The organism is Candidatus Brocadiia bacterium (genome assembly GCA_041658285.1).
Lineage (GTDB): Bacteria > Planctomycetota > MHYJ01 > JACQXL01 > JACQXL01 > JBBAAP01.
The window spans coordinates 55784-171126 of sequence record JBBAAP010000003.1 but is presented as its reverse complement, the minus strand read 5'-3'; the positions used below and the strand labels follow the sequence as shown (position 1 = coordinate 171126).

The window sequence follows — 115343 nt, the reverse complement described above, 5'->3', positions numbered from 1 at the left end:
AATATTAGATACTTTGCCAAGCCGGATTTGTTGGTAAATCCGATAATTTACCACGAAAACACGAAACCGCGGATTTAACGAATTATGCGGTAGCCCGTTAATCTATTATTGTTATTTCATTCTCGCCTGAAGATGGCCAGGTAATATTCGATGCCGGTAGTATCTGGGCAAGAATCAGCCATATGAGCATTAATATTATTAATACAACCTCCATTATGCTGACCAGAACAGATTGGCGGCGCCGGGACATAAAGGCGACCAACTTACTTTTAGCCATCAGTTCGGCCTGCTTTTCCGGGCTGGGTCGATGAGGTTCAGGCGAGTATTTTATGTATTTTTCACTTTCGCTGATTGTATAAAATAAGGCTAAGGTAACAGCTATTCCGCCCAAACATAAAAGGAAATAGTAAATTGCCGTATTTAACGACGAGGCCTCTAATATGATAGTAACGCCTGCTATGGCCGCGAATGTGAACGATACAGTAATAAGTACAACGAAAAATAGACCTATGACGGCGCTTAGTTCGACCGGGTCCCTCGGACGCAGAGCCCGAAGCTTGCTGGGTTTTTGGGGCAGTTGAGAATCAGACTGGGGTTCGATATCTTTGACGGCCAACCGGTGGTTGCGTACCACCTTTAACAGCAACCAACCAAGCAAGGCTACCAGCACACAAATCGGTAGCAGTGAAAAAGGATTTATATTTTCCATATATTACTCTCCGCTGATACCGGCCTTACCAACTCTAATCACACTACTTGCCCGGGGCCAGACTCGTTCGGTGCAAAACTGGGCATAAACAGTTCTTTTACGGACGGTCGAGACAGGATGACGAAGGTGAACACACCTAAGACCGTCCCGAACGGAAAGGCCAGGCATCCGATACCAGCTATGACCAGGCAGAAGAAATGATGTTTTTGCCGGGCCAGGTATCGGCCGGACAGGATGAAGAGCAGTGATATGGTCCAGCCCAGGAGGACCAGCGCGCCGCCAAGAATTACCAGGAACCAGCCGACAAAGGGTGGGGGTATTTCATTATTGTTAAAACCGTTCGTTTTCTCCGGCATGGCAATAAAAAAGATACCCATGGCTACATAAGCCAACCATAGTGATGAGAAGACAAAGCCTAAACCGCCAACGATATAGTGAAAAATAGACAGTAATTTTAGATGCTCTTTGTCCTGATTCATAGAGTATTCCTTGCATCCGTGATTTATTTAGGCAGAACCGCTTTTTCCTGGTCCAGATTAATGGCCCGGACCGGGTAGGGAATGACAATCCCCTTTTCTTTATACCGCTGGTGGAGCAGTTTGATGAACTCGTGGGTTATCAGGTAACCAGCCACCAGCTCCTGGGCGCGCAGGATGACGTTGAAGTTGATGCTGGAATCGGCCAGGGCGTTGTAGCGGACCAGCGGCTGGAAATCCTTGACCGCGCCGGGCACAGTCTGCTGTATCTCTTTAGCCGCGGCTACGGTGACCTCTTCGACGTATTTCAGGTCGCTGTTGTAATGGACGCCGACCGGTATCAGCACCGGCACCTCTTTGTCCGGGTGGTTGTAGTTGGTGATAATCGACTGGGACATCTTGATGTTAGGGATGATGACCACGTTATTGGAGAGCAGGACTATCTTGGTGGCGCGCCAGCCGATATCGGTGACGTGGCCTTCCTCGCCGGACTCTATCTTGATGTAGTCGCCGGCCTTGATGTTCTTGGAAACGGTCAGGTAGAAGCCGGAAAAGAAGTTGGCCAGGGTGTCCTGCAGGGCCAGGGCCACGGCCAATCCGCCGATGCCTAAGGTAGTCAGGAGCGGTGTGATGGAAACGCCCAGCGCGTCCAGCACCACCAGCCCGCCGATGCTGAAGACCAGGATGCGCACCAGCGTCCGGGTCAGGTTGGACAGCGGCAGGGTGGAGCTGAACTTTTCGCCGTAGAGCGAGATGATGGAGGTAATGATATTGGCCACGGTCAGGATGATGCTGAATCCCAGGCCGGCGATGAGCAGTTTATTCAGGAAGACGTTGATGGTGGCCGGCAGGACCGACATCCAGACCTCCTTGACGAAGTAGAGTCCGAGGATGAGCGCCCAGAAAACGATGGCGCTGCGGAGGTTGTTGACAATCGGGTCATCCCATTTCCAGGAGGTCTTTTCGGCCATGCGCGAGACCTGGCCCAGGACAATTATCTTGAGGAAGAACCCGGCCACCAACGCTCCGAACAGGACCGCCGCGGATATAATAATATTCAGCCAGGGCTGGCTGACCATAGTTTCGAAATACGCCATCATAAATTTACTCCTTTAATGTTTACGCCTTAAGTTCGTTCAATCGCGATTCTATCAGGCCGATGACGGACTTGACACAGTTGTTCTCGAAAGGCGAGGTCAGGTTGGCCAGCTTGACCAACTCCAGAAACGGCTTGCTGCCGCCGGCGGCGCAGAGCTTCAAATAATCTGCCCAGGCGGTATTGCCGGCTTCGAGCGATTTCTTCCAGAACTGGAATGCGCACATCTGGGCCAGGGTGTAATCGATGTAGTAAAACGGCATACCAAAGATGTGCATCTGCTGGTGCCAGTAGCCGCCGTTTTTCAGGTAGGCGTTGCCTTCGTAGTCGCGGTGCGGCAGGTATTTCTTTTCTATCCGGCGCCAGGCGGCTTTGCGCTGGGCCGGGCTGTCGCCCGGGTTGGAGTAAACGTAGTGCTGGAATTCGTCCACGGTCACGCCATAGGGAATGAAGAGCAGGGCGTTGCCCAGATGGGACAATTTGTATTTCTTGATGTCCTCCTTGAAGAACAACTCCATCCACGGCCAGGTGAAAAACTCCATGCTCATCGAGTGTATCTCGCAGGCCTCGGCGGTGGGGCTGTTGTATTCAGGGATGATGAAGTCCTTGGTCCGGTAGGCCTGGAATGCGTGGCCGGCCTCGTGCGTCAGCACGGCGATGTCGCCGGCCGTGCCGTTGAAGTTGGCAAAGATATAAGGAAACTTGTATTTGCTCAGGTAAGTGCAGTATCCGCCGCCGGCCTTGTTCTTCTTACTGAGCAGGTCCATCAGGCCGTGGTTGACCATAAAGTCAAAGAACTCCTTGGTCTCGGGCGAGAGCTCGGAATACATCTTCCGGCCATTGTCGATAATCCATTCGGGCGGGCCCTTGGGGGTGGCGTTGCCGTCGGTAAAGCTGAGCGGTTCGTCGTAGTACTTGAGCGAGTCCAGGCCGAGCCGGAGCCGCTGGGCTTCGCGCAGTTTGGTGGCGATGGGCACGATGTGGTCCTTGACCTGATTCCGGAACCTGGACACCATATCGGGGTTGTAGTCGGAGCGGCACATCCGGGCGTAGCCCAGTTCGATGAAGTCCTTGAAACCAAGCTTATGGGCGATGGTGACTCTGGTTTTCACCAGCCGGTCGTAGATGTCGTCCAGCCGGGCTTCGTGCTGGATGAAGAAGCTGTATTTAGCCTGCGAGGCCTTTTTCCTCATGGCACGGTCGGGCGAGATGATAAACGGCGTCATTTGCGACAGGGTGCGCTCCTGGCCTTCGAACAGTATCTTGGCCGAGGCGAGCAATTCGGTGTATTGGGTGGAGAGCTTGTTTTCCTGCTGGAGGTCTTCAATTATCTCCGGCTTGAAGGTCTTTTCGGCCATCTCGGCCAGGACGAAGAGCTGTTTGCCCCATTTCTTTTCCAGGTAGGGACGGTGCTTGGATTTTATCAGGGCCTTGTAGTATTTGGTGACCAGGTTGCCGTAGTGCGGGCCGGTCTGGTCGAAGTAATCCTGTTCGGCCTTGTAGGTCTGGTCGGCCGTATCGACGCTGTGGCGGATGTAGGTGACCGAGGCCATTGATTCGAACTCACTCCTGAGCCGGTTGACGGCTTCCATTACCAGGTCGAGTTCCTCGTTGGTCTTGGCCGAGGCGAACTTGTCGAGCAGGACGTTGAACTGAGTTTCAACCTGTTTGATGTCCGGGCGCTGGTAGACTATCTCGCTGAAATTCATAGACGGCTCCTTCTAATATCGATAACTGCTAACAGATGTTAATCAATCGTCTGGACTGCTGGTTCGGGCGCGGACAGCGCCTTGGTCTTGGTTTCGTCAACGTTAAAGAACCTGATGTATTTGGGAATATTGGGATAGACTATATGGCGGCCAAATATGTCCATCTCCTTGACGGCTTCTTCGCGCGGCCAGTCCTGGCAACAGACCCGGTATATGGCCAGCATCAGCCCAGTCCGGTCTGAGCCGTGCAGACAATGTATGAAAACCGGCTGGTTGGCCGGATTAGTCACGGCCTTGATGAATGTGTAAATATTTGTTTCCTGAATGTCGGAGGCCATACTGGGGATATCGATACACTTCAATCCCAGTCCCTTGAGCAGTTCGGCGTCGGAATGACGGTCGCGCAGGTTAATAACGGTCTTGACGCCCATCTTCTTCAGCGCGGCGAAACCTTCCGCGGTCGGCTGCGCGCCGCGGTAGATGTTGTCGGTTATTTTGGCGAAGTTTTCCAGCCCGGGAATGCTGTTATCGGGTTGGGCGAGAGTTACAGCCGGACCGGCCGGGGCAACCGCGGCCGACTTGCAGTTGCAGGCGGACAGAAATACCGAGATTGCCAGAACGGCCCAGGCCAAATTCCTGAAACAAGATGGTTTGCGCATAAGTTTTGGCTGGATTGTATCATTAGGCAGAGCTCAGTCAAGGTTTTGAGCCGCTGACGCGCCGGCCAGATAGCCGGTGCTCCAGGCGAACTGGAGGTTGTACCCGCCGGAGATGCCGTCGATATCCAGCACCTCGCCGGCCAGGTAGACGCCCTTGGCCTTGTTCGATTCCATAGTCCTGGTGTTGACCTCGTCCATCGGCACGCCGCCGGCCGTGACCATTGATTCGGCAAAGGGGCGGGGCCCGGTTATTTCCAGCGGCCAGCTGTTGAGCAGTTGGGCAATGAGCTGGGTCCGGACCTTGGGCATATGCCCGGCCCGGGATTCGTGGTGGAAGGTCAGCCGGTTGAGCAATACGGCGCAGATTTTCCTGGGCAGGAAACCGGACAGAACGTTAAGGAGCGTCTTCTGGGGCTGTGCCTGGAAATGGCCCATCAGGAATCGGGTCAAATCCTGAGCCGATTTATAGGCAGGCATAAAGTTGGCGGTCAGGACTGATTCCGGATTAGCCGTTATCAGACGGCTGAGGTCCATTACCGGCGGGCCGGAGATGCCGAAATGGGTGAAGAGCAGTTGTCCGGTCCGGCGGATAGTTTTCCCCTTGACGATTAAGGTCATTTCTACTTCGGACTGGACGCCCTGAAGTTCGCGGAACCAGTTGCCGGATAATTCAAGCGGCACCAGCCCGGCGTGGGGTTCAATAATGCTGTGCCCGAGTTTCTGGGCCAGGTCAAAGCCGTCTCCGGTCGAACCGAGTTGGGGATAACTTTTACCGCCGGCGGCAATAATGATTGTTTTGGCCTGGTAGGCGTCTTTGTCGGTGACGGCCTGCCACCTGCCGGATTTGGGCGACAGGCTGACCAGGCGTTCTTCCAGCTTGAGGGTGACCTTAAGGCGCGACAGCTCGTCACCCATAGCGTTGACGATATAGCTGGCCTGGTCGCTGGTGGGCAGGACCCGGCCGGCTTCTTCAGTCTTGAGCGGGACACCCAGCCCTTCGAAGAACGCGATGGCATCGCTACACGAGAAACGGCTGAAGATGTTGTGTAGGCATTTGGTGTTCTGGCCGTAGTATTTGTCCGGGCCGGTCTCGGTGTTGGTCAGGTTACAACGTCCGTTGCCGGTGACCAGTATTTTGCGGCCGATGGCGGGATTACGTTCGATAACCAGGACAGACCGCCCAGTCCGCCCGGCGGTGATAGCGGCCATAAGTCCGGCCGCTCCGGCGCCGATGATTATAACCTGATACGGTTTGGTATGGGAGTTATCCATAGCCTGATAATATATAAAAAACTACGCAACATTAAGGTTAAGTCTTACCGAAAGCCCGGGTCCCCGTATATCTGCCCCTGGGCACGGCCGGCAGTCGTCCGGTCGACGGACGGCTACGTCCGCCATAGCCGCCGCCAAACCTGGTATGTCCAACCGGCGTGCTGCTAAGCGAGAACTTTCCGTGGGTAATGCCCGGATGTTCGGAAATCTTCAAGGTGGTCCGGGTGAGCCGTTCGATTGCCTGGACATCTCGGCTCTGGTCGGGCGTGGCAAACGAGATGGCGCGCCCTTTATGCCCGGCCCGGGCGGTCCGTCCAATGCGGTGGATGTAGTTTTCTGTTTCGTCGGGCAGGTCGTAATTGATGACCAGCTCGATGCCGGTGACATCAATGCCGCGTGAGGCAATATCGGTGGCCACCAGGACTTTATACCGGCCGGACTTAAAACCGTCAAGCGCCTCGCGCCGCTGGTTGAGCGAACGATTGGAATGTATCTCAGCCGCCCGGTAGCCCATTTCCCTGATGGCGTAGGCTATCTTGTGGGCGTGATGCTTCATCCGGGTAAAAAGCAGAACCGAGCCCGGATACTGGCCGAGTATTTTCCCGAGCAGTTTCAACTTGGCTTCCTTAGCGACGATGAACAATTCCTGGGTAACTTCCTGAACGGTGGTGCCGGGAGGAGCGATTTCTATGGACACGGGCAGTTTCATATAGCGCGAGGCCACGGTCATAATCTCGCGGGCCATAGTCGCGGAGAAAAGCATAGTCTGCCGTTTTTTGGGCAGGCGAGCGACTATCTTGTCTACCTGGGGAGCGAAGCCCATATCCAGCATCCGGTCGGCTTCATCAAGCACCAGGATGCCGACTCCGTTAAGAACGATGCTGTGGCGTTCGAGGTGGTCAAACAAGCGTCCCGGTGTGGCGATGACGACGCGCGGGTCGCGTTGAAGGGCCATAATCTGCGGCGGCATAGGCGCGCCGCCGATAAGGCAGGCTGTCTTCATCCCGAACGGGCGCATTATCTCGCGGAAAACCTCTTCTATCTGGAGCGCCAGTTCCCGGGTAGGCGCTAAAACCAGGGCGCAGATATCTTTCTGGGCCAGGGTCTGGACTATGGGAATGACAAAAGCCAGGGTCTTGCCGGTGCCGGTCTGGGCAATGCCGACGATATCCTGGCCCTGGATAGCCAGCGGGATTACCTTGGCCTGGATGGGCGTGGGCGCTTTAAACTTTATCTGCTCCAGAATACTCAGTATCTTGGGCGCGATGCCCAAGCCGAAAAAGCCCTGGCTGGGCTGTTCAGTTTTTTGAGAAACAACTTCTGTTCTATTAGGCATATCTACAAATCTCCTTTATTTATCGATTCCTGCCAAACTCGTTAGAGGCTTTATCTACCATATTTCTAGCGAGGTTGCCAGTTTTATATATCAGAAAACAACACAACCATTAATCTTCCCACGTCTCGTCTTTTTGGCCTCTGGTGCCTTTGCGTCCGTTGGCGGATAGTATTGTTTTGCGCAAGCGGATGGATTTAGGGGTGATTTCTATCATCTCGTCTTCGTTAATAAACGCAATAGCCTTACCCAGGGTTACGGGCAGGACCGGTTTAAGGATGATGGTATCATCGCTGGAAGAGCTGCGCATATTGGTCAATTTCTTTTCTTTGGATGGATTAACGTTTATGTCGTTTTCACGGCTGTAGTCGCCGATTATCATTCCTTCATAAACCCGGTCGCCCGGGCTGACCAGGAGTTCGCCTCGTTTTTCCAGGTTTTGCAGCGCGTAGGCATTGGCCTTGCCGACCCGGTCGGCCACCATGGAACCGGTCAGACGCATTTTGAAATCGCCCCGGTATTCTTCGTAGCCCTCGAGGTAGGAGCTCATAATGCCGGTGCCCCGGGTATCGGTCAGGAAGTTATTCCGGTAACCGATAAGGGAGCGGGTGGGAATGGTGAACTCCATCCGAACCCGGCCGGTGCCGTGGTTGACCATATTCTTCATCTGCCCCTTGCGATGGGCAATCTGTTCGGTAATGATTCCGATGTGGGCTTCGTCGCAATCGATAAAAAGCCGCTCGATGGGTTCGAGCTTGACGCCGTCTTTCTTCTTGAATATGACGTGGGGCCGGCCGACGCCGACTTCGTAGCCTTCGCGACGCATGGTTTCCAGAAGTATCTCCATCTGGAACTCGCCCCGGCCCTTGACGATAAAAATATTGACCTCGTCCGATTCTTCAAGCTGGATACCGACATTAAGCATTATTTCCTTGCGGAGGCGCTCGAGGATTTTGCGGGACTGGACGTAAGTGCCTTCCTGTCCGGCAAAGGGCGAGGTGTTGATGGTGAAAGCCATCGAAACCGTCGGCTCGTCAACTTTAATGCGGGGCAAAACCTTAGGCACTTCTCTGGTACAGATGGTGTCGCCGATGGATACATTTTCGATGCCGGCCAGAATGATGATGTCGCCGGGGTCGACCTGGTCAACACCTTCGAGTGATATTCCGTTATAAACCTGGAGTTTGGTTACGCGTAGCGGGTTTGATTGGGCGTTTTCCTTGATACACACCAAGGCATCATTGCACCGGGCTGAGCCGTTGAAGACCCGGCCGATGGCCAGTTGGCCGACATAATCGGAATAGTCCAGGTTTGCCACCAGCATCTGGAACGGCTCGGCCGGATCATAAGCCGGCGCGGGCACGGTTTTAATTATCGCGTCGAACAGAATGGCCAGGCTGGTGCCCGGCGTATCCAGGGTGGGTTGGGCGATGCCGTCCCGGCCGATGGCGTATAATACCGGAAAATCTAGGTCATGCTCTTTGGCTTCAAGGTCTATAAAGAGGTTGTATATTTCGTCCAGAACCTGTTCGGGCCGGGCGTCCTTGCGGTCTATTTTATTGATAACGACTACCATCTTAATCCCGGCCTCGAGTGATTTCTTAAGAACGAAGCGAGTCTGGGGCAGGGGGCCTTCGGCCGCGTCGACCAGAAGTATCGCGCCGTCGACCATGCTCAGGCTGCGCTCGACCTCGCCTCCAAAATCGGCGTGGCCGGGCGTATCCAGTATGTTGATACGCACGCCTTTCCACTCTATGGAGCAGTTCTTGGCTGCGATGGTTATGCCTCGCTCTTTTTCCAAATCCATGCTGTCCATAACGCGCTCGGTCACTTCCTGGTTCTGGCGGAAAACGCCGCTCTGCCGGAGCATAAAATCAACCAGGGTGGTCTTGCCGTGGTCAACGTGAGCAATGATTGCAATGTTACGTATCTTTTCGTTATGCTTCATCTTTTTCATATCAGTAAGCGCCATCGCGTCAGAACTCTGTATTTACGCTTTGGCTTTCTTTCTTTTTAGTACTTCTTCGGCTATCTGTTCGGCGATTGAGAACGGGACCTGCAAATATTTCTCAAAATGCATGGAATAATTAGCCCGTCCGCTGCTCATCGAGCGAAGCGTCGAGACATAACCAAACATTTCGGAAAGCGGCGCTTCGGCTTCGATAATCTGGTTGTTGGCGCGGGCTTCGACGGCCAAAACCTTTCCGCGCTTGGAGCAAATATGCCCGACGATATTGCCCATATATTCCTGCGGGGTGGTTATCTCCAAAGACATATATGGTTCAAGCAGGATGGGTGACGCTTTAGAAAAGGCCTTTTTGAAACATTCGCGGGCCGCCGTCCGGAAAGCGAGTTCGGATGAATCGACTTCGTGGAATGAGCCGTCAACCAGGCTGACCTTGACATCAACAACCGGATAGCCGGCCAAGACGCCTTTTTGCATGGCGTCAATCACGCCTTTTTCTACGGCCGGAATAAATTCCCGGGGTATCGAACCCTGGGTAATGCTATTCTCGAATTCAAAACCTTCACCCGGCTGGGCCGGCGCTATTTCCAACTCGACGTGGGCGTATTGCCCGTGTCCACCGGTCTGTTTGACGTGCTTGTATTTTTCTGCGGCCGAAGCGGTTATGGTTTCCTTATAAGCGACTTTGGGCTGACCGGATTCGACATTGGCGTTAAATTCGTGCTTTAAGCGATCCACGATTATTTCCAGGTGCAGTTCGCCCATACCGGAAAGAATGGTTTCCTCGGTTTCCGGGTCGACGTGCACGGTAAAGGTTGGATCCTCTTCGGACAAACGGGCTAACGCCTTGCCAAGCCGATCTTTTTCAGCCTGAGTTTTTGGCTTTATGCTGATGGAGATGACCGGTATTGGAAATTCAATGGACTCAAGCAATATCGGATGGTCCGGGTCGCATAGAGTGTCGCCGGTGACGGTATGGTCCAGCCCGATAGCCACTGCAATTTCACCGGTATGAATATCGGCCCGGTTTTCGCGCTGGTTAGCGTGCATGAGCAGTATTCGGATCATTCGTTCGTTCTGATTTTTACTGACATTAAGAACGTGACCGCCGGCTTCAAGGGTGCCGGAATAAACCCGGAAATAGACCAGTTTGCCCATATGCGGGTCGGCCTGGACTTTGAAAGCCAGGGCCGTGAACGATTCGTCATCGCTCGGACGACGTTCAATAATTTTAGCCGGGTCGGCCGGATCGGTCCCTTTAATGGGCGGCAGATCAACCGGTGACGGAAGATAAGCATTTATCGCGTCAAGAAGTTTGCGAACTCCTTTGTTTTTAAAAGCGGCGCCGCAGATTACGGGCACAACTCTATTGGCAATTGTGCCGCGGCGTATGGCCGGGATAAGTTCGGCTTTGGTTATTTTTTCTTCGGATTCAAGATATTTAGCCATCAGGGTATCGTCCAATTCAACGGCTTTTTCGACCAGGATGTGGTGGTATTTTTGGGCGGCCGCAACGTATTCCTCCGGAATCTCTTCAACGTTGATTTCGCTGTCCGGAGATTCGTCTTCGTGAACATAGGCTTTCATCTCAATAAGGTCTACGACCCCCCGGAATTTATCCTCGGAGCCGATGGGTATCTGCAGCGGAATGGCATTGGCTCCCAAGTCACTCTCAATGCTTTTAAGAACGGCGAAAAAGTCTGCGCCGACCCGGTCCATTTTATTAATAAATGCTATTTTGGGGACTTTGTATTTGTCTGACTGCTGCCAAACGGCTTCGGACTGGGGCTCAACCCCACCTACCGCGCAAAAGACCGCGATGGCGCCGTCCAGAATGCGGAGGCTGCGTTCAACTTCGACCGTAAAATCGACGTGGCCGGGCGTGTCGATGATGTTTATCCGGTGGTCCTTCCAGTAGCAGGTGGTAGCCGCAGCAGTGATAGTTATGCCCCGTTCCTGTTCTTGCTTCATCCAATCCATTTGGGCCTTGCCGTCGTGCACCTCGCCCAGTTTATGGGATTTGCCCGTGTAAAATAATACCCTCTCGGTTAGGGTCGTTTTGCCAGCATCGATGTGGGCCATGATGCCTATATTCCTGACCCGAGACAGGTTAACTGCTTGCGCCATCTAATAAGCCTTTCAATTAATAATATTTATTACAAAGAAATTTTATCGGCATAATCGGCGGTTGGCTATCGTTAATTCCGGCGGTTTAGTCTGTTGACGCGCATAACTGGTGCGTACAAAAGCGGAAGATGCCCGTTTCACCTTGATACCAATTTAAGTAGTTACAAAATACGTTTTTACTCCATCTTGTTTGGGTTAATTATATCAACTAAAATCTACCAGATTAAGACCGCTGTCCTTATCCAGCGTTCTAACAACTGTCGTTTTCAAATCAACCAGGGCTATTTCGCAGGTAACCGAAACGATCGCCTCTTTAAGATGCCCGCCGTAAACCAGCATATTCTCTGCGCTGACTGATATATGGCTGTGAATAATTATCTGATTGTCCTTGCGGGTAACGTTACCCATAAGGCTGACGATTTCCAATGCGCCGGACATCTTTTTATAACTATATTTTTTCTCAAGCGGGTCAAAGTGCGCCATTTCCACATCGTTGATAGCACCAATGGCTTTAAAAAACCCAGCCTTAATGTCTTTTTTATTGCAGAATTCTGTCAGTTTTTCAACCACCTTTTCTCCTTTGGCCAAAATTATAAACCATTTGTCGTTTATTTTTTTGTATTTCATCGTTGCCTCACAAAATCAAGTATATTATAACCAAGCCCGTCGAAGAGTTCGGCCATTTTGGACAATGGCATTCCTAAAATATTAAAGTAACATCCTTCGATATGAGGCATCAGCATGGCTCCCGGGCCGTCTACGGAGAATCCGCCGGCGCACTCTGGCCGGAAGCCAATAATCTTGGTCCATCGAGCCAGTTCTGGCCCGGACGGTTTTTTGAATTTTAGGGTGGTGCGTGCGTAGCTCATGACACATACCCGGTTTTTTATGTCGATTAGAGCCAGGCCGGTGTATGCGAACGAAACCCGCCCGCCCATAAGTTTAAGGGTTTTTGTAAGTTTAGCCCGGCTGCCCAACTTGCCAATAATATGGTTTCCGGCATAAGCAACGCTGTCTGCACCAATGACTAGCCCGGTTTTTAGCCTGGAAGCAACGGCATTAGCCTTATTATAGGCATTCCGGACTACCAGTCCGGCTGGGTCCTCCTTAGAAACAGGGGTCTCTTTAATATGGCTGACCATTACCCGGTGCGGGATACGGCACATTTTGAGCAGCCTTGAGCGTTGGCTGGAGCCTGAAGCAAGTATTAATTGGGGCGTTTTAGGTTTCATTCTGTTTAATTATATGTTATTTTTGGCCCGTTGTCAAGGATTACCGTTTGTGCCTTGCTTCTGTGAGGCCCAAAAGACTAAAAATATCTCTTATTAAGGGTTGTTTTTCTTGCCTTTTTGTGTGGATTTTTATACTACTAACAAGCTAGTTATCAACATATATTCTCGATATTTGATAGGAGCGGTTGAAGACCCCGAATTCTCCAAGACTGTCCACAAAACCATATTCGGTTGTGGATAATTAAGAGCCTTTGTTATTTGATATGGTGTATTGGGTTGTGGAATTCAAAACAGGTTATCCCGATAGTAGGGATTTATAATAATAAGAATAATACTATATAGCACAGTTTACTAATATAAATATAGGACCATAAGGAGGCTAGTTATGAACATTTCTTGTTCGCGGGATAAAATTTTGCAGGCATTCCAAATGGCTAATAATGTGATTCCAGCCAGAAGTGCAATGCCGATACTTCAGAATATCAAAATAACCGCAGATGATAAAATTGCGTCTATAATCGCAACGGATATGGAAGTAGGCATCCAAACGCATTTTAAAGCGGATATTAAAGAAAAGGGCAACGTTTTAATTCCGGCCATAAGATTAGGGGCAATATTGAGGGAAACGCCTGAGGATAAAATAGAATTGAAAAGCGACGGAGCAATTGCGAAAATCATTACCAGACACAGCGACTATAAAATAATGGCTCCGGAAGTCGGGGACTACCCTGATTTCCCAGCGTTTAACCATAAAAAAGCGTTTGAGATAAACTCCAGGGGTTTCCGAGAAATGGTGCGTAAAACCAGTTTCGCGGTTTCTATTGAAACGTCAAGATATGCATTAACCGGGCTGCTTTTAGAAATTAGGAAAAAAGAGATTCGAATGGTTGCCAGCGATGGGAAAAGATTGGGATTCGTCAAGCGGCATTCAGAGCAAACCATTTCTGAAGATATTAAAATAATCGTTCCGCCCAAGATAATGACTTTGCTGGATCGGATATTAGGTGGACAGTTCGGCGAGGGCGAAAAACCAGAGGGCAAGGAAGTAAAAAAGGCGGAAGACCCCACAATTAAATTGGATATAGACGAGAACCAACTGAAAATAAGCATTCCTCAGCAAGACATGCCCGACACAATACTTTTCTGCCGGTTGATAGACGGGGCTTTCCCGGATTATGAGACGATAATACCGTCGGATAATGACAAGAAACTGGAATTCTCCAGCCTGGAATTGGCTTCGGCTTTCCGGCAGGCGGCCCTGGTAACCACGGACAAGCTGAGGGCAACCAAGATGGAGTTCAAGGAGAACAAGCTGGTCCTGAAGTCGCGCACCCAGGATGTCGGAGAGGCGACCATAACCATGGATATTAAATATGCGGGTGCGCCGTTCGCGATAACCTTTAATCCGGACTATTTCATAGATGTTTTGCGGGTGTTAGGCGATGTTGAGGTAACGCTGGAGCTAAAGGACAAGACTTCTCCGGGCGTAATAAAATACGGCAAAGATTTCCTTTACTTAGTGATGCCCATGACCATAGAAATATAAGTTCTTTAAATGGAAAAATCCATAAGCGGGTTGCTTAAAGATTTTGAGCGCAAATTAAGGCGCGATAACAAGAAAATTCCAGACGCCATCAGCCGGGATTGGGAAAAGGTGCTGGGCCCTCGGTTTGCGGCTCAAGCCCGGATAATGGGCATAAAACAGAACGTGCTGACGGTTAAAGTCGCCTCAGCTCCGTTGTGTCAGGAACTGAATAATTTTTATAAGACAAGGCTTATTAAAGGCCTTAAGGAAACAGAAGCTGGAAGTAAAATAAGAGATATAAAGTTTACGTTATGAAAAAGAACAAAGAGGAAGAAGAACCGAAAAAATCCGGAACACAGGAACCGTCTGGGAAATATGATGCGACCAATATTAAGGTGTTGGGAGGCATCGAAGCCGTTCGAACCCGTCCGGCCATGTATATCGGCGATACCGGGGTTCGTGGCTTTCACCACTTGATTAACGAGGTGGTCGATAACAGTATCGACGAGGCCATGGGCGGCTACTGCAAAAACATCAAGGTTTTGATTCACGAGGGTGATAGCGTGAGTGTTATTGATGACGGCCGGGGTATTCCCGTGGATATGCATAAGGAACAGAAAAAATCCGCGCTGGAAGTGGTTATGACCATGCTTCACGCCGGGGGTAAATTTGACAAGAAAACATACAAGGTTTCGGGCGGTTTGCACGGCGTGGGTGTCTCGGTGGTTAACGCTCTTTCCGAATGGATGACCGTTGAGGTTTGGCGAGACGGGGCCGAGCACTTTCAGAGATATGAAGCCGGCCGGCCGGTTACAAAGGTGGAAAAGCGCGGAAAGACCAGCAAGCGAGGCACCAAGGTTACCTTCAAGCCGGACCGTAAAATATTTCCGGGCGACCTAAAATATAATTTTGATACAGTGTCCACCCGATTGAGAGAACTGGCTTTCTTGACCCCGGGAATATCAATCAGCCTGGCCGACGAGCGAAATGGGAAATCTGAAATATTTAAATACGAAGGCGGCATTAAGTCGTTTGTTGAACACCTCAATCAGAATAAGAAAAAAATCCACTCTGATGTGATATATTTTCAAAAGCAAGACGGCGATGTATACATAGAAGTGGCCATGCAATACAACGACAGCTACAGCGAGAACCTGTTTGCGTTTGCCAATAATATCCATACCATCGAGGGCGGCACCCACGTGAGCGGTTTTCGGACGGCTCTAACCCGGACATTCAATAATTACGGCAAAAACCAGGGGATGTTTAAAGAAGACGATAAACTGCCTATCGGCGACGACTACCGCGAGGGTTTGACTACGATAATAAGCTGCAAACTGCCTAATCCGCAGTTTGAGGGACAGACAAAAACAAAATTAGGCAACCAGGAAATCGAGGGGATTGTTCAGGCTCTGGTTAATGACGGGCTTTCTAGCTATCTTGAAGAGCATCCGGCAACGGCTAAGGGTGTAGTAAACAAGGTAACCACGGCGGCCCGGGCGCGTGAAGCAGCCCGAAAAGCGCGGGATTTAGCCCGGCGCAAGGATGCTTTATTTTCGGGCGGGCTACCCGGCAAACTGGCTGATTGTTCTTCGCGGGATGTTAGTTCGACAGAGCTGTTCATCGTCGAAGGTGATTCGGCCGGCGGCTCGGCCAAGCAGGGGCGCAACCGCCAGTTTCAGGCGATACTGCCGCTTAAGGGTAAAATACTTAACGTGGAAAAAGCGCGCATTGACAAAATGCTCGCTCACGAGGAAATAAGAATTATTATTACGGCTTTGGGAACGAGCATCGGCAAGGAGGAGTTTGATTACTCCAAACTGCGCTACGGTAAGATTATTATTATGACCGATGCCGACGTAGACGGTTCGCACATTCGGACATTGCTATTAACGTTCTTCTTTCGGCACATGCCCGACCTTATTACCAATGGGCATCTTTTTATTGCCCAGCCGCCGCTTTACAAAGTAAAGCACAAGAGCAAGGAAAAGTATGTTCTTTCAGAAAAGGAGATGCACCAATCTCTGATGGAGTTGGGGCTGGATGATACTTATCTGGAAATAAGCGAGGGCCGCAAAAAAATCCGGGTAGAAAAGACAGCCCTTAAACACCTGGCTGATAATATTGAGCGGCTGGAGGAATATATACGGGCCATTCAATCGAGATTGCGTGGAATATCAGCGCGCCAGTATTTCCTGGCTCGCGATGACAAAAGCGGGCGGCACCCGAGCTATTATACCTGTCTTCAGGCAGAAAATACGGAGACGCAGCACAGGTTTTTCCATACGGACAAGGAGTTGGATAAATACATTCGTGAGCAGGAGAAAAAACTAAAACAGGATTTGAATCTTCAGCTCATCGGCGCAGAATTTGAATTGGGTGAAGCGCCAAAATTATCAAAAAATAACAACGGGATACCGCTGAAATACCTGGAATTCCCCTACAGCAAGGAAATAGATAAACTGGTAAAGGATGTGGAAAAAAATGAAGTTTCGGCGATAGATTATTTCAGTAAACAAGTTACCGTTGATAAAGAAAAGAGTATCCGGGAGTTCCGGCTGGTTAATAAAGCCGGCGACGATCAAACGGTTATAGAGCTTGGGTCTTTGTCCGAAATGCTTAAAAATCTCCGGCGCATCGGACAAAGGGGCATGGATATCCAGCGTTATAAGGGCTTAGGCGAAATGAACCCGGAACAGCTCTGGGAGACCACTATGGATCCGACCCGCCGGACACTGCTTAAAATATCGCAGGAAGACCAGGCCAAAGCAGAAAACATATTTACAGTACTGATGGGCGAGGTAGTCGAACCCCGGCGTGATTTTATCGAGAAGTACGCGCTGGAAGTTAAATATCTGGACGTATAAAAGAAAGCGCCGGACAACCGGATTCTTGATATTCGAATAATATGTCAGATCACGAACACGCCGAATTTATTCCGATAGGTTTTTCCGTGCTAATTACTTCGGATAGCCGCTCGCCCAAAACAGACCTGACCGGCAAAATTATCACAAAACTTTTAACTGACAATGGCCATAAATGCATAAGTTTCGGTATCGTCCCGAATAAAAAAAATCTTATTCGGTTGGCTATAAAAAAACTGACTTTAAAGAAAAACATCAGGTTGATAGTAACCTCGGGCGGCACTGGCTGCGGGCGAAAGGATGTGACCATCGAAACCGTCCGGCCTTTTATTTCCAAGGAGCTCGATGGGTTTGGGGAACTATTCCGGGTCCTGAGTTATAAAGAAATCGGGTCCCGGGCATTAATGAGTCGGGCATTGATGGGCGTTGCCGGTGGCGACAAAATCATCGTGTGTCTGCCCGGCTCGCCCAACGCAGCCAAATTGGCCCTACGCAAACTGATTCTGCCGGAACTTAATCATCTTGTTTGGGAGCTTTCCAGGGCATAATTATTACAATCAAATTCTTTACAGCCCCGTTGTTTTATTTAGAATATCAGGCAAGCGCATTGTTTGATAAGGCGTTTTATTAAAGCGGGGCGTTGACTGCTAAAATAATACTTATGGCCGAAAAAAAACGTAAACAGCTGGGGCAAATACTCAAAGAAATGGAGATCGTTACCGAAAAGCAGATACAGGATACGTTGACTATTCAGAAGCAAAAAGGAGGGGCTATCGGGCGTATATTCGTCCAGCTGGGTTACGCCACCGAAGGAGAAGTCCTGCTTGCCTTGGGTGCGCAGGTGGGTATGGATGTGGTCATCCTGGATGAGGTGGAAATAAAACCAGACGTAATAGAAAAAGTTCCCGCCTCAATGGCTAAGGTTTTTAAAATCATTCCTATCAAATGGGAAAATAATACCCTGACCGTGGCCATGGCCAATCCTTTGAATTTAAGCGTTCTGGACGACCTGAAATTCATGCTCAGCAGCGACGTAAAAGGCGCCGTCAGCGATGAAGCTTCGGTTAACCGGGCGCTGGAAAAATATTATACCGAAGAAGAAACCCTGATGGACAGCGTTCTCAAGGAACTGGGCGACACCAGCGGCGTAACCAGCAGCAAAGACAAGGCGCTAAGCCTGGATAATATCCAACAGATGGCAGACCAGGCGCCGGTTAAAAAACTGCTCAGCCTGATTCTTCTTCACGCCATAAAAGACCAGGCGGCCGATATCCATTTCGAGCCGTTCGAAAAAGAATTTAAAATAAGATATCGGGTGGACGGTGTTTTGTACGAAATGGTTCCTCCGCCGCTGAACCTGGCATTGCCGTTGATTTCACGCATCAAGGTTCTGGCTAACATGAATATAGCCGAAACGCGCCTGCCACAGGATAACCGCATCGCGCTCAACGTCGGCGGCAAACCGATAGACGTCCGTGTTTCTACCCTGCCCACCATGTACGGCGAAAGCGTGGTTATGCGTATCCTTAACCGCGAAGTCGTATCGCTCGATCTTGAGAACATGGGCATCCGGGATGACGACCTTAAACAGATAAAAAATATTCTCAGCCTGCCGCACGGGGTCTTTATCGTGACCGGACCGACCGGATCTGGTAAAACTACAACCCTCTACGGCTGCCTCAATTATCTTAACGACGTTAAATGGAAAATAATCACTACTGAAGACCCGGTCGAATACGACCTGCCCGGGATTGTCCAATGTCCGATTAACGAAAATATAGGCGTGACTTATGGGGCATGCTTGCGGGCGATACTCAGGCAGGACCCGGATACCATACTGGTCGGCGAAATACGCGACCAGGAAACAGCCAGAATGGCCATAGAAGCCGCCCTGACCGGCCACCAGGTGATGACCACCCTGCATACCAACGATGCGCCCTCGACCATCGCGCGGATTTTAGACCTGGGCGTTGAGCCTTACCTTATTATGGCTACCCTTGAAGCCATCATCGCCCAAAGGCTGGTCCGCAAAATCTGCACTAAATGCAAGGAGGAAATCGAACCGACCGAGGAGATGCTCAGGGACCTTAATTTGAGCCGGGAAGAAGTGGAAGGGAAAAAATTCTATGCCGGCAAACGATGTCCGGCTTGCAACAACACCGGCTACAAAGGCCGGATGGCCCTGTTTGAGATATTGCTGGTAAACGAAAAGATAAAACAAATGGTGCTGGAAAACGTCTCGGTGGAAAAAATCCGTATGGCCGCCCGCGAACACGGAATGAGAACGCTGAGAGAAAACGGCCTTTTGGCTATTTACGACGGACAAACAACAGCGGAAGAAGTCATCCGCGAAACACTTTCTGCCGAATCCGCTTAATTATAATAAAAGCAACCCATTTATCCCCTGTTATCATAACCGCAACGATAATCAAAGCTTAAGCGGACCGGGTGTACCTGCGACAGACATCAGGGGCGGCAAGGACGACAAATCCGGCCAGCCGGACAAGAAGAATAAATAACGGGGAAAAGTAGGTGTGTCGCTGGATAAATATTTTCGGTTACCCCCACCCCATACTATCCGAAGGATACTCCTATGCTATCCGGGGGGTACTCCTATACTATCCGAGAGGTAATCCGATACTATCCGGGGGATAACCCCATACTATTCGGGGAATACTCCCATACCATCCGAGGGGTAATCCCATACTATCCGAGGAATACTCCCATACCATCCGAAAGATAATCCCATACTATCCGAGGAGTACTCCTATGCTATCCGAAGGGTACTCCTATGCTATCCGGGGGGTAATCCTATACCATCCGGGAGATAATCCCATACCATCCGGCGGGCTATCCTATACGATGGGGTGGGGCGTCTTATGCCATCCGATACCCCACCCTATGTTATACCCCACCCTACCCCCCACCCCCCTGACAGGTTTTTGCTCTAAGGGATTATGAAATAATGGGTTATGTCAAATTCCGGGCGTTTTCGGTAGCAGGAGGCCCGCCTGACCGGACGGGCAGGGAGGTTAAAATCACCTGTTTTTGATGCTCTACCCCTCGTACTGGTATTGTTTGCGTTCGGCCTCGGTCAGGCAGATGTATTTGTCGCCTTTGGTCTTTTCCGAGAACTCGATAGCGGACGTGGACCAGCTGGTGGACCTGTCAACCTTTATTCCGGCTACGGCGCAGGCGGTGGTGCTGGAGATGCAGTTCAACGCCATGAGCGTCCCGGCCAGTATGGAGCAGATACTGACCGTGCTTGGCCGCAGGGCCGGGATGAACTTCGGGTCAAGCACTATCCATCATATTTGGCAAAACATCGTGGGCTTTAACAATAATTCTTATAAGGAGTGTATACTTGCCACGGATACACTTAGACAGATTCGGGTATTAGCCACTAAAAACGGCGTGTTCACAAGTATCAATATTTGGATAAGAGGTTGGATAGAATGATTATCCCACTCCACTTCGTTTCGGGGATCTAAGTGGCTGTCCCTAAAGGGAGGCCAGTAGGCTCTAACGCTTCTTCGTTGCTAACAGCCACTAAGAGGTTACATTGAGTGACAAGAGACATAAGACCAGAGACAGGTTAAGGCGCTGAGCCGGGCTCAGCGCCTGGGGTTATTTATCCCGGGGAGAAGTCGAATATTTCTCTTGACAATACCGCCTCGGACGGATTATCTACGGTAACCGTATAGAAACAATAAAATGCGATGTGTCGCCGGATAATCAGGCGCAGATAAACATATAAAATCTATGGATAATTTTTCCGATACAGAATTGATCGCTTTATGTAAGACAGGTTCGGAAAAGGCTTTTACGGTTCTTTATCAACGCTACCGCCAGACGGTAATAAATTTCGCCTACCAGATGTTGGGAGACTCCGACCTTGCCTCTCACGTGCTTCAGGATACTTTTGTCTATGTCTTCAGGAAGATAGCAGAATATCAACCAACCGCCAAATTTTCCACCTTTCTTTTTACGGTTGTCAGGCATATTTGTATTAATATTCTTGATAAAGACAAGCGTAGAAAAGAGATACCGCTTGAAGAATGGCGTAATATTATTGCTGTCAGGGATGCGCCCGACCCGCTTGATTCGCTCCAAAAGGATGAATTAAACAGGTTCGTTAAATTGGAATTGGAACGGCTGCCATTATTATATCGAGAGGTTATTGTTCTGAAGATTATCCAGGGCCTTCAATATGACGAAATAAGCGAAATTATCGAGTGCCCTGTCGGCACGGTAAAATCAAGGCTGCATAACGGGCTGGAATTATTAAGAAATAGTTTATATGATAAGGTAAAAAATACCGATTTCCGTGAACGAATTCACCCCTAAGTTGCTTAATATATAGAATGGTATGCCTGGCAGGTTGCCCAACCCCGCCGGGGTTGTTCGGGCGGGCCCAGGACTTTTGGTGGGGCTCAAACTGCCAGAGTAAAGGAATAAGTATGCAATGCAACGATATTTTTAACGATTTCTTAGATGACTTTATTGAGGGACGCCTGCCGACCGAAACGGCCAAAGACATTACCGACCATTTGGCTGTCTGCAACCAGTGCCGCCAGCGATGTGGGCAGTTGAAGTCTTTTCGTGATGCGTTGCGGGGTTTTCCGGAGTTAAATAAGCAGGTTGTTATACCGGAAGACATAGACCACTCTATCCACCAGAAGATTTTAGAGATGGCCGCCGAGCGCCGGACGAAACGAATAGTTAAAAAGCCCAGATATTTTATTACTACGCTTGCGTCAGCCGCGGTGATTTTGGTGGCGCTAGTCGGCTATATGTTATTCCAGCCGGCCGGAATACCAGCCAGCCTGCTCTATGCGATGGAAGAGGATCACCAATTATTTGTCAAAGGCGATGTTAAAATAGACCGGGAAACGACTGTCCCGGAAGAATTAAGCGGTTATTTTCGGCAGAATAATCTATTGAGTATGAAACAATGCTGCTGTTCTTTGCTTTGTTACAATCAAAATATCCAGTTGAAGGGGGGGCGGATAGGCGGAAAAGACCAATGTCCCTGCGCTGCGATTTATGCTTACTACAATAATATTCCGGTTTCGTTCTTTATCTGGGACCGGGCAATTCCGGGCGTGGACACCAAGGGTAAAATCACGCTGGGCCGGACCGGCGAATACAATGCCGCCATGAAACAGATTGGCGAACGTACCATCGGCGTAATAGCCAAGCTTGATAAAAACCAGGTTGCCAAACTACTGGAAGACATAAAAACATTAAACAGTTGTAACTGCGGATGTAGATAATCCAAAATGATTTCAAGAAGGGAGGCGTTGCGTATATGAAGTTGATACTGATGCTGGTCTTGTTGGCCGGATTTGTTTTCTTGAGCGTATCCTGCCGGAGTGCGGATAATCACGGACCCCAGCACCAACCGGCTCATTCGGGATGTCACTAAAACCGTATAAAGAAAGAAAGGAATAATATGAAAAACAGATTGAAACTGCTGACCGGAACAACGATATTTTTATTGGTACTGGCTGGGGTATATGTTTATGCCTGTTGCGGCGAGCCTGATACAGTGGATTCTCAGGCGGCTTCTTCGGGTAAAACGCAAGCAGATACGGCTAAAACAAAAACTGTCGATGACCCGAACAGCCCGGAGGGTTTATTAAAAACCGCCGCTAAAATATTGGGTGATGCCCATAAATCAAATACGCCCGAAGCGAGGAACGCTTTAATGACGCATAGCCAGAAAATGTTGACCAAGGCGCTGGAAATGGTAACCAAATGTAATGAGATGCTGGCCGGCGATAAACCGGATACGGCAGCGATTGTTGCGTCAAACGAAACCGCCCTGAAGCTGATGAAAAAAGCTGCGGAATTGATGGAAAAGTACAACACACTATTGTCCAGGGACGCCGCGAAAACGCCGGATGAACGAATATGGTACGTCTGTCCTATGAACTGTTCCACAGCCGATAAACCGGGCAAGTGTCCCAAGTGCGGGATGAACCTGGTCAAAAAGGAACCGGCGGAAAAAGCTATCTATGCCTGTCCGATGGGTTGTGTTGCACCGGTTGATAAGCCGGGTAAATGCCCCAAATGCGGAATGAACCTGGTTAAAAAGGAATCTTCGGAAAAGGCCGTGTATGCCTGTCCGATGAACTGCGAGACGTCCGATAAACCGGGCAAATGCTCCAAGTGCGGGATGAACCTGGAAAAGAAATAAGCATATGAAATGGCTGATAAAAATACCGGGGATTTTGACGCGTTGGCTTCCGTGCGCATTGCTGATATTGGCGGTAGCCAGCTGTTCCACTCCGGCCGAGCATTCTGACCTTGAGCGGACAATGGAGCGATACCGGCCGCGCGACCGTAAACCGAGTCTACCGGCGCTGACCGCCACCAGCCCGGTTTCTGATTTCATTACTTATGCCGTTCTCAACAATCCCCGGGCCGAAGCCGCATTCTACGACTGGAAAAGCACCGTTGAGGAAATAGCCGTGGCCGGCTCGTGGCCTGACCCGCAGTTAACATTGAGCGCCGAGATAGACCGGGTGGTGATGAAAACGCTCATCGGCTTTATGCAGGAAATCCCCGGCCCGGGCAAACTAGCGCTCCGGGCCGAGACCGTTTCCGCCCAGGCCCAGAAAAAGCGCTATCTCTTCGAGGAAGAACTCCTTAAAACAGCCTTTGAGATCAAACAGGTGTATTACCAGGTGTTCTTGCTCAAGGAAAAAATACGGCTGACCAAAGAGCTGGTCGCATTGGCCGATGCCCAGGCCGGTTCGGCCAGGGCCGGATTCCAGACCGGTTTGAACCGGGTTGATGATGTGACTATGGTCCGCTCAGAGCAGGACCGTTTGTATAACGAATTGGCCAACCTGGAAGATTCGGCTAAGCCGTTGATGGCTCGTTGGCGCGGCGTGCTGGGCATCCCGCCCGGGAATGAAAACCCGCCTCTGCCGGAAGCCGCACTGCCCGCAAACACGCTGCCTCAGGATTCTGATTTATTGAAAGAGGCGCTGGAGAATAACGTCCAGCTCAAAGCCCTGGCCGCTGAAATCAGGCAGGCCCAGGCGCTGGTGGAGCTGGCTTACAAAGGCAACGTTCCGGACTTTGGGGTCGGTTTGGCGCTGGATGCACAGAAAACGCCGATGACCCAGATGCCGGAACTGAATATGACTTTTCCAATCTGGCGCAAAAGGATTGGCGCCGAAATCGCCGCCGCCCGGGCCCGGAAAAGACAGGCCCAGGCCGAACTCAAGGCCGAAGAGATAAATCTGTCCGTCCTGCTGGCCGAGAAAACATTCACCTGGCGCCAGCTTCAGCGGGAAAGCCTGCTTATTTCCGAACAGCTCATTCCCCGGGCAAAACTAAATGCTGACAGCCTTAACGCTGAATATAAAACCGGCCAAACAACGATGACCAATTGGCTCAACGCCCGGCGCGAATTGGTTGAATTATTAATCCGCCTGGCCGAGGCCAACGCCGAACGCGAAACGGTTTTCGCCGAAATAACATTGATGGCTGCCAGCCGCAGCCCGGCTGAAATCGCCAGAATATTTGCGCCCGAATAAAGGAGAAAATCACTATGAAATACCTCAAGTGGCTGATAATCACAATCCTGCTGATTGTTCTTGGCCTGGCCGCACTGTTCACCTCCAGTTATAACAAAATCGACAAGGGCGGTTCGACGCAAATCAAGGCTGGTGCCGCGGTCCAGATGTACCATTGCCCGATGCATCCGTCCTATGTGGCCGACAAGCCGGGTGATTGCCCCATCTGCAATATGAAGCTGGTGCCTTTCAGTCCCGCCGGCGCCGGCGCAACCAGCACTGTCCCCGGCCAAGCGGCAGTTAACATTACGGCTCAGCAGGAACAGCTCATCGGCCTGAAGACATCTATGGTCCTCAAGCGCGACTTAACGGCCCTGGTCCGGGCCAGCGGACGGGTGGCCTACGACCCGGAACTTTACGTGGCCATTGCCGAATACCGACGCGTGGCCGAAACCAAAGACTCCCAGCTCATCAGGTCTGTAGCGTTGAAACTCCGCCAGATGGGCCTGTCCGAAGAGCAAATCAAAGAACTGGCCCAGCGGAGCGGGTCGGATTCATCCAACAACCTGTTACTGTCCAGGCCGGGCGGCACCGTTTGGGTCTACGCCCAGATTTACGAACACGAAATCGGGCTGGTCAAGGCCGGACAGGTCATTACCGCCAGTTCCATCGCGTTGCCGGGCAAGACTTATTCCGGCCCCATCAAGGCCATTGATTCCATCCTGGACAAACAGACCCGCACCCTGCGCGTCCGGGCCGAGGTGTCCAACCCCGAAGGCTTGCTTAAGCCGGAGATGTACCTGGACGTTATCATCAACGCCGGGCTGGGCAACAAGCTGGCCGTGCCCCAGGAGGCGGTTCTTAATACCGGCACCCGGCAGCTGGTCTTTGTTAAGACCGGCCCGGGCATCTACGAACCCAGGGAGATAAAAACCGGCCAAACGGCCGAAGGCTATTACGAAGTCCTAGCCGGCCTGGCCGAGATGGAAGAGGTCGTCACCGCGGCCAACTTCTTCATTGACTCGGAATCCAAACTCAAAGCCGCGCTTCCCGCAGCCGGGCAACAAGAACATAAACACGGCGGAGATTAAATGCTTAAAACCATCGTTGCGTTTTCGGCCGACAACAAATTCCTGGTGTTGATCTTCGCGGCTATCGCCGTGGCCGGAGCGGTCTATACCGTGCAGAACATCCCGCTCGACGCCATTCCCGACCTGTCCGACACCCAGGTCATCGTCTATTCCCGCTGGGACCGCAGTCCGGACATCGTCGAAGACCAGGTTACCTATCCGATTATTACCGCCTTGCTCGGCGCGCCCAAGGTCAAGGCCATCCGGGGCTTTTCAGACTTTGGATTTTCTTTCGTTTACATTATTTTCCAGGACGGCACCGACATCTACTGGGCCCGTTCCCGGACGTTGGAATACCTCAGCAAAATACAGTCCAGCCTGCCCGAAGGCGTCAAGACCCAAATCGGCCCGGACGCCAGCGGCATCGGCTGGGTTTACCAATACGCACTGGTCGACAAGAGCGGACAGAACAGCCTGTCCGACCTGCGTTCATTCCAGGACTGGTACCTGAAATATTATATCCAGAGCGTGCCCGGCGTGTCCGAAGTGGCCACCGTCGGCGGCTACCAGAAACAATACCAGGTTAACATCAACCCTAACGCTCTTGTTGCTTACAACGTGCCGCTGACCAAGGTTATCGAGGCCGTCCGCAACGGTAACAATGACGTAGGCGGCCGGCTGGTCGAATTCAGCGGCGCCGAATATATGGTCCGCGGCCGCGGCTACATCAAGTCCGTTGACGATATTGCCAATATCGTTATCAGCATTGACGTCAACGGCACGCCCGTGCTGGTCAAGAACGTCGGCCGGGTGGAGCTCGGTTCGGACATCCGCCGCGGCGTGGCCGACCTGGACGGCATCGGCGATACCGTCGGCGGCATCGTCATCATCCGCCAGGGCGAGAACGCGCTCAACGTCATCAACCGCGTCAAGGCCCGGATAGACGAAATCCGGCCGTCCCTGCCCAAGGGCGCCGAAATCGTTACCACCTACGACCGCTCCGAGCTCATCATCGAATCCATCGGCACCCTCAAAGCCGAGCTGGTTCTCCAGATGATAGTGGTCAGCCTGATGATCCTGATATTCCTCTGGCATATTCCCTCGGCCCTGGTGCCCATCATCACCATACCGGTCTCCTGCCTGCTGGCTTTTATTCCCATGTATTTTATGGGGCTGACCTCGAACATAATGTCGCTGACCGGCATCGCCATCTCCATCGGCGTGCTGGTGGACGGCGCCATAATCGAGGTCGAGAACGCCTACAAGAAAATGGAATTATGGATCGAAGGCGGCCGCCAGGGCGACCCGCACCAGATCCGCATCCGCGCCCTGCAGGAAGTGGCGCCCTCGGTCTTCTTCTCGCTCCTGGTTATTGCCGTGGCCTTCATACCTGTTTTTACCCTCTTGGACCAGGAAGGCCGGCTCTTCAAGCCGCTGGCCTATACCAAGAACCTGACTATGGCCATCGCCGCGCTGCTGGCCATCACCCTAGACCCGGCCATCAGGCTGCTCTTTATGCGCATGGACGACTTTAAGTTCCGGCCCAAATGGATTGCCTGGCCGGTCAACCAAATTCTGGTCGGCAAATATTACAAGGAAGAAAATCATCCGGTCAGCAAATGGCTCTTTCGGATTTACGAGCCCGTTTGCCGTCTGGTGCTGAAACATCCCAAGACCGTTATCATCACCGCCCTGGCCCTGATGGCCGTGACCGTCCCAATCTATTTCAAGCTCGGCTCCGAATTCATGCCGCCGTTGAACGAAGGCAGCATCCTTTATATGCCCACCACGCCGCCGGGCATCTCGGTTACCGACGCCCAGAAGATACTCCGGATCCAGGACCAGATCATCAAGAGCGTGCCCGAGGTCCAGAGCATCTTCGGCAAGGCCGGCCGGGCCGACACGGCCACCGATCCGGCGCCGTTCTCGATGATGGAAACGACCATCGTCCTGAAGCCCAGGGACCAGTGGCGAAAGGTCGACCGTTGGTATTCCGGACTGCCCGAAATCCTGCAGAGACCCTTCCGTCCCGTCTGGACCGACCGGATAACCTGGGAAGACATCATCAACGAGCTCGACGCCAAGATGCAGCTGCCCGGCGTGGTCAACTCCTGGACCATGCCCATCAAGGCCCGGGTGGACATGCTTTCCACCGGCGTACGCACGCCCGTCGGCATCAAAATCTTCGGAGCCGACCTCAAGGAGATAGAAAAAATAGGACTGCATTTGGAAGCCATCCTCAAGGAAGTGCCCGGCACCCGGAGCGTCTACGCCGAGCGTGTCACCGGCGGCTATTTCCTCGACTTCGATCTCAGGCGCGACCAGCTGGCCCGCTACGGCCTGAGCGTGGCTGAAGCCGAGATGGTCATTATGTCCGCCATCGGCGGTGAAGGCGTCACCACCGCCATCGCCGGACGTGAACGTTACTCTGTTAACGTCCGTTACGCCCGCGAGCTCAGGGACGACCTGGACGAACTCAAGCGCGTGCTGGTACCGACTACCGGCCCTGTTAGAAGCGGACAGCAACCTAATATGCAAATGCAAACCGACTCCGGCGCTTCTAACGGGGTGTCCGCCCAGATACCGCTGGCCGCCATCGCCGACATCAGCTTCTCCACCGGTCCGGCTATGGTCCGCGACGAGAACAGCTTCCTGGCCGGATATGTTTACGTTGACGTCAAGGACCGCGATATCGGTGGCTACGTCACCGAGGCCAAGGCCAGGGTCGACCGGGAACTGCCGCCCACGCCCGGCTACTCGCTTCTCTGGAGCGGCCAATACGAGAACATGCTTCGGGTCAAGGAACGGCTTAAAGTGGTCATCCCGCTGACCCTGCTGATAATATTCGTCCTGCTCTACATCAACACCAAATCCACCATCAAGACCCTGATAGTCCTGACCGCCGTGCCGTTCTCGCTCATCGGCGCCGTTTGGTTCCTCTACCTGCTTGGCTACAACGTCTCCATCGCCGTTTGGGTCGGTATGATTGCCCTGATGGGGCTGGACGCCGAGACCGGCGTGTTTATGCTCCTGTTTCTTGATATGTCCTATTACGACAGCGTCCGCAAGGGCAGGATGAAGACCTACTCCGACCTGATCGAGGCGGTGGTGCACGGCGCGGTCAAGCGCATCCGGCCCAAGATGATGACCGTCGGCACCACCTTCATCGGTCTGATTCCGATAATGTGGTCCATGGGCACCGGCGCCGATATGATGAAACGCATCGCCGCTCCTATGGTCGGCGGGTTGGTTACCAGCTTCATACTCGAACTGCTGGTCTATCCGCCGGTCTACACATTATGGAAATGGAAGTTTCAGATGAAGAAAGGCGCGGTCGACGTGTCTAAACTGCCCATTCCCGAACTGAAAGAGCATTGATATCTAAATCTACCACGAAGATTCGAAATAAATGAAATAAGAAAAAGAATAATTACGGACGCGTTTATTCTTTCTGGCCAAGCATTTCGTCTTTCGTGATTTCGTGGTAAAATATTGACAAAATAAATAAATTCTTTGTATTCTTTGTGGTAATTATTCCGCGTAGTTATTGGAAAGATTATCTATGCTCAAGAAAATAATCTGGTTGGTGGTCGCCTTCGGCCTTATAGGACAGCAGGCGGTGGCTCAGTTTATGGGCAAGGAGCTCGGACCGGGCTGGGAGGCGCTGGTGCCCGGGCTGGCCATCTTCGGCGCGGCGTTTGTATTATCCTGGGCGGCCGAACTGGCCCAGATGGAAATCCCACAGGCCCTGGCCCTGGCCTTCCTGGCCCTGATTGCGGTCGTGCCCGAATACGCCGTAGACATCTACTTCGCCTGGACGGCCGGCACCAACCCCGAATACATCCATTACGCCACGGCTAATATGACCGGCGCCAACCGGCTGCTCATCGGCCTGGGCTGGCCGGTGGTGCTCTTCGCTTATTACCTGTCTACCCGCAAGACGCACATCGAGCTGGAACCGACGCATCGGATAGAACTTCTGGCCCTGCTAGCCGCCACCTTTTACTCCTTCTTCATTCCCATCAAGGGTTCTATCTCGATGATAGACTCCATCGTTTTGCTGACCATCTTCGTATTCTATATCATCGCCGCCGGCCGGGCGCACCACGTCGAGCCGGAACTGGAAGGCCCGGTGGAACTCTTCAGCAAGGGCTCGCGCCTGTTCCGCTGTATCATCACCGTGTTTTTCTTCATCCTGGCCGGGTTCACCATCTACGTCTCGGCCGAACCGTTTGCCGAAGGCCTGCTGGCCAGCGGCAAGGCCTGGGGCGTCAACGAGTTTGTGCTGGTCCAGTGGCTGGCCCCGCTGGCTTCCGAGTCGCCCGAGTTCATTGTGGCCATCATCTTCGCCACCCGGGCCATGGCCGGCGCCTCCTTGGGCACCCTGGTCTCGTCCAAGGTCAACCAGTGGACACTGCTCATCGCCTCCCTGCCCATCGCTTATTACCTGGGCGGCGGCTCTTTTACCGGAATGAAACTGGACAGTATGCAGACCGAAGAAATCTTCCTGACCGCGGCCCAATCGCTCTTCGCCATATTCATCCTGGCCAACTTCAGGTTCAGTATGCTCGAAGCGCTTACATTGATAGTGCTCTTCACTACCCAGCTGGTCATCCCGCTGGTGATGCCGTCGCTGATGCCCGGCCTGCCGCCGGAACAGTTGCAGGAGCTGGAGATAAAGGCCCGGATGTCCTATGGCGGATTGTATATCGGCCTGACCATATTGCTGGTGATGTTATCTTATAAACGGCGAAATGCAATACTCTGTCTGATTCAACCCAGCAGACGGCGAGATTGAACTAATGAAACAGTGACTTGAAGAGACTTGTAAAAGACTCTAACACCTTATGGTATAAAATTATAAATATACTTGAAAATATAATTAATATTGTCTCTTAAGAGTCTCTTATTAGTCCCTGTTAAACCGTAGTTTTAATCTGTGTAATCAGCGGCTCGTATTAGTTCGTGGTAAAACTATGAAAAAAGCCATTATCATCGGGGCGACCTCGGGCATCGGCCGGGAGCTGGCCAAAATCCTGGCTCAGAATGATTACCTGGCCGGCATCGCCGGCCGGAGGGTTGAACTGCTGGCCAGCCTGCAGAAAGAGATTCCCGCCAAGACGCACATCAAAAGAATTGACGTTACCCAGACCGCCGAGGCCGTGGGTTTTTTGGATGAACTCATCAAAGAGATGGACGGAGTAGACCTGGTCGTCATCAGCGCCGGGGTCGGCCATATAAATCCCGACCTGAATTGGGAACTGGAAAAAGAGGCTATAGATGTCAACGTGGCCGGGTTCACGGCCCTGGCCGGCGTGGTCTTCCGGCATTTAATCCAACAGCGTTCCGGCCATCTGGTCGGCATCTCCTCAATCGGGGCCATCAGGGGTGCCGGCGTATTTACCTGGATACCCGACTATACCCAGGCCGGCAGTTATGAAGTGACCTTTAAGGCAACAACCAACGGTTTGTCAGACACCAAGACCATAACTATCACGGTTAATAATGTAGACAGAGCCCCTGTATTAACCTTACCCGGAAATCAGGCCGTGAATGAGAACCAGCTTTTGACATTTACGCTATCAGCCACAGACCCGGATGGTGATGTGATAAATTATTCAATGACCCCGGTGCCGACCGGCGCGGCATTAGATTCAACCACAGGTGTATTTTCCTGGATGCCTGATTACACCCAGTCAGGTAATTACACGATAACATTCACGGCAACAGCCAATCTTTTGACCGATGCCAAGACCATAACTATCACGGTAAACAATATAGACAGGGCGCCGATATTGACCTCACCCGGCAACCAGACTGTCAATGAGAACCAGCTCTTGACATTTACACTATCAGCGATTGATCCTGACGGCGATGCCATAATCTACTCAATGGCGCTGACCCCAACCGGAGCGAATTTAAATGCGATTACAGGCATCTTTTCCTGGACACCGGATTATGACCAGTCAGGGAGTTATGAAATAGCTTTCAAGGCTACGGCCAATAGCCTGTCAGATACCAAAACCGTGACCATAACGGTGAATAATGTGGACCGGGCTCCGGTTTTGGCATCCCCGGGCAACCAGACCGTAAATGAGAACCAGCTTCTGACCTTTACACTATCAGCCACAGACCCGGACGGCGATGTGATAAGTTATTCAATGATGCCGGCGATAACCGGAGCTATCCTGAACGAAACGACAGGCGCATTCAGCTGGATGCCTGACTATACCCAGTCCGGCAGCTATGAAGTAACTTTCAAGGCCACAGCCAACGGCTTGTCAGATACCAAGGTCGTGACTATAACAGTAAATAACGTGGACAGGGCGCCGGTTTTAGTTTCACCGGGTAACAAGAGTGTGAACGAGAATCAGCTCCTGACCTTTACGCTATCTGCAACAGATCCGGACGGAGATGCCACAACCTATTTAATAGAAGCTGCCCCAACAGGTGCAACATTAGATGCCGCAACGGGTGTGTTCAGCTGGACGCCGGATTATACCCAGGCCGGTAGTTATGAAGTAACCTTCAAGGCAACGGCCAATAGCCTGGTAGACACTAAGACCATAACGATAATAATTAATAACGTGGATAGGGCACCGGTACTGGCCTCGCCCGGCAACCAGACCGTAAACGAAAGCCAGCTTTTAACATTCATCCTGTCCTCAAACGACCCGGACGGGGACAACATAACGTATTCAATGATTCCTGTGCCAACTGGAGCGACGTTGGATGTCGCAACAGGCGCATTTGCCTGGACACCCGACTATACACAGGCCGGCAGTTATGAAGTAACCTTTAAGGCAACGGCTAATAGCCTGTCAGACACCAAGACTGTGACTATTACGGTAAATAATGTGGACAGGGCTCCGGTACTGGTTTCACCGGGCAATCAGGTTGTTAATGAGGGGCAGTTGCTTACCTTTACATTATCAGCCACAGACCCGGATGGCGATACCATAGTATATTCAATGTCGCCTGTCCCGGCCGGGGCGGCGCTGGATACCGCAACAGGAGTGTTCAGTTGGACGCCGGACTATGGCCAGACCGGCAATTACACGGTGACCTTTGTTGCCGCGGCCAATGGATTAACGGATTCGAAGGTAATAATCATAACGGTAGGCGATGTGGACAGGCCGCCGGTTTTGACATCGCCTGGCAATAAAACTGTAAATGAAAATCAGCTCCTGACCTTTACGCTGTTAGCTACAGACCCGGATAGCGATGCCATAACTTATTCGATGACACCGGCGATAACCGGAGCTGTCTTGAACGAAACGACAGGCGTATTCAGTTGGACGCCTGACTACACCCAGGCCGGCAGCTATGAAATGACCTTCAAGGCCACATCCAACAGCCTGTCAGACACCAAGACCGTGACCATAACGGTAAATAACGTGGATAGGGCGCCGGTTCTGACATCTCCGGGTAATAAGAGCGTGAATGAGAACCAGCTTCTGACCTTTACGCTGTCAGCTACAGACCCGGACGGCGATGCCATAACCTATTCAATGACGCCGGCGATAACCGGAGCTGTCCTGAACGAAACGACAGGCGCATTCAGCTGGACGCCTGATTACACCCAGGCCGGCATTTATGAAGTGACCTTCAAGGCCACATCCAACAACCTGTCAGATACCAAGACTGTGACCATAACAGTAAATAACGTGGACAGGGCTCCGGTTCTGGTCTCACCTGGCAATCAAGCTGTTGATGAGAACCAGCTCCTGACCTTTATGCTATCCGCCACAGACCCGGATGGCAATACCATAGCGTATTCAATGGCGTCTGTTCCAACCGGTGCGACGTTGGATGCTGCGACAGGCGTATTCAGCTGGATCCCCGACTACACCCAGGCCGGCAGCTATGAAGTGGCATTCAAAGCCACAGCCAATGGTATGTCAGACACCAAGACTGTGACTATAACAGTAAATAACGTGGATAGGTCTCCGGTTTTGACTTCACCCGGCAACCAAAGCGTAAACGAGAATCAGCTCCTGACCTTCACGCTGTCTGCTACGGACCCGGATGGGGATACGGTTGCTTACAGCATGACGCCGGTCATAATAGGCGCAGCGCTTAATGCCGATACAGGTGAATTTATCTGGACACCGGATTATGACCAGTCAGGGAGTTATGAAGTGACATTCAAGGCCACAGCCAACGGTCTGTCAGATACAAAAACCGTAATTGTCACGGCGAATAATGTAGATAGGGCGCCGGTATTAGTTTCTCCGGACAATAAGAGCGTAAACGAGGACCAGCTCTTGACATTCACTCTGTCCGCAACCGATCTGGACGGGGATAGCATAACATATTCAATGACTCCTGTGCCGACCGGCGCGGTATTAAATGAGATGACAGGCGTATTTACCTGGACGCCTGACTACACCCAGGCCGGCAGTTACACGGTGACATTTACCGCCACAGCCAATCTTTTGACTGACACTAAAACTATAACCATAACGGTAGATAACGTGGATAGGTCGCCGGTATTGGCTTCCCCGGGTAATCAGGTCGTTAATGAAGCCCAGCTTCTACCCTTTATATTATCAGCTACGGATCCGGATGGTGATGCCATAACATACTCTATGACGCCGACGCCAACTGGAGCTGATTTGAACGTGACCACTGGTATTTTTTTATGGACACCGGATTATGATCAAGCCGGGAGTTACGAAGTGATCTTCAAGGCCACAGCCAACGGCCTGTCAGACACTAAGACTGTAATCATAACGGTAAATAACATAGACAGGGCTCCGGTGCTGGTCTCGCCTGGCAACCAGGCCGTAAACGAAAACCAGCTCCTGACCTTCACGCTCTTGGCTATGGATCCGGATGGCGATGCCATAACCTATTCAATGACGTCCGCAATTATTAATGCGGTATTGGATGAGTCAACCGGCGTATTTAATTGGATGCCTGATTATACTCAGGCCGGCAGCTATGAAGTAATCTTTAAAGCTACAGCCAAAGATCTGTCAGACACCAAGACCGTGACCATAACGGTAAATAACGTGGATAGAGCACCAGTACTGACTTCTCCCGGTAACCAGGCCATAAACGAAAACCAGCTCTTGACCTTTATACTTTCTGCGGCAGACCCGGACGGCGATGTGATAACTTATTCAATAATGCCGATGCCAGTCGGCGCGATATTAGATTCTGCCACAGGTTTGTTTAATTGGACGCCTGATTATAACCAATCCGGTAACTATGGAATAATTTTTAACGCCACAGCCAACGGGCTTTCAGACTCTAAAACCATAACTATTACAGTAAATAATGTGGATAGGGCTCCGGTATTGACATCACCCGGCAACCAGGTCGTAAATGAAAACCAATCTTTGACTTTTGCGCTGTCGGCTGTTGATCCGGACGGCGATATTGTAACGTATTCGATGGAATCAATCCCGGTAGGCGCGATGTGGAATTCCACGACGGGTATTTTCGACTGGACACCCGGTTATACCCAGGCGGGCAGTTATGATGTGACATTTATGGCTATGGCCAACGGTTTATCAGACAGCAAAACCATAACCATAACCGTTAATAACGTGGACCAGGCGCCGGCCTTAAGCATACCGGGTAACCAGATTGTGGATGAAAATCAGATCCTGATATTTACTATTTTTGCTGCGGACCCGGATGGTGATGTCGTAACTTACTCAATGGATCCGCCCGTTCCGACAGGAGCTGTTTTGAATCCTGCTACCGGCGAATTCATCTGGCAGCCCGACTATACCCAGGCCGGGAGTTATGAAATGACGTTTAGGGCCGCAAGTAACCTTCTTGTCGACACCAGAGTTATGACCATAATGGTAAATAACGTGGATAGGTCTCCGGTTCTGGTTTTGCCCGGCAATCAAACTGTAGATGAGAATCAGTTACTGACTTTTGCGCTGTCAGCTACAGACCCGGATGGGGATATCATAACCTATTCAATGATGCCGATGACGGCCGGTGCGAATCTGGATCCGATTACAGGCGTATTTTCCTGGACCCCTGATTATACCCAGGCCGGCAATTATGATGTGACATTTATGGTTACAGCCAACGGTTTGTCGGACACACAAACAGTAATCATAATCGTCAATAATGTTGACCGGGCGCCGGTATTGGTCTTACCCGGCAACCAGAGCGTGGATGCAAACCAGTTCCTGACCTTTACAGTATCAGCTGTAGATCCGGATGGTGATGCCGTAACCTATTCAATGGAGCCGACCCCGATAGGAGCAACATTAGACCCCAACACCGGTTTATTCAACTGGACACCGCAAAGCTGGCAAGAGGGCAGTTACGACTTAACTTTTATAGCCACGGCCAATGGATTATTCGATTCCAAGATGATAAATATCAAGGTTCTCCATCCGATAGCCCGGCTGGAAATCACCAACGTCCCGGTACAGGCCATGGTTGGTCAGTGGATATTCGCGACGGTCAGGTATCTTGATGCCCAGAATCTCCCGGTTACGGTCACCGGCAGGACCGTGGTGATTACGCTGACCGGTCCGGCCATAGACCAGGATGGCCAGCCTCTGACGTCTACCTACAATCTGGAATTTAACGACACATCAGAAGTTACCACCACATTTGCCTTTACCACAACCGGTCCGCAGATGATGAACGCTAGTGATATAGTCAACCCGATGGTATTTATGGATAACAAATCCGTCAACGTCACAAACGCCCCGATGTTGGTGGCAAAGACCGGTGGTGATAATCAGCAGGGACTGGTCAATACCATGTTGTCTGATCGGTTCAGCGTGCGTTTGACTGACGCCTTCAGCAACCCGGTTCCCCAGATGTCCACCATCGAGTTCCAAGTCATTAAAGGCAGCGGCCTTTTTGCCGACCCGCCCTCTAAAACAGAATTGGAAAAGGCCTATAACGACCACAAAGGTAAAAACTCAAAAGTCCCGGTAAAATCCGAACAGCCCAAATTTAACGGTTATCAATTGCCTTACGAAGCCACAGGTACTGAATTCCGGATCAAGGATAACCCCGTTTCGCCTAATCTCAAGATTACCTCCAGCCAGCCGATACATCTCTGGCTCACGGCCGTGGCTAACGCTGTGTCTCTGCATATCGAGCCGCTTGCCGGTTCCGCCGGCCAGGCCGATATCACCGTTAACGGCATCGGCGATTTCTTCAAGACAACCGATACCATATACTCGCATCAGGATGGTGCATTCCAGAAATCATTTGATACCAGGAAAAAAATCCGCTGGACCCAGGACCTCAGCGCCAAGCACCACGTTTATTTCATGGCATCCAGGGGCACGATAGAAATAGGACAGAACACTATCCTGACATCTGATATAATGGACAATATCGTCGTCACCGCCGACAATATTACCATCGACGGCAACGGCCACGCCATTACCAGCCCTATGCCGGGCACCGGTTACGGCATCTATCTTAACGGGCACAGCAACGTCACCATCAAAAACTTTTACATCTATAACTTCCAGGTCGGTATTTGGTGTGATGGCGGCGGGAATAACAAGTTCCTCAACAATCGAATTATAGATGCCATCGGCGGGTATTACTCAACTTATGGAATTGAGTTCACCGGATCTGTCAGTAACACGGTCAATAATAATAAAATCTGGAATACCACCAGCGGTATCCATGTTTGTATGGATGCTGTTTCAAATATCCTGACCAACAACGAAATTACCCTAAAAACAAGCGGTATGGATGGAATATGGCTTATCAGCGCAAACGGCAATACCGTGGCCAACAACAGTCTGACAAATGGACGGGGTATATGCCTGTACGCCCCCTGCACCGGCAATGTCATTGCCAACAACACCTTTTCAAATAATTCAGCGGCTATGGATATATGGGGCGCGTCCGATAACAGCATCCGCGGCAATATCATCAACAACTGTGCCGGATCGGCTATCCAGGTCAAATCATTTACTGCCTGGCCAAACACCTATTACCCGCGCCATAACCAGATTGCCGAAAACGCCATCCAGAATAGCGCCCAGGCCATTTACCTGGAAAATTCCGACTCTAACTATATCAGTTATAACACCGCCAACTCGAATTATTACGGGCTCTATCTGGCAAATTCCCCCAATAATTATGTTTTTCAGAATAACTTTTTCTACAATTATACCCGTAACGTATGGTCTAATACGCCCGTTGAATTATCGTTCAATAATCAGGGTAACTACTGGGGTCATGACTACCCGTTGTATTTTATTCCGGGCGGAGATTCCAACCGGTCTGATGTGGTGGACAGCTACGCCCAGGGTAGTCATGTTATGGTTATGCAAAACCGCTGTGCCGTGACTGTTGGTCCAATGGGCGATGCTACTGCTTTTTGGCCGTTCCAACTGGGCGAACTGGGCAACGATACCTGCGTCATTCAGGCCTATGCCCGGGGTATCAATCCTCTGACGCCGGAGGTTATCCCCGTATTCTTCACCGTGAAATCATTCTACGATATCCTGCCCGCGCCGGTTATGACCTCAGCCAGGGTTGTTTCTGGTACGGTTTCTTATACCCTCGAAGGTATCGCGGCCAAGGGCTACGGTTACCAGGTTCAGATAGAATGTTCTAGCCTGCCGGTTATTCCAGCGCTTGAGGTCGAGCCTTTCAGCGGTAAATGGAAAACCTGGCCGATGGCTTTGACTGAAGGCGTCTATAATTTTACCATGCAGACAATGGACACCATCAATTTACAATATTCAACCGTTGTAACGGATAGTTTCACCGTGGATATGACGCCGCCGGGTGTTACAATCAACAGTTTGTTACCCAACCCGATCAGCATCTATTCTCTCAACCTGTCCGCCACGGCCATAGATGCGTATACCACTATAACCCGGGCTGAATACTGGATAGATTCCGAATCTAACGGTAAAGTCGAGATTGCCCCGATTGATGGTTTGTTTAACAACCTGACCGAGGACTTCTCCAATTTAATTCCTACGACCAGCCTGGCAAACGGTATGCACGTCCTTTATGTCCGGGCCATGGATGCGGGCGGCAACTGGTCGGTTCCTGCGCAGGCCACATTCATCAAGGATACCACTCCGCCGGTGCCTTCAATCCCGGTGGTTACACCCAACCCGACCAATAACGACATCGCCATATCAGCCAACGCCGTAGACAGCCTGACCAATATCGCCCAGGCCGAATACTGGATAGATGCCCAGACCGACAGGTCCCAAATGGCCGCCGCAGACGGCCTGCTTAACAATCTTAGCGAAGACCTCTATGCCTTGGATATTCTGCAAAACACTACTGATGGTCAGCACACAGTTTCTATGCGAGCCCAGGATGCGGCCGGTAACTGGTCTGTTCCGGTATCCAGTCAGTTTATTAAAGATACCATGCCGCCCACCGCAGGCGTGATTGTAACGCCTTATTATGCCACTACTAATATCGTTTTAAGCGGCTATGCCGGTGATAACCTGACCAATATCGCCCAGGCTGAATACTGGATAGACGCCGAGGCTAGTGGTAAAGTTCAGCTAACCCCGATTGATGGCCAATTCAACCATCAACTTTATGAAAGCTTTAACTCCTCAATAAATATTTTAACACTGACCGACGGCCAGCACACGGTTTATATGCGCGCCCGGGACGCGGCCAACAACTGGTCCGAGCCGGTCACCAGCTCGTTTGTCAAGGATGCCGCTTCGCCGGGATTATCAATCCCGACGGTTACGCCTGACCCGACCAACCTTAACTGGACTCCAACCCAGTCCACGGCCAGCGATACTATTTCGCCCATAAACCAGGCTGAGTACTGGATTGATTACGAATATAACCCTCATTACCAGATGTATGCCGTGGATGGCACGTTTAACAGCAATACCGAAGATATCCGCGCGGATATAGCGACCACCGGCATGGCCGACGGTCCGCACACGGTTTATATGCGCGCACAGGACGCGGCCGGTAACTGGTCCGCTTCTATCAGCCAGCAATTTACCGTGGACAAAACGCCGCCTACCGAGCCACAGCTGGTCAGCCCCTCCGGCGACATATACTCCACCACGCCGCTCTTTACCTGGAACCCGTCCCAGGACATTACTGCCGTAAAATATGATTTCGCGCTTTCCGAGCAGCAGTTGGGCGGCGGCTGGGTAGTCCGTAAAACGGTTAATGACATCACTACCACCAGCTATCAACTGCCCGTGGAAGACACCCTGCCCCGAGACACCAATTACTGCTGGCAGGCTACGGCTACCGACGCGGCTGGCAACACCTCTACCACGCCGGCCCCTAAGGATTTTTGCGTCAAAGAACTGCCTCCGGGTCTTACCGGTATGTCGCCCAGTTCGGCCGAAGAGTATACCCGGATAACCACGCATTTCTATGGGGAAAATTTCCAGCCGGATACGAATTTCTTTGTCGGTACAACTCCGGTTGAAAATGTGACTGTGGATGCGGAAGGCATGCATGCCCAGGGTGAAATCACCGTGCCGCCGACCGGCACATATTCGACCAAGGCGGTTAATCCGGACCATCAGCAAAGTATCATGGAAGCCTCATTTGTTTCCACGCCACAAACTCCGATTGAATTAAAGTTAACGGTAACAGATTCCAAAGATGGTTGGACTAATATGGATGTCAATTGTGACAAGGACGAGAATAACCTAACTTCCGACAACGAAGTGGGTTCAGGGATAACGCCAACGGATGGTGATCTGAGGGATGCTACGATTAATATTACAGGTCCTACTGCCGCGTCCGGTATCTTAACAATCGCGATGAACTACGTGCCATTTGAAAAAAATCCCATAAGCCTTTATGACGGTACGAGCTACCCGCCGGCTTGGCCGATAATGACTGACCCGCAAACAATAGTCGTAGATTCGCTTCCATTTTTATTCAAATTCAAGATAGAAGGCCGGGGGGCTGGTGCCGTCCTTATTACGGCAAGTTATGCCCCGAAAAGTCCTTACATCAAACCGAGTGATGACAGCGAAAGCATCATGGTGTCGGATCCGGCGAGCGATTCCAAGGGCAAGAATAATGCTCAGGGCGATGACATCCTTGTCCATAATGGAGAATGCACCATCAACAACACCGACTTGGTCATCCCGGGCCGGGGATTTCCGTTAGCCTTTTCCCGGACATACCGGAGCCAGTCCAACTATGACGGCCCGCTCGGCTATGGCTGGGATTTCAATTATAACCAGTGGCTGGAGCCGGTCTATGACTTTAATAACCAGATGAAGGCCATGAAAGTACATACCGGACGGGGCAGCAGCCTGAATTACGACTATGTCAGCGGCAGTTTCATCAGCCCGATGGGTTGTTACAATTCGCTTCATTACGTGTCGGTGTCCGATTACTACGTTATTTTCGAGAAAGACCGCTCGCAGAAAGTATTCTGGAAATACGGGACCGAAGATAAATACCAGCTCAGCTCGATTATTGACCAGGCCGGCAACGCTATATCCTTAGGTTATTATCAGGGACGGCTTACTGCCATCTACGATACCTTGGGTCGGAATACCAACCTGTTCTATAACGCTTCTAACCGGATTGATACAATCCACGATTTTACCGGCCGTGAAATCCGGTATGGTTATGACGCCAACGGTGACCTGGTCAGCGTGACTACGCCGCCCACGGCCGAATACCCCATCGGCAAAACCACCAATTATTCCTACTGGACCGGACAGGCCTATTGGTTCCTTAACCACAATCTTAAGACCATTACCGACCCCAAGGGCCAGGTCTATATGGAAACAACCTATGACTCCAATGACCGGGCGATTATCCAGCGTTTCGGCCAGTCGAATAATTTCAGCTTTGATTATTCTTTGCCGGGCATAACCAGGATGACTGACCGGGCCGGCAACAACACCGATTACTATATCAACAGCGACGGCACCATCGCCAAGGAACGCCTTTATACCCGCGGTATTCGTCCGGGCGACCCGGCTTTCTACGAGACCGCCTACGGCTATAACACGCAGGGCGAGCGAAGCAGTATCCTTTTGCCCAAGGGCAATACCATCCAGTATGCATATGCTGAATATAGCAACATCCCCGAGCTGAGGGGTAATATGTTATCGGTCAGCCGTCATTCCACAGGTTCCGACCCGGTGATTACCAACAGCTTCACCTATAATTGGGCTGATGTCAAAACCGCCGTCAACGCCCTGGGTAAGATTACCACCTTCTATTACGACTACGAAGAAGCCACCCTGGGCGACCAGAACGGCGACGGCATCACCAACGGCGCCGACGGTAACGTGGTCAAGATAAAGTATCCCGACGTGACTCTTGGCCTGGGCGCGGCCAGCAATATCTTCGCGCTGTTTGAATACAACGATTACGGCCAGGTGACCAAGGCCACCGATCCCGAGGGCTACTACACCACCTACGAGTATTATTCCAGCGGTCCGATGAACGGTTACCTGCAACGGGTTAACCGCTTCATCGAACGCAATTTGGCCGGGCCTAAGGTCTCGTCCAGCTACGAATACGACGCCGTCGGCAACATTACGGCCATCTACGACAACAAGGGCGCCAAGACAGAATTCACCGTCAACGCCTTAAACCAGGTGACCGACACCTATTCCCGTCCGCCGGTTGCCGCCAACCCGACTATCCGCTACCACAGCCGGTTCCAATACGACGCCAACGGTAATATCGAGGTCGTCCAGGTTGAAAACCGCGACAAGGACTATAACGTCGTGGCGACTATGCCCTGGATAACATCCAACTTCACCTACACCATGCTCGACAAAACGGCCACCCAAACCAATTCGGTTTACGACGCGGCCAAGGCCTGGTGCCCGGCTTCGGTTATGTCCAGCTTCGGCTATGATAATAACGACAACCTCGAATACATCACCGACCCGCTCAATCATCAGGTCAAGAACAGCTACGACGAGCGTGGCCTGCTCTATGAAACCATCCGCGGCTACGGCACGTCCGACTGGACCAGCGTCAAGCGCAATTACGACGCCAACGGCGTGCTCCAGAGCGTTATGGACGGCCGGGGCAATACCACCACATTCAGCATCGACGGTTACGGCCGGGTCAACGGCTCGACCGACGCCAAGGGCAACGTCACCGAACTGACCCTGGACGTCCTGGGTAATGTCACCCGGATAGTCAAAAAGGATAATGCCGCCATAACCGTGGCCAAGGCCGAATACGGCTATGACGAGCTCAACCGCGTCTATGAAACGCGCCAGTGGCTCAACCTGCCGGCCGAAACCTGGGCCACCAGCCAAAAGCAATACGACCGCGATTCAAGGCTGGTCCGGGTGGTTGACCCCAACAGCCATAACTCGACCGTTACCTACGACGGCCTAGGCCGGGTTACCCGCGCCGAGGATAATAACGGCAACAAGGTTGATTACGCCTACGACGCCAATTCCAACGTTTTTACCGTGACCGAATCCGAAAAGAAACCGGACACCACCTTTGAGACCTTTATCACCACCAATACCTACGACGGTTTAGACCGGCTGATAGAATCCACCGACAACGCCGGCATCACCCGTTGCCTGAAATACGATTCCCGCGGCAACGTGGTTTATACCGTGGATGGCGAGGGCAATACCGCGGCCAATAATTACGACGGCTTGGGCCGGTTGAATTCGGTAGTGCGTGATATGCGCTCCGGCGGTAAGGGCTCGGGCAACATCTTCACGACCATCAGCACCGAAAACCGCTGGGATGCCGCTTCCCGGCTGATAGCCCAAATGGACCCGGGCGGCAGGGGCACCTATTACGAGTATGACGCTTTAAACCGCCTGCTCGAGGCGACCACGGCCATCGGCCAGCGCAAGATTGCTTACTCCAACTACGACGGCAACGGCAATGCCCAGACTATGATAGACGGCAACGGCTCGACCGTTACCCAAATATTTGACGAATTGAACCGGATGACCAATCGGAACATCTCGCCCGGTTTAGGCGTATCCAGCGACACGACCTCGGAAAACTTCGTTTACGACGCCCTGTCCAGGATTACCTGCGCATCCAACAACGCCTCTACCATCGGCCGTAGCTATGACAGCCTGTCCAACTTATTGACCGAAAGCCAGTATTCGATGGGCGTTAATAACAAGACCGTAACCTCTGGCTACGACGCCAAGGGCATCAACCGTCTGAGCCTGGGCTATCCGTCGCTGTCCCGGAGCGTTGGCTTTACTCCGGATAACCTGGACCGCATCCAGGGGCTTTCGTTCAACAGCCAGACCATTGCCAATTATACTTATACCGGCCCGGGCCGGGTCAAGGAGAGGGCTTACGGCAATAACACTAATCTCACGGTTGGCTACGACACCAGCCGCCGCGTCACGAACTACGAATCACGCACTACGGGCAACGACCTTATCGCCGGGTTCGAATACGCCTATGACCGCGAGGACAATCTCATCTACGAGAAGCGCCTTCATGAGAACAAGGGCGATGCCTTTGTTTATGACTCGATTTACCGGCTGACCGGAGTAAAGTACGGTATCCCGGCGGCTGATATCAACCCCTTAACCAGTTATGACAATTACCTGACTTTCGATAGGAGGGAGACCTTTAGTCTGGATGTTTCCGGCAACCGCACCTGGACCTATGACAGTAGTCTGCCTAACCCGGAAACTGTCTATACGCCCAATGACCTGAACCAATACTCATCCATCCAGCAAGGCGCAAACCCAGCGGTCAATCTGCTTTACGACATCAACGGCAACCTTACGGACGACGGTGTCAAGACCTATAAGTATGACTACGCCAACAGGCTGGTGGAGGTGCGCCAGAAGTCGCCGGACGCGATGATAGCCCATTATTATTACGACGTATTCGGCCGGCGGGTGGGCAAGCAGACCGTGGCCCAGACAAGCGTCTATTTCTACGACGGGGCAAGGGTGATTGAAGAAACTGACCAGACCGGCGTGACCCGCAAGCAATACGTCTTCGGCATCGGCATAGACGAGGTGCTGACTATGGAGACTTCGGGCGGGCAGAGGTATTATTACCACACCAACCTGCAGGGCAGTGTCTACGCCGTGACGGATAACACGGGGAATGTGGTGGAAAGATACAAGTACAGTGCATACGGCAAATGCACTATACTGGAACCGGACGGCACCACCGAGCGGGCTGACACAGCCATTGGTAACCGCATAACGTATACCGGCCGTGAGTATGACGCGGAAAGCGGTTTATATTACTATCGTGCGCGCTACTATAGCGCCGAGATGGGACGGTTCATAAGCAAGGACCCATTAGACGACGACAGTCTCTTTAATGCCTATGCTTATGTAGGGAATAACCCGGTGAACTTTGCCGATCCGATGGGGCTTAGGCCGAAGGGAATTGGAATGGCCGGGACAGGTGATAAGAAGATGACACAAGAGGAAATAGATAAGGCTAAAATGGATGCACAGAGTAAACCAGCCACTAAATTAGGCCAACCAGTAAATCATGACGAATATATTAAGAGGATTAGAAAAACTCTGACAGCAGATGAACTTGCTCTTGGAGACCTTCTTACTGAATTGCAAGAGCTTGAGCAAGAAATACTTAGAAAATGGGATTCTGCCCAGACACGTTATCCTGACAGATTTGGACCACGAGATAACGCTGGCGCAACGGTGGAAACGAAGGAAAAAACAGAGATGCGGGAAGCAATTATGACGCACAATGTAGGAAGGGCAACCGACTTTGAAAATTTGGGTGCTTGGCTACTTGCGAAAGATCTTGAAATAGCGTACGACAAAAGAGAAAAAATGATAAAAGAAATACAAAGATTGTTTAAAAATCTGACAGGAAGCGAATGGCCTAGAGAAGCATTTAGTGATCCATAAGGTTATATTAATTAATCAGATTAAATGAATAGTAAATTACTACCGATAAGGAAATGGATTAGTATTAGTTGCGTAGCAACGATACTATGCTGGTTTGGTTCGATGAATTTTATATCCTGTGGCCAGGATGAAAAACCGCATACTTCATCTAACCCCAAACCAACAAAAAAAGAGGCCGAACTAGGCATAAAAGATAAGTCCATAGAAGACCTCTTGCCGCCAGACCTGCTCAAAAATAATTTATTTGTTCAAAGATTGGAAAGTAGTGCTTCTGAAATATGTTTGGATGCTTTGATGGAGCTGAGGACACTTAAGCGAAAAGACACGGCAATAATTTTCCAAAAAATGCTTTATAATGGGAATGAGAATATCCGGATACTTGCCGTAAAAACATTAGGTGAAATGAAATATTCCGGGGCGATAGAAGATCTTGTTACCTTGCTCTTAGATGAGGATAAAAAAGTCAGGGATACTGCTACAGATGCTATTCTTAGCATCGGTGATAAAAAAGCTCAGGATTATTTGCTCCCCTTGTTAAAACATCAGTATATGTACGTGCGCCGGGATGCATTATATATTTTGAGCAAAATTTCAGATGAAGCAATTGTTGCGGATATAAGACCGCTTTTAAATGACAAAGAAGACCAAGTTAGATGGCAGGCAATGAGAGTTTTATTAAAATTAAAAGATAGGGAAGTCATTCCAATAATACCCAAGTTACTTGAAAGCGAAAATATCATGGACCGTCAAGCTGCTCTAATGGCATTCCAGAAGTTTAAAGAGAAATCCTTGATTCCTTTTGTGTTAAAAGCATTGGAAAAGGAAAATAGTATAGTAGTTGCTTGGGTTATTGCTTTCAGGCTTTATGAGGTGAAAGACAATGTTCCCATTAAAGAGCTGGTAGAGCTTCTCTCTAGTACTGATGATCAATCGTCATTGAATGCTGCGTGGGCTTTAGGGTTAATGGGTAATAAGATAGCGATTCCAAGATTGCAAAAATCCCTTAATACACAAAACGAGGACATTAAGTTGCAAAGCATCAGTGCCCTTAGGAAAATAGGCGACAAATCTATAGCTCTTTATCTTGTGCCGTTTATAAACGAAACAAAATCTGGAATTCAAGAAGAAGTAATTCTTGCCTTGGGAGAATTGGGTGACAGAAGTATATTGCCTTCTATAAGACCATTTTTACATGAAAAATTTCGTCTGAGAAAATATATTATTAGGGCTTTAGGTAATCTTGATGACAAAGAGATGGTCCCGAAAATTTACGGTTTCTTGAGTGACCCAGATCCGGTTATACGGTATTATGCCTGTGAAAGTTTAGGTAAGTTGGAAAGTGAGATAATTTCATTAAAACCGATTATTGATTTGATAGACGATCAAGATATGGTGATTATTCCTGATTCGGAAGGGAGGGCGAGTTTTTTACTTAAACAATCGACTGTAAGTGCGGGAGCCTTATTTGCTCTAAAGCAGTTAACAGATCAACTATTCTCAAATGAGAATGAGGATACGCTAACGAAAAAATGGAAGCAATGGTGGAATGATAATAAATCTTTTTTATATTGGTCTGATAAAGTAAATAATTTTATAGTGGATGAAGAAGCCAAGGCGGTCGGTATTCCGACCAAGGAATACCGCAAGACCCATCCCTGGCCGAAAGAACCCGATAAGCCCAAGGAACAAACGCCTAAATAATATGTGTTTGTTAAATAGTTCGTTGATTACCTTAAAACGCATCTGTAGATGCGACACACATCAGGGACGGTAAAATTGACAGGGTTTCTGGGCTAAAACGAATTAAACGCACTTTCAGCTTTTTTCAGTAGGGGGGATATCCCCGGTAGGATGCTAGGGGATATTGGTTCAACGGACCAGTTTTTCTTGCGTAATCTTGTTGATTTGCTATAGATTCATATTATATTTGTTTAAATAATTTATGGCCCTGAAGCACCCATTTCTCAATTGTCCTTGTTAACCTTTATCTTGACCAACAAAATCGGGTGAATTGTATCGCTAAGTAGAGCTGAAAAGTCGTTAATGACTACTCCCGGAAGTGAAAAGGGGATATCTCAAACTCAAATAATGCCGTTTGACCGCTAGCAAACAACACTACTCTTATAGCGTGAATGCCACTGTTGAATCTTGCCTGACTATCAGGCGGACTTCTTCAGCTGATACGCCTTTAAAAATCCTTCACCTGATACAATCCGTTCAATCTCGCCTTTTATGGCCTTAGCGTTTTTCTGTGGTTTGTCGTTCACCTTATGAAAATACATCTCGTCCGGCACCTGTCCATCCAGTGCTTCATGCGGACGATATTCATTATAATGCTTCAAATAATCATCGAGTAATTTATCGACCCTGCTTTTAGAGAAGAATAAGAATAGATTTAAAAATTCATATTTCAATGACAGGAAGAACCGCTCCACTTTGCTATTACTGTTGTCTTGACTTATATTCGCATAACGGTGATGAATGCCCTCATCTTTTAGAAATCCGATAAAATTTCCGGCAATAAATTGTTTTCCTTGGTCGCTAATCAGATGCGTTGGTTTTCCATAAGCCCGGATTGTTTTATTAACTTTATCAATCGTCCAGCTGGCAGTCGGATTGAAAGTGGCAACAAGCGTTACCGCCTTTCTTGAATAATGATCGATTATTGCCAGAATATATATCTGCTTAAACCAAACATATACCGTAGTCAAATCAATGCTCCAGATATGATTTGGGTGTTGGCCTTTGATTGTCCTGGCTTTTCCGGGAAAATTCTCATCCGGTTTATGATAATCACGCCGGGACGAATTTAAGATATTCCGGACCGTAGATGGTGAAACATAGATGCCTATTTTTTGGATGGCCAACGCTATTTTCCAACGCCCCCATTGGGGATTATCATCGTGTATCTCCCAGATGAGATGGGCAATGCTGACGGGCGTGCGATTGGGCGAAGCATGATAACTTCTTATGCGTGATGCCAGGCTGGAGATGCCTGATTTAAGCTGGTTCAGGTAATTAATGACTGTTGTTCTGGAGATGGGCAGGTAGTTTTCAACTTTTAGCAATGGTACATCAAATCTGAGTTTAAAGTAGATTATCTCCAGTTTTTTGCATAAACAGGGTTTCTTCTGCGTAACCCGGTTCAATTCCTGCCGCATAACTTTGTTGGCGAATCTCAACCGCATGAGTTCTTCGCGCAAATGCTGCAATTCTAGATGAATTGAGGCATTATCAGGATCGATAAACATAATTATTCGTTTCTTTGCTGAGAAAAACGGTTTACGGCTTTTGCCTATAAGCCAAACGGCATAATAGGAACTCCAACCAACAAGATAATCGATAATATAAATAATAATAACCGTGAATTTTTTAATCATGGGGTATTTCCTTTGTAAGAATATTTTTGTTTAAGTTTACCAGTGGATATTGCCAAAATTGAAATAATTTTAACAGATTAATAAGAGGGAATCTTTTGATGGTACCCCCTGATTTACCTCTTGAAAACTGCCGCTTTCGACACTTTTCACCATTATTCCACGTTCAATAAGTTACAAGCAATCATCTAAGCTTTTTCTTCGACTGTATTCGTCAGTATTCGACTTTTTTGAGCAAAACCTTGGCATACTAATGCCACAAGAACACCCTGCTAAAGCAATATAAGAAAGACGGTGGCCGAGTTGGGCATTTCCTTGACACCCCCGGCGGGAAAAGGTTAAAGAAAGTATTGCCTGAATTAGCTGGCCGCCTTATTATTCCAAGGAGGTCTTGATATGAAAACATTTCCGAAAATAATCTTAATCGTGGCCTTATGTTTGTTGTCCGCAACCGCTTATGCCCAAGAGGTGGTCTGGAAGCAGCTAAATGAAAAGAGCGATGCATTATATAAGGAAGGTAAATATACGGAAGCGCGCAAGGTCGCCCAGGAAGCCCTGGAAATCGCCGAAGAGACCTTCGGCCCGGAGCACCCCAATGTAGCGGATTCATTGAAACGATTGGATTGGATTTACCAAACAGAGGGCAACTATATCAAGGCCGAACCGCTTTGCGAGCGGGCCTTGGCCATCAGGGAAAAAGCCTTTGGCCCGGACCATCCCGCCGTGGCCGACAGCCTCAACGAACTGGGGCTGGTTTACAAAACTCAGGGAAAATACGACGAGGCCAAAGAGCTTTTTAAGCGAGCCCTGAAAATACAGGAAAAAGCCTACGGGCCGGACGATCCCGATATAGCGACTTTTTTTAATAACTTGGCCATTATTTATGCGTCCCAGTGCCAATATGACGAGGCCGAGCAATTTTACAAACAGGCGCTGGCTTTACTGAAAAAAGTCAATGGCCCGGACGATATTAAAGTTTCAAGCGCACTGTGCAATTTGGCGGAACTTTATAAGGATCAGGGTAGGTATGACGAGGCCGAGCCATTATACAATCGGGCGCTGGCCATCAGGGAAAAAGCCTTTGGCCCGGAACATCCCAAGGTCGCCAGCGCTCTGGATTCGTTGGCCGGGTTTTATATAGACCAGGATAAAGACGAAAAAGCTAAGTCATTTGCCAGTCGGGCCCGGGCTATATGCGAAAAAGCATTTGGGAAGGACAGCGCCGAAGTCGGCTCACAGATGAACAATCAGGCCATCGCTTACGAAGACCGCGGCAACTATAAAGAAGCCGAACAGCTTTACAAACAGGCCCTGGTGATTTACAGAAAAACATTAGGGGCAGAGAGTCCCTACGGAGTGGGCATACTTACCAACCTCGGTCGGCTTTACCGGAGACAAGGTAAATATGCCGATGCCGAGCAATTCTGCCGGCAGGCGCTGGACGTATCGGAAAAAACCTGCGAAAAAAATCACCCCAAAGTGCTTCTTTCATCGCACCACCTGGCCAGGGTTTGCATCAAACAAAATAAACTCACCGAAGCCGAGACGGTTCTTAATAAAGCCTTGACCGAGATGGAAAGCACCTGGGGAAAATCCGACCCTAACATGGCCTATATATTGAATACCGCCGCCGAACTCTATTTAAAACAGGGCAAATACCAGGAAGCCGAGTCGTTTTGCAAGCGCGGGTTGTTTATCAGGGATAAGGCTTTTGGCCCTAAAAACAATGACCGGATAACATCGCTTGACATGCTGGCCGAGATTTACATAAAGCAAGGTAGGTCCAAAGAAGCCGAGCCGCTTGGCAAAGAGGCCTTGGCCATAAGGGAAAAGATATTGAAACGGCAAAACCATCCCGATATCGCCGTCTCGCTCAACACCTTGGGTGAAGCCTACAGCGGCCAGAAAAACTACAAGGATGCCAAACCGTTTTTAGAAAAATCGCTGGCGACCTATGAAAAATTCTTCGGCCCGGACCATCCGGACATAGTCACGCCTCTCAACAACCTGGCCGAGCTTAACAAAGCCCAGGGCAAAACCGGCCAGGCCGAACCGTTTTACAAACGGGCACTGGCCATTCAGGAAAAGACCTTCGGCCCGGAACATCCCAATATGGTCGTTCCCCTCAACATCCTGGCCGACCTTTACCAATCCCTCAACAAATATCCCCAGGCCGAGCCGCTCTACAAACGGGTGCTGGCCATCCAGGAAAAAGAGCTGGGCAAAGACCACGCCGATGTGGCCAGCACCCTGAACAATCTGGCCAAGCTTTACCAGTCCCAGGGCAAATACACCCAGGCCGAACCGCTTTACAAACGAGCGCTGGAAATTAGGGAAAAAGTCCTGGGAAAAGACCACGCTGATGTAGCTACTATATTAGAAGGTATGGCTGAACTCTACAAAAAAACCGGCAAGGCCGGTGACGCCAAGAAGGTCGAAGAAAGGGCTAATAAAATCCGCGCAACCAAATAGCCCGGAAATAAACCATACAAGGAGGTGTTGACATTAAAACATTCCCGAAAATCATCTAAGTTTGAGATAGTTAGGGCGTTGTGAAAACATTTTTTAAATAGGAGGTACTTAATAACTATTATGAAAACCGAAAGGGATGATCTGAAGTTATATAAAGTAAGGGAAATTTCTGATATTATTAATGTTAGTGTTTGGGGTGTTTATCAAATGATTTGTCGCAGAGAAATTCCATTTATAAAAATTGGGCGGAGGATTAGATTTGATCGAGATGAAATAGCTAAATGGATTGATAAACATCGTATTAATGATTCAGGTATTACTACGCGATTTATATGTGAGCGAAGAAGATAGCAAGTACGTTAGATTTTAACATGATTTAATCGCTATGGATTTGTAATGTAGCAATTGGGTTCGAGTTAACGAAGTTTTTATAAATTTTATTCTTCTTGACGCTTCTTTTTTAACTTAGTAGTATTTAAGATTGTCAAGGTTGGATAATTTGGGTTTGTGATGAAAATAATTTTTCATACCATTTTCATACCACTTTTGGGAATAATGGTAAGTTTGAAAATGGCCCGATAAGAAAGTATTCCACAAGTATTTTATTGTAACATTAGTAATTGTAACGAGTTATAATGAGGCTGACCAGAAGAGATTAGGACAACAGAAAAAAGCCAAAAACGGCAAAATGGTATGGGGGGCTGCTTCAGGGTGTTGGTGTAATCAACCAGCAATATGGCGTTATGGACCACCAGCCCGACCAGCATGACCAGGCCGATCATGGACATGACATTGAGGGTTTTGCCGGTGATAATCAATCCGAGAATAGCGCCGATGGCGGTGATGGGTATGGAGAACATTATGATGAACGGGTGTATGAATGATTCGAACAGCGAGGCCATAATCATGTAGACGAAAACGATGGCCAGGAACAGGGCCAGTATCAGGTTGTAGAATGATTCGTCCATTATCTCGGCTTCACCGCCCATATTGAATCCGGTGATGCTGGCCGGCAGGGGCAGTCCGGCCACGATTTTCTTGATTTCAGCGGCCGCCTCGCCGCTGGTCCGGTTAACGATATTGGCCTGGACCGTGAATTGGCGGCTGTGGTTTTTACGGCGTATTTCGGTCGGCCCAAAATCCTGGTAAATACGGGTCACCTGGGCCAGCTCGGTCATCCGGCCGGACAGGGTCTTAATCTGGATTTTGGAGATGTCGTTGATGTTGGCCTTGCGGCTGTCCGGTAAAACGACCATCATATCGTATTCGCGGTCGGACTGTTTGTATTTGTTTGAGATATCGCCGTCAATGCTGGTGCGCAGGGTTTGGCCCACCAGGGCGGCCGGGATGCCCAGGGCGGCGCATTTGACCCGGTCTATGTCGGCCTTGATTTCCGGCTTGCCTTTTTTCCAGCTGGAGGAGACCTCGACAATGCCCGGAACCTTCTTTATGGCTTCCATAATCTGCTCGGAAGCGTTTTCAAAATCGCGCGGTTCGGCGCCGAAGACTTCTATCTGGATAGGCAGGATGCTCTCGCCGCCGGAGAGGAAGTCGGGCGGGTAGGCTCTCATGATGATACCGGGGATTTGGCCGGCCATCTTGCGGATGTCGTTGGCCACGTCATTGGTCGGGCGTGAGCCTTTGCCTGAGCGCAGGTTGAGTTTCATCTGGGCCTTCTGGCTGCCGGTGTTGAAGGAAATCTGCGCCGATGAAGACCCCATACTGGAGAAGTATGACTCCACCTCGGGCATGGCGGCAATCCTGGATTCCAGGACTTTGCAGAGGCTGTCGGTCTTTTCCAGCGAGGTGCCGGCCGGGGTTTCCATCTCGACCATAAGCACGTGCTGGTCGACGGCGGTGAAGAATTCGGTGCCGACCAGTCCGAGCGGCACCAGCGACATACTGATTGCAAATATGACGGCCGTAAGGCCGACCACGGTTTTACGGTGCCCCAGCGCCCAGTTGATTATCAGGGCGTAGTTTTTCCTGAGTATCTCCATTATCCGGCTCTTGTGCTCATCCAGCCCTTCATCAGCCCTATGCCTTAACCAGCGCGAGGCCAGCATCGGGGTCAGGGTAAATGAGATGAAAAGCGAGAACAGGACGGCGAAGGTGATGGTCAGCCCGAACTGGGCGAAGAAGCGGCCGATGATGCCGCCCATAAAGGCCAGCGGGATAAAGACGGCCACGTCGGTCAGGGTGATGGCGATGGCGGCCAGCCCGATTTCGGTCCGGCCGTCCAGCGCGGCCCGGAAGGGGTTTTTGCCCATCTTAAAATGCCGGTCGGTGTTTTCCAATACGACAATGGAATCGTCCACCAGTATTCCAACGGTCATGGCCAGGCCCATGAGCGAAATCATATTAATGGTAAACCCGACATAATATAAGAGCGAGAAGGTGGCTATGAGCGAGGTGGGTATGGCCAGCAACACGATTATGGTGTTGCGGATGTTATAAAGGAATATGAAGATGATTATGCCGGTCAGGAGGATGGCTTCGAGCAGGTTGTTGCGCACCTCGTTGATTGAATCGACGGTAAAGGTGGCCTGCTCGTAAGCAATGATGAAATTTATATCATTGGGAAGCTTGGTCCTCAGGCCGGCCAGTTCTTTTTTGACCAATTTGGTGATGCGGACGCTGTTGGAGCCGGGCTGTTGGATGATTGAGATACCCAGGCAGGGTTGGCCGTTAACGCGGCTGAAGCTGGTCTGTTTTTTGAAGCCGTCTTCCACCTTGGCGACATTCTCAAGGCGTATTTCCTTGCCCGTGGGTGTGAATATTGAGGCTTGGCGGATGTCGTGCACGGTCAGGAAACGGCCGTTGAGCCGGGTGCTGAATTCGCGGCTCTTGGTCTCGATCAGCCCGGCCGGCACATCGAGGTTATGCATCCGGAGGGTATCGACCACGTCCAGGATGGACAGCCCGTATTGGGCCAGCCGGTCCGGGTCGACGGTGATATTAATCTGGCGTTCTTTCTGGCCGGTGATGCTGATATCGGCCACGCCCTCTATCTGCTGCAGGCGGTTTTTCACCTGCTTGTCTATTATGAAATAAAGCTCGTCCAGCGGCCTCCGGTCCGAGGTTATGGCCAGGTTCATGATGGGCAGGGCGCTGAAGTCCCACTTGGCCACGATGGGGTTCTCCACGCCTTGCGGGAATACGAACTTGAGCTCATCTATTTTTTTCTGGACGTCCATCCGGGCGTTGTTGCCGTCGATATTGAGCTGGAATTCCAGCAAAACCATGGACAGGCCTTCCATAGACCAGGACTGGATATTTTTGAGTCCGTTGATGGTGCTGATGCCTTCTTCGACCGGCTTGGTGATGGAGGTCTCGATTTCTTCCGGCCCGGCGCCGGGGTAAACGGCCGTGACGGCGATCATGGGGAAATCAACGCTGGGGATGAAAGAGACGCCGATCCGGCTGAGCGAAATCAGTCCGAAGATGATGAAAACGCTGATTATCATCAGCAGGAACACCGGCCGGCGTATGGCTATTTCCGTGATGGTCATTTTTGGGCTCCCAATATTTTTACGGACGCGCCGTCTTTGATTTCATCCGAAACAAATGTTATGACCGTCTGCCCGGCGCTTAAGCCGGACCTGACCTCTATCATATCCGGCTTCTGGGAGCCGATTTCTATGAAGGCCAGGCGGGCCAGGTTGTTTTCGACGACATAGACGGCGTTTTTACCGGAGACCTTTTTAAAGGCTTCGGGCGTGATGGTCAGGGCGGTCCGGCGTCCGGTGATGATACCGGCCCGGCCGAACATCCCGGACATTATTTCCGGGTAATTTCCGTCCAGCATTATTTCCACCTCGCCCTTGCTGCTCAGTGCGTCCAGCGTCGGCTTGACCAGGCTGACCTTGCCGCGGAATTGCTTATCGGGCAGGGCGTCCAGGGTGATGATTGATTCCTGCCCCGGTTTGACCCGGGATAAATCGGTCTCAAAGAGGTTAACGACCAGTTTCAATTCGGTCATCCTGGAAACGGACATAAGCGGCGACATCTCGTTGACCTTGGCGCCTTCTTTGAAGTAAACGGATTCCACCCGGCCGGCCACGGTGGATTTGATTTCCTGCGGTTTGAAGTTCAGCCCGATTTCATCGCGTTCCATGACGGCCACAACCTGGCCGACCTGTACGGCCTGTTCTTCTTTGGCCAGCAGGCTGACTAATTTACCCGAGATGCGCGGGAAAATGTCCACTTTGTCGGGCGCTTTAACGGTTCCGTAGGTGGTGATTTCATCGACCCACTCGACTTGTTTGACGGTGCCGACCTCGACCGGGAAGACCTTGTCGGTGTCCTTGCCGTTGGCGGCGTCCTGCCGTCCGCAGGCGGCTGAAACCATCAGGGCCGCCAATAAAAAACCGATGATTGTTCTTTTCATGATATTTTATATCCTCCTAATTCCCGATGCCGAACTCGTTGCCCGTTACTTTTTCCAGGTTATATTTGCTGAGGTTGAAATTATAAGCGGACTGGAGCAGGTTTAACCTGGCGCCGGTCAAGACCGTTTGGGCGTTGAGCAAATCCAGCGCGTCAATCAGCCCTTTACCGTAACGCTCTTCGGCGATCCGGAGCGCCATCTCGGCCTGGGTCACGGTCAGCTTGCCGATTTCTATTTTCTGCCAGGCGGACTGGATGTCAAGCAGGGCCTGCTTGACCTCGGTCTCGATAACCTGGCGCTGTTGTTCATATTCCAGGCGGATGGCGTTTAAGTTGGCGTCTGCCTGCCGCACCTGCGAACGGCTTTTGAACCCGTCAAATACGGGAAAACTCAGCGTCAACCCGAAAGTCCAGGCGCCTTTATAAGAGTCTAAATCGGCCAGGTAGCCGTTTTTAAGTTCCCAACTGCCGAAGGCGTTCAGGTTCGGCCGGTTGCCCGCGGCGGCCAGGTCCTTCTGCAACTGCGCCATTTTTTCCTTGTCCTGGATCTGCCGGGCTTCTATGCGGTTTGCCAGCGCTCCGGCGACGGCGGTCCGTTCATCCACGTTTATCCGATTGTAGACAAGCGCGCCGTCAAGGATGACTGCGCTATTTACCGGACGCACCAGAATCAGGTTGAACTGCATCTGTAACTTGTTCAATCCGTTGAGCATATCCAGTCTCTGGCCTCCGGCCGAACTTATCTGCACCTCGGTTGAAAGGATATCAAAATCGGATATCTCGCCGGCCTGGTATTTCTGTTTCATCATTTTAAGGCGCTGTTCCAGCAGGCTGATGTTGTCATCAACCACCTTGACGGCTTCCTGTGTGGCGAGCAGTTGGTAAAAGACCCGGATGACGGCGTAGGTGATTTCCCGTTCGGTCAGGGCCGCGATTTGCCGGGATATTTCCAGTTCGGTCCGGCTCAGGGCGATGCCGTTGGAAATCTTGCCCCAGGCAAACAGCGCCTGCGAGACCGTTGCTTTATAACTGTAATTGTCGGCGATACCCATCCTGAACGCGCCCATTCCCGGGATGGAAAACTCGGGGATATTATTCAACCGGTAATAATTGGCGTCCAATTGCAGGTGGGGATAGCGGTAACTTTGCGATTCGCCCATTTTTGCCTCGGCGCCCAGGACCATCTGCTGGCCCTGTTTTATCTGCCGGTTATTTTCCGCGGCCAGCTTGACGCTTTTAATCAAGGTTAATTTGTCGTCCGCGCTTCCCGGCGCCTGATCGGCTATTACGGGCAGGGACAATAAAAAGACGGTCAGCAGGGCGTAAAACCTCATGATATTCTCCATGATGGATTGAACAATGCTATTTTGGGGTGATATTAATAATATTCAGCCCTATGTCAAGGATAAAGAAAGATGGTTCAAACCGGCTCTTAAGGCACAGGGAAGCAAAGGAGACCGTAGACTATGGACTGTTGGGCTAGCGTGTGGAATATAGCAATATAGCGATTATAGCGTAGATAAAATAGTTGAGGAAGAAGAGCCATTCGCGCCATTTGGGCCAGAGCACTATCAGGGCGGCCAGGATGCCGAAGAGTCCGGCCCAGGGCCAGAGCGAGTCCAGGCCGAGCATCCAGGGCACGAGCAGGAACGAGGCCAGGGCCATCAGCCCGATGACGCGCCGGCCCCAGCGTTCCCCAAGAAGCGTCGGCAGTGTCCAGACCCGGTCGGCCCGGTCGGCTTCGGCGTCCTTGATGGTGATGATGTTGGCGCCCAGGAAAAATACCAGCGGCACCAGCATGGTGAATTCGGACGGGAGCCGGTCCAGGGTCTTGGTTCCGCCCAGGATGGAGTAGCCCAGCCAGACGGCCACCAGGCTGTTGACGCCGATGACCAGCATATTAAGCGGGAAGAAGCGCTTGAGCCGGAGCGGCGGCGCGGAATATAACAGATACAGGGCGTCGAAGAAGAGGATGATGAACATAGCGGTGATGGAGACGTTGAAGGCCAGGCCGAGCGACAGCAGGAAATATATCCAGCCGGCGGCCCGGTATTCGTCCGGCGGGACAGCGCCCGCGGCCAGGGGCCGGTTGGGGTTGGAGATGCGGTCGGCCTGGAGGTCGATGATGTCGTTGGCCACGACCATGGCCTGGAATGCGAAGAAGATTGCCAGGCAGAGCGAGGCGCCGGCCAGGTAATCGAGCGGATGGCCGAAGGCGCCTGATTGGGTTTGGGTAGCCAACCATATTCCGAGCACTACCAGTCCGCAGAAGTGGACGCACCGGGTCAGCCGGATGTTCCGGAGCAGGGCCAGGCATTTTTGGCGGTCGTAGAGGAAATACCAGGCCAACAGCCCGACGATGGTGACAACCAGATAGAGCAGGCTGATGGCGTGGGCGCAGGTGGGCAGCAGGTTCTGGGTGTAATATAATTGGTCAAAGACGGGCGTGCCGGCTTCGGCCGTCGGCAGGTTGGGGAAGATGGCGTGCCAGGCGTAGGCGACCAGGGCCGGAAAGCCGAAGACGTAGAAGATGAGCGAGCCGTAGAAGAGGAGCGTGCCGATGAGCGGACGGATGATGCTCCGGGTCTTGGCCAGGATATAGATGAAGACCAGCAGCGAGGCGATGACGAATTCGACCCTGATGCCGGGCGGCGCGGCCACGCCCATATCGGGCCGCGGGTCGGCGCAGTGCACGAAGAATGCCCAGATGTTTTCGAGGGTGTGGGCGTAGACCAGTTCATAGCCGCGGCCGGACGACCAGATGAAGTCGAACAGGGGCGGGAACCAGATGAACCAGAAGGCGACGACGGTCTTGGAGACGCGTTCGATGCGTTCGCCGGCGGCCAGGGCCAGGATGACGGCCACGAGCAGGAACTGGCTGACGTAGAGCAGCGAGAAGTGGCCGAAGAATATGGCGATGGCCATATAAGGGTCGGCCTCGCAACCGACGGTCTTGGGGCTTTCCAGGGCGCCTTCGAGGAAGTTGCGCACGGCGATGACCGAGGCGAAGCAGACCAGCCACCAGCCCAGTCCGATTTTGAGGGCTTCTATGGATTCGATTAAGCGCTTTATTCTATTGAGCATAATAATACAAACGAAACCCTGGACTCCTTATATACCTATTGGGTACGCTTTCCCCGGAACTTATTTACTTTCTTTTCTATACTTATCAATAATATCCTGCCGGATTGGATAGAAAACATCCAGCATTATAAAAGGTTCGTCACCAAGGCACGTATCGCCGTGCGGGATATTGGCCGGGATGCAATAAAAATCACCTTTTTTTACGGTTTGTTCCTTGCCGCCGATGCGCAACAGCGCCTTGCCGGAATAAATAATTCCGACCTGTTCGTGCGGGTGGGAATGAATCTCAACGGTGTGTCCGGGCAAGGTGGTATTAAGCGCCATCATCATCTTCTCGCCGGATAATCCGGTCAAAAGAACGGTTTCTAATCCGGCCCTCTGGGAAAACTTAGGTGCGGTTGACGGGTCGATAAAATACGGCATTGGGGTCGGTTTCATACGAATCATCTTTCTTTCGCGTCATTTGCGGCTATCAGCGGGCATCAATATAATCCGATTATTATTACTGTCAAGATTCGGCGGAGGTTATTTTCTCTTGTTATATTTCTTCACGGCCTGTTCGAGCAACTGGATATAGAGCTGGTAGCCGATGGCCGAGATATAGCCGTGCTGTTCTTTGCCCAGGATGTTGCCGATGCCGCGGATTTCCATATCGCGCAGGGCAATCTTGAACCCGGCGCCCAGTTCGCTGAACTCCTCGATGGCCTTAAGCCGCTTGACCGCGTCCGACGCGATAACCTGCTCGGCCGGTATCAGGAAGTAGGCAAAGGCCTGTTCGCGGTAACGGCCGACCCGACCCCTGAGCTGGTGCAGGTCGGACAGCCCGAAGTCGTGGGCGTTATTGACCAGGATGGTGTTGGCCCGCTGGATGTCCAGCCCGGAGCCGATGATGTTGGTGCAGACCAGCACGTTGGCCCGGTTTTCCAGGAACTGGCGCATCCGGGATTCCAGATCGTGCGGCGCCAGCTGGCCGTGCGCGATGGCTATTTTTACTTCCGGCACTATCGCCCGGATTTTGTCGGCCAGCCGCTCGATGTCAGCCACCCGGTTATGCACGAAGAATACCTGGCCGTCGCGGGACAGCTCGCGGGTGATGGCCTTTTTGACCGTGCCCGGCTCGAACCGGCAGACCACGGTTTCGATGGGGTGCCGCCCGGCCGGCGGCGTGGTCAGCGTTGAAATATCGCGCAGTCCGGACAGCGCCATATTGAGCGTCCGGGGAATGGGCGTGGCCGTCAGCGTCAGCACGTCCACCGTGGCCCTTAAGCGCTTAAAATGCTCCTTGTCGGTGACGCCGAAGCGGTGTTCTTCGTCTATGACCACCAGCCCCAGGTCCTTGAACTTGACGTCGGGCTGGAGCAGGCGGTGCGTGCCTATGATTATGTCTATCTTGCCCTCGGCCAGCAGGCGGGCGGCCTGGCGCTGCTGTTCCTTGGACTTGAACCGGCTGAGCACGTCCACGGTGACGGGGTAATCGGCCAGCCGGGCCTTGAAGTTTTGGTAATGCTGTTGGGCCAGGATGGTGGTGGGCGCCAGGAATGCCACCTGCTTGTTGTGCGAAGCGGCTTTGAACGCGGCCCGAAGCGCGATTTCGGTCTTGCCGTAACCGACATCGCCGCAAATCAAGCGGTCCATCGGCCGGCGTTTTTCCATATCCTTCTTGACCTCTTTGGTTATGGTGACCTGGTCGGGCGTGTCGCGGTATGGAAAGGTCGCTTCGAAGCTGGTCTGCAATTCGCTGTCGGGCGGATAGGCGATGCCGGATTCCTTTTCGCGGGCGGCCTGGATATTCAAGAGCTCGATGGCCATCCGGGCCACGGCGTTGCGGGCCTTTTCCTTCTTGAGCTCCCAGCGGCGGGAACCGAGCTTTTCTATTTCCGGCGCGGCTTTGCCGAAGCCGCTGGAGCCGATGTAGCGGTGGACCATTCCGAGCTGGTCCTTGGGCACGTAGAGCATGGCCTTATCCTGGTATTCGATGGCCATCTGCTCCTCGACCCGGTCGTTGGCGCGGATTTTCTTGACGCCCCGGTAGCGTCCGATGCCGTGCAGGAAATGGACCACAAAGTCGCCTTCCCTGAGGTCGGCGTAACCGGTCAGGATGGCCTCCATCTGGGACGGCTCGTCGCCGGCTTCGGGGAATATTTCGCGGTAGTTAATGAATGTGGCCTTGTCGTCCACGGAATAGAATCCCTGCGACACGGCGCCGAAGTGGGCGGCCAATTTAATCGGCTTGGTTAGTTTGGTGGCGACCATGGATTTCTGGGCCTGGTCGGCGCAGAAGATGTTTATCTTTACGCCCTGGCGGGACAATATGTGCAGTTCGCTGATGACATTGGCCAGCTTGCTGGAGAGCCGTTCGAGCGAGCGGATGTTGGCGTTGAGCTCGAACGGTTGTTCGCCTACGGGCAGGGTACACAGGTGCGCCTGCGGGTGGGCCTTGAGTTTATCAGACAGCCAATTGTTGTAATCGAGCAGATAGACGGCCAGGGCTTCCTCGATATAGGACGGCTCTTTCAGGGCGATAAGGGTGTTCTTGGGCAGATGGTCGAACAGGGTTGGGCCGGTCGGGTCGAAGTTGCCCGAGCTGAGCAGTTCGGTTTTTATCAGCGCGAAGGCGGCCTGCTTTAGCAGCTGGAGCGTTTCCTGGGTGGCCGGGTCGAACTGGCGGATGGTTTCGACGTAATTGCCCAGCCACTCGACGCGCAGGGGCAGAGGCAGGTCGTAGGGGAAGATGTCCATAATGCCGCCGCGGACGCTGAATTCGCCCGGGCCTTCGATTTCGTTCTGGCGGTTGAATCCGTTTTCGGTCAGGCGGAGAATGAATTCTTCCAGGGGAAGGTGCTGGTGGTTGCCGATGACGGCGGTATTTTTGGCGAAGTCGGCCGGGGCCGGGCAGTTGCGGATGAGCGATTGCACCGGGCAGACGATGATGGGATTATGGGCCAGAGATACCTGCCTGAGGACGCGGAGCATCTCGGCTACGAACATCTGCCGTCCGAGCCGGTCCGGGGTGTCCGGAGCCGGGAACAGGAACGCCTGGGCCGGGGAAGCCTTTTTGTCCAGCGACAGGAATGTTTCTATGTCACAGAAAGCGGTTTCGGCTTCCTGGGGTGAGTGGGTGATGACGAGCAGCGGGCCGGCGCGCTGGGCGTAAATAGAGCTGACGGCGTAAGACGCGGACGAGCCCCAGAGCTGGCCGAGCCGGATTATTTTATGCTTATCGAGCAGGGTAACGGCGGATGAAAGAGGCATAAACAAGTACCTAAGACATTAGACTATAGACCCGGGTACAGGTGGCGTTTAGTTGTTTCTTATGGCGCCGAGCTGTTTCAATGTCGCCTGGGCCGCGGATTGTTCGGCGTCTTTCTTGCTCCGGCCGATGCCGTGGCCGTGCGGTTTCTGGTTGAGCATAACCACCACCTCGAAAGTCGGTTCGTGCTTGGGTCCGGATTCACGCACCACCCGGTAATAGGGCAGGCAGTTCATATTGTGCTGTGAATAATCCTGGAGCAGCGCCTTGAAGTTGGTTTCGTTGCCGACCGGGTTGGCTTTGAGGGCGTCGATTTCCGGCTTGAACATCTTGGAGATAAGTTTATAGAGCGCTTCCATACCCTGGTCCAGGTAGATGGCGCCGAACATGGCTTCCATGCCGTTGGCCAGGACCGATTCGGGCAGTTTGCGCCCGGAGAACCCCTTGCCGACGATGATAAGTTTTTCCAGGCCGATACCGTGCGCCTTGGCGGCCAGCATGGTCCGGTTGACCATGCTTGATTTCATCACGGTCAGCCCGCCTTCGGGCATGGAACCGAACTCGCGGAAGATAATGTCGGATATAATCAGGCCCAGTGCGGCGTCGCCCAGGAACTCCAACCGCTCGTTGTCGGTGGCCGGGATGATTTTGTCCTTGGACCAGAGCAGGAACAACGTCTCGGAGACGGTGTGGTCGACCTCGGTTTTTGCCGAGGAATGGGTCAGCGCCTGGAGAAGCAGTTCAGGCTTCTTGAATTTATATCCCAGCGCCAGCTTGACGGCGGCGGTGAGTTCGGTTGCGGGTAAGGTTTTCTTGGTAACCATAGATGGCTCCTTCAGGTTGGTATCAGTGGGGGGAATAGCAGGGAGTCGTCGTTCATCCGGCGGCCTGATATTCTCCGAAGCCATTGACACGGATTAAAATATCACTTTCAGGGATTATTCTAAACGAAACGCGGGGTTATGTCAAGGAAGTCAGTATTTGGGGCGGGATGCCGATGTCGGCGACGATGACGCGGCCGATATAGGCCCGGGCGCCGGGTGTGCGGAAGCCTTTTTTTGGCGCGGCCATAGTCACGGTGATTTCGGTTTGGACAGCGATGCCCAGTGGTTTACCGGTATCGGCGTCCAGCCCGGAGGGGATGTCCACGGCTATGACCGGACGGCCGGAATCGTTGATGGCGCGGATGATGTCGCTGTATGGCGGTAAGACGGCGCGTTCCAGCCCAACCCCGAAGATGGCGTCAATCACCAGGCCGTAGGACTTGAACCCGTGCCTGAGGAGTCGGTGGTAATCGGTGCTTATGGGAATTTTGAGCCGGTGGCAGATGCGTAGGTTGACGGCGGTCTCGGCCGACCGGTCGGGGTTGATTAATTTATCCAGAAGCAGGATATACGTTTTGACGCCCCATTCGGCCAGGTAGCGCGCGGCCACCAGGCCGTCACCGCCGTTATTGCCCTTGCCGCAGATTACCAGGACGCGCCGGGGGCTGGATTTGCTGAGTAGTTGGGCGGACTGCTCGGCCACGATGCGGCCGGCGTTTTCCATCAGCACTAATGCCGGGATGCCGTAGCGCTCGATGGCGATACGGTCGCTCTTACGCATCTGGGCCCGGGAAAGATATCGCATAATTTATTCGTCCATCCAGCCAGACCCGGTCAGGAACTGGTTATGCATTTTCTCATCGCCGACCGTGGATGCCGGGCCGTGGCCGGGATAGATTATTGTGTCGTCCGGCAGGGTCAGAATTTTAGATTTAATATTATCGAGGAGTTGCTTCATCGAGCCGCCCGGGAAATCGGTCCGGCCGACACCGCCGGCAAAGAGGGTGTCGCCGGTAAATAATATCGGTTTGGATTTATCGCTTGGCTGGTAGAGCAATCCGATGCCGCCGCGGGTGTGGCCGGGCAGGTGGATTACCTTTAGACTGAGCGAGCCGTTATTTATGGACAGGGTATCTCCTTCCTTTAGGAGCTTGTCGGCGGCCGGCGAGGTGAACTGGAAGCCCAGCTCGGGCGAAAGGTTGGCCGCGGCGCTGGTGAGCATCCGGGCGTCATCCTGATGGACACAGATGACGATGTCCGGGAAGGCCCGCTTGATTTCCTGGTTGGCGCCGATGTGGTCGATGTGGCCGTGGGTATTGATGAGGTAGACCGGGTCGAGGTTGCGCTTCTTGAGGCGGCTGATTATTTCAGGGCCGTCGCCGCCCGGGTCTATGACCAGGGCCTGGTTGTTTTTGGCGTCCTTGCCGGTCACGATGTAACAGCAGGCCTGTATGGGCCCGACGGTCAGTAAGGTGATTTCGATGTTATTGCCGGTTTTCATATCTGAGCTCCATTCATCTTAATTCCACGTGGCCGACGCCGAGCAGGTCTTGGATATCTTCCATAAATTGCTTGGACGGCGTTACGGAATAATCGGTATTAGTTTTAAGGATAACCTTTTTATTTTCACCGGTGACCAGGTTGATAAAAGTCGGGCAGGTGCCCGGATGGGCCAGGAAGATGTCCTTCAGTCCTTGGATGATATCATCGGCCAGTGCAGTGGTGTTTAGGTTAATGTAAATGGAAGAGCACATCTTTTCCGAGGCCTGGTCAATCGTGACCACGTCATTGATGCGGAGCAGCGGTTCGGTGGTGCGCTTGAGATTAAGCCGCCCCCGGATGAAGGCTATTTGTCCTTCGTTGATGAGCGGGCGGAAGGTCTTGTATTCCTTGGGATAGATGACGGATTCGATGGAGCCGCTCATATCGTGCAGGCGGAAATATACCGGGCGTTCGTCGATGCTTTTGTCGGACTTGCCTTTACCCTTGCCGCCGCCGCGGCGGATGGTGCTGATTATGCCGCCGATTTTGACGTCGGAATTATCCGGCATAGCGGCCAGTTTATTTACCGGCGCCGTAGACAGGCGGCTCAGGACGTCCTGATACTTGGCCAGCGGATGGCCGCTGACATAGAAGCCGAGCATCTCTTTTTCGAATCGAAGTATTTCCTCCTGGGACAGATCCGGGACGTCGGGCAGGGGCGGGAAGGAGACCTTGTCGTCCGGTTTCCGGCCCATGATGTTGAGCTGTCCGGCCCGGCGGTCGTGCTGGCGCTGTGAGCTGATAGACAGGACCTGGTCCAACCCGGATATGAGCACCGAGCGCCGGTAACCCAGCCCGTCCATGGCGCCGCATTTTATCAGGCTGTCGATGACGGATTTATCCACCATCCTCAGGTCGACTCGCTCGCAGAAATCATAGAACGACTTGAATGGCTTGTCGGCCCGGGCCTGAATAATCTGGCGGGCGGCCTTGTCGCCGACGTTTTTTACGGCGCCCAGGCCGAACCTGATTTGGCCGGATTCGACGTTGAAATCAAATTGGCTCCGGTTGATGTCCGGCGGCAGGACTTTTATGCCCATGCGCTTGGATTCCTCGACGTACTCGACTATTTTGTCGGTTACGCCGCGGTGGCAGGACATCAGCGCCGAGAGGAACTCAGCCGGATAGTTGGCCTTAAGATAGGCCGTCCGGTAGGCCGTAAAGGCGTAAGCGGTCGAATGCGATTTGTTGAAGCCGTAACCGCCGAAGAACTTCAGAAGTTCGAATATGCGCCGGGCGATGTCATTGGTGATACCGTTCTTTACGGCGCCGTCGATGAACTGTTTTTCGTAATTGTCCATTATTTCGGGCAGTTTCTTACCCATGGCCTTGCGCAGGTCGTCGGCCTCGGTCAGGCTTAGGCCGCCCAACTGGTTGGCAATGAGCATGACCTGTTCTTGGTAAAGGACCACGCCGTTGGTTTCTTTGAGTATCGGTTCAAGCGAAGGGTGGATATATGAGATTGGTTCGAGTTTATGTTTGCACCTGATATACTGGTCGACCATACCGCTTTGGAGCGGGCCGGGGCGGTAAAGAGCGACCAGGGCGATGATGTCCTCAAAACAGTCCGGTTTCATCTTCTGGGCCAGGTCGCGCATACCGGCAGATTCGAGCTGGAAGACGCCCCTGGTTTCACCCTGGCCGAGGAGGTCAAAGGTTTTCTTGTCATTCAATGAGATGGTCCGGGGGTCGACGGATTTATTCCGGGTCTGCTGGATTATTTCCAGGCATTTTTCTATGACGTCAAGCGTGACAATACCCAGCAAGTCGACCTTAAGCAGACCTATTTTCTGGAGCGCATCCATGGGGTACTGGGTGGTGCTGCTGGAGTCGCTGATGTAAAGAGGTACGTAGTTTATCAGCGGTTTGTCGGCGATGACCACGCCGGCCGCGTGTGTCGAAGCATGCCGAACCAGGCCTTCCATTTTCAGGGACAGGTCAAAGAGTTCTTTTATCTTGGAATTGGGCGGCGAATTATAGAGTTCTTTCAGTTCCGGATCGAGGTTAATTGATTCGTAGAGAGTTTGCCCTTGTATTTTCTTGGCGATGCGGTCGACTTCGATCAGAGGGATGCCCAACACCCGGCCGACATCGCGGATGACCAGCCGTGCTTTCATGGTGCCGAAGGTGATCAGCTGGGCCACGTTTTCCTGCCCGTAGCGCGTCCGGACGTAATTGATGATGGTATCGCGGCCGGCCTGGCTGAAGTCGATGTCGATATCAGGCATTTCATTCCGGCCCGGGTTCAGGAATCGTTCGAAGATGAGCCCGTATTTCAGCGGGTCGATGTCGGTGATTTCCAGGGCATATGAAAGTATCGAGCCAGCCGCCGAGCCACGGCCCGGACCGACCGGGATTTTCTGCTCTCGGGCGAAGCGGACAAAATCCCAGACCACCAGGAAATAATCGGCGAAGCCTTTTTTCTCGATAATTCCCAGCTCATAATCAAGCCGCTGTTTTATTTGGTCGGTCACGGCCGGATATCGCAGGGGCAGATATTTTTCAGCTAGTTCGCGCAGGTAAACCAGGCTCTTTTTGTCGTCTGGGACGTTGAACTTGGGCAGATGTCTTTCGGAGAAGTTTAAGAACAGGTTGCAGCGTTCGGCAATGGCTAAAGTGTTGGCAACGGCTTCGGGGATTTCGGGGAAAAGCTTGGCCATTTCCGATTCCGACTTGAAATAAAGTTCGTTACTGCTCATGCGCATCCGGGCCGGGTCGTCATAGGCCTTATTGGTTGAGATGCACAGGAGGATGTCATGGGTGCGGGCGTCGGATTTCTTGATGTAATGCACGTCGTTGGTGACGACCATGGGGGCGCCGGTTTTCTTGTGGATTTCCAGCTGACCCTTAACCACCTTGGCCTGTTCGGGCATGTTGTGGTTGTGCAGTTCCAGGTAGTAATCATCCTTGAAGAGTTCCTGATAAAAGTAGGCCACAGCCAGGGCCTCGGTTATCTTGCCGGCCGACAGAAACATGGACAGTTCCGAGTGCAGGCATCCGCTCAGACAGATAAGGCCGTCCTTGTAGCGGGCCAAAAGTTCCTTGTCTATCCTGGGCTTGTAATAAAATCCTTCGAGATAGGCGCTGGTGGCCAGCTTTATCAGGTTGAGATAGCCTTTTTCATTCTTAGCCAGAAGGGTTAAGTGATAAGCTCGTTCTTTAAGAGGTCCGTTAGCCTGGCGATCGGTTCTTTTTATCGGCGCCACATAGGCTTCATAACCGATAATGGGCTTGATGCCCCGGCTGGAAGCCATCTGGTAAAATTCGATTGCTCCGAAAAGGTTGCCGTGATCCGTCAGGGCTACGGCCGGGGCGTTCTGCCGGACGGCTTCTTCGACCATGGCTTCCACAGTATTGGCGCCGTCCAGAAGGCTGTAATGGCTGTGGTTATGTAAATGGACAAAATTACTACGCTTCATTGTTAACGCGATACCTAATTCTTAGCCTGAGGAATAAACGACTTATGGAATACTACTTTCAGCAATAAATCAAGAATAAAAAGGATTAAACTGGCCAGAACCAGGAAGGTATCGATTTTTTTGTATGATTTTCCCTGAATGCCGGCGTTATGGTATTCTTTCGTGGTGTTCAGCAAGGTTCCGCCGGTCGATTCGGCTATGTTTTTGAGTAAAGTTAAATCTGGCCCAAACCGCATCAACTCCTGTTCGTAAGGGATGATTAAAGGCCGGGTTAAAATCGGCTGAGAGTTTTCCCGTATGTTTAAATAATACGTTCCCTGGTCTAAATTCGGAATGGTTTTCTCATAATCGTGCGCCGAAACCCGGGGCAATTGACCGGCCGAGATTGATTTATTCTGGAATAATGCCGACAGGCTATAATTGAATTCAGTCTTGGCCGGAGATAAGCTTTGTATAGAAATACGCAGGGAATTGGATTGGTCCAGAGAGGTATTCAGCCTGTAATTCCCGGGGTTTTCATATGCGGGCGTAAGCCAGCGAAGAACCTGGGTTAATAATTGAGGAGTATTCGACCAGTCGAGCCAATTACCGGCCCAATTGGGGGATAAAGATGATGTGAATGCCAGGACTTTGCCCTGCCCGTATTGCCACGAGGTTATCAACGGGATTTGCTTGGTTCCGTCTTTTTTGATAAAGGCCGCGATGTTTGCGCGATCTTTGATGTCCGTTCGGTTATACCCGAAAATGAATGGAATCGCGGGCATACCTTTAAGCATTTCTGCGGAATCGGTTATTTGCACCGGAACGGGAACGGTTTCCTGCCGGTACAATTCTTTCTTCTGGGCCAGGTCTTCTTTTATCGATTTGCCCAGGGCGTTAATATCGTTACCCCATAGTATGTGGTAGAATTTACCGTTAGTTTGATTCTGGGAAAGGGCTAACAGCGGTTGATCCTGGGTTTTTTCTCCGGTAGCGATAGTCGAAATGGAAATGCCCGATTCCTTGAGCAGGCGGCCCGTTTCCTGGAAGTCACCGGCCGATTCCCCGCCGGTGGAGTAGCCGTCGGAAAGAATAATGATGTGGCGCTTGGCCGCTTTGGTTCCCGTAAGCGACCTGGTCGCCTGGCGGATAGGCGGCAGGATACTGGTTGAACCGTTAGGTTTTATCTTGAGGAGCGCCTGATGCAGTTTGTCTTTTTCCGTTTCGGCAGACATCGGATAAATCGTGTCAAAGCCTTGATTAAAGGCGATAACCTCCAAGGCATCCTGCTTGTTCAGCAAGGACAGGGTTTGTTCAAGCGCGTCCGATGCTATTCGGAATTTGTCCTTATCCGGAAATCCGCTCGGTTCTGCCATGCTGCCGGAGGCATCGAGAATTATAGACAGAGCCAATGATTCCTGAGGGGCGGCCCAGACCGGGCTGATTTCTTCAATAATCGAATTTGAATACCGGCCCAGCCCGAAACTATTTGGTCCGCCGGAAATGAATAATCCTTTGCCGTTTGACACAGCCGCGGCGATTGCTTGGCTGAGTTTGTTTGAGGAATTCGGGCCGAGCGGATAGTTATCCATGATGATGATGTCACACAGGGGGATTATGTCGGAAGAAGCCCCGCTGTCGCCGGCCAGTTCAAAATCTTTGTTAGTTTTGATAATTTTGGCCAGCGAGCTGTTCTGGCTGTCCCCGATAAATGAGATTATGGGTTTGTCTTTTCTGCGAACGAGCACCGAAGCGTAATTATTACGGAGGTAAAACTCGTCAAATAATTTGGTAGAGACGCGTATTTCATATTGAGAAAACGGGGTGTTCAATTCCGGCAGATAGACGTCTAGTTCAAAAGACTGATTCCTGAATAGTTTCAGGCCGTTAAATTGGCGGATGAATATTTTATCACGGTAGATATCAGCGGTTGCCTCGGTGTCAACAGTGGACTGAATGGTGAATTTGATTTTTATTCCTTCACCCGGCCGGTTTTCCAGGATGGGCTCGTTGCACCAGACCTTTATGTCGCTGAAATTACGCGGGCCGGTCGGGATGCTGAAAATAGTCGTATTATTACGGGCTAATTCGGCGGCGGCTCGGAGTGCATTGCCCTCGGTCTGATTGCCGTCGCTGAATAAGAACACTTCCTTGGCGCCATTGGCATCCTTCAGGAGATTTCCAGCCGTTAATAAGGCGCGCTCAATATTGGACCCGGATTGGTTAACCTGAGAATTGAATGTTTGTAAACCGCCGATTCGGGAAGGCGGCGCCGGCGTAATCTCAATCGAAGCGTCACGGCCGAAAATAACAACACCGGTTTTATCGCCCGGCTTAAGCGATTGGAAATCAGATTTGATTTCCTTGATTACCTGCGCGGAGTCAAGGAATACGCTTTCCGAATTATCAAGAATATATATGCGGGAAAGAGTTCCGCCCTGGGTTCTTATCTGGAATCCGGACAGGCTGAAAATAAGCAACGTCAATATAAGACATCTGATTACCAGTGAAGCCGATATTCGGACGGAGACCCCTTTCCGGAAAATAATTAAACGGCCGACCAGAATAACAGCGAGGATAAGGATGGCCAATAGCGCCGGATGTTCGAATTTAAACATAATACCCTATTTTAGCGCAAAGGCTGAAAAGGTGCAAAGAAAAGGATATATAAAGAGGCGATATTAATACACTCTTATGGGCATAACGGCGGTTTGCTTGCCTTCCAGCGCCAGTCGCCTTTGCAGGCGGAAAGCAGTCTCGTTATGGAGTATATGCGTGAAGAAATTCTCGTCCTTGAAGACCAACTTGCTGACAAAGAAGACTGTCTTAGGGTATTCGGCTGATGTTTTATTGCACAATTCCACCAGCGTTTCTATGGCGTTAACCGATACGTCATAGCTGTATTCGGCGTAGAAGCCGAAATCGTTGGCCATTTCTATATAACGTTTCATATTCGCCTGCGTATTAGCCCGGAGGTTTTCCACTTCGCTAACCCCTTTAAACTGGCCGGTATCCAGTTCGCCCACGCTCATGAAAACATACCGTTTGAATATCTTGGGGAAGAGTTTTTCCACGGAGAAAAACGTATGTATGCCGAACCCATTATAACTGCTGACCAGTATGCAGGCGGTCGGCGCGTCTTTATCGATAGTTTTCGGTATAGGTTCCAGCCGTTCCGGCCGGGGCATATTAACCAGGATATCGTCCAGCCTCTTGAGAGCTTTGCGGGTATTTAGGTAATGGCGCTTTACCATTATAGCCACGAAAATAAAACTGGATGTGATGACCAGAGTTAACCAGCCGCCTTCCGTGAATTTAAACCAAACAAGTATAACTAGGATAATACTGGTGAGCAAGAACCCGACCAGATTGATGATAAATTTGGAACGCCAGTCTGGAGTCTTGTCTTTTATTTGTATCCAATGCCGGCACATGCCGAACTGGGAAAGAGAGAAGGTGATAAAAACGTTGATGCTGTATAAAACGACCAGGAAAGCGACACTGCCTTTGGTGAGAATAATAATGGCAATAGAACTTAATCCCATAAATAAGATGCCGTTGGATATGGTCAGCCGCTCCGAAAGGTGGGCGAAACGTTTGGGCATCCAGTAGTCTAGCGACATATTGGCCAGCACTCGCGGGCCGTCTATAAAGCCAGCCTGCGCCGCTATGAATAATAGAAATGCCTCTGAAGCCAGTGTTAATATTATCAGCCCGCTTCCGTATGAAATACCCCAGCGTTGGGTAATTGCTTCAAAGAGGGTGGCATTCAGTGTTTGCCCGGGTATTCGTTTGATGTTAAACAGCGCGTAGAATAATATAAGCCCGCCTGCTAGAACCGCCAGGGAAAGGGTCATGTAAAACATAGTCCGCCTGGCGGTCGCAGCCCGTGGCTCTCGCAGAGTGGGCAGGGCATTACTGACAGCTTCTATGCCGGTATAGGTACCGGCGCCGTGGCTGTAGGATTTCAGTATGATAAACAACAACGCCCAGATGCCTGTATTTTTAACCAGATCTTTAGTCTGATAGGCGCTGTCCACGACAAATGCCGGCATGGTATAGGCATTCTGCGCTAATGCCGCCGTCAGCATAATTAAATGGGTAATAATAAATATTGCAAAAATAGGCGTAAGAATGGCTACTGATTCTTTTACTCCGCGTAGGTTAAGAATTATTAGCATACTAATGACTATGATAGAGACAATTAGTTTATAAGACTGGTACTCTATCGGCAGAAAACTGAAGAGTGCGTCTATGCCGCTGGCCACGGAAATAGCAATGGTCATGATGTAGTCTATTACCAGGGCACTGCCGGAAACAAGGCCGGCGGACGGGCTGATTAATTTAGTGGCTACCAGATAACCACCTCCACCAAAGGGGAATTCTTCTATGATTTGGGTGTAGGAAAGGGATATTATGGCAACGGTCAAGGCCGTAGCAATAGCCAGATAAATGGCCAGGAAGCCGTGCCCATTTAAGGCGACAAAGGCCTCTTCCGGGCCGTAACAAGAAGATGATAACCCGTCCGCGCCCAAGCCGACCCAGGCCAATAGCGCCACCAGCGAAATCCGCCTGAATATGGTCGGGTCCATCGGATTCTTCGCCCGGCCGATCAGCATTTCTTTGAATCTTTTCCAGCTCATAATAGTACTCTCAAAAAAATAACCTACCTCGTCCTTGATGGCGGGGAAGGCGTAGGCGCGGGGTCTATACCCCGCATCATGGTGTGGCGTTTTGATGGCGTCCCGCAAAGCGGGGACGCTACAAACTGCCAATCTAACGGCCGTTTATATTAGGTTAATTTAAAGGTTAGTCAATAAAATTGAGTCAGACCGAATACCCAGCCGATAAATTTCTTGCTATTTTAGGAAGTAATGATATTATGAATTATTTACTGATTTAGAACGAGAGATAACCTATGTGCTACGCAATACCGGGCAAGATTATCGAAATAAACGACCGCACCGCCGTCGTGGACTACTTCGGCGAGCGGAAAAAAGCCTACACCGACCTGCTCATGCCTAAAATCGGCGATTATGTTTACGCCCAGGGCGGGTTCATCATCCAGCACGTGCCTGACAAGGAAGCCCACGAGATTCTGGAGGACTGGAAAGAGATGTTCTTCCGGCTTCAGGAGATAGACCTCAAGATGTCGGCCAAACCTAAAAGCCTTTACGAACGCGCCAACGCCATCCGCCACGAGCATCAGGGCAATTCCTGCTGCGTCCACGGCATCCTGGAATTATCCAATTACTGCCGCTGCAATTGCCTCTATTGCGGCATCCGCCGGGATAACAGCCAGCTGACCCGTTACCGGCTGGAAATACCCGAGATAATCAAGGCCGTTGACGAAGCGGTCAAGCTGGGTTTCAAGTCGCTGGTCATTCAGTCCGGCGAGGACCTTTATTATAATGACGACAAACTCTACGAAATAGTCAAAACTATTCGCGACCAATATCCGATACTGCTTTTTGTCTCTATCGGCGAGCGGTCCCTGAGCGCCTACCAGCGCCTTTACGATGCCGGCGCCCGGGGCGTTTTGATGAGGTTCGAGACCTTAAACAAGGATATCTATGACCGGATGAAGCCCGATTCGGTCCTGGAAAAACGGCTTGACCTTATCCGTAGCCTCAGGAAGATGGGCTACCTGATTATCACCGGGTTCCTGGTCGGCCTGCCCGGCGAAAAAGGACGCGATATCCTGGCCAATGTCAAGATGACTGCGTCACTGGACGCGGAAATGTTCTCCTTCGGCCCGTTTATACCCCATCCGCAGACGCCCTTAACCGGCTCGAAACTGCCGGCCATTGATTCTATGCTCAAGGTCATCGCCCGGGCCCGGCTAATGAACCCGGACGCCAAGATAATGGTTACCACGGCGCTGGAAACGCTGGGCGGCGACGACTCGGCCCGGCAGGCGCTTATGGCCGGAGCCAACTCGCTGATGATAAACGTCACGCCCCAGAAATACCGTAAGCTTTACGACATCTACCCCGGCCGTTTCGGCACCGAAATGTCCACCCAACAGCAGATAGACCGGGTCATCAGTTTGTTGAAATCACTGGGACGGGCGCCCACCGATCTGAGCGTGGCCGAAGAGCTGACTAAATAATATGATACTCGGCATCGGAATAGACATCATCGAAATCAAGCGGATAAAGACGTTCCTGGTCAGGAAATCGAGCATGGCCCGGATATTCTCTCCGTCGGAAATCAACTACTGCACCAAAACCAAACGGATGGCCGAATCATTCGCCGCCCGTTTCGCCGTCAAGGAAGCCTTCCTGAAAGCCGTCGGCACCGGTTGGGGAACCAAGGACAGCCCCAAGTGGACCGAGATAGAAGTGCGCCGGGGCGTTAGCGGCGCCGCCTGCCTGGGGCTGAGCGGCAAAGCCAAGGCCATCGCCCGCAAGATGGGCGCCAAGAGGTTTCACCTGTCAATAAGTCATACCAAAGATATGGCCGCGGCCGTGGTGATATTAGAAAATTAGTGACAGTTCGAGTAAAACGAGTTACTGTCACTTATCCCCGAAACGAAGTGGAGCGGGATTATTAGAGCCGCTTCGATGGCACTTTAGCGCCAGAGGTGGCGGGTCTTATCCCGACTATTGAGCCGCAGCGAAATCCAGCACTTATGCAGGATTCCGTCGGGAGTGCCACATTATCCCGCTTATTCCAGCGGGACTGGTAAAAACACAGTAATACTAAGATGTGCGGCTGCTTGGTGGCACTATGCTTCGCCGTACTTTTTTCTGTGCTATCTTACCGTTCAACTCGCGCAGGGCGTCGGCTGTTATCCAACGGGCGGACCGGGAATCTTTTTCCCGTATTTGCCTGGCCATCCGGATAGCCGCCCGATTCAGCCTGAGATTGCGCTTACCTATCTGCCGGAGCGCCCAGTTTACCGCCTTCTTGACGAAATTACGCTCGTCCGTCGAGTATTTCTTTATAATCGGTAAGAATCTCAGGAACCGGCTGTCCGACGCCGTTTTGTCGTGGACCGACAGCGCCGCCATCAGCACGAACCCGGCCCGGCGGACGAACTCCTCTTTGCGCCCGGTCCATTGCACCGCCTTGGCATAAGCGAATCCGGTCTTATCAAACAGGTTGCTGCAGACCTGGTCGCAGACGTCCCAGGAATAAAAGTCCTTGGCCCATTTATCCATCTGCTTCGCGGTTACCGAGGCCGGTTCGTCAATCAGCCCGGCCAGTATTCTGGCGTCGTGTATGCCCGATGCCCAAAGCCGTCCGGCCAGCTGGTGGTCGTGCCCGATCTGCTTTGCCATAGCCCTGACAATCGGCATCGAAACACCGTAGCCGTTCTTGGGCTTGATGCCGTACCGGGCCATGCCCGCCAGATTATCGGGATTGCCCCGGGCCTTGATTTGCTTGATGACTTGCTCGAACTTCATTTACAAAATCCACTCCGCCGGGCCGGTAAGGTAAATCCCCTTGCCTTTGGCGTATTCTATATGTAAGGCGCCGCCCTTGAGTTCGACCTTGACGGCGTTATTTAGCCTTTTCCTGAATATCCCGGCCACGACCGCGGCGCAGGCGCCCGTGCCGCAGGCCAGCGTCTCGCCCGCTCCCCGTTCCCACACCCGCATCCGTATCCGGTTACGCCCCAGCACCTGAACGAACTCGACATTGGTCCGGTTCGGGAACAGCCGGTGCCGCTCGATGGCCGGGCCGTATCTGGCTATGGGCAGGCGGTCGATGGATTTCAGGAACATTACGCAATGCGGATTGCTTAACGATACCGCCGTCACATCCGCCGCCCCGGCCGGTATGGGCAGTCCTTTATCGGAATAATCTTCCACCCGGCGCGGTTCGGGCATCAGCACCGTGATGTCATTGACCTTGTCATTCTTGACGTTCAGTCTGACCCGCATCAACCCGCCCTTGGTGTCAATCCGCAGGTTTCTGCATCTGCTCAGCTCGGACTCATAGACCAGCTTGGCGAAACACCTGATGCCGTTGCCGCACATCTCGGCCTCCGAGCCGTCGGAATTGAATATCCGCATCCGGAAATGAGACCCCTTATGGGCCGGCGGCAATACCAGTATTACGCCGTCCGCGCCGATGCTCCGGTTCTTGCTTGCGAACGGCCTGAGGCCGCTTTTCCGGTCGCACAGCTTCCTTATCAGCGCCGGGCCCAAAGCCGGCTTCTCGCCCAAAGCGTTAATCATTATGAAGTCGTTGCCGGTTCCCTGCATCTTTATGAATTCCATAGAGGCCAGTATATCAGGAAAAATTTCACTAGCAAGATTTATTCCGAAAAAACTTGCCTTGAGCCCGGAATCAGGTTAGATTAAAGCTTCCTTAACCCAAGCAAAAGGAGTGGTCTCTATGCTGAAGATAAAAACCGCTGTCCTGAGCGTCAGCGATAAGAATAACCTGGCCGAGCTGGCCCGCTTCCTCAAGAAATGGGGCGTGACCATCATCTCCACCGGCGGGACCGCCAAACTCCTTAAGGAAAACAACATCGAGGTCGCTCCCATCTCCCAGATTACCGGCAACAACAAGGACGACTACTTCGACGGCCGGATGAAAACCATCAGCTTCAACTACGAAAGCGCCCTTTTATACAAGCGCGATAACGCCGAGCACGTCAGCCAGGCCAAGGAACTGGGCATACCCCAGATAGACCTGGTCGTCTGCAACCTCTACCCCTTCGAAGAGGTTATCGCCAAGCCGGACGTTTCCGTGGACAAGGCCATCGAGAACATCGATATCGGCGGTCCGTGCATGGTCCGGGCCGCGGCCAAGAATTATTACGGCGTCACCATCGTGGTCGAACCGTCCCAGTACGCCGAGCTGATGAAAGAGATGGAGCAGAACAAAGGCGCCGTCAGCGACGCCTGCCGGGCGCGCTTTATGGTCCGGGCCTACGAGAAGACCGCCCAGTACGACGCGGCCATCCACAAGTTCTTCTCTGACAAGTTTGCCAACGAGCAGGTCAAGCACCTTGATTATAAAGAAGGCGTCCAGCTGGGTCGTTACGCCGAAAACTGGCACCAGAAAGGCTGGATGTATAAATCAGCCAAACCGGTACTGCCGTCAATCCCCTGGGCCAAGCAGGTGCACGGCGGCCCGCTCGGATACAATAATTACCTCGACGCCGAAGCGGCTATGCTTTCGGTGATGGAGCTCAAGGACCGAGTGGCCGTGTCCATCATCAAGCACACCAACCCCTGCGGTTATGCCACCGGCGAAACGCTCAAGGAGGCCTTCGACCGCGCCTGGCAGGGCGACCCCGTCAGCGCCTTCGGCAGCGTCATCGCGCTGTCCCGGCCGCTCAATATGGATATCGCTAAAATACTGGGCGAACGCTTCGTCGAAGTGGTGGTCGCGCCGTCCATCGAAGCCGATGCCCTGGAATATATCAAATCGCTGGGCAAAAAGAAAGCCGGCCTGCGCCTGCTCGAAACCGGCGACATCAACCGGCCTATGCCACTGACCGTGCACCGCTTCATCAACGGCGGCGTGCTGGAGCAGGAGGTTGACAATAAGTTCTACCTGACCGATACCGTCGACCAGCTCTTCAAGGCGCCCTTCACGGCCAAATGCCTCAACAGCGGCAAAGACCTGACCGTCGGCATCGTCACCAAGGTCAAGCCCAGCGCCAAGCGGGCCGGCCTCTACGACTTCGTGCTCCGGCACATCAAGCACGTCAAGTCCAACGCCATCTCCATCGCCCGGGAATACAAGCCCGGCTACTGGCAGATAATCGGAATGGGCTGCGGCCAGCCCAACCGCAAGGACTCGGTCGCACTGGCCGGACAGCGCGCCGAATATAACCTTAAGCTCGAGTTCAAGGAGCTTAAGAAGAAATCCGGCACGCCCAAAACATATATCAAGAAACAGCTGGCCTCAGAAACGGTCATCCTGGCTTCGGAGGCATTCTTCCCCTTCAGGGACGGCATCGACAACATCGCCAAGAGCGGCGTCAAATATATCCTCGAGCCGGGCGGCTCGGTCAAGGACGACGAGGTCATCAAGGCGGCCAATGAATACAAGATGGGAATGATATTCACCGGCGTGCGCAAGTTCTATCATTGATTATTATGAAAACGGCAAAACAGGAAGTATCTAACCGGGTCAAGGTGCCCAAGGGCGAACTGGTCATAATGCCGGAGCGCTGCAAAGGTTGCGGCATCTGCATCGAGTTCTGCCCCAAAAAGGTGCTGGTGTTCTCCAAGGAATACAACCCCAAGGGCTACTACTTCCCGCTGGCGGCCAATCCCCAGGAATGCTCCGCCTGCAATATGTGCTCCCTGCTCTGCCCTGATTTCGCCATATATCTGAATAAATCCGTATCAGAGAAAACAGATGAGCAATAAACCCATAATAGAATTCATCAACGGCGACGAGGCCTGCGCCCGGGGCGCCCTGGCCGCCGGCTGCCGTTTCTTCGCCGGATACCCGATAACCCCGGCCACCGAAATCGCCGAGCAGATGGCCCGGTTCCTGCCCACCCATAACGGCGTTTTCATCCAGATGGAAGACGAAATCGCCTCTATGGCCGCCATCCTGGGCGCGTCTTGGGGCGGCGCCAAGTCTATGACTGCCACCTCCGGCCCCGGTTTCTCGCTGATGATGGAAAACCTCGGCCTGGGCCTGATGACCGAAACCCCCTGCGTGGTGGTGGATATGCAACGGGCCGGGCCGTCCACCGCATTGCCCACCTACGTCGGTCAGGGCGATATGATGCAGGCCCGCTGGGGCTCGCACGGCGTTTATGAAATCATCGCCCTCTGCCCGTCTTCGCCTCAGGAGGCCTTTGACCTGACCATCCGGGCCTTTAACCTGTCCGAAAAATACCGGCTGCCGGTCCTGGTTATGGGTGACGAGATAGTCGCCCATATGACCGAACGCGTAATCATCCCGCCGGCCGACCAGATAGAACTCTACCCGCGCCGCAAGCCGACCGTCGGCCCGGAAGAATACCTGCCTTACCTTGCCGGCAAGGATTTGGTGCCGGAGATGGCCAACGCCGGCGACGGCTATCACATCCAGACCACCGGCCTGACCCACGACGAAAAAGGGCATCCGGTAATGACCGTCGACGCGCACCACAAGCTGGTCACCCGGCTGATAGAGAAAATAACCCATAACAAGAAAGACATCATCCAGGTTGAAGAAGAAAACACCGATGACGCCCAGGTGGTCGTCTGCAGTTACGGCATCTCGGCCCGCATCGCTGAATGGGCCATCCAGGAAGCCCGGGCCAAGGGCGTCAAGGTCGGCAAACTCCGCCTGATAACCATCTGGCCGTTCGCCGAGGACCGCATCCGGGCGCTGGCCGGCAAGGTCAAGGCCTTCGTCGTGCCGGAGATAAACAACGGGCAGATAGCGCTCGAGGTCGAGCGTTGCGCCGGCGGCAAGGCCAAGGTCGTGACCGTCACCCATATGGGCGGCGCCACCCATAACCCCAAGGATATCCTCGACGCCATATTGGCGGCGAATAAATGATTTATGACAGACAACGTTGACGTTATATCCGGGCACCCGCTGGACAAGCTGATACGCCAGGAGCGCATGCCGCACATCTGGTGTTCCGGCTGCGGTTTGGGCACCATCTTCGGCAATATGCTCCGGGGCATAGTCAAATCCGGCGTGCCGCTGGACAAGGTGGCCGTCGTCTCCGGCATCGGCTGCACCGGCCGGGTATCGGGCTACGTCAAGTTCGACGGCTTCCATACCACGCACGGCCGGGCCATCCCCTTTGCCACCGGGCTGAAGCTGGCCAGGCCGGAACTGAATGTCATCGTCATCAGCGGCGAAGGCGACCTGACCGCCATCGGCGGCAACCACTTCATCCACGCCGCCCGGCGCAACGTCAATATCACCGTCATCTGCGCCAATAACTCCAACTACGGAATGACCGGCGGCCAATGCTCGCCGACCACCCCGGCCAAGTCCATTACCACCACTACGCCCTACGGCAATTTCGAATCGTCATTCAGCCTGCCCCACCTGGCCGCGGCCAGCGGGGCGGTCTTTGTCTCGCGCTGGACCACTTACCACGTTATGAAACTCCAGTCGGCCATCTCCCGGGCCGTCCTCAAGAACGGCTTCAGCTTCATCGAAGTGATGTCGCCCTGCCCGACCTATTACGGACGCTCCAACAAACTCGGCGCCGGGCTGGAGATGATGAAATTCTACAAGAACAACACCGTCATCAAGCAGGAAGTCCAGCTCAAGGACATCGGCATCGGCCGGGGCGAAAAGATAGTCATCGGCGACTTCGTAGATATCGAACGGCCGACCTTCAACGACCTGCTCCGCGAACGCGACCAGAAGCTGTGCCAGGCCGCCGCCGGAAAAGAAGAAAAGAAGAAATTAGAACACGAATAATAATTATGAGTGAGAACAAGACAGAGATAAGATTCGTCGGGTTCGGCGGGCAGGGCATCATCCTGGCCGCCCACATCACCGGCCGGGCCATAACCATCTACGAAAAATCCAACGCCACGCTGACCCAGAACTACGGTCCCGAATCGCGGGGCGGTTCCTGCGCGGCCGGCTTGATTATCTCCGACCAGGCCATCAACTACCCGCACCTGACCAAGCCCGACGTGCTGGTGGCGCTCTCGCCCGAGGGCTACAACAAATACAAAGACGACATCAAGCCCGGCGGTCTGATAATCGTCGAAGAAAGCATACTGGTGGACAAAAAGTCCGCGGTCCGGACGCTGACCGTACCGGCCGGCAAGCTGGCCGAGCAGATAGGCAAGAAGTTCGTCACCAATATGGTGGTGCTGGGATTTATGACCGCCGCCGCCAAGTTCGTCAACAAAGAAGCGATGAGGCAATCCATCGCCAGCTCAGTGCCACCCGGCACCGAAGAGCTCAACCTCAAGGCCTTCGAGATGGGTTATAGCCACTTTAAACCGGAATAATTTCTTAGCCACGAATAGTTTTAGTGGATTCGTAGTTAAATAATTGACATTTCTCTAAAAACAACCATACTGCACATATAGAGCGATAGCAGAGCCTCCCGCTTATAGGGGAAACTTGGCGAAAGGAAAGTTGTAGCGGCTCTATCTCACCGAACAAATAAGAAGAAATATGGAAAATGCAAGAGCAAAAAACCCCTGGCTGGCCGTCTGTTTATCAGGGGTTTTGCCGGGCACAGGCCAACTCTACGCCAAAAGAAACGCCATCGGAATAACTATTCTGTTTGCCTATCTTGCATTGGTTACCGCTGTATTTTATGCAGCAATCAACCCGATAATAGTCCTTCCTTGGGCAATAAGTTTTTATATACTATCTTTTTTACTTGCTATTTGGAACTTATTCAATGCATATGACTTAACCAGTAAACACAACGCTTCCTTGCCGCCTGACATTCCAGCCGACCAGCTGCAGAAAAACCCTTGGTTGGCTGTTTTTCTTTCTTATATACTCCCGGGCGTAGGCCAGCTTTATTGTAAAAGATGGGTAAAAGGCATTGTTTTTATTATTGGCTTTGCTTTTCTTAATGAAATTACATTTCAACATAGGTGGGTATCATTACTTCTAGCATTATTATACCGTCTTATAGTTTGTTATGATGCTTTTATTTCTGCGCTAAGACCGCAAAAAGGACCAAAGAAAACACTGATAACCTTCTTGATTCTTTTGCTATTATATAAGGTTTTTATTTACGTCTTACTTACCAGTCTTTGGGTTACATACCGCATTCCAACAAAAGGGATGGAACCGGCAATTATGGAGAAAGACAGGGTTATTGTGGAAAAACTGACTTATAGGTTTTCCAATCCCGAACCTGGCGACATTATCACGTTTGAATCACCGGAAGATTCCCAAAAGGTGCTTATCAGGCGTATAATTGCCAACGGTGGCCAAACCGTTGAAGTCAAAGGCAATAAAGCCTATGTTAACTGTAAATTATTCAAAGAATACCCTCCGGTTGAAGAGCAAATAAATACCAAGCTTTACGGTCCTTATCTGGTTCCGAATAACACCTATTTTGTCCTCGGCGACAATTTAGCTAATAGCAAAGACAGCCGCCAATACGGCTCCATCCCCAAAGAAAAGATTATCGGGAAGACCTGCAAGATATATTGGCCTGTGAGCCGTATCAAAGAATTGGTAAAGTAGCCAGCAGTGAAAGGAAATGTGCGTGGGTTGTCCGCCTATGGCGGAGGCGGGGATCAGAGTACCCCATAAAACTTGACCTGTTAAATAGGTAATGTTACTATAATCTAAAACCGATGTATTAATAAGAGGATAGTTTATGTCCATTCAAACATTGTTCACCATCGGTTATGCCGGCAAAGATATTAAACAATTTGTAAATATCTTGCTGAAAGCGCATATTACCACCTTGGTTGATGTGCGTCAGTTGCCGCTCAGCCGTAAGCACGATTTTTCCAAATCCAATCTGCGGGAACATCTTGAACATTCCGGTATTGAGTATAAGCATTTTGGCGTTCTGGGTAGTCCTAAAATAATTCGAGATAAGGTTCGTCAGGATAATGATTATAGAACATTCTTTACGGAATATACCAAGTACCTAAAAACCCAGCCAGAGGCAATAGCCGAAGCGGCCGATACGGCAACCCATAACAAGTCTTGTTTGATGTGCGTTGAGCCGGAACCAGCCTTTTGTCACCGCCGAATCGTTGCGGAAACTATAGAGAAACATTACCCCCGCCTTAACGTTGTTCATTTATGAACTGGGAACCCCACCAAATATTAATAACCGTTAAAACTTATCCCACGCCCAGCAAAAAATACGTTGAAACGGTTTGCGTTGCGGGCGTATCGCTATCGAATAAAAAATTCGTCCGTCTTTACCCAATAAGATATCGTGACCTTGATGAAAACAAGAAATTCAAGAAATATAGTGTCATTAAGGCAAAAATAGCTAAAGCTGCTGATGATCACCGGCCTGAAAGCTATAAAATCAATGCGGACAGCATTGAAATAATTGATACTTTGGGCACAAAAGACAAATGGCTCAAACGCAAGGGTATAGTTTTACCGGTTTTAGACAAATCGATGTGTGAGATTCTAAAACAGGAACCATTAACGCATAAATCATTGGGATTGATTAAACCCGAAAGAATTGAATTTACTAAGGGCAAGGCTAGAAATAAAGATATTGAAGAGGCTCAACGATGTTATGCCCAAATGGATTTGATAAATAAACAAAAACAGACTATTGAGTTTATCCCTTATGAATTCAGGTATAAATTCTATTGCGCCGGAGAACCGAATTGCCCCGGCCATGATTTTCCGATAATTGATTGGGAAATCGGCCAGTCATATAGGAGTTGGAGAGCGGATTATCCTAATGAGGACGTACTGCTCCAGAAAATAAAGCAAAGATGGTTCGATGAAATATGTTCGCCCAATAAAGATACCTATTTTTATGTGGGCAATGTTCATCGTTTCCGTGATACCTTTATGGTTCTAGGGGTATTTTACCCGCCCAAATAATGTTGGCAATGCAGGACAGGCACCATACCTTTCGGTAAACCCTCATTTCTTACTATACACGTATTTCGCCCCGGGGTAGCTAGGGTATCCAGCTATACTGGGTAGGGGGCTTAGCTATACGCACTAGATACCCCAGCTATACCAGCCAGGGTATCCAGCATACCCAGGTAGTATACCTAACTGCGCTACCTATGGTATCCAGTAACGGTAGGTAGTACCCCCAGCGCCGGCAGGAGGTATCCCGAGCTGTACCACCTGGTATATCCAGCTATACTACCCGGTACCCCCAGCACCGCTACCCTATACCCCTAACTAGCATAGGGGGTACCCCTACCTACCCTACCCCGGGGGCAGGGGTAGGGTACCTATACCCCCTAGGTAGGGAGGGGTAGGGTACCCCTCGCACAACCATAATTTGAAAGAATTTTACAAAAATTCTCATTTTTCCTGTCACATTTATGGTTCTCGACGGGTGTATATATGGGGAGGAAATGTCCTTCGGATATGGGATATGGGATGAGGACCACAAGCGGGACAGACCACCTATTTTGTAAACGTTGATTTATCTATGTTTTAAGGCATAGTTTCCCAAAAATCATTTTTTCCCTGCCCAACCCCTTGGTGATATTCGGGGTGTGGTATGACTAGCTCCCGGCGGCCTTCTATCAGAACTCCGGCAACGCAATACCCTCACTCCCGCAACGCAATACCCTGACTCCGGGAACGCAATACCCTTATTCCGGCAACTCTCTACCCTGACTCCGGTAACACAATATCCTGACTCCGGGAACGCAAGACCCTGACTCCGGTAACGTAATACCCTCACTCCGGTAACACAATATCCTGACTCCTGGAACGCAATACCCTCACTCCGGTAACGCAATATCCTGACTCCTGGAACGCAATACCCTCACTCCTGTAACGCAATACCCTGACTCCGGCCACCGGCCACCCCCTCCCCCCATACCCTATCCCCCCACCCCCACCCCATTTTCCCAACAAGGCGTTGGTTATTTCAGGAATTCGCAAAAATGCTGATGGCATAACTCATTACCATATAATAGGTTATAAATTTGCCGTAATTTCCACACCCCTAAAAAACCAACAAGGCGTTGGTTTTTAGGCTCCTTATGGAGCAACGGTCGTGGGTCTACGGCCGCCGTGCCGGGGCAGACTTCGGCTCGTCAACTGTGCACTTCATCTGGCAGAACATCGCTAACCTGAATAATAATGTATATAAGGAAGCGATGATTGCCACGGATGGGACACGGATGATACGGGTGATGATAACTAAATCGGGTCAGTTTACATCTGCAAATGTGTGGATTAAGGGGTATATAGAATGAGTCTAAAGAGTCTGAAGGGTTTGTGGAGTCTATGGAGTTGAAAGTCCAACTCTATAGACTCTTTGGACTCAATAAACTATTTAGACTTATCTTCCTCCGCCCCCAATTCCTTCAGCGCCGCCCGGGCCGCTTCTCGGACACTTTCATCCTTATCTTGTAATAGCTTTGTTATTTCTGGAATGGTTTCTTTTTCATTCATTATAAGAAAGATGTTAATGGCTTCTATTCGCTCATCCCTGTTTTGACTGGTGAGCAGGGATAGTGCTAATTCTTTCTGTTTTTGGTGCATATCTTCTCTAGGAATAGCCCAGCAACCATCGTCAGATATTATAGAAATCTGTTGAGTAGGCGTTATGGGCGCTTGTGCCGTTGGAGCGGTGACTGGTTGCTGGCGTGAGGTGGTGACCGGATAGACCCCGGCCCCAATCACGGCTAAAGCGGTTAATATTATGCTGATTTTGAGGAAAAGCGGGGACTGCAACTTTGTTTCATTCATAAGTACAGAATAGCACCTGAGGGGAAAGATGTCAAGTGTTAGGAGCCGGGCATAATCATAAATCTATATTTATTGCATTATCCGTTTGGATTTGTTAATCATATGTTCCCAGATATAAAATAATTCTATGGTTTGCCCGGCCATTCCTTGCGCCGCGGCAAGAAGGAGGTTTTATGCTGGCCAAGTCCGATGTGATGAAAATCATCAGGAAACGCGATGTCAAGTTCATCGAAATCTGGTTCACCGATATCCTGGGTATGCTTAAGGCGCTGACCATTCCGCGCGAGGAACTGGCCAATGCCTTTGACGAGGGTATGGGCTTCGACGGCTCTTCGGTCCGGGGTTTTACCCGCATCGACGAAAGCGATATGGTGGCCGTGCCCGACCCAGCCACCTTTGTCATCCTGCCCTGGCGGCCTAAGGAAAAGGCGACCGCCCGGATGTTCGCCGATATCCTTAACCCGGACCGGACGCCGTTCGAGGGCGACCCGCGCTATATCCTTAAGCGCAGCTTAGCCAACCTGAAAAAGGCCGGTTATACTTATTACGTCGGACCGGAACTGGAGTATTTTTATTTCAAGGACCCGAACCATACGGAAATCCTGGATCGGGGCGGGTATTTCGACCTGATTCCGCGCGACGAGGCGGTTGACCTGCGCCGGGAAACGGTGCTGACCCTGGAGGAGATGGGCATCCAGGTGGAGTACAGCCATCACGAGGTGGCACCCAGCCAGCACGAAATAGACCTGCGTTATAAAGAAGCCCTGACCATGGCCGACATCGTCATGACTTACCGGCTGGCCGTCAAGGAGGTGGCTTTTAAGAACGGCGTCTATGCCACCTTTATGCCCAAGCCGCTCTTCGGCCAGAATGGCTCCGGCATGCACGTACATATGTCGTTGTTCAAGAACGGCCGGAACGCTTTCTTTAATCCCAAGGGCGATTATTATCTTTCGGATATGGCCGTCAAGTTCGTGGGCGGTTTGTTGAAATACGGCAGTGAAATATCGGCGGTGATGTGCCAGTGGGTCAATTCTTACAAGCGGCTGGTGCCGGGCTACGAGGCGCCGGTCTACCTGTCCTGGGCTCAGCGCAACCGTTCGGACCTAATTCGCATCCCGATGTACAAGCCGGGCAAGGCCAACGCCACCCGGATAGAGTTCCGGGCGCCGGACCCGGCCTGCAATCCTTACCTGACCTTTGCCTGCCTGCTGGGCGCCGGTCTGCAGGGCGTCCGGGAAAACATCAAGCCGCCGGCACCAATCGAGGAGAACGTTTACGATATGAGCCCGGAGGAACGCCGCAAGCGCGGCATCAACACGCTGCCGGGCAGCCTGATAGAGGCCATCGAATTCACCGAAAAGAGCCGGTTGGTCAAGAATATCCTGGGCGAGCATACATTCCGTGAGTTCGTGGCCAATAAGCATATCGAGTGGAACGATTACCGGACGCAGATAACTGCCTTTGAGCTGGAGCGCTACCTGCCAGTGTTGTAGGGTGGCGGAAACCGGGCGGGATATTATCAATTGTTTGCCAGGCCCGGCCGGCAATGTTAGGATTAGTTTTAGGAACCGGGTTCCGGTGTTTCCGTTAAGCAACCTCGTTTTAAAGGAAACAACAGATGGATATCAGACGTTTCGGGCTGTTGATGTTCCTGGCCGCGGTCATGGCGGCCTGCCTGCCGGCTTTTCCTCCGGCGGCCAGGGCCGAGGGCGAGGACGCGGCCCAACAGTTGGCCCTCCAGGCTCAGGGGTTTCTGGAGAATAAGCAGTATGAAGAGGCCATCGAGGTCTATGAGAAAATACTGGAGACCAGGCCCGATGACGAGCAGGTCCTTTACAATATGGCCTGTGCTTACGCCTTGTATAACGACCCGAAGGAGGCGATAGCCTACCTGCAGAAGGCGGTCGAGGCCGGCTTTGCCGACTTTGAGATGATTCAGGCCGACCCCGATTTGAAGAGCCTCCGGAACATCGAAGGCTTCACCGATATTATCCGGGCCAAGGACTTTTACCTGAAGAAGGCGGCCGAGCGCAAGGTGGAGGAGTTGAAGAAGACCTACGGCAAGGGTTATTCGTACGAAATCGACGAGAAGCGCAAGCTGATTTACGCCAGCGATTCGTCCGAGGGGTTGATGAACAAAATCCAGGACTTCCTGAACAAATTCGCCGACGCCGAGCGGGGTTACCTTTTCAAGAACAAGCCGTCTTATTACATCACCATATTGGTGCCGAACCAGCGGGATTTCGTCAAGCAGGTGCCTAATCCGGGCATCGGCGGTTTTTACGCCCACAGCATCAAGACCCTGTTCTGCCGCGACACCGGCTATACACTCCGGCACGAGTTCACGCACGCGCTGTATTTCGCCGATATTTCGGCCCGCAAGCAGACCCATCCCATCTGGATAGTCGAGGGGCTGTCGACCTGTTTCGAGGAGTCGGAGCTGGGCTATGCCAGCATCGTTCCCAGTTATAACGGGCGGATAGACCAGATGAAGGATTTGATCAAGAACAAGCGGACCATCCCCTGGTCCAAGCTGGCCAAGATGGACCAGAAGGCGTTTATGGACCAGGCGGGGTCCTGTTACGCCGAGGTCAGGTCTATTTTTTACTGGTTGGACAAGACTAACGGGCTGAAGAACTTTTATTTTACTTACCTGTCCGATTTGTCCAACAGCAAGGACAACTACAGCGGCATTCCGACGTTGGAACGGATTTACGGCAAGAAGATAGAGCGGATAGAGGATGAGTGGGAGCGCTGGGTGGCCAAGACGCCGGCGCCGGAGGTGCTTGAGAATAAGAACGACACTTATGTGGGCGTGGCGGCTGAGGCGTCGGTGGCCGGGATGATAATAACCGCGGTTGGGGCCGGTTCACCGGCCGAGCAGGCCGGGCTGAAGGTCAAGGATGTCATCCTGAAAATGGGGGCGGATAAGATTGACACGGTGGAGGAGTACCTCAACGCCATCCGGAAGCGGATGCCGGGCGACGTGGTGACCTTTACGGTATTGCGCGATAACGCCGAGAAGCTGATAAAGGTCAAGCTGGGCAAACGGCCCAAGGATAAGAAGTGACCGGCCGAGACTGCAGACTTTTAGAGCCAGTAGGAACCCCGCCCGAAGGCGGGACAGCGTAGCATCCTGTAGGGATAAACTCCGTGACGTACTGGGTCTTATCCCGAGCGTAGCCTCGGGGTAGACCATAGACTATAGACCGGGCACAGAGGGCAAAGATTCCATATTTCAGATTATTTCTCTGCGAGAAAATAGTTTTCACCAACAAATTCGGGTGCCGAAAGTATCTAATACTACAGAACAATACATTAACGAAAGGATTTGATATGAAGAAGTATTTGCTGGCGCTTGTACTGGCGGCCGCGGCGGTGGCGGTGTTTATGCCCGGACTGAATGCTGAACTGGCTCGGATGACCCCTGAAGAGAAGGATGGATGGAACAAGTCGCGTATCGTCACGGCCAATAATGAGTTTGCGGTAGACCTCTACGGCAAACTGGCCAGCCAGCCGGGTAATCTGTTCCTTTCGCCTTACAGCATCTCGGCGGCGCTGACCATGACCTATGCCGGGGCGCGGGGACGGACCGAGCAGCAGATGGCTTACACCCTGGGTTTTTTGGATAAGTTCGGCCACGATTTTAACAATGGGAACGTTATGGTAAAGGTCCAAGACGTCCGGTCCTTCCCCAGCGGCGAGGAGCTCTACAGCCTGTTCGGCTGGCTGGCCGATGCAATCAAGCCGTCCAAGCCGGCCACCTGCCAGTTGAACATCGCTAACGCGCTCTGGGGCCAGACCGGATATAAGTTCCGGCCGGAGTTCCTGGGCGTCTGCAAGAATAATTTCAGGTCCGAATTCAACCAGTTGGATTTCGTCAAGCAGACCGAGCAGGCACGCCTGGCCATCAACGACTGGGCGGCCAAGCAGACCCAGGATAAAATAAAGGATTTACTGCAAAAGGGAATGGTTACCCCGGCCACGGCCCTGGTGCTGACCAACGCTATCTATTTTAAGGGTAATTGGCAGACCCAGTTTGATAAGACCAAGACGGTCGAGGCGGATTTCACCCTGGCCGACGGCAAGAAGGTCAAGACGCCGATGATGGAGCTGTCGCGGGGCAAGGATGGCGTTCTGTTGGAGGTGCCTTATCTGGAAACTGACGATATGCAGATGGTCCGCCTGCCTTATGTGGGCGACGAGCTGTCGATGCTGGTGATTCTGCCGCGCAAGCCGGACGGGCTGGCGGCGCTGGAGAAAGGGCTCAAGGCCGAGGGCCTGAATAAGTGGGTAGCGTCGTTTAGTAATAAGAGAGTTTTTGTTTGCCTGCCTAAATTCAAAATGACCTCTACTTTTGCGCTCAAGGACCAGCTTAGCGCCATGGGCATGTCGGACGCTTTTGAGTACGGCAAGGCCGATTTTTCGGGCATGGACGGGACCAAGGAACTGTTCATCAGCGCGGTTATCCACAAGGCCTTTGTCGACGTCAACGAGGAGGGCACCGAAGCGGCCGCGGCCACGGCGGTGATTATGAAAGTCGGCGCAGCGCCGTCCGAGCCTCCCACCTTCCGGGCCGACCGGCCGTTCATATTTGTCATCCGCGATATGCGCACCGGCACGACGCTATTTATGGGTCGGGTGGCTGACCCGACCAAGGGTTGAAAGTGTTGGTAACTCGCACTAGCCCCGATACTTCGTATCGGGATAATGTGCCTCTAACTCACTTGCGTTCGAAGTGGCACTAATCCCGCTCCACTTCGTTTCGGGGACCCCGCTAAAGCGGGATAAGAAACTCTAATCCCGACTTGTCGGGAAAGAGGTTTCTAATAAGCGCCGGTAACGTTTTATGGGCCCTAAAGTCCAGTTAAGCAATGCTTAACTGGATTTAAGGGACAGTAAGTCGCTACGCTCCAACTGTCCCTAAAGCTTGACAAAGACTCTATTGTTATTAACTTGTGGTTAGTATATTCCTTATAAGGAGGCTGAGTTATGCCGCTGTTCTTTTATGAAGGTGTTGACCGGGTCGGCAAGAAGGTTCAGGGCGATATCGAGGCGGCTTCGGTCCAGGAAGCTACTAATAAGGTCCGCAAGCTGGGCTTTTTCCCGACCAGCGTAAAAGATAAGGCCTCGGCCCCGTCACAGCAGTCGGCGGCTACGGCGGCTCCGGGCAAGAAGAAACCGCGCTGGTCGCTGGGCGGCGTCAGCCAGAAACAGCTTACCCAGTTTACGGTCCAGCTCCATACCTTGCAGGACGCCGGTCTGCCCATCCTGCGCAGCCTGAAAATATTAGCCAACCAGATGAAACCTTCGCAGATGAAGGACATCGTGGAGAATGTTACCGAGGACGTCGAATCCGGTAGCACGCTTTCGGACGCGATTTCGCGCCATCCCAAGGTGTTCGACCGGCTTTATGTCAATATGGTCAAGGCCGGCGAGGCCGGCGGCGTGCTGGATACGGTGCTGTCCAGGCTGGCCGTTTTTATGGAAAAGGCCCAGCGGCTCAAGCAGAAAGTCATCGGCGCGTTGACCTATCCGGCCGTGGTCATCACCGTGGCCATCCTGATCGTTGCGGTCATTATGATTAAGGTGGTGCCGCAGTTCAAGGCCATCTTCCAGCAGACCAGCGGCAAGGGATTGCCTTACATTACTCAGTTGTTGATGGATATCAGCTCGACCATCGCGGCGGTGTGGTTCCTGATTCCGGTCGTGCCCATCGGGTTGTACCTGATATATTTAGGCGTGAACCAGACGCCCAAGGGCCGGTTGTTTCTGGACCGGATAAAGCTGAGACTGCCCCTGGTGGGGATTATCATCCGCAAGTCGTCCATTGCCCGGTTTACCCGGACGCTGGGCACGTTGCTGTCCAGCGGCGTGGCCATACTTGACGCCCTGGTGATAGTCCGCAACGCCATCGGCAACGAGGAAATCGCGCTGGCGGTGCAGAACGTACACGACAGCATCCGCGAAGGTGAAAGCATAGTCGGGCCGCTGTCCCAGAGCTCGGTCTTCGACCAGATGGTCATCAATATGATAGAGGTGGGCGAGGAAAGCGGCGAGCTGGACAAGATGCTTATGAAGATAGCGGACAATTACGAGTCCGAAGTAGATTCGCTGGTCGGCGCGCTGACCAGCATATTGGAACCGGCGATTATAGTCTTTTTGGCGGTGGTGGTGGGTTTTATCGTCATTGCCTTGTTCTATCCGCTGGTCGACCTGATGAAAGACCTGGGCGCCGGGTAAAGATTGCCGTGCGGGATTTAGCCCTTGCCGGATAATACGGATTCACGGTCTAGCCCTGCCAAGGATAAATCCTGCTGTTTGATTCTTAGTAACTATGTCTCTGCGTTATAAAATCCTTATCGCCTTGGCCAGCGTGATGATTCTGATATTGGGAATCCTGACGCTGAATCTGTGGGTCAACGCTTTGGCCCGGGTCCATTCCAACCAGCAGAAGATGGCCGACGTGCTGACCAGCATCATCCAGGACTGGCTGAAAGACATCAAGAGCCCGCCGGCGCCGCCGTCCGAGAACTCCGAATGGGCCGGACTCAGGGATAAGCTCAACAACTCCGCTCTTTTCACCAAGTGGGTCATTGTTAACAATAAGCTCGAGCCGATTCTTTCGGCTACGCCCATCGTTGACGCGGCTACCTTCAAGAACGATGCCGACCTGATTAAGGCCTTGAAACAGCAAAAACCGGTATTCAGCCTGGCCGGCGGAACGGTGGTCAACACGCCCCTGCGCATGTCGGATAATACCGTGCTTCTGATTAAGATGGACATCCAGCGCCCGCAGGGAATGGAGCTGGACCCGATGGAGTCGCTTAAGACCATCCTTTGGGTCATGCCGCTGGGCACGATTTTCCTGATATTGAGCATGTATGTGCTGATGACCAAGCTGATACTCAGGCCGATAGAGGCGCTGTCCGAGGCCAGCCGCCAGATTTCCAGCGGGAATTACAAGGTGACGCTGCCGACAGTCAAGGGCAATGACGAGGTGGCCAACCTGGTTAATACCTTTAAGATAATGCTGGATGAGATAAATTCTTACCACAGCTCGCTTCAGGCCAAGATTGATGACGCGCGCGAGAAGATAAAGGCCACCCAGGAACAGCTGGTCATCGCCCAGCGTTTGTCGGCCACCGGCACGCTGGCGGCCGGCATTGCCCACGAGATTAATAACCCGTTGGGCGGAATCCTTAACGCGGCCATGTCGCTTAAGGACGGCAAGCTCGATGCCAAGCGGACCAAGGAATACCTGGAGCTGATTATCGAGGGGCTGACCAGAATTCAGGATACGCTCAAGAAGATATTGCAGTTCTTCCCGCGGCGGCTGACGCCCCAGCCGATAGAACTGAAGATGATAATGGCCACGGCCATCCAGCTGGTCCAGCACCGGCTGACCCAGGATAAGATTACGATTTCCAACCGGCTGGATATGGACATACCGCCGGTGTTCGGGGATTCGGGCGAGTTGCAGCAGGTGTTCATTAACCTGCTCCTGAACGCCATAGACGCCGTGGCCGCCAAGCACGGATTGCATGACGGCAAGATAGAGGTCTACCACGAAATCGCCGACCGTAACATCACGGTTTTTATCAAGGATAACGGCACGGGTATGAAGGAAGAGGACCTGAGCCGGGCGTTTGACCTGTTCTACACCACCAAAGAACCGGGCAAGGGCACCGGGCTGGGCCTGTCCGTGGCGCATAACATCATCCAGGGACACGGCGGCAAGCTGGTGATGGAAAGCCAATACGGGAAAGGTACCACGGTCAAGGTGACCCTGCCGATATTGGACAAATCAATGGAAAGCAAGATGAAGTAGGACCTGCTTTCCTGGCGGCAAACCCCAATGTCTAATGTCTAAATCCTAAAAGCTAAATAATTTAACCGCGGGTTAAGTGGATGCTGCCGGTCATTTGCTAAGACAAATCCATACGCCAAAATAAACAAAAAAGCTCAGATTAACAACAGCTACAAGTAATTTATATTTGCCCCGTAATGGCTTGAACATAATAACAATAGTCATAGCTAAGCTGACTATTGAAACCATTGCGATAACTGGTAAAATTACGAATCCGAAATTTTCACCGAAGAACCAAATGACCCAGAGCAAAACTCCGGGCACTACCCCGATAATCGGTATGGCAACCGCAAGCAAGGGCGGGAGTTCTTTGAGCTTGTTTTGCATCCGAGAGGTCAAACCTCTTCCCGAAGGGTTATCCATAAACCAATCTCCTTGCAACACTTCCAGCATTTCCTTTCCCTTTTCGTTGTTTCGGGCTTTCGTGGTAATAATTCTGGGGTCAGCGCAGGAGCTGGATGTCGGATTCCTGCCTGAGTTTTTCCTTCAACGTTTCAATTCCCTGAAGTATTTTTTGGTTAGACAGAATCTGGCGGATGGTTTGCTGGACGTCCAGGTCGTCCTCGGAAGGATTTTTAGGTTCGACTTTGTCTTCGACCTTGATTATCAGGTAGCTGGTTGAGGTTTCTATGACCGGGCTGATAGCGTTGATACTGAGGTTGTAGATGACGTCTTCGACCTCTTTGGGGAACGAGCCTTTTTCGGTCCAGTCCCAAGCGCCGCCGGTATTAGCTTTGAGGTCGGAGTTCTTTGCAGCCAACCCGGCGAAGTCAGTGCCGCTGATGGCTTCTTTGAGGAGACTATCGGCCGCGGCTTTTTTCAGGTCTTTGTTCTGGCGGTCGTATTTGATGATAATCTGGCGGGTCTTGATTTTGCCCGGAACGGTGAAGTCGGCCCGGTGCTTGGCGAAGTATTCTTTTATCTCTTTGGGCGAGACGAAGATGTCGATGCGAAAGTCGGTCTTGATGTCCTTTTCCTTGGGCGGGGCGCCGATCTTGCTTTGAATGTAACGCTTGCGCATCAGTTCTTCGTGCACGGATTTGCGGTATTCGTCAGTGGAAACCTTGAGCGGGTCGAGGATGAACTTTTTGAAGTCGTCCGGAGTGCCGATTTTGGCGGTGCGTTCTTTGATTAAGTCGTCCACGTCGGCCTGGGGCACGATTACGCCTTCGCGGACGGCGGACTGAAAGATGATTTTGTTGTCTATCAGCTCCTGGATGGCCATTTTATATTCCATCTGGAATTGTTTAATGTGTGTGGAAACCTGGCGGTCGGTGATGATTTCGCCGTTGATCCGGGCCACCACCTGTCCCTGCTTGGGCGGGTCGTACGCGTCAGCCGGCATTGTCCCGGCCACCAGCATAACGCCGGCCATAGCCATCAAACAGGCGATTCTCAATTTATACATAACTACTTTTGTGTCAGCACCCGATTATTCACCACTTTGATTTTGCCGCGGGCGTAAAGATTTATCGCCTCGGGATAGGCGATGCACTCTTCCTTAAAGACGCGGTCGGCCAGGGTTTCGGGGGTATCGTCATCGAGCACCGGCACGACCCGCTGGATGATGATGGGACCGTGGTCATAGACGTTATCCACGAAATGGACGGTGCAACCCGAGAATTTGACGCCGTATTTAATCACAGCCTGGTGGACTTTTTCGCCGTAATAGCCCTTGCCGCCGAATGCTGGGAGCAGTGCCGGATGGATATTCATGGCCCTCAGACTGTATTCGGGAGGTATTTTATAAAAATGTATCAGCCCGGCCAGTACTATCAGGTCGGGTTTATGTTTATGGAGTATTTGGCTGACGGCCAGACTGAATTCATCGTCTGATTTATAATTCTTGCGCGGCACGATATAAGCCGGGATGCCGTGCTTTTTGGCGCGCTCGATTCCATAGGCGCCTTCCTTGCTGCTTATCACGGCGGTTATTTCGGCGTCCAGCTTTTTCTGGGCGGCCAGGTCGATAAAGTTCTGGAGCGTCCGGCCTGAACCCGATAACAGAACCGCGAGTTTAATTGTTGTCATGATTTATTTTGCAAGCACATCGGCGCAACGCCGGCAAATATCGGGATGTTTTTCGTCTCCACCCACGGTCTTGCTGTAATTCCAGCAACGCTGGCATTTTTTATACGGTGCCTTGGAGGCGCTGATGGATAAAGCCGGGTTTTCGACTCCGGCCACGGTATTGCCAACGCTGAGTGGGGTTGATTCCAGGGTGGCTTCGGAGACGATGAATATCATGGGCAGGTCTTTCTGGTAACGCTTGAGCAGCGCCAGAAGTTCCTGGTCTTCGGTATAAAGTTTGACCGACACTTCGAGCGAACTGCCGACGACCTTGTCTTTGCGCAATTTCTCCATTTCGCGGGCGATATCGGAGCGGATGCTGATGAGCCGGCTCCAGCTGGCCTGCATTTCATCGGAAATGAGGTTCCGGTTGAACTTGGGCCAGTCGGCCAGGTGGATACTTCCGGTTTTGCCGGGTATGAAACCCCAGATTTCTTCGGCGGTGTGGGACAGTATCGGAGCGATGAGCTTGACCAGCGCCTGGAGTATCTCATTCAGGACGGTCTGGGCTGAGCGCCGCTCCGCGGATTTCTTGCCGAAGGTATAGAGCCGGTCCTTGAGGATATCAAAATAGAACGAGCTCATTTCCACCGAGCAGAATTCATAAATCTCGCGGAAGACTTTGTAGAACTCAAAAGTATCGTAGTATCCGGTGACCATATCAATCAGGCGGTGAAGTTTATTCAGGGCCCATCTGTCTATCTCCAGCATTTTGTCGTATTCGATAGCGTCCGTGGCCGGGTTGTAATCATAGAGATTGCCCAGCATATACCTGAAGGTATTGCGAATCTTGCGGTAAGGGTCGGCTTTTTCCTGCAGGATTTCCAGGGAGATTGGGATATCCTCGGTGAAGTTAATGGATGAAATCCAGAGCCTGAGTATATCAGCGCCGACCTTGGCTACCATTGCGTCCGAGGTCATGGCGCCTTTGGACTTGGAGAGCTTTTCGCCTTCGGGACGCTTGACAAAGCCGTGTATCAGGACGTTTTTAAATGGAGCTTTACCCTGGGTCATTACCGAAGGCAGGAGCGATAACTGGAACCAGCGGGCCGGCTGGTCCGAGCCTTCCAGATATAAATCAGCCGGGAATTGCAGGTCTTTATTTTCGATGACCACGGAACGGAAGGACGAGCCGGATTCAAACCAGACGTCAAAAATGTCGTTCTCTTTATTGAATTCAGCGGAACCGCATTTGCACTTGACGTCTTTGGGCATCAGTTCAGAGGCGGATTTGATAAACCAGGCGTTAGCGCCTTCCTTGGCGAATATGGCCCGGATGTGGTCTATTATCTTGACATCCAGAAGGGACTGGTTGCATTTGGTGCAGTAGAAAATCGGGATGGGCACGCCCCAGTTGCGCTGGCGCGAGACGCACCAATCCGGCCGGGATTCCAGCATCGAAGCCGTCCGGCTCTTGCCCCATTCCGGCACCCAGCGGGCCTTTTTGACTTCTTCAATAGCCTTTTGCCGGGCTGAGAGGTTGTCAACCGAGATAAACCATTGTTCCGTAGCGCGGAAAATAAGCGGTTTTTTGCAGCGCCAACAATGCGGATACGAATGGACCAAGTCCACTTTTTTCAGGAGGAGTTTCTGGTCGGCCAGCAGCTGGCATATTTTGGGGTCGGCGTCAAAGACGCGTTCGCCCGGGAATATGCCGGCTTCGGCGGTGAACCGGCCGGACTTGTCCACCGGGCTGATGACGGGCAGTTTATATTTCAAACCGCTTTCGTAGTCTTCGATGCCGTGCCCGGGCGCAATGTGGACGATGCCGGTGCCGTCTTCCAAACTTACATAATCAGCCAGGATTACCTGGCAGGTGCGCTCTTTAACAAACGGATGATTATAAGTCAGGCCTTCCAATGCCGCACCCTTGACCTTGCCGAGAATCTTGTAATCTGTCAGTCCTATCAGGGTCATCACCTTTTCGACCAGTCCGGCGGCCATAATAAGGACATCATTTCCGGCGGCCACCAGAGTGTATTCAAATGACGGATTCACTGCAACCGCCACATTAGCGGGCAGCGTCCAGGGAGTTGTCGTCCAGATAAAGAAATTGCAGTTCGCCCCGGCAGGGACGGTAACATTGTAACGTTGTAACAATACAACTGCATCTTTGATGGGGAACTTGACATAGATGGATGGGCTTGTTTCGTCCGAGTATTCCAGTTCCGCTTCGGCTAAGACGGTTTCGCAGCGCATACACCAGTGGATGGGCCTCAATTTACGGTAGATATATCCTTTATTGACCAGGTCGCGGAAGACCTCGATCACTCCGGCTTCATAAGAAGGATTCAGGGTAAGGTACGGATTGTGCCAGTCGCCCAGTATGCCCAGAGCTTGGAACTGTTTGCGCTGGATATCGATATATTTACGGGCGTATTTCTCGCATTCCTGGCGGATTTGGGACTGGGAGGATGTTTTGGCCTTATCGCCTAACTCGTTTATCACCTTGTGTTCGATGGGCAGTCCGTGGCAGTCCCAGCCCGGAATATACGGGCTGTAATATCCCTGCATAGTCTTGAACTTAACCACGATATCCTTGAGGATTTTATTCAAAGCCGTGCCGATATGGACATCGCCGTTGGCATAAGGCGGACCGTCATGAAGGATGTATTTGGGTTTGCCGAGGTTTTTCTTAAGGACTTCGTGGTAGAGGTCAAGTTTTTCCCACTGGGCGCGGATAACCGGCTCTTTCCTGGTCAGGTCCGCCTTCATGGAGAAATCGGTTTGGGGAAGGTTTATCGTCTCCTGATAATTTTTATCCGGGGCGGATTCGCCCTTGGCGGGCGCGGTGTTATTATCTCCTTGACTCATAATAACTTGATAACTCCTTTTACTATGGCGGCCATTTTAGGCTCGGCTTCGTTTGCGATATGGATAATTTCTGCCAGGCTGACCTTTTTGATGATGCCCGGCCTGGCCAGGTCGGTTACAACGGCAAGGGCAAGTATTCTCAGTCCCGCATGGATGCCGACGATAACCTCGGGGACCGTTGACATGCCGACTACATCGGCTCCAATGACGCGGATAAAATTATATTCGGCCGGTGTTTCCAGATTCGGGCCGGTCATAGCAGCGTAAATACCGCGGTGTGATTTGATTTTATTAGCTCGGGCGACATGTTCGGCCATCTTAAGCAAATTCGCGTCATAGGCCTGGCCCATATCCGGGAATCGTGGGCCGAGGCTGTCGTCGTTATGTCCGATGAGTGGATTGTTGCCCATAAGGTTAATATGATCTTTTACCAGGACTATGGTGCCTTCGGGGTAGGTCGGGTTTACGCTGCCGACGGCGCTGCCGATGATGAGTATTTTTACGCCCAGAGCTTTCATCACCCGCACCGGGAAGGTTATGTTTTGCATGGAATATCCCTCGTAATGGTGAAACCGGCCTTCCATGGCCAGAACCGTTTTTCCGGACAGCTTACCGATGACTAAGTTTCCTTTGTGGGAGGCCACCGTAGGAACCAGGAATCCCGGGATATTCTTGTAGGGGATAACCAGCTGTTTTTGTATGGTTGACGCAATAGCGCCAAGGCCGGTACCCAGAATAATCCCAATTTGCGGCGCATCTGATTTGAATATCTTTTTCGCGCCTTTCCGTGAAGTGATGTACTTGACCACCCCAATTATTTTTTGTTTGCAGTGTATCATTTTACGTATCAGTGCGGTTGTTTGCTTTGCTGGATATTGCTCTTGATGGATTGTTCGTTAGCCTTGTAAAACTTGGTGTCACTGTAACGGGATTTTATCAGGGAGAAAGCAATTAATGCTTCAGAATTCTTTTTCTCGTTGAGAAGCTTAGCGCCATAGTTGAATATGGCCTCCGCTTCTTTAGTGCGGTTTTTTTTGTCTGCCTTAATCATTTTCTGGTACTTAACGGCGGTTTGTTCCAGCTTGGAATCGGTCAGGGCGTTAGCAAAGCATTCGCTCGCTTCCTTTTCCATGTAGCCGCGCCTCAGGCAGAGCACGCCCAGTTCAAGCTCGTTTTTTTTACTTAAGCCCCAGCCAGCCCGGATCAAAGTATACCATTCCTGGGCGGTCACGTCTTCCCATTTGAAAACCATCGTATTAGGCGATGTCGGGTTAGTGTCAATCGAGGTCATTAACCCTTTTTCATCAGCCGTCTGAAGGTATTTACCGCGGAACAGGCGGGCATTCATCCGTGAGTCTTTTAGCCGTGTGACAAATTCCTCAAGGATATTTTTTTCCAGCGTGACGGCTTCTTTTGCTTCTTCCCATCGTTCCTGGAATTCCTTTGATTTGAACAGGGATTCTCCCGACGACAGGTTAATGCTCTGAAATTGGCCTATCTGGAGGTACCAGAGGTTGTTAACGAACAATGGCGGGAATTTAGCCTCATCCTTTTTACGGTCTTCCGATAGATTTGTTATGGCTTGCTCTTCAAGCAGTGCGTTAATCTGCTGGATTTTTTCTTTGATTTTGCTTTCCAGAAGGGGAATCCCGAATGAATCAGACGCGGTGGTTAATACATTCTTGGCCTCGGTAAATGACTTCTTGTTTAGCAGGTCGTCAACCTGGGTCAGCAGGTAACCAAAAGCTATCTCCGTTTCCTTTTCCACATACAGGATCAGGTCATCCGCCATTTTGTCGTAAATAGTATTTTTATAATTGGGGTTTTTGGGAAAATTCTGGGCCAGTTTCAGCCCCAAGTTAAAATGCTTATTGCGAACGTGCTCCCGAACTTCCTTTTCTATCTTGGTGTACTCTTCTTCGGCCCGGCTGAAGCGAGTATACCATTCGTCCAGCTCATTCTTGCGGTTTTTAGCCTGTTCCGCAGCCGGTGTGTTGGTGTATTTTTCGGACATCTGGTTTAACTCTTCCGAAAAACCGTCAATGAGAGAAGAGACATCGGCCGTGTTAAGCGCTCTTATAATTTCATTTAGCTTTTGTTCGATATTTTTATTGAGTGCGTTGAATGTTTCCTGCCCTTCATTTTCAAACTTCTTCTTTTCTAACTTTAGATTAAGTTGGTGGAGTGTTTCTTTGAGCCGGGCGATGTTGGCATTTGCCTGGCTGACCAGAGTGGAATTGGGACACTCTTTGGGAATACGCTCATACAAAGCGATATTGTGCTGGATTGCTCCCGGATTGTCCGGATTAAGCTGGTCTTGTTCGTAAGACTGTGCCTCCCTTAAATACTGGCTGGCTAATTTTTGCTGTAATTCCGAAGAGGTTTTATCTATTACCGGTGGTTTATTACCGCCGACGGGATTTGTATTGCCCGCGGGTTTTTTGTTAATGAGTGCGAAAATGGCAATCAGACCAACTAGCACTACGGCCGCGATAATAGCATAAATCATTTTGGAAGATTTTGCCGTCGACCTGATGGCCGTTTCTTTTTTAGCCGAGGATTTTCTTTCGCTTGGTGTTTCTCCGGCGTTAATCAGTTTGGCCAGTTCCGGGATAATCTGGGTGGCGCTTTGGTATCTGTCAGCGGCTTCGCGCTGCATCATCTTTTCAACTATAGCCACCACCTCGTCTGGCGTGCTGGGTGAAATTTGCTTCAGCGGCACCGGGTTTTCCCTGAGTTTTTTTATGATAATCTCTTTGACCGAACTGCCGGTGTAAGGGGTAACGCCGGCCAGCATGCGGTAATATGTTGAGCCCAGCGCGTAAATATCCGCACGATGATCGACCGGTTTTCCCTGGGCCTGTTCCGGGGCAAGGTAGTGCGGCGTGCCCATTACGCTGCCTTCCAGTTCGTTTCTGGAGGGGGTCCGCAGGCTTTTAGCCAGTCCTAAATCTCCTATTTTAATATTGCCGTCTTCGGCGACCATTAAATTGTCAGGCTTGATGTCACGGTGCACGATGCCTTTCTTTTCAGCATATTCAAGCCCTTTGGCTGCGTCCAGGGCGATTTTCGCCGCTTTTACCGGAGACAACTTTTTCTCCTTGGACAATATTTCCTGAACGCTTCCTCCCGGCAGGTATTCCATCGAGAAATAATACACCTCGTTGGCGGTCCGGCCGACATCGTAAACCTGGACAATGTTCGGATGGTTAAGCTGGGCGGCTGAGCGCGCCTCGTCCACGAAAAGATTGATGAAATTTTTATCCTTGACCATTTCTTCGGAAAGAAGTTTAAGGGCGACAATCCGGTTCAGGGATATCTGGGTTGCTTTATAGACTGTACCCATGCCGCCCCGGCCGACCCTTTCGATAATTTTGTAGCCGCCGATTATTTCGCCTTCCCGATCATCGACTCGGTCAAGCTTGTCGCCGATGAAAGAGATTAAAGTTTCGCCGACTTGAACCATGTCTCCAATTTTGAGTATTTTTTCCTCAACTCGTTTACCGTTGACAAAGGTCCCGTTCATGCTCCCGGTGTCTATAACGTAATAGCCGTCGGTTCGTGATTCCACCTTGAAATGAAGCCGCGAGGTCATGGTATCGGAAAGTTTTAGATGGGCGGACGACTCCCGGCCGATAATAACGGATTTGAACTGCGAGGTCAGCGTGAATGTCTCGCCTTTATTGGGTCCTTTTTCGATGACTAGTTTTGGCATATCAGACTCCTTCGAATAAAGCTGTGCCCACACGCAGGATATTCGCGCCCTCTTCAACCGCGGTTTCGTAATCCTGGCTCATGCCCATCGAAAGATATTTTAACTCGTCCCGGTTTTCGCCGGATGCTCCGGCCTTCAACTCCTCGAACATTTCTTTCAGCCTTTTAAAGTGCGGGCGCGACTCTTCTGCGGATCCGCCCGGTTTTATCAGCGGCGCCATTGTCATAAGTCCGGTCACAACAATTCCGGTTTGGCCGGACCTGAGGCTTAAAACCTTCCGGTAAAAATCCGGTAAATCAGCCGGGCTCACGCCCTGCTTGGTTTCTTCGCCGCTCACGTTCACTTCTATGAGCGTTTCAATTCGGCGGTTCAAAGCCCGAGCCTCTTTTTCTATCGCCTCGGCCAGCCGGACGCTGTCCAGGGAATGAAACATCCCGAACACTGCCAGGGCCTTTTTAACTTTATTGGTTTGCAGGTGTCCGATTAGGTGGTACTTGAAATCATAACCGGACAACTGAATAGCTTTCTCGACCCCTTCCTGAACCCGGTTTTCGCCGATATTTTTATGACCCAATTCGCCCAGGGCCTTTATTTTATCCACGCTTTGTGTCTTGGTCACCGCCACCAGCGTGATTTCCGACGAATCCTTTCCGGAACGTTCTGCCGCCCGGCAAATTCGCTCTTTGGTCTTTGCCAGATTACGGCTGATAATTTCTTTCATTAAATTATCGCATTATCTAAACACCACCTGAGATAAAAGTCAATTAATTTGACTTTTCTGCTGCGCCATTTTATCATCGTTTATTCATGAAAGCACTAGTTTTATTATCCGGAGGGCTGGACAGTCTGCTGGCCGTTAAGTTGATGCTGGAGCAGGGCATTGAAGTCGAAGCCCTGCATTTCACCACCATGTTTTGCCAGTGCGACACCTCCAAGTCCGGATGTCTCTCAGAAGCAAACGAGCTCAAGTCTGTCTTTAACGTGCCCATAAAAAACATAAACAGCAACGACTCGTTTCTTGAAATAGTCAAAAATCCTCGCCACGGCTACGGCAGCAATATGAATCCCTGCATAGACTGCCGCATCAACATGCTCAGCACGGCCGGACGGTATATGCGGGAGTCGGGCGCGTCTTTTCTGGTTACCGGCGAGGTGCTTGGGCAGCGGCCCATGTCTCAGCATAGAAGAGCCCTTGACCTGATTGAAAAGGAAACCGGCCTGCAAGGTTTGATTCTAAGGCCGCTTTCGGCCGGACTGCTCGAACCCACCATCCCCGAAAAATCAGGCTGGATTGACCGGGCCAAGTTGTTGAACATAAAAGGCCGTTCCCGTAAGCCCCAGATGGCCCTGGCCGAGATGTTTAAAATGAAGGATTACCCCTGCCCGGCCGGCGGTTGCCTGTTGACCGACCCGGGTTTCAGCAGCCGGGTTCGCGACCTGCTCAAATATTCGAAATCACCGACGACTAACGATTTTCTTCTTCTGAAGAACGGCCGCCATTTCAGGATTGACGCAAACACCAAAGCGGTTATCGGGCGGGATGAGCAGGACAATAAAGTTCTGACCCTGCGCAAACAATCGGGTGATTTGCTGATGGAGATCAAGGATTTCGTCGGCCCGGTGACTATACTGCGGGGTGACCTTAATCCGAGCAACGTGGAATTGGCCGCGGCCTTAACGGCGCGTTATTCCGACATGCCGGACAACGGACAAAAAGCCACGGTTATCATTACCCGGGATTCGGATGAAAAAGACGAACAGACGGGGATATCTCCTCTTAACCACGCCCAGGTTGACAAATACCTGATAAAAGCAAAAGGCCAATAAAAAACCCGACTCCGGTTTGCACCAGAGCCGGGAATGATTGCAGAGCCTTAGGCTACGGGTTCTGCACCACTATTAGCCCAAGGACTCCGGAGAGGGGTATTATTACATAGTCTATTATATATACAGCGCAAAAGCCGTGCCCGGCACAACGATAAATTAATGATTTTACGGCAAATTTGATATAACCTCATATTAAATAAATAATTATGATTTGTATTTTTACCGAGGTGTTTTAGGGCGGGCCGGTAATTTTTTCCGCCTGATAGGGCCTATCTACCCTATTTTCCACAATCTATAAACATCCGTGCGCTTGACGGTCCGCACCTGAAAATCAGGATATATTTAAATAGAACCTCTTTTCTGGTCATCGTATCGACGGCTGTCGTTTGACTCGGTATTTGATATTGAGCGGATTGTGCAAAATGGAACTTAATTTTTCTTGACACTTTATCAGGATAACCTAACATAACCGGGTATATTTCAAGGAGGTGTTTTATGAAGAATAACCAGGCAGCGCTTTATACGGTTATCGGAATCTTAGTTGGCGTCATCGTAATGCTGGCTTTCTTCCAGCTGCCGGCAAAGATGGCTGCGGCAGCAGCCAAAACCGACGCCCTTTCCGGGGCGGCCGGCGATTACATCGCCATTGCCACCCAGACCCGCAGCGAAAATAATATCCTCTGGGTGCTTAACGCCAAAACCAATACCCTGGCTATTTATGAATACACCAACGAAGATACCATAAGATACAAAGCCGCCCGGGATATTGAGTATGATATGGACCTGCCCTCGGCGTTTTCTTTTAAAGCCAAAGCCAGGGATTTGACTCCGGCCGAAGTGCGGGATGAAACAAAGAAATACCGTGACAGCAAAGATGCCCCTAAATAAGGAATTTCTATGGCAAAAGATGATTTTTATCTGTTTGAAGACGTTCTCAAGGAACTGAAGCTGAACGAGTCCGAATTGAAAAGAATGGTCTCCGAAGGCGAAATCCGCGCCTTCCGCGATGCAGATAAGATTAAATTCAAGCGGTCCGACGTGGACGATATCCGCAAGGGCAAATCCGTCGAACCGACTGTCATCCTGCCTCCGGGCGAAATAGAAATCCCCAGCGCTAACGCCAACAACGGCGCGCTTGTCGAAGAAGATACCACCAGCGATATCGGCGCCACCGAAGAAATGCTTATTGACGGCGAAATCACCGTTCCTTCGCTTGAAGAAGACACCGGCATGGCTGACGAAGGCGTCACCATTGCCGAAGAAGTCTCCGAAACAATCGCCGAAGACGTTTCGGCCACCGTGGCCGAAGGAGTCGGAGCGCCGGCCGGAAGAATGAAGCGGTTCGCTCCGTCCGATATGGGCGCTACTATGGACCAGTTCCCGATGATGATGGCGCCGGCCATCCCCAAATTCAAAACACCGCCTATGTTCTTTTATCTGCTGGGCGGGGCTTTCTTCCTGCTGATTTTTGCCGGAGCTTTCCTGGTTGATATCATGCGCATCAGCTCCGGGAAAAGCAACCTGAAGGCCACTTTAACCAAAGAATTAAGCAGCACGCTTAACGGTATATTCGGCGTCGAGTCGGAAAAAGAGATCAAAGACCAGTTTCCTCCGACCGGCAAGAAATAAATTTATTAAAGCCCTTTGCGGCAAATGCCGAAATACTTACTAATAGGCTGTCTTAACAGAAATAATCGCAGCCGACTATAATCGCCGATTAGTTTTTCGGCGGAACGGAGGATTTAATCATGATAAAAGGATATTGGAAAATTATGGGCGCAACTCTTATCTGCGGCATATTAGTTCAGGGCTGCGTTTCCGCGTCATCTTACAGGAAACTGGAACAGCGTTACAATTCGGAAATGACCACTCTTTCCCAGCATACCAAGAGCCTGGAAATGGCCAACGCCGAAATGGCCCAGCAAAGCGGAAAAGCCAACCTGGACCTGGAAATCGCCCGGACTGACATTGAAAAACTAAAGCAGGGCGCCCGCATCGACCAGGAAACAATGCTCCGCTTGCAGGAAAGAATCATCAACAAGCTCCAGTTCGGCGATATCGCCGGAATTACGGTTGAAGACGGCAAAATTAATATCCTGGGCGACGTCCTGTTTGCGCCCGGCGAAGCAACCATTAAATCCTCGGCCAAAGAGACGCTTAATAAGATAGCCGAAGTCCTCAAGGGCGAACCGAATTATTACATCCGGATTGACGGCCATACCGACAGCGACCCCATCGTATCCAGCGCCAACCGCTGGACGACCAAATCCAATTTCGAGCTGGCCGCTTACCGGGCCCTTTCGGTTGTCCTGTATTTCGAGGAGCAGGGCGTTGATCCGGCCAGGCTGTTCCTGTGCAGTTTCGGCGAGAACCGCCCCAAGAGCGCCAAGAAATCCGAGAACCGCCGGGTGACCATCTCTTTCATCGAGATAACCCCGGAAAAACCGGCTGATGCCGACCGTCCCAGCAAGTAATTTATCCGGAGCAAGGCGCGGTTCCCGAGGCCTGTCCGCATAGAAGAGCCAGAATGAAATCTCGGCAATACATACCCGAAGACGCCGTCCGCAGATTATTCCTTTATCACCGCGCTCTGATTGACCTGCACCGGCACGCCGGCGTGGCGTCGAGCATCAACCAGCACGACGCCCGGGTGACTTCTTCCGACGAATTATCGCTGCTGACCGGCTGTTCAGCCGCCCAAATCCGCAAAGACCTGACTTATTTCGGCCAATTCGGCACGCCGGGCAAGGGCTACAGCGTGGCCGACCTGACCAAGCAGATAAAATCCATACTCGGAATCAACCGCGACTGGGAAGTCGCGCTGGTCGGCGTGGGCAACCTGGGCCGGGCGCTCATCGGTTATGCCGGGCTGCACGCCCAGGGATTCAAAATCACCCGCATCTTCGATAACCAGCCGTCCAAAATCGGCAAGTCGGCCGGCCGAATCAAAATAAAGGATATCGCCAAGATACCGCAGGAACTCAGCGGTTCCCACGTCAAAATCGGAATCCTGACCGTGCCGGCGACAGCCGCGCAGGATATCACTGACGCCTTGGTGGATGCGGGCGTAAAAACCATTCTTAACTTCGCGCCTATCCGGCTCAACGTCCCGGCCGGCGTCAAGGTGCTGGATATAGATATGACCTCGCATCTGGCACGGCTGTCTTACTACCTGGTTCAGTCAGTCGGGGCAGCCAGTAATAGGTAGGTCCGGTTCAGGATTTGCCCTTGCCCGTTTTCTTCTCCGGAGTGATGACCTTCTTCAATCCGTCTTCAACCGCGCTCAGGTCCACCTGGCAGTCCTTGCACGGTCCTTTGGGCCGGGTATTGCGCACGGCCACGACCGGCTTGGGATAAATCGCCTTGACTCCGGCGGCCAGCTCCTTCTCGCAGGCGATGGCCAGCACCGCCTTGACCCCTTTGGGGCTGACCTTCTCCAGCGCCATCTCTCCGCCCGAGGCGGCCGCGCATTGCACCCCGTAACGCTGGCTCAGCTCGATTATCCCGCTGACCGGGCACTCGCCGCAGCGCTTGCAGTTGCTCAGGCTGGCCACTATCTTCTGGTTGCATTCCGAATTCTGCAGGCAGTGCGAAAACACCAGCATCACCTCTTCCGGCCGGAAATTCTTACGGACCCTCAAGGCGTTATTGAGCCATAATACTAGGTTAGTCAGCTTCTTTTTCATTGGTGTCCTAATCTGTCGCCGGTCTTAATCCGGTAACCGTTGACGAACTCGCGGGCGTTCAGCTCCTTATGCCCGGCCGGCTTCAGCCGGGTAATGCCGATAATCCCGGGATGCGCCCAGACCGAAATGCAGTCTTCGGTTATCGAAGCCACCTGCCCGGGCTGTCCGTCCGAGGCATCTTGCGATATTAATTGCGCCCCGTCAATTTCTACGTGCGAATTATTCCAGCCGGTATACGTCCCGGGCCAGGGCTTCAGCGCCCGGAACTGGTTATAGATTGCCAGGGCCGTCCGGTTCCAATCCACCAGCCCGTCGGTTTTCTTGAACTTGCGGGCCAGCGTCGCCTGGGAATCGTCCTGCGCCCGGAACGAAGCCCGCCCGCCGGCCATAGCGTCTATCGCCTTGACCAATAGTTCCGCGCCCAGGCGCGACAGCCGTTCAGCCAGCTCTGGAGCCGTCTCGTTGTTCCCGATATCCGTCTTGGCCTGGCTGATAATCGGGCCGGCGTCCATCTTCTCGGCCAGCCTGAATATCGTCACGCCTGTAACCGTTTCGCCCTGCCAGATGGCGTGATTGACCGGAGCCGCGCCCCGGTACTTGGGCAACAGCGACGGATGCATATTGACGCAACCCTGCGGCGCCAGTTCCAGCAACGGACGGGACAGCTTCTGGCCGTAAGCCACCACGGCCATAATGTCCGGCTTCAGTTCGGCCAGGGTATCGATAAAAACCGGGTAGTTAATGGATTCCGGCTGGTATATCAGGTCTGCCAGCGCCGGCGATTCCAAAGCCGCCTGCTTAACCGGCGTCTGCGACTCCTTCAAGCCCCGTCCCTTAGGCCGGTCCGGCTGGGTGATTATCCCGACTAACTCGTGGCCCTCGGCGCCAGCCAACGCCTTCAAACACGGCACCGCCAGCCCTGAACTGCCCGCAAATACTATTCTCATTTCACAACTCTATAACATTTGGCTATTGGGTGGTCAAGATTTATTAGAGCCGCTTCGAGCAATAGCGAGTTAGCGGGTCTTATCCAGTGCAAAAAACAGGCTTAATAATATTTGCACTGGGTTAATGGCAGTTCGACCTCTTTCCCGACTTGTCGGGATTAGAGTTTCTTATCCAGCCACATGGGTGGCTGGGCTAGTGCCGCTTCGAGCTTTCGTACTAAACAGTATTAATCCGTGCATATCCCCGCCTGACCGGCCGTCAGTTCGGGCAGGCGTGGCTAAAAAAATATTGTCCTGTTCGTGCTAAAAAGTATTAATCCGTGTAATCTGTGGCTTAACTTATAATTCTTCTCTTGACGTATTTTATTAATTTATTATACTGCCGGGAATGCTTACCAGAATAACGGTTATATCGATTCTCTGCCTGGCCGCATTAATCCCCGCCCTGGCTGCCGATGACGACAAAGAGCTGTCCGAAATGTTCTACAAAGCCGGCATCAAAGCCGCCAAGGACAACGATTTCGCCGAAGCCGCCCGCAAGTTCGAACGGGCTTTGGAATACCAGCCCGATTTCCCCGAAGCTATGTTCAAGCTGGCCGAATGCTGCGAGAAGACCGGCCAAAAGACCCGGGCCGTGGAAAACTACCGGCTCTGCCGCAAGTCGCTTTCCGGCCAGCGCCACCAGCTTTCCAAGGAAGAGCAGGACCTGCTCAGCCGGGCCAACCGGGCGCTGGACCGGGTCGATACCGCCGGCAAAGAACTGCGCCAGGCCCGCGCCGCCCAGTGCGCCGAGCTGATGAAGCTGGCCAACGACTGCTACAACCGGCGTTACCTGAGGATGTCCCTGCGGGTTGTCGAGCTGATACTCAGGCTCGACCCCGATTTCGCCCCGGCCAAGGAATTGCTGGCCAAACTAAAACAGGCCGGCATCACCAGCCAGTCCAAGCCGAAGCCCAACAAGGAGCAGGCCTACAAGTTTATGGCCGAGGCCATCAACGCGGCCGGACAGCGCGATTACCAACAGGCCCTCGAGCTCTTTGACCAGGCCATCAAGGTCGACCCCAGCAACTACGAGGCCTATACGAACCGGGGCGTCTGTTACGCCGCCCTCGGCCAGATAGACCAGGCCATCAAAGACCTGAATGAGGCCATCAAACTCAACCCCAAAAACGTCGGCGCTTATGCCAACCGGGCCTCGCTCTATTATAGCAAAAAAGACTACGTCCGTGCCATCGAAGATACTTCCGCGGCGCTCAGGCTCAACCCCAGGGACACCGGCGCCGGCATCACCCGGGCCGCCTCTTACTACAACACCAACGAATTCGACAAAGCCATCAACGATTACAACAACGTCCTGCAGTCGAAACCGGATACCACCAGCGCCTACCAGGGCCTGGCCTGCTGTCACTACCAGAAAGGCAACCTCAAGGAAGCCGCCCAGAACGCCCAGCGTTATTTGGATTACAAACCCGACGGCGAATCCTCCGGCCAGATGCGCACAATGATAAGCGAGTGTAACAAAAAATCCGGGAAATAAAACAGCCTTTGCCGATGGTGTAAATTATGACCCACTTGATACCCGCGGAAATAATCGAGCAGAAGATATTCCTGATACGTGGTCATAAGGTAATGCTCAGTACTCATTTAGCCAAGCTTTATGGCGTTGGAGCGAAGGTATTAATCCAGGCGGTAAAACGCAATATTACCAGGTTTCCCGAAGACTTCATGTTCCAATTAACCTGGCCAGAGGCGCAACCTTTAAGGTCACAAACTGTGACCTTAAAAGGTGAAGGTTCAGCCAGAGGCAAACACGTTAAATACCAGCCTTACGCCTTTACCGAACAGGGAGTGGCTATGCTTTCCAGCGTTTTGAACAGCGAAAGAGCCATCCAGGTAAACATCGCCATAATGCGGGCGTTCGTGAAACTGCGCCAGATACTCTCAACGCACAAAGAACTGGCCCGCAAGCTCGAAGGGCTGGAAAAGAAATACGACGCCCAGTTCCGGGTGGTCTTTGACGCCATCAGGCAATTGATGGAAACTCCCGAAGAACCGCCCAAACCAAAGATTGGCTTTCATAAAACGTAAATATAATTTCGTGCTAATTCCTGCCGGAGGCAGGCAGGCGTGGTAAATCCTAAAAAGAAAGATATTATCTTTTTCTTACTAAATAATATTAATCCGTGAATATCAGTGGCTAAAAAGTATTATCTTCTTCGTGATTATTCGTGATTAAAGGTTTTTATCCCGCGGGAATACGCGGGATCTCCCGTCGGAATAGACGGGATAAGGGACAGTAACTCATTGTGTTCGAACTGTCCCTAATAAGTCGCTGTCCCTAAAGGGAGACAGTAGCTCTAACGCCCTCCCGCCCCCGAAGGCTTTCGGTGTCGGGATGACTAACAGCGACTAAGAGAAAGGCCTTATTCTATGGACGAAACAACCATCCAATCGGCCAAGAAGTTCCAGCAGTTGCTGGAGCTCAAGTCGCACTCGATGCCGTACCTCTTCGACAAGGTCTTCGATAACTCCGGCTTCTTCGCCCGGCGCCACTCCAAAAAGAAGCTCAAACTGCTCAAAGGCATAGACGAAAAACTCAGGCTAATGCTCAAGTCCGACGAAAAGGTCTACTTCGTCACCTGGGGGACCGATTATTCGTTCCTGGAGGCCTACTTTGTCGGCTGGATGTCGCATTTCATCAGCCGTATGGCCGTGATTTTCACCACCAGGCGCATCATCCTGATGAGCGTTAACACCTCGAACCAGCCCAGGGACTTGCGGAGCCAGCTCCAATACCAGCGCATTGAAAAGGTCTACCGCTCCTTCTTGGGCGGCAGCTGCGTCGTCCGGCTCAGGAACAAAAAGGAAATAATATTCTCCAACCTGCCCAACCGCGACCGCAAGTTCATCCAGAAACTGATACAGGATATGAGCGCCGGCCTGTCCTCGGCGCCGGCCCCGGCCGAGGCCCAGGGCAAGGAACACCTCTGTCCCTACTGCTACGAACCGGTCAAGGAATATCCGCCGTCCTGCGAGTCCTGCAAAGGCGGGTTCAAATCGCCCAGAAAGGCGTTCAACCTGTCCCTGCTGTTCCCCGGGCTGGGCGACTGGTATCTCGGCCACCGCGGGCTGGCCGTTCTGCAGATAGTCGGCGCCTTATTCGTCTGGCTGACACTGCTGGGGACGCTTCTTGAAGAAGGCCAGGCCCCAAAAGAGGGTCTCATCGTCTTTGGGATTATTATCGTGATGATGCACCTGATAGACGCCTTCGTCACCGGGCATACGGCCAAGAAAGGCATTTATCCGGCCAAGACCTGAGCCCGGAGTATAGGCAGGCACAAAGATACAGACCTGCTTGCCGAAGCCTTGGCGCAGGCAGGGGCACAGAGGATTAATAAAATGATACGAATCATCTCAGTTACGCTGGTTTTGATGATACTATTGCCGGGCTGTATGTCTGCGGCTATGGTCGTATCCGGCAAGCAGTTCAGTCAGGAGCAGGAAAAGGCGGCATTAATACAAAAAGCCGTGAAATCATTATCAATCCCGGACAGCAGCACGCGCCTGCGCGCCCTTATGGATATTTGCGACCTGCAGGCTAAGGAAGCTATTCCGGACATAACCGGATTATTGTCGGATTCGGATGCTAATGTGCGCGGGTCCGCCATTTATGTCCTTGCCGTGTTGGAAGCCAAAGAATCTATCCCGGAAATAACCAAGCTCCTGAACGACCCCAAGCCAAATGTGCGCCAGTCGGCCCGGCGCGCGCTCCGGGAGCTGGGCGCCGCAGACCAGCCGTCGGAACAGTTCCTGGTCGAAGCCGCTCTGGTCACCTTCGACTCCCCGAAAGAGCGCGACAAGATATCAGCCGTATGCGTCGGCAAGCACCTATCTGAAGCGCTGGCCTTGATAACAGATACGGGCGAGCATATCAAAGTCGTAAATGGCCGCACCCTTGTCCTTGACGGCCAGCCCGGAACCTTCGGCTCCGTCAGGGTCGAATATGACGGTGTGGAAAAAGTGGTCCTGGCCTCATTCATAGTCGAACAGTACCAGCAGCCCATGGTATCGTTGTCACTGACGCTGACCGACGCCAGCGATGGCTGTTATTCCGAGCAATCGCGCCGGATGAACGTGGAAACAGGCAAGGTAATCGTCCTGACCGCCAGCACGGCGTCAGGAGAAACGTCCTCCACCAAATTCTGGCTGATAGAAATCACCGAGTCCAAATGAACAGGTTGAACGTAAGCATGAATATATTCTTGAAGCTGAGTATCTTATTGACCGGACTACTCGTAATCGCGGCCGGGGTGCACTCAGTCATCAGTAAATCACGCCAGATGCAGATACAAGAAGCTTTGATCCAACTCACAATTCCGAACGGAGATGAGCGAGTAACGGCTATTTATACTTTTGCTGACCTTAATGCTAGGGAAGCCATCCCCGCTATTACTAAATTGTTACAGCATAAGGACTCAGGCGTCCGTGATGCGGCCCTGATGGCGCTCAAGGAGCTGGGAGTGGAAATTACCCCGCCCGTCTCGCCGCCGGCAGATGAAGCCCGCCGGCAACGGATAAAAGAAGCTCTGATTCAAATCACAACCGGCCCTGGCTGGAGCGAGCAAGAAAGTGCTGCTAAACGCCTTATTGCGCTGAATGCCAAAGAGGTAATTCCGGAAATTACCGGATTATTGCAGGATAACGATCCAAAGGTCCGCGGGTTGTCTGCGCAGGCATTAGGTTTGCTTGATGACCTTGGCGCTAAGGAGGCTATTCCAGAAATCACCACACTATTGAAAGATAAGGACTCAAGGGTTCGCAAGTCGGCTCTTATTGCATTGATGAAACTTGACGCTAAAAAGTCCATACCAGATATTATCCAACTATTACAGAATAAAGAAATATTTGGTGTTCGTAACATGGCTATTGAGGCATTGTGGCGACTTGACGCAAAGGAAGCCATTCCTGATCTTGCTAAACTACTACAAGATAATAACCAAGATATTCGCAGAGCGGCCCGTGCGGCACTGAAGGAATTGGGCACCGAGGTGCCGGAGGAGAATAAGAAATGAACCTATTCCTGCGCATAAGCATAGGCCTGACGTTTCTGGCGGTCCTCGGCGGCAGCATTTTATGCACCCGCATGTTTCGGCCGCCTAAACCCGAGCCTCGGGAAATCCGCATCCCCAAGCTGATTGCCCAAATAGAAAAATATAAAGGCATGCAAACCGGGTATGACTGGGACGGCCCGCTCGTCGCCGCGCGGGAGCTTGCGGCGTTCGACGCCAAAGAAGCCCTGCCGGTTCTGGTGAAATTCTTGAAAGACGGCTATCGCGTTCCCTGTTGTTGCGGCAGCATGCTTGACGGAGCGATTATAAAATTAGGCGGCAAAGCGGTTATTTCCGACATGCTGGAATTGCTCAAAAGCCCGGACGATATTATTCGCAGCGCCGCCGTCAGCATCCTGGGCGGCGTCGGCGCCCAAGAAGCCATACCCGAGATAACCAAATTGCTCTCCGACCCCTACTCCGAAGTGCGCGGCGAAGCCGTATACGCCCTGATGAATTTAAAAGCTAAAGAATCCGCCCCGGCCATAAAGAAGTTATTATCCGACCCTGAAGAATTCATGCGCTATCGGGCTCAAGAAGCGCTCAAGGAACTGGGCGTGCCGGAGGAAAAGAAATAAATTAGTGTTAATTCCCGCCTGACCGGCCGTCAGTTCGGGCAGGCGTGGCTAAAGGAATTAAATATTTATCAACTTAATCCGTGCTCATCCGTGGCTAAAAAGTATTCTTAACTCGGAGTTTTCAGTGTTCTCAGTGGTTAAATAGAAAGGTCTTATATGAAGACATTTATGAAGTTCAGTTTCGTCCTGGTGGTCTGGGTGGTGGTTGATCTGGCCCTGGTATTATGCTATATGGGCTTCGACGCCGGAGTCGAGCGCGCACTCAAGCGGGCCAACCTGGAGCTCCAGGAAGGCCGGTTCCAGCCGGCGCTGGACATCTACCGCAACGTCCAGTCCAACCCCTTCTTTATGGTCTCCGGCTGGAAAGAATACGTCAACACCGGCATCAAGGACATCAGCCAGAGCATCGAGCGGGAGGCCCAGGCCAAGCTCAAGCTGGACCCGCTGCTGGCCCGGACAAAGAACGGAGCCAAAGAGCAATACGCCGTCCTGAGCAACGAGCTCAAGGACTTCATCCTCGATTACGACGAAACAGCCGCCGCGGCCGTAGCCGCCCGAGAATACAGCCGGCTCCAGCGGGAAATGGCTGTCGAACGGCAACATCAGGCCGACGCCGACTTCAGCGACTTCCGGGCCAAGGCCGAACAGCTGGTCAACCAGGGCAGGTATGATGAAGCGGTCGAGCTATACCGGACGTTCGTCAAAGGCCACCGCGACATATCCGAAAGCCTGATGAGCAGAATCCGGTCCGAGCTCAAGGACATCCGCAAACTCAGCCAGGAAAAGAAGTAGGCCGGGCGGCGCAAAGTAGCCGCCGGACGGGAAGACTACGGACTATAGACGGGGGATGAAATATGATACTATACGCATTAGTTAAAAAGATTACGGGAAAATCAAAGAATTATTGGGGAATTATTAAGGATGACCAAGTTATCCAAACAGAAGAAATGCCTCCTGCAAAGTGGGTTGTAATTGAGAAATCTGATAAGGATGGTTTCTATTTATTTCGCTATGATGAAAAAGGCGAATTTGCAGGGGATACTTTGCATGATACTATAGAAAAAGCTAAAGAGCAGGCAGACTTTGAGTATGAAATAAAAGAAAGTAATTGGATAGAAGGCAATCCCCCTATAGATGCATACAAATAAGACACCAAGGGCGCTGAAGATTCAGCGCCCCCGACACTTGTCTCTTGAAAGTCTCTTACAAGTCACTGTTAGTTATTCCCAATAGCCTTTTATCCAAATGTTAATCGAAGTAAACACCCCACTCTTAGTTGCCATTACCCGAATCATCCGTGTCCCATCCGTGGCTAATGTCGCCTCTTTATAGGCATTATTGTTGTTCCCGGCCGTATTCTGCCAGATGAAGTGTATGGTCGAGTTCCCATAGTCAGAACCGGACCGGCGGCCAAGGACGGTCAGAATCTGCTCCATCCCGACCGGGACGGACATGGCGTTGAACTGCATCTCGACCAGCACCGCCTGAGCCGTCACCGGTATCACCGCTGACAGGTCTATGAGCTGGTCCACATCCGCCATCGAGTTCTCGGAGAATACCAACGGTTGCGAAGACAACAGGGTCAACTGCATCCCGCCCGCACCGCCGGTTGGCGGAGCTATCCAATTGAACTTGCCGGTAGCCGCGTCGAAGGACAGAATCTGCCCGTCCGTAGGCGGAGCGATATTGTAGAGCAACTCGTGGTTGATGGAGGCCAGCGCA

At 51.8% G+C, this 115343-nt stretch carries 83 protein-coding genes (1 of these 83 cut by a window edge); 46 read left to right on the top strand and 37 right to left on the bottom strand.

Translation table 11 applies throughout. The features are described 5' to 3' along the window. Positions 1–97: 97 nt before the first annotated feature. The 11 genes from WC980_04575 to WC980_04525 all read right to left on the bottom strand — a co-directional run bounded on the left by WC980_04575 (position 98) and on the right by WC980_04525 (position 12579). Complete coding sequence (locus tag WC980_04575) at positions 98–709, bottom strand: hypothetical protein (protein MFA5794325.1); 612 nt, start codon at positions 707–709, stop codon at positions 98–100. A 38-nt stretch (positions 710–747) separates the two neighbouring features. After that, on the bottom strand, positions 748–1188 hold the full coding sequence (locus tag WC980_04570; protein ID MFA5794324.1) for a hypothetical protein: 441 nt from the start codon (positions 1186–1188) through the stop codon (positions 748–750). Positions 1189–1211: 23 nt separating this feature from the next. Then, a complete protein-coding gene (locus WC980_04565) occupies positions 1212–2285 on the bottom strand; it encodes a mechanosensitive ion channel family protein (protein ID MFA5794323.1) in 1074 nt (357 codons plus the stop codon). A gap of 19 nt (positions 2286–2304) precedes the next feature. Next, entirely contained in the window at positions 2305–3990 is a 1686-nt protein-coding gene (locus WC980_04560; protein MFA5794322.1) for a M3 family oligoendopeptidase, read from the bottom strand. Positions 3991–4028: 38 nt separating this feature from the next. Next, positions 4029–4649, bottom strand: coding sequence for a protein-tyrosine phosphatase family protein (locus WC980_04555; protein ID MFA5794321.1), 621 nt, complete (start codon positions 4647–4649; stop codon positions 4029–4031). Between the two features lie 33 nt (positions 4650–4682). Further along, positions 4683–5921: an NAD(P)/FAD-dependent oxidoreductase gene (locus WC980_04550; GenBank protein ID MFA5794320.1), complete on the bottom strand. Its 1239-nt coding sequence runs from the start codon at positions 5919–5921 to the stop codon at positions 4683–4685. Between the two features lie 37 nt (positions 5922–5958). Next, on the bottom strand, positions 5959–7257 hold the full coding sequence (locus WC980_04545; GenBank protein MFA5794319.1) for a DEAD/DEAH box helicase: 1299 nt from the start codon (positions 7255–7257) through the stop codon (positions 5959–5961). Positions 7258–7366: 109 nt separating this feature from the next. Further along, positions 7367–9211, bottom strand: coding sequence for a translational GTPase TypA (typA, locus tag WC980_04540; GenBank protein MFA5794318.1), 1845 nt, complete (start codon positions 9209–9211; stop codon positions 7367–7369). A gap of 33 nt (positions 9212–9244) precedes the next feature. Then, entirely contained in the window at positions 9245–11347 is a 2103-nt protein-coding gene (gene fusA / locus WC980_04535; GenBank protein MFA5794317.1) for an elongation factor G, read from the bottom strand. Positions 11348–11551: 204 nt separating this feature from the next. Further along, positions 11552–11974 (bottom strand): PPC domain-containing DNA-binding protein, encoded by a 423-nt coding sequence (locus tag WC980_04530; protein ID MFA5794316.1) that lies wholly within the window; start codon positions 11972–11974, stop codon positions 11552–11554. After that, positions 11971–12579: a Maf family nucleotide pyrophosphatase gene (locus tag WC980_04525; GenBank protein ID MFA5794315.1), complete on the bottom strand. Its 609-nt coding sequence runs from the start codon at positions 12577–12579 to the stop codon at positions 11971–11973. The genes WC980_04530 and WC980_04525 overlap by 4 nt, the downstream gene beginning before the upstream one ends. Positions 12580–12964: 385 nt before the next feature. Between WC980_04525 and dnaN the strand changes: the two genes are divergently transcribed. The 15 genes from dnaN (at position 12965) to WC980_04450 (ending at position 47073) form a co-directional block, all read left to right on the top strand. Then, on the top strand, positions 12965–14125 hold the full coding sequence (gene dnaN, locus WC980_04520; protein MFA5794314.1) for a DNA polymerase III subunit beta: 1161 nt from the start codon (positions 12965–12967) through the stop codon (positions 14123–14125). 9 nt (positions 14126–14134) lie between these two features. After that, a complete protein-coding gene (locus WC980_04515) occupies positions 14135–14419 on the top strand; it encodes a DUF721 domain-containing protein (GenBank protein MFA5794313.1) in 285 nt (94 codons plus the stop codon). Further along, positions 14416–16971: a DNA topoisomerase (ATP-hydrolyzing) subunit B gene (gene gyrB, locus WC980_04510; GenBank protein MFA5794312.1), complete on the top strand. Its 2556-nt coding sequence runs from the start codon at positions 14416–14418 to the stop codon at positions 16969–16971. The genes WC980_04515 and gyrB overlap by 4 nt, the downstream gene beginning before the upstream one ends. Positions 16972–17012: 41 nt before the next feature. After that, positions 17013–17516, top strand: coding sequence for a MogA/MoaB family molybdenum cofactor biosynthesis protein (locus tag WC980_04505; protein MFA5794311.1), 504 nt, complete (start codon positions 17013–17015; stop codon positions 17514–17516). 113 nt (positions 17517–17629) lie between these two features. Further along, positions 17630–19345: an ATPase, T2SS/T4P/T4SS family gene (locus tag WC980_04500; protein MFA5794310.1), complete on the top strand. Its 1716-nt coding sequence runs from the start codon at positions 17630–17632 to the stop codon at positions 19343–19345. Positions 19346–20019: 674 nt separating this feature from the next. Then, positions 20020–20427: a hypothetical protein gene (locus WC980_04495; GenBank protein ID MFA5794309.1), complete on the top strand. Its 408-nt coding sequence runs from the start codon at positions 20020–20022 to the stop codon at positions 20425–20427. 303 nt (positions 20428–20730) lie between these two features. Then, complete coding sequence (locus tag WC980_04490; GenBank protein ID MFA5794308.1) at positions 20731–21315, top strand: RNA polymerase sigma factor; 585 nt, start codon at positions 20731–20733, stop codon at positions 21313–21315. A gap of 113 nt (positions 21316–21428) precedes the next feature. Beyond that, positions 21429–22244: a hypothetical protein gene (locus WC980_04485; GenBank protein MFA5794307.1), complete on the top strand. Its 816-nt coding sequence runs from the start codon at positions 21429–21431 to the stop codon at positions 22242–22244. Positions 22245–22423: 179 nt separating this feature from the next. Continuing rightward, the gene (locus tag WC980_04480; protein ID MFA5794306.1) at positions 22424–23170 is read left to right on the top strand and encodes a heavy metal-binding domain-containing protein; all 747 of its coding nucleotides are present in this window, start codon (positions 22424–22426) and stop codon (positions 23168–23170) included. A gap of 4 nt (positions 23171–23174) precedes the next feature. Next, positions 23175–24521: a TolC family protein gene (locus WC980_04475; GenBank protein MFA5794305.1), complete on the top strand. Its 1347-nt coding sequence runs from the start codon at positions 23175–23177 to the stop codon at positions 24519–24521. A 14-nt stretch (positions 24522–24535) separates the two neighbouring features. After that, positions 24536–25591 carry an efflux RND transporter periplasmic adaptor subunit gene (locus tag WC980_04470; GenBank protein MFA5794304.1) on the top strand — a complete coding sequence of 352 codons (1056 nt, stop codon included), beginning with the start codon at positions 24536–24538 and terminating at the stop codon, positions 25589–25591. Further along, positions 25592–28948, top strand: a complete 3357-nt coding sequence (locus tag WC980_04465; GenBank protein ID MFA5794303.1) for a CusA/CzcA family heavy metal efflux RND transporter — start codon at positions 25592–25594, stop codon at positions 28946–28948. It abuts the gene before it with no gap. 184 nt (positions 28949–29132) lie between these two features. After that, positions 29133–30368, top strand: a complete 1236-nt coding sequence (locus tag WC980_04460) for a sodium:calcium antiporter (GenBank protein MFA5794302.1) — start codon at positions 29133–29135, stop codon at positions 30366–30368. 178 nt (positions 30369–30546) lie between these two features. After that, positions 30547–45372 (top strand): SDR family NAD(P)-dependent oxidoreductase, encoded by a 14826-nt coding sequence (locus WC980_04455; protein MFA5794301.1) that lies wholly within the window; start codon positions 30547–30549, stop codon positions 45370–45372. Between the two features lie 102 nt (positions 45373–45474). Further along, positions 45475–47073, top strand: coding sequence for a HEAT repeat domain-containing protein (locus WC980_04450; GenBank protein MFA5794300.1), 1599 nt, complete (start codon positions 45475–45477; stop codon positions 47071–47073). 458 nt (positions 47074–47531) lie between these two features. On the opposite strand, the gene WC980_04445 is transcribed toward WC980_04450, so the two are convergent. After that, entirely contained in the window at positions 47532–48752 is a 1221-nt protein-coding gene (locus WC980_04445; GenBank protein MFA5794299.1) for a DDE-type integrase/transposase/recombinase, read from the bottom strand. 393 nt (positions 48753–49145) lie between these two features. Between WC980_04445 and WC980_04440 the strand changes: the two genes are divergently transcribed. Further along, on the top strand, positions 49146–51221 hold the full coding sequence (locus WC980_04440) for a tetratricopeptide repeat protein (GenBank protein MFA5794298.1): 2076 nt from the start codon (positions 49146–49148) through the stop codon (positions 51219–51221). A gap of 120 nt (positions 51222–51341) precedes the next feature. Then, positions 51342–51572 (top strand): helix-turn-helix domain-containing protein, encoded by a 231-nt coding sequence (locus tag WC980_04435; protein ID MFA5794297.1) that lies wholly within the window; start codon positions 51342–51344, stop codon positions 51570–51572. Positions 51573–51823: 251 nt separating this feature from the next. Here the strand turns inward: WC980_04435 and WC980_04430 are convergent, their stop codons facing one another. The 12 genes from WC980_04430 to WC980_04375 form a co-directional block, all read right to left on the bottom strand. After that, on the bottom strand, positions 51824–54733 hold the full coding sequence (locus WC980_04430; GenBank protein MFA5794296.1) for an efflux RND transporter permease subunit: 2910 nt from the start codon (positions 54731–54733) through the stop codon (positions 51824–51826). Beyond that, complete coding sequence (locus WC980_04425) at positions 54730–55611, bottom strand: efflux RND transporter periplasmic adaptor subunit (protein ID MFA5794295.1); 882 nt, start codon at positions 55609–55611, stop codon at positions 54730–54732. The genes WC980_04430 and WC980_04425 overlap by 4 nt, the downstream gene beginning before the upstream one ends. Before the next feature lie 16 nt (positions 55612–55627). After that, positions 55628–56956, bottom strand: a complete 1329-nt coding sequence (locus WC980_04420) for a TolC family protein (GenBank protein MFA5794294.1) — start codon at positions 56954–56956, stop codon at positions 55628–55630. A 133-nt stretch (positions 56957–57089) separates the two neighbouring features. Further along, positions 57090–58694, bottom strand: coding sequence for a UbiA family prenyltransferase (locus tag WC980_04415; protein ID MFA5794293.1), 1605 nt, complete (start codon positions 58692–58694; stop codon positions 57090–57092). 60 nt (positions 58695–58754) lie between these two features. Continuing rightward, positions 58755–59132 (bottom strand): cupin domain-containing protein, encoded by a 378-nt coding sequence (locus WC980_04410; GenBank protein ID MFA5794292.1) that lies wholly within the window; start codon positions 59130–59132, stop codon positions 58755–58757. A gap of 87 nt (positions 59133–59219) precedes the next feature. Further along, a complete protein-coding gene (mfd, locus tag WC980_04405; protein ID MFA5794291.1) occupies positions 59220–61946 on the bottom strand; it encodes a transcription-repair coupling factor in 2727 nt (908 codons plus the stop codon). Positions 61947–61994: 48 nt separating this feature from the next. Next, the gene (rnc, locus tag WC980_04400; protein MFA5794290.1) at positions 61995–62768 is read right to left on the bottom strand and encodes a ribonuclease III; all 774 of its coding nucleotides are present in this window, start codon (positions 62766–62768) and stop codon (positions 61995–61997) included. A gap of 136 nt (positions 62769–62904) precedes the next feature. Further along, on the bottom strand, positions 62905–63573 hold the full coding sequence (locus WC980_04395; GenBank protein ID MFA5794289.1) for an NAD(P)H-hydrate epimerase: 669 nt from the start codon (positions 63571–63573) through the stop codon (positions 62905–62907). A gap of 3 nt (positions 63574–63576) precedes the next feature. Continuing rightward, positions 63577–64269 carry an MBL fold metallo-hydrolase gene (locus tag WC980_04390; protein ID MFA5794288.1) on the bottom strand — a complete coding sequence of 231 codons (693 nt, stop codon included), beginning with the start codon at positions 64267–64269 and terminating at the stop codon, positions 63577–63579. Between the two features lie 13 nt (positions 64270–64282). After that, the gene (locus WC980_04385) at positions 64283–67729 is read right to left on the bottom strand and encodes a DNA polymerase III subunit alpha (GenBank protein MFA5794287.1); all 3447 of its coding nucleotides are present in this window, start codon (positions 67727–67729) and stop codon (positions 64283–64285) included. 14 nt (positions 67730–67743) lie between these two features. Beyond that, positions 67744–70326, bottom strand: coding sequence for a VWA domain-containing protein (locus WC980_04380; GenBank protein ID MFA5794286.1), 2583 nt, complete (start codon positions 70324–70326; stop codon positions 67744–67746). Positions 70327–70389: 63 nt separating this feature from the next. Then, positions 70390–72351, bottom strand: coding sequence for an APC family permease (locus WC980_04375; GenBank protein ID MFA5794285.1), 1962 nt, complete (start codon positions 72349–72351; stop codon positions 70390–70392). Positions 72352–72626: 275 nt separating this feature from the next. Between WC980_04375 and hypC the strand changes: the two genes are divergently transcribed. Together hypC and acpS are read left to right on the top strand one after the other, a co-directional pair. Beyond that, positions 72627–73820, top strand: a complete 1194-nt coding sequence (hypC, locus tag WC980_04370) for a HypC/HybG/HupF family hydrogenase formation chaperone (protein MFA5794284.1) — start codon at positions 72627–72629, stop codon at positions 73818–73820. Position 73821: 1 nt separating this feature from the next. After that, positions 73822–74199, top strand: coding sequence for a holo-ACP synthase (acpS, locus tag WC980_04365; GenBank protein MFA5794283.1), 378 nt, complete (start codon positions 73822–73824; stop codon positions 74197–74199). Between the two features lie 213 nt (positions 74200–74412). On the opposite strand, the gene WC980_04360 is transcribed toward acpS, so the two are convergent. Continuing rightward, entirely contained in the window at positions 74413–75120 is a 708-nt protein-coding gene (locus WC980_04360; protein ID MFA5794282.1) for a DNA alkylation repair protein, read from the bottom strand. Further along, entirely contained in the window at positions 75121–75939 is an 819-nt protein-coding gene (gene dapF / locus WC980_04355) for a diaminopimelate epimerase (protein MFA5794281.1), read from the bottom strand. A gap of 118 nt (positions 75940–76057) precedes the next feature. Between dapF and purH the strand changes: the two genes are divergently transcribed. The 9 genes from purH to WC980_04310 all read left to right on the top strand — a co-directional run bounded on the left by purH (position 76058) and on the right by WC980_04310 (position 84507). Then, entirely contained in the window at positions 76058–77770 is a 1713-nt protein-coding gene (gene purH, locus WC980_04350) for a bifunctional phosphoribosylaminoimidazolecarboxamide formyltransferase/IMP cyclohydrolase (GenBank protein MFA5794280.1), read from the top strand. A gap of 5 nt (positions 77771–77775) precedes the next feature. Then, positions 77776–78051: a ferredoxin family protein gene (locus WC980_04345; protein ID MFA5794279.1), complete on the top strand. Its 276-nt coding sequence runs from the start codon at positions 77776–77778 to the stop codon at positions 78049–78051. Continuing rightward, complete coding sequence (locus tag WC980_04340; GenBank protein ID MFA5794278.1) at positions 78041–79183, top strand: 2-oxoacid:acceptor oxidoreductase subunit alpha; 1143 nt, start codon at positions 78041–78043, stop codon at positions 79181–79183. The genes WC980_04345 and WC980_04340 overlap by 11 nt, the downstream gene beginning before the upstream one ends. A 3-nt stretch (positions 79184–79186) precedes the next feature. After that, on the top strand, positions 79187–80068 hold the full coding sequence (locus tag WC980_04335) for a 2-oxoacid:ferredoxin oxidoreductase subunit beta (protein MFA5794277.1): 882 nt from the start codon (positions 79187–79189) through the stop codon (positions 80066–80068). A gap of 5 nt (positions 80069–80073) precedes the next feature. Continuing rightward, positions 80074–80613 (top strand): 2-oxoacid:acceptor oxidoreductase family protein, encoded by a 540-nt coding sequence (locus WC980_04330; GenBank protein ID MFA5794276.1) that lies wholly within the window; start codon positions 80074–80076, stop codon positions 80611–80613. Positions 80614–80782: 169 nt separating this feature from the next. Then, a complete protein-coding gene (gene lepB, locus WC980_04325) occupies positions 80783–81817 on the top strand; it encodes a signal peptidase I (GenBank protein MFA5794275.1) in 1035 nt (344 codons plus the stop codon). Between the two features lie 136 nt (positions 81818–81953). Beyond that, a complete protein-coding gene (locus WC980_04320) occupies positions 81954–82394 on the top strand; it encodes a DUF488 domain-containing protein (protein ID MFA5794274.1) in 441 nt (146 codons plus the stop codon). Continuing rightward, positions 82391–83161 carry a hypothetical protein gene (locus WC980_04315; GenBank protein MFA5794273.1) on the top strand — a complete coding sequence of 257 codons (771 nt, stop codon included), beginning with the start codon at positions 82391–82393 and terminating at the stop codon, positions 83159–83161. Before WC980_04320 ends, WC980_04315 begins: the two co-directional genes overlap by 4 nt. Before the next feature lie 1130 nt (positions 83162–84291). Continuing rightward, the gene (locus WC980_04310) at positions 84292–84507 is read left to right on the top strand and encodes a hypothetical protein (GenBank protein ID MFA5794272.1); all 216 of its coding nucleotides are present in this window, start codon (positions 84292–84294) and stop codon (positions 84505–84507) included. Between the two features lie 76 nt (positions 84508–84583). Here WC980_04310 and WC980_04305 read toward each other — a convergent pair whose 3' ends face one another. Further along, entirely contained in the window at positions 84584–85003 is a 420-nt protein-coding gene (locus WC980_04305; protein ID MFA5794271.1) for a HEAT repeat domain-containing protein, read from the bottom strand. Between the two features lie 173 nt (positions 85004–85176). On the opposite strand from WC980_04305, the gene WC980_04300 reads away from it, so the two are divergent. From WC980_04300 to WC980_04280, 5 genes are all read left to right on the top strand, one after another. Then, positions 85177–86499, top strand: coding sequence for a glutamine synthetase family protein (locus WC980_04300; protein MFA5794270.1), 1323 nt, complete (start codon positions 85177–85179; stop codon positions 86497–86499). Positions 86500–86624: 125 nt separating this feature from the next. Continuing rightward, the gene (locus tag WC980_04295) at positions 86625–88076 is read left to right on the top strand and encodes a PDZ domain-containing protein (GenBank protein ID MFA5794269.1); all 1452 of its coding nucleotides are present in this window, start codon (positions 86625–86627) and stop codon (positions 88074–88076) included. Between the two features lie 266 nt (positions 88077–88342). Next, complete coding sequence (locus WC980_04290; protein ID MFA5794268.1) at positions 88343–89671, top strand: serpin family protein; 1329 nt, start codon at positions 88343–88345, stop codon at positions 89669–89671. Positions 89672–89998: 327 nt separating this feature from the next. Beyond that, positions 89999–91249: a type II secretion system F family protein gene (locus WC980_04285; protein MFA5794267.1), complete on the top strand. Its 1251-nt coding sequence runs from the start codon at positions 89999–90001 to the stop codon at positions 91247–91249. Between the two features lie 94 nt (positions 91250–91343). Beyond that, complete coding sequence (locus WC980_04280) at positions 91344–92837, top strand: HAMP domain-containing sensor histidine kinase (protein ID MFA5794266.1); 1494 nt, start codon at positions 91344–91346, stop codon at positions 92835–92837. A gap of 90 nt (positions 92838–92927) precedes the next feature. On the opposite strand, the gene WC980_04275 is transcribed toward WC980_04280, so the two are convergent. From WC980_04275 to WC980_04245, 7 genes are read right to left on the bottom strand one after another with little or no spacing between them, the layout of a single operon-like run. Then, positions 92928–93269: a hypothetical protein gene (locus WC980_04275; GenBank protein ID MFA5794265.1), complete on the bottom strand. Its 342-nt coding sequence runs from the start codon at positions 93267–93269 to the stop codon at positions 92928–92930. 49 nt (positions 93270–93318) lie between these two features. Then, a complete protein-coding gene (locus tag WC980_04270) occupies positions 93319–94284 on the bottom strand; it encodes a peptidylprolyl isomerase (protein ID MFA5794264.1) in 966 nt (321 codons plus the stop codon). Positions 94285–94286: 2 nt separating this feature from the next. Beyond that, a complete protein-coding gene (gene purN, locus WC980_04265) occupies positions 94287–94907 on the bottom strand; it encodes a phosphoribosylglycinamide formyltransferase (protein ID MFA5794263.1) in 621 nt (206 codons plus the stop codon). Positions 94908–94910: 3 nt separating this feature from the next. Continuing rightward, on the bottom strand, positions 94911–97760 hold the full coding sequence (gene ileS / locus WC980_04260) for an isoleucine--tRNA ligase (protein ID MFA5794262.1): 2850 nt from the start codon (positions 97758–97760) through the stop codon (positions 94911–94913). Next, entirely contained in the window at positions 97757–98599 is an 843-nt protein-coding gene (locus tag WC980_04255) for a purine-nucleoside phosphorylase (GenBank protein ID MFA5794261.1), read from the bottom strand. Before WC980_04255 ends, ileS begins: the two co-directional genes overlap by 4 nt. A gap of 8 nt (positions 98600–98607) precedes the next feature. Beyond that, positions 98608–101475 (bottom strand): FHA domain-containing serine/threonine-protein kinase, encoded by a 2868-nt coding sequence (locus WC980_04250; protein MFA5794260.1) that lies wholly within the window; start codon positions 101473–101475, stop codon positions 98608–98610. A 1-nt stretch (position 101476) separates the two neighbouring features. Continuing rightward, positions 101477–102196, bottom strand: a complete 720-nt coding sequence (locus WC980_04245) for a YggS family pyridoxal phosphate-dependent enzyme (protein MFA5794259.1) — start codon at positions 102194–102196, stop codon at positions 101477–101479. 86 nt (positions 102197–102282) lie between these two features. On the opposite strand from WC980_04245, the gene WC980_04240 reads away from it, so the two are divergent. The 5 genes from WC980_04240 to WC980_04220 all read left to right on the top strand — a co-directional run bounded on the left by WC980_04240 (position 102283) and on the right by WC980_04220 (position 106510). Next, complete coding sequence (locus tag WC980_04240; protein ID MFA5794258.1) at positions 102283–103302, top strand: hypothetical protein; 1020 nt, start codon at positions 102283–102285, stop codon at positions 103300–103302. A gap of 495 nt (positions 103303–103797) precedes the next feature. Further along, the gene (locus WC980_04235) at positions 103798–104190 is read left to right on the top strand and encodes a hypothetical protein (protein ID MFA5794257.1); all 393 of its coding nucleotides are present in this window, start codon (positions 103798–103800) and stop codon (positions 104188–104190) included. A 9-nt stretch (positions 104191–104199) separates the two neighbouring features. Continuing rightward, complete coding sequence (locus WC980_04230) at positions 104200–104931, top strand: helix-turn-helix domain-containing protein (protein MFA5794256.1); 732 nt, start codon at positions 104200–104202, stop codon at positions 104929–104931. A 119-nt stretch (positions 104932–105050) separates the two neighbouring features. Then, complete coding sequence (locus WC980_04225; protein ID MFA5794255.1) at positions 105051–105776, top strand: OmpA family protein; 726 nt, start codon at positions 105051–105053, stop codon at positions 105774–105776. Positions 105777–105829: 53 nt separating this feature from the next. After that, a complete protein-coding gene (locus WC980_04220; protein ID MFA5794254.1) occupies positions 105830–106510 on the top strand; it encodes a redox-sensing transcriptional repressor Rex in 681 nt (226 codons plus the stop codon). A 7-nt stretch (positions 106511–106517) separates the two neighbouring features. Here the strand turns inward: WC980_04220 and WC980_04215 are convergent, their stop codons facing one another. Beyond that, a complete protein-coding gene (locus WC980_04215) occupies positions 106518–106988 on the bottom strand; it encodes a DUF116 domain-containing protein (GenBank protein ID MFA5794253.1) in 471 nt (156 codons plus the stop codon). Continuing rightward, complete coding sequence (fmt, locus tag WC980_04210) at positions 106985–107935, bottom strand: methionyl-tRNA formyltransferase (GenBank protein MFA5794252.1); 951 nt, start codon at positions 107933–107935, stop codon at positions 106985–106987. The genes WC980_04215 and fmt overlap by 4 nt, the downstream gene beginning before the upstream one ends. Positions 107936–108323: 388 nt before the next feature. Between fmt and WC980_04205 the strand changes: the two genes are divergently transcribed. The 8 genes from WC980_04205 (at position 108324) to WC980_04170 (ending at position 114769) form a co-directional block, all read left to right on the top strand. After that, complete coding sequence (locus WC980_04205) at positions 108324–109472, top strand: tetratricopeptide repeat protein (protein MFA5794251.1); 1149 nt, start codon at positions 108324–108326, stop codon at positions 109470–109472. A 26-nt stretch (positions 109473–109498) separates the two neighbouring features. Further along, a complete protein-coding gene (locus tag WC980_04200; protein MFA5794250.1) occupies positions 109499–110023 on the top strand; it encodes an ORF6N domain-containing protein in 525 nt (174 codons plus the stop codon). 342 nt (positions 110024–110365) lie between these two features. After that, positions 110366–111253 carry a hypothetical protein gene (locus tag WC980_04195; protein ID MFA5794249.1) on the top strand — a complete coding sequence of 296 codons (888 nt, stop codon included), beginning with the start codon at positions 110366–110368 and terminating at the stop codon, positions 111251–111253. Between the two features lie 81 nt (positions 111254–111334). Next, positions 111335–112168, top strand: a complete 834-nt coding sequence (locus tag WC980_04190) for a HEAT repeat domain-containing protein (protein ID MFA5794248.1) — start codon at positions 111335–111337, stop codon at positions 112166–112168. A gap of 17 nt (positions 112169–112185) precedes the next feature. Beyond that, positions 112186–113007 (top strand): HEAT repeat domain-containing protein, encoded by an 822-nt coding sequence (locus WC980_04185; GenBank protein MFA5794247.1) that lies wholly within the window; start codon positions 112186–112188, stop codon positions 113005–113007. After that, positions 113004–113621, top strand: a complete 618-nt coding sequence (locus WC980_04180) for a HEAT repeat domain-containing protein (GenBank protein MFA5794246.1) — start codon at positions 113004–113006, stop codon at positions 113619–113621. Before WC980_04185 ends, WC980_04180 begins: the two co-directional genes overlap by 4 nt. A gap of 156 nt (positions 113622–113777) precedes the next feature. Then, on the top strand, positions 113778–114413 hold the full coding sequence (locus WC980_04175; protein MFA5794245.1) for a hypothetical protein: 636 nt from the start codon (positions 113778–113780) through the stop codon (positions 114411–114413). A 62-nt stretch (positions 114414–114475) separates the two neighbouring features. Beyond that, positions 114476–114769: a hypothetical protein gene (locus tag WC980_04170; GenBank protein ID MFA5794244.1), complete on the top strand. Its 294-nt coding sequence runs from the start codon at positions 114476–114478 to the stop codon at positions 114767–114769. Positions 114770–114841: 72 nt separating this feature from the next. Here WC980_04170 and WC980_04165 read toward each other — a convergent pair whose 3' ends face one another. Beyond that, positions 114842–115343: the 3' portion of a hypothetical protein gene (locus WC980_04165; protein ID MFA5794243.1), read on the bottom strand. The gene runs 533 nt beyond the window's last position; only the last 502 of its 1035 coding nucleotides appear in the window; the start codon falls outside the window, past its right edge; it ends in the stop codon at positions 114842–114844.

Coding starts and splice junctions, on each gene's coding strand:
- WC980_04575 (MFA5794325.1), bottom strand. CDS start 709: ATGGAAAATATAAATCCTTTTTCACTGCTACCGATTTGTGTGCTGGTA.
- WC980_04570 (MFA5794324.1), bottom strand. CDS start 1,188: ATGAATCAGGACAAAGAGCATCTAAAATTACTGTCTATTTTTCACTAT.
- WC980_04565 (MFA5794323.1), bottom strand. CDS start 2,285: ATGATGGCGTATTTCGAAACTATGGTCAGCCAGCCCTGGCTGAATATT.
- WC980_04560 (MFA5794322.1), bottom strand. CDS start 3,990: ATGAATTTCAGCGAGATAGTCTACCAGCGCCCGGACATCAAACAGGTT.
- WC980_04555 (MFA5794321.1), bottom strand. CDS start 4,649: ATGCGCAAACCATCTTGTTTCAGGAATTTGGCCTGGGCCGTTCTGGCA.
- WC980_04550 (MFA5794320.1), bottom strand. CDS start 5,921: ATGGATAACTCCCATACCAAACCGTATCAGGTTATAATCATCGGCGCC.
- WC980_04545 (MFA5794319.1), bottom strand. CDS start 7,257: ATGCCTAATAGAACAGAAGTTGTTTCTCAAAAAACTGAACAGCCCAGC.
- typA (MFA5794318.1), bottom strand. CDS start 9,211: ATGAAAAAGATGAAGCATAACGAAAAGATACGTAACATTGCAATCATT.
- fusA (MFA5794317.1), bottom strand. CDS start 11,347: ATGGCGCAAGCAGTTAACCTGTCTCGGGTCAGGAATATAGGCATCATG.
- WC980_04530 (MFA5794316.1), bottom strand. CDS start 11,974: ATGAAATACAAAAAAATAAACGACAAATGGTTTATAATTTTGGCCAAA.
- WC980_04525 (MFA5794315.1), bottom strand. CDS start 12,579: ATGAAACCTAAAACGCCCCAATTAATACTTGCTTCAGGCTCCAGCCAA.
- dnaN (MFA5794314.1), top strand. CDS start 12,965: ATGAACATTTCTTGTTCGCGGGATAAAATTTTGCAGGCATTCCAAATG.
- WC980_04515 (MFA5794313.1), top strand. CDS start 14,135: ATGGAAAAATCCATAAGCGGGTTGCTTAAAGATTTTGAGCGCAAATTA.
- gyrB (MFA5794312.1), top strand. CDS start 14,416: ATGAAAAAGAACAAAGAGGAAGAAGAACCGAAAAAATCCGGAACACAG.
- WC980_04505 (MFA5794311.1), top strand. CDS start 17,013: ATGTCAGATCACGAACACGCCGAATTTATTCCGATAGGTTTTTCCGTG.
- WC980_04500 (MFA5794310.1), top strand. CDS start 17,630: ATGGCCGAAAAAAAACGTAAACAGCTGGGGCAAATACTCAAAGAAATG.
- WC980_04495 (MFA5794309.1), top strand. CDS start 20,020: ATGCTCTACCCCTCGTACTGGTATTGTTTGCGTTCGGCCTCGGTCAGG.
- WC980_04490 (MFA5794308.1), top strand. CDS start 20,731: ATGGATAATTTTTCCGATACAGAATTGATCGCTTTATGTAAGACAGGT.
- WC980_04485 (MFA5794307.1), top strand. CDS start 21,429: ATGCAATGCAACGATATTTTTAACGATTTCTTAGATGACTTTATTGAG.
- WC980_04480 (MFA5794306.1), top strand. CDS start 22,424: ATGAAAAACAGATTGAAACTGCTGACCGGAACAACGATATTTTTATTG.
- WC980_04475 (MFA5794305.1), top strand. CDS start 23,175: ATGAAATGGCTGATAAAAATACCGGGGATTTTGACGCGTTGGCTTCCG.
- WC980_04470 (MFA5794304.1), top strand. CDS start 24,536: ATGAAATACCTCAAGTGGCTGATAATCACAATCCTGCTGATTGTTCTT.
- WC980_04465 (MFA5794303.1), top strand. CDS start 25,592: ATGCTTAAAACCATCGTTGCGTTTTCGGCCGACAACAAATTCCTGGTG.
- WC980_04460 (MFA5794302.1), top strand. CDS start 29,133: ATGCTCAAGAAAATAATCTGGTTGGTGGTCGCCTTCGGCCTTATAGGA.
- WC980_04455 (MFA5794301.1), top strand. CDS start 30,547: ATGAAAAAAGCCATTATCATCGGGGCGACCTCGGGCATCGGCCGGGAG.
- WC980_04450 (MFA5794300.1), top strand. CDS start 45,475: ATGAATTTTATATCCTGTGGCCAGGATGAAAAACCGCATACTTCATCT.
- WC980_04445 (MFA5794299.1), bottom strand. CDS start 48,752: ATGATTAAAAAATTCACGGTTATTATTATTTATATTATCGATTATCTT.
- WC980_04440 (MFA5794298.1), top strand. CDS start 49,146: ATGAAAACATTTCCGAAAATAATCTTAATCGTGGCCTTATGTTTGTTG.
- WC980_04435 (MFA5794297.1), top strand. CDS start 51,342: ATGAAAACCGAAAGGGATGATCTGAAGTTATATAAAGTAAGGGAAATT.
- WC980_04430 (MFA5794296.1), bottom strand. CDS start 54,733: ATGACCATCACGGAAATAGCCATACGCCGGCCGGTGTTCCTGCTGATG.
- WC980_04425 (MFA5794295.1), bottom strand. CDS start 55,611: ATGAAAAGAACAATCATCGGTTTTTTATTGGCGGCCCTGATGGTTTCA.
- WC980_04420 (MFA5794294.1), bottom strand. CDS start 56,956: ATGGAGAATATCATGAGGTTTTACGCCCTGCTGACCGTCTTTTTATTG.
- WC980_04415 (MFA5794293.1), bottom strand. CDS start 58,694: ATGCTCAATAGAATAAAGCGCTTAATCGAATCCATAGAAGCCCTCAAA.
- WC980_04410 (MFA5794292.1), bottom strand. CDS start 59,132: ATGAAACCGACCCCAATGCCGTATTTTATCGACCCGTCAACCGCACCT.
- mfd (MFA5794291.1), bottom strand. CDS start 61,946: ATGCCTCTTTCATCCGCCGTTACCCTGCTCGATAAGCATAAAATAATC.
- rnc (MFA5794290.1), bottom strand. CDS start 62,768: ATGGTTACCAAGAAAACCTTACCCGCAACCGAACTCACCGCCGCCGTC.
- WC980_04395 (MFA5794289.1), bottom strand. CDS start 63,573: ATGCGATATCTTTCCCGGGCCCAGATGCGTAAGAGCGACCGTATCGCC.
- WC980_04390 (MFA5794288.1), bottom strand. CDS start 64,269: ATGAAAACCGGCAATAACATCGAAATCACCTTACTGACCGTCGGGCCC.
- WC980_04385 (MFA5794287.1), bottom strand. CDS start 67,729: ATGAAGCGTAGTAATTTTGTCCATTTACATAACCACAGCCATTACAGC.
- WC980_04380 (MFA5794286.1), bottom strand. CDS start 70,326: ATGTTTAAATTCGAACATCCGGCGCTATTGGCCATCCTTATCCTCGCT.
- WC980_04375 (MFA5794285.1), bottom strand. CDS start 72,351: ATGAGCTGGAAAAGATTCAAAGAAATGCTGATCGGCCGGGCGAAGAAT.
- hypC (MFA5794284.1), top strand. CDS start 72,627: ATGTGCTACGCAATACCGGGCAAGATTATCGAAATAAACGACCGCACC.
- acpS (MFA5794283.1), top strand. CDS start 73,822: ATGATACTCGGCATCGGAATAGACATCATCGAAATCAAGCGGATAAAG.
- WC980_04360 (MFA5794282.1), bottom strand. CDS start 75,120: ATGAAGTTCGAGCAAGTCATCAAGCAAATCAAGGCCCGGGGCAATCCC.
- dapF (MFA5794281.1), bottom strand. CDS start 75,939: ATGGAATTCATAAAGATGCAGGGAACCGGCAACGACTTCATAATGATT.
- purH (MFA5794280.1), top strand. CDS start 76,058: ATGCTGAAGATAAAAACCGCTGTCCTGAGCGTCAGCGATAAGAATAAC.
- WC980_04345 (MFA5794279.1), top strand. CDS start 77,776: ATGAAAACGGCAAAACAGGAAGTATCTAACCGGGTCAAGGTGCCCAAG.
- WC980_04340 (MFA5794278.1), top strand. CDS start 78,041: ATGAGCAATAAACCCATAATAGAATTCATCAACGGCGACGAGGCCTGC.
- WC980_04335 (MFA5794277.1), top strand. CDS start 79,187: ATGACAGACAACGTTGACGTTATATCCGGGCACCCGCTGGACAAGCTG.
- WC980_04330 (MFA5794276.1), top strand. CDS start 80,074: ATGAGTGAGAACAAGACAGAGATAAGATTCGTCGGGTTCGGCGGGCAG.
- lepB (MFA5794275.1), top strand. CDS start 80,783: ATGGAAAATGCAAGAGCAAAAAACCCCTGGCTGGCCGTCTGTTTATCA.
- WC980_04320 (MFA5794274.1), top strand. CDS start 81,954: ATGTCCATTCAAACATTGTTCACCATCGGTTATGCCGGCAAAGATATT.
- WC980_04315 (MFA5794273.1), top strand. CDS start 82,391: ATGAACTGGGAACCCCACCAAATATTAATAACCGTTAAAACTTATCCC.
- WC980_04310 (MFA5794272.1), top strand. CDS start 84,292: ATGGAGCAACGGTCGTGGGTCTACGGCCGCCGTGCCGGGGCAGACTTC.
- WC980_04305 (MFA5794271.1), bottom strand. CDS start 85,003: ATGAATGAAACAAAGTTGCAGTCCCCGCTTTTCCTCAAAATCAGCATA.
- WC980_04300 (MFA5794270.1), top strand. CDS start 85,177: ATGCTGGCCAAGTCCGATGTGATGAAAATCATCAGGAAACGCGATGTC.
- WC980_04295 (MFA5794269.1), top strand. CDS start 86,625: ATGGATATCAGACGTTTCGGGCTGTTGATGTTCCTGGCCGCGGTCATG.
- WC980_04290 (MFA5794268.1), top strand. CDS start 88,343: ATGAAGAAGTATTTGCTGGCGCTTGTACTGGCGGCCGCGGCGGTGGCG.
- WC980_04285 (MFA5794267.1), top strand. CDS start 89,999: ATGCCGCTGTTCTTTTATGAAGGTGTTGACCGGGTCGGCAAGAAGGTT.
- WC980_04280 (MFA5794266.1), top strand. CDS start 91,344: ATGTCTCTGCGTTATAAAATCCTTATCGCCTTGGCCAGCGTGATGATT.
- WC980_04275 (MFA5794265.1), bottom strand. CDS start 93,269: ATGCTGGAAGTGTTGCAAGGAGATTGGTTTATGGATAACCCTTCGGGA.
- WC980_04270 (MFA5794264.1), bottom strand. CDS start 94,284: ATGTATAAATTGAGAATCGCCTGTTTGATGGCTATGGCCGGCGTTATG.
- purN (MFA5794263.1), bottom strand. CDS start 94,907: ATGACAACAATTAAACTCGCGGTTCTGTTATCGGGTTCAGGCCGGACG.
- ileS (MFA5794262.1), bottom strand. CDS start 97,760: ATGAGTCAAGGAGATAATAACACCGCGCCCGCCAAGGGCGAATCCGCC.
- WC980_04255 (MFA5794261.1), bottom strand. CDS start 98,599: ATGATACACTGCAAACAAAAAATAATTGGGGTGGTCAAGTACATCACT.
- WC980_04250 (MFA5794260.1), bottom strand. CDS start 101,475: ATGCCAAAACTAGTCATCGAAAAAGGACCCAATAAAGGCGAGACATTC.
- WC980_04245 (MFA5794259.1), bottom strand. CDS start 102,196: ATGAAAGAAATTATCAGCCGTAATCTGGCAAAGACCAAAGAGCGAATT.
- WC980_04240 (MFA5794258.1), top strand. CDS start 102,283: ATGAAAGCACTAGTTTTATTATCCGGAGGGCTGGACAGTCTGCTGGCC.
- WC980_04235 (MFA5794257.1), top strand. CDS start 103,798: ATGAAGAATAACCAGGCAGCGCTTTATACGGTTATCGGAATCTTAGTT.
- WC980_04230 (MFA5794256.1), top strand. CDS start 104,200: ATGGCAAAAGATGATTTTTATCTGTTTGAAGACGTTCTCAAGGAACTG.
- WC980_04225 (MFA5794255.1), top strand. CDS start 105,051: ATGATAAAAGGATATTGGAAAATTATGGGCGCAACTCTTATCTGCGGC.
- WC980_04220 (MFA5794254.1), top strand. CDS start 105,830: ATGAAATCTCGGCAATACATACCCGAAGACGCCGTCCGCAGATTATTC.
- WC980_04215 (MFA5794253.1), bottom strand. CDS start 106,988: ATGAAAAAGAAGCTGACTAACCTAGTATTATGGCTCAATAACGCCTTG.
- fmt (MFA5794252.1), bottom strand. CDS start 107,935: ATGAGAATAGTATTTGCGGGCAGTTCAGGGCTGGCGGTGCCGTGTTTG.
- WC980_04205 (MFA5794251.1), top strand. CDS start 108,324: ATGCTTACCAGAATAACGGTTATATCGATTCTCTGCCTGGCCGCATTA.
- WC980_04200 (MFA5794250.1), top strand. CDS start 109,499: ATGACCCACTTGATACCCGCGGAAATAATCGAGCAGAAGATATTCCTG.
- WC980_04195 (MFA5794249.1), top strand. CDS start 110,366: ATGGACGAAACAACCATCCAATCGGCCAAGAAGTTCCAGCAGTTGCTG.
- WC980_04190 (MFA5794248.1), top strand. CDS start 111,335: ATGATACGAATCATCTCAGTTACGCTGGTTTTGATGATACTATTGCCG.
- WC980_04185 (MFA5794247.1), top strand. CDS start 112,186: ATGAATATATTCTTGAAGCTGAGTATCTTATTGACCGGACTACTCGTA.
- WC980_04180 (MFA5794246.1), top strand. CDS start 113,004: ATGAACCTATTCCTGCGCATAAGCATAGGCCTGACGTTTCTGGCGGTC.
- WC980_04175 (MFA5794245.1), top strand. CDS start 113,778: ATGAAGACATTTATGAAGTTCAGTTTCGTCCTGGTGGTCTGGGTGGTG.
- WC980_04170 (MFA5794244.1), top strand. CDS start 114,476: ATGATACTATACGCATTAGTTAAAAAGATTACGGGAAAATCAAAGAAT.